The organism is Pseudomonas monteilii NBRC 103158 = DSM 14164 (assembly GCF_000730605.1).
GTDB classification, from domain to species: Bacteria; Pseudomonadota; Gammaproteobacteria; order Pseudomonadales; family Pseudomonadaceae; genus Aquipseudomonas; species Aquipseudomonas monteilii.
The window spans coordinates 113,219-222,933 of the sequence record NZ_BBIS01000010.1 but is presented as its reverse complement, the minus strand read 5'-3'; the positions used below and the strand labels follow the sequence as shown (position 1 = coordinate 222,933).

General features: G+C 60.1%; 125 protein-coding genes, 1 tRNA gene and 1 pseudogene (2 of these 127 running past the window's edge). 72 read left to right on the top strand and 55 right to left on the bottom strand.

Annotated elements, in window-relative coordinates; translation table 11 throughout:
• Nucleotides 1-420 carry the end of an NAD(P)/FAD-dependent oxidoreductase gene (locus tag PM2_RS06690; RefSeq protein ID WP_016711962.1) on the top strand. The gene continues 828 nt to the left of window position 1, outside the view, so 420 of the gene's 1,248 nt are visible here — the last part of the coding sequence; the start codon falls outside the window, past its left edge; the stop codon is at nt 418-420.
• A 33-nt stretch (nt 421-453) separates the two neighbouring features.
• On the opposite strand, the gene xenA is transcribed toward PM2_RS06690, so the two are convergent.
• On the bottom strand, nt 454-1,545 hold the full coding sequence (gene xenA / locus PM2_RS06685; protein ID WP_016711963.1) for a xenobiotic reductase XenA: 1,092 nt from the start codon (nt 1,543-1,545) through the stop codon (nt 454-456).
• 85 nt (nt 1,546-1,630) lie between these two features.
• Here xenA and PM2_RS06680 point away from each other — a divergent pair, with 85 nt between their 5' ends.
• Nucleotides 1,631-1,930 carry an ArsR/SmtB family transcription factor gene (locus PM2_RS06680; RefSeq protein WP_025753907.1) on the top strand — a complete coding sequence of 100 codons (300 nt, stop codon included), beginning with the start codon at nt 1,631-1,633 and terminating at the stop codon, nt 1,928-1,930.
• Between the two features lie 85 nt (nt 1,931-2,015).
• Here the strand turns inward: PM2_RS06680 and mqo are convergent, their stop codons facing one another.
• Nucleotides 2,016-3,653, bottom strand: coding sequence for a malate dehydrogenase (quinone) (gene mqo / locus PM2_RS06675; protein ID WP_019098485.1), 1,638 nt, complete (start codon nt 3,651-3,653; stop codon nt 2,016-2,018).
• 327 nt (nt 3,654-3,980) lie between these two features.
• Nucleotides 3,981-4,172, bottom strand: coding sequence for a YhfL family protein (locus PM2_RS06670; RefSeq protein WP_003254720.1), 192 nt, complete (start codon nt 4,170-4,172; stop codon nt 3,981-3,983).
• Nucleotides 4,173-4,361: 189 nt separating this feature from the next.
• On the opposite strand from PM2_RS06670, the gene PM2_RS06665 reads away from it, so the two are divergent.
• On the top strand, nt 4,362-4,979 hold the full coding sequence (locus PM2_RS06665) for a LysE family transporter (RefSeq protein WP_016711965.1): 618 nt from the start codon (nt 4,362-4,364) through the stop codon (nt 4,977-4,979).
• Nucleotides 4,980-5,057: 78 nt separating this feature from the next.
• Here the strand turns inward: PM2_RS06665 and PM2_RS06660 are convergent, their stop codons facing one another.
• From PM2_RS06660 to PM2_RS06650, 3 genes are read right to left on the bottom strand one after another with little or no spacing between them, the layout of a single operon-like run.
• Nucleotides 5,058-6,266 (bottom strand): hypothetical protein, encoded by a 1,209-nt coding sequence (locus tag PM2_RS06660; RefSeq protein WP_016711966.1) that lies wholly within the window; start codon nt 6,264-6,266, stop codon nt 5,058-5,060.
• Between the two features lie 10 nt (nt 6,267-6,276).
• On the bottom strand, nt 6,277-8,166 hold the full coding sequence (locus PM2_RS06655; protein WP_016711967.1) for a hypothetical protein: 1,890 nt from the start codon (nt 8,164-8,166) through the stop codon (nt 6,277-6,279).
• Between the two features lie 8 nt (nt 8,167-8,174).
• Nucleotides 8,175-9,035 carry an SH3 domain-containing protein gene (locus tag PM2_RS06650; protein ID WP_016711968.1) on the bottom strand — a complete coding sequence of 287 codons (861 nt, stop codon included), beginning with the start codon at nt 9,033-9,035 and terminating at the stop codon, nt 8,175-8,177.
• Between the two features lie 296 nt (nt 9,036-9,331).
• Between PM2_RS06650 and PM2_RS06645 the strand changes: the two genes are divergently transcribed.
• The 5 genes from PM2_RS06645 (at nt 9,332) to PM2_RS06630 (ending at nt 11,805) form a co-directional block, all read left to right on the top strand.
• Nucleotides 9,332-9,571, top strand: coding sequence for a DUF3077 domain-containing protein (locus PM2_RS06645; protein WP_042131491.1), 240 nt, complete (start codon nt 9,332-9,334; stop codon nt 9,569-9,571).
• A gap of 642 nt (nt 9,572-10,213) precedes the next feature.
• Entirely contained in the window at nt 10,214-10,378 is a 165-nt protein-coding gene (locus tag PM2_RS30695) for a hypothetical protein (RefSeq protein WP_162181828.1), read from the top strand.
• Nucleotides 10,379-10,401: 23 nt separating this feature from the next.
• On the top strand, nt 10,402-10,905 hold the full coding sequence (locus PM2_RS06640) for a type II toxin-antitoxin system death-on-curing family toxin (protein WP_080694051.1): 504 nt from the start codon (nt 10,402-10,404) through the stop codon (nt 10,903-10,905).
• A 252-nt stretch (nt 10,906-11,157) separates the two neighbouring features.
• Nucleotides 11,158-11,523, top strand: a complete 366-nt coding sequence (locus PM2_RS06635) for a helix-turn-helix domain-containing protein (RefSeq protein WP_232866913.1) — start codon at nt 11,158-11,160, stop codon at nt 11,521-11,523.
• Nucleotides 11,524-11,529: 6 nt separating this feature from the next.
• The gene (locus tag PM2_RS06630) at nt 11,530-11,805 is read left to right on the top strand and encodes a hypothetical protein (protein ID WP_028700251.1); all 276 of its coding nucleotides are present in this window, start codon (nt 11,530-11,532) and stop codon (nt 11,803-11,805) included.
• Between the two features lie 59 nt (nt 11,806-11,864).
• Here PM2_RS06630 and PM2_RS06625 read toward each other — a convergent pair whose 3' ends face one another.
• The 35 genes from PM2_RS06625 to PM2_RS31885 all read right to left on the bottom strand — a co-directional run bounded on the left by PM2_RS06625 (nt 11,865) and on the right by PM2_RS31885 (nt 41,086).
• Complete coding sequence (locus tag PM2_RS06625; RefSeq protein ID WP_028700250.1) at nt 11,865-12,455, bottom strand: hypothetical protein; 591 nt, start codon at nt 12,453-12,455, stop codon at nt 11,865-11,867.
• 65 nt (nt 12,456-12,520) lie between these two features.
• Complete coding sequence (locus tag PM2_RS06620) at nt 12,521-13,315, bottom strand: DNA adenine methylase (RefSeq protein ID WP_028700249.1); 795 nt, start codon at nt 13,313-13,315, stop codon at nt 12,521-12,523.
• Between the two features lie 151 nt (nt 13,316-13,466).
• Nucleotides 13,467-14,027 (bottom strand): lysis system spanin subunit, encoded by a 561-nt coding sequence (locus tag PM2_RS06615; protein ID WP_028700248.1) that lies wholly within the window; start codon nt 14,025-14,027, stop codon nt 13,467-13,469.
• Nucleotides 14,024-14,575 carry a glycoside hydrolase family 19 protein gene (locus PM2_RS06610; protein ID WP_028700247.1) on the bottom strand — a complete coding sequence of 184 codons (552 nt, stop codon included), beginning with the start codon at nt 14,573-14,575 and terminating at the stop codon, nt 14,024-14,026. The genes PM2_RS06615 and PM2_RS06610 overlap by 4 nt, the downstream gene beginning before the upstream one ends.
• Before the next feature lie 36 nt (nt 14,576-14,611).
• A complete protein-coding gene (locus tag PM2_RS06605) occupies nt 14,612-15,658 on the bottom strand; it encodes a phage late control D family protein (RefSeq protein WP_028700246.1) in 1,047 nt (348 codons plus the stop codon).
• A gap of 59 nt (nt 15,659-15,717) precedes the next feature.
• On the bottom strand, nt 15,718-15,927 hold the full coding sequence (locus PM2_RS06600; RefSeq protein WP_019098343.1) for a tail protein X: 210 nt from the start codon (nt 15,925-15,927) through the stop codon (nt 15,718-15,720).
• Nucleotides 15,902-16,747, bottom strand: a complete 846-nt coding sequence (locus PM2_RS06595; protein WP_028700245.1) for a phage tail protein — start codon at nt 16,745-16,747, stop codon at nt 15,902-15,904. The genes PM2_RS06600 and PM2_RS06595 overlap by 26 nt, the downstream gene beginning before the upstream one ends.
• A 9-nt stretch (nt 16,748-16,756) precedes the next feature.
• On the bottom strand, nt 16,757-20,149 hold the full coding sequence (locus tag PM2_RS06590) for a phage tail tape measure protein (RefSeq protein ID WP_028700244.1): 3,393 nt from the start codon (nt 20,147-20,149) through the stop codon (nt 16,757-16,759).
• 132 nt (nt 20,150-20,281) lie between these two features.
• A complete protein-coding gene (locus PM2_RS06585; protein ID WP_028700243.1) occupies nt 20,282-20,578 on the bottom strand; it encodes a phage tail assembly protein in 297 nt (98 codons plus the stop codon).
• Nucleotides 20,579-20,626: 48 nt separating this feature from the next.
• Entirely contained in the window at nt 20,627-21,136 is a 510-nt protein-coding gene (locus tag PM2_RS06580) for a phage major tail tube protein (RefSeq protein ID WP_028700242.1), read from the bottom strand.
• Between the two features lie 12 nt (nt 21,137-21,148).
• On the bottom strand, nt 21,149-22,315 hold the full coding sequence (locus PM2_RS06575; RefSeq protein ID WP_028700241.1) for a phage tail sheath subtilisin-like domain-containing protein: 1,167 nt from the start codon (nt 22,313-22,315) through the stop codon (nt 21,149-21,151).
• 93 nt (nt 22,316-22,408) lie between these two features.
• The gene (locus PM2_RS06570) at nt 22,409-22,864 is read right to left on the bottom strand and encodes a hypothetical protein (RefSeq protein WP_028700240.1); all 456 of its coding nucleotides are present in this window, start codon (nt 22,862-22,864) and stop codon (nt 22,409-22,411) included.
• Nucleotides 22,865-22,871: 7 nt separating this feature from the next.
• The gene (locus PM2_RS06565; protein WP_028700239.1) at nt 22,872-23,603 is read right to left on the bottom strand and encodes a hypothetical protein; all 732 of its coding nucleotides are present in this window, start codon (nt 23,601-23,603) and stop codon (nt 22,872-22,874) included.
• A gap of 2 nt (nt 23,604-23,605) precedes the next feature.
• A complete protein-coding gene (locus tag PM2_RS06560; protein WP_028700238.1) occupies nt 23,606-24,292 on the bottom strand; it encodes a phage tail-collar fiber domain-containing protein in 687 nt (228 codons plus the stop codon).
• Nucleotides 24,289-25,011 carry a phage tail protein I gene (locus tag PM2_RS06555; RefSeq protein ID WP_028700237.1) on the bottom strand — a complete coding sequence of 241 codons (723 nt, stop codon included), beginning with the start codon at nt 25,009-25,011 and terminating at the stop codon, nt 24,289-24,291. The genes PM2_RS06560 and PM2_RS06555 overlap by 4 nt, the downstream gene beginning before the upstream one ends.
• A complete protein-coding gene (locus PM2_RS06550; protein WP_028700236.1) occupies nt 25,008-25,988 on the bottom strand; it encodes a baseplate assembly protein in 981 nt (326 codons plus the stop codon). Before PM2_RS06550 ends, PM2_RS06555 begins: the two co-directional genes overlap by 4 nt.
• Nucleotides 25,985-26,311: a GPW/gp25 family protein gene (locus PM2_RS06545; RefSeq protein WP_028700235.1), complete on the bottom strand. Its 327-nt coding sequence runs from the start codon at nt 26,309-26,311 to the stop codon at nt 25,985-25,987. Before PM2_RS06545 ends, PM2_RS06550 begins: the two co-directional genes overlap by 4 nt.
• Before the next feature lie 2 nt (nt 26,312-26,313).
• The gene (locus PM2_RS06540; protein ID WP_028700234.1) at nt 26,314-26,595 is read right to left on the bottom strand and encodes a hypothetical protein; all 282 of its coding nucleotides are present in this window, start codon (nt 26,593-26,595) and stop codon (nt 26,314-26,316) included.
• Between the two features lie 42 nt (nt 26,596-26,637).
• On the bottom strand, nt 26,638-27,219 hold the full coding sequence (locus PM2_RS06535; protein ID WP_028700233.1) for a phage baseplate assembly protein V: 582 nt from the start codon (nt 27,217-27,219) through the stop codon (nt 26,638-26,640).
• Complete coding sequence (locus tag PM2_RS06530; RefSeq protein WP_028700232.1) at nt 27,216-27,746, bottom strand: hypothetical protein; 531 nt, start codon at nt 27,744-27,746, stop codon at nt 27,216-27,218. Before PM2_RS06530 ends, PM2_RS06535 begins: the two co-directional genes overlap by 4 nt.
• Complete coding sequence (locus tag PM2_RS06525) at nt 27,739-28,401, bottom strand: hypothetical protein (RefSeq protein WP_028700231.1); 663 nt, start codon at nt 28,399-28,401, stop codon at nt 27,739-27,741. Before PM2_RS06525 ends, PM2_RS06530 begins: the two co-directional genes overlap by 8 nt.
• On the bottom strand, nt 28,398-28,712 hold the full coding sequence (locus PM2_RS06520) for a head-tail joining protein (protein ID WP_028700230.1): 315 nt from the start codon (nt 28,710-28,712) through the stop codon (nt 28,398-28,400). The genes PM2_RS06525 and PM2_RS06520 overlap by 4 nt, the downstream gene beginning before the upstream one ends.
• A gap of 2 nt (nt 28,713-28,714) precedes the next feature.
• Nucleotides 28,715-29,710, bottom strand: a complete 996-nt coding sequence (locus PM2_RS06515) for a major capsid protein (protein WP_028700229.1) — start codon at nt 29,708-29,710, stop codon at nt 28,715-28,717.
• A 62-nt stretch (nt 29,711-29,772) separates the two neighbouring features.
• Nucleotides 29,773-30,120 (bottom strand): head decoration protein, encoded by a 348-nt coding sequence (locus tag PM2_RS06510; protein WP_019096806.1) that lies wholly within the window; start codon nt 30,118-30,120, stop codon nt 29,773-29,775.
• A gap of 2 nt (nt 30,121-30,122) precedes the next feature.
• Nucleotides 30,123-31,280 carry a head maturation protease, ClpP-related gene (locus PM2_RS06505; protein ID WP_028700228.1) on the bottom strand — a complete coding sequence of 386 codons (1,158 nt, stop codon included), beginning with the start codon at nt 31,278-31,280 and terminating at the stop codon, nt 30,123-30,125.
• The gene (locus PM2_RS06500) at nt 31,277-32,770 is read right to left on the bottom strand and encodes a phage portal protein (protein ID WP_028700227.1); all 1,494 of its coding nucleotides are present in this window, start codon (nt 32,768-32,770) and stop codon (nt 31,277-31,279) included. Before PM2_RS06500 ends, PM2_RS06505 begins: the two co-directional genes overlap by 4 nt.
• A complete protein-coding gene (locus PM2_RS06495) occupies nt 32,767-32,973 on the bottom strand; it encodes a phage head-tail joining protein (protein WP_021785548.1) in 207 nt (68 codons plus the stop codon). Before PM2_RS06495 ends, PM2_RS06500 begins: the two co-directional genes overlap by 4 nt.
• Before the next feature lies 1 nt (nt 32,974).
• Nucleotides 32,975-35,008 (bottom strand): phage terminase large subunit family protein, encoded by a 2,034-nt coding sequence (locus PM2_RS06490; RefSeq protein WP_028700226.1) that lies wholly within the window; start codon nt 35,006-35,008, stop codon nt 32,975-32,977.
• Nucleotides 35,009-35,012: 4 nt separating this feature from the next.
• A complete protein-coding gene (locus PM2_RS06485; RefSeq protein WP_028700225.1) occupies nt 35,013-35,624 on the bottom strand; it encodes a hypothetical protein in 612 nt (203 codons plus the stop codon).
• Between the two features lie 164 nt (nt 35,625-35,788).
• A complete protein-coding gene (locus PM2_RS06480) occupies nt 35,789-36,136 on the bottom strand; it encodes a phage holin family protein (protein WP_028700224.1) in 348 nt (115 codons plus the stop codon).
• Between the two features lie 181 nt (nt 36,137-36,317).
• Nucleotides 36,318-36,806, bottom strand: coding sequence for a hypothetical protein (locus PM2_RS06475; RefSeq protein WP_042131515.1), 489 nt, complete (start codon nt 36,804-36,806; stop codon nt 36,318-36,320).
• 388 nt (nt 36,807-37,194) lie between these two features.
• Nucleotides 37,195-39,975: a bifunctional DNA primase/polymerase gene (locus tag PM2_RS06470; protein ID WP_028700222.1), complete on the bottom strand. Its 2,781-nt coding sequence runs from the start codon at nt 39,973-39,975 to the stop codon at nt 37,195-37,197.
• Nucleotides 39,972-40,175, bottom strand: coding sequence for a TraR/DksA C4-type zinc finger protein (locus tag PM2_RS06465; protein ID WP_028700221.1), 204 nt, complete (start codon nt 40,173-40,175; stop codon nt 39,972-39,974). The genes PM2_RS06470 and PM2_RS06465 overlap by 4 nt, the downstream gene beginning before the upstream one ends.
• Entirely contained in the window at nt 40,168-40,656 is a 489-nt protein-coding gene (locus tag PM2_RS06460; RefSeq protein ID WP_028700220.1) for a phage regulatory CII family protein, read from the bottom strand. The genes PM2_RS06465 and PM2_RS06460 overlap by 8 nt, the downstream gene beginning before the upstream one ends.
• Nucleotides 40,657-40,879: 223 nt before the next feature.
• Nucleotides 40,880-41,086, bottom strand: a complete 207-nt coding sequence (locus PM2_RS31885; protein ID WP_028700219.1) for a Cro/CI family transcriptional regulator — start codon at nt 41,084-41,086, stop codon at nt 40,880-40,882.
• A gap of 116 nt (nt 41,087-41,202) precedes the next feature.
• On the opposite strand from PM2_RS31885, the gene PM2_RS06450 reads away from it, so the two are divergent.
• The 11 genes from PM2_RS06450 (at nt 41,203) to PM2_RS06390 (ending at nt 48,961) form a co-directional block, all read left to right on the top strand.
• On the top strand, nt 41,203-42,006 hold the full coding sequence (locus PM2_RS06450; RefSeq protein WP_042131513.1) for an XRE family transcriptional regulator: 804 nt from the start codon (nt 41,203-41,205) through the stop codon (nt 42,004-42,006).
• Nucleotides 42,007-42,300: 294 nt separating this feature from the next.
• Nucleotides 42,301-42,495: a helix-turn-helix domain-containing protein gene (locus tag PM2_RS29815; RefSeq protein ID WP_080694050.1), complete on the top strand. Its 195-nt coding sequence runs from the start codon at nt 42,301-42,303 to the stop codon at nt 42,493-42,495.
• Nucleotides 42,492-43,001: a hypothetical protein gene (locus tag PM2_RS06445; RefSeq protein ID WP_028700218.1), complete on the top strand. Its 510-nt coding sequence runs from the start codon at nt 42,492-42,494 to the stop codon at nt 42,999-43,001. The genes PM2_RS29815 and PM2_RS06445 overlap by 4 nt, the downstream gene beginning before the upstream one ends.
• 97 nt (nt 43,002-43,098) lie before the next feature.
• Nucleotides 43,099-43,587, top strand: coding sequence for a hypothetical protein (locus PM2_RS06440; protein WP_028700217.1), 489 nt, complete (start codon nt 43,099-43,101; stop codon nt 43,585-43,587).
• Complete coding sequence (locus tag PM2_RS06435; protein WP_033741378.1) at nt 43,584-43,829, top strand: AAA family ATPase; 246 nt, start codon at nt 43,584-43,586, stop codon at nt 43,827-43,829. Before PM2_RS06440 ends, PM2_RS06435 begins: the two co-directional genes overlap by 4 nt.
• Nucleotides 43,826-45,655, top strand: a complete 1,830-nt coding sequence (locus PM2_RS06430; protein WP_028700215.1) for a DNA cytosine methyltransferase — start codon at nt 43,826-43,828, stop codon at nt 45,653-45,655. Before PM2_RS06435 ends, PM2_RS06430 begins: the two co-directional genes overlap by 4 nt.
• Complete coding sequence (locus PM2_RS06425; protein ID WP_028700214.1) at nt 45,652-45,852, top strand: hypothetical protein; 201 nt, start codon at nt 45,652-45,654, stop codon at nt 45,850-45,852. Before PM2_RS06430 ends, PM2_RS06425 begins: the two co-directional genes overlap by 4 nt.
• 374 nt (nt 45,853-46,226) lie before the next feature.
• On the top strand, nt 46,227-46,835 hold the full coding sequence (locus PM2_RS29500; RefSeq protein ID WP_051564726.1) for a hypothetical protein: 609 nt from the start codon (nt 46,227-46,229) through the stop codon (nt 46,833-46,835).
• Nucleotides 46,832-47,251: a hypothetical protein gene (locus PM2_RS06405; protein ID WP_028700211.1), complete on the top strand. Its 420-nt coding sequence runs from the start codon at nt 46,832-46,834 to the stop codon at nt 47,249-47,251. The genes PM2_RS29500 and PM2_RS06405 overlap by 4 nt, the downstream gene beginning before the upstream one ends.
• 217 nt (nt 47,252-47,468) lie before the next feature.
• Nucleotides 47,469-47,723, top strand: coding sequence for an excisionase family protein (gene xisR / locus PM2_RS06395; protein WP_033741372.1), 255 nt, complete (start codon nt 47,469-47,471; stop codon nt 47,721-47,723).
• The gene (locus PM2_RS06390) at nt 47,720-48,961 is read left to right on the top strand and encodes an Arm DNA-binding domain-containing protein (protein ID WP_028700208.1); all 1,242 of its coding nucleotides are present in this window, start codon (nt 47,720-47,722) and stop codon (nt 48,959-48,961) included. The genes xisR and PM2_RS06390 overlap by 4 nt, the downstream gene beginning before the upstream one ends.
• Before the next feature lie 51 nt (nt 48,962-49,012).
• Here PM2_RS06390 and PM2_RS06385 read toward each other — a convergent pair whose 3' ends face one another.
• The 7 genes from PM2_RS06385 to dapA form a co-directional block, all read right to left on the bottom strand.
• Nucleotides 49,013-49,294: an STAS-like domain-containing protein gene (locus PM2_RS06385; RefSeq protein WP_028700207.1), complete on the bottom strand. Its 282-nt coding sequence runs from the start codon at nt 49,292-49,294 to the stop codon at nt 49,013-49,015.
• Nucleotides 49,295-49,297: 3 nt separating this feature from the next.
• A complete protein-coding gene (locus PM2_RS06380) occupies nt 49,298-50,278 on the bottom strand; it encodes a hypothetical protein (RefSeq protein WP_154670359.1) in 981 nt (326 codons plus the stop codon).
• A 245-nt stretch (nt 50,279-50,523) separates the two neighbouring features.
• Nucleotides 50,524-50,613, bottom strand: a tRNA-Ser gene (locus PM2_RS06375).
• Nucleotides 50,614-50,703: 90 nt separating this feature from the next.
• Nucleotides 50,704-51,414: a phosphoribosylaminoimidazolesuccinocarboxamide synthase gene (gene purC, locus PM2_RS06370; protein WP_011535129.1), complete on the bottom strand. Its 711-nt coding sequence runs from the start codon at nt 51,412-51,414 to the stop codon at nt 50,704-50,706.
• 30 nt (nt 51,415-51,444) lie between these two features.
• Nucleotides 51,445-52,203 (bottom strand): MBL fold metallo-hydrolase, encoded by a 759-nt coding sequence (locus tag PM2_RS06365; protein WP_015271459.1) that lies wholly within the window; start codon nt 52,201-52,203, stop codon nt 51,445-51,447.
• A complete protein-coding gene (gene bamC, locus PM2_RS06360) occupies nt 52,204-53,325 on the bottom strand; it encodes an NlpB/DapX family lipoprotein (protein ID WP_016711979.1) in 1,122 nt (373 codons plus the stop codon).
• 15 nt (nt 53,326-53,340) lie between these two features.
• Nucleotides 53,341-54,228 carry a 4-hydroxy-tetrahydrodipicolinate synthase gene (gene dapA / locus PM2_RS06355; protein WP_016711980.1) on the bottom strand — a complete coding sequence of 296 codons (888 nt, stop codon included), beginning with the start codon at nt 54,226-54,228 and terminating at the stop codon, nt 53,341-53,343.
• 259 nt (nt 54,229-54,487) lie between these two features.
• Between dapA and PM2_RS06350 the strand changes: the two genes are divergently transcribed.
• Together PM2_RS06350 and PM2_RS06345 are read left to right on the top strand one after the other, a co-directional pair.
• Nucleotides 54,488-55,048, top strand: coding sequence for a glycine cleavage system transcriptional repressor (locus PM2_RS06350; protein ID WP_003254741.1), 561 nt, complete (start codon nt 54,488-54,490; stop codon nt 55,046-55,048).
• Between the two features lie 10 nt (nt 55,049-55,058).
• The gene (locus PM2_RS06345; protein ID WP_016711981.1) at nt 55,059-55,532 is read left to right on the top strand and encodes a peroxiredoxin; all 474 of its coding nucleotides are present in this window, start codon (nt 55,059-55,061) and stop codon (nt 55,530-55,532) included.
• Nucleotides 55,533-55,566: 34 nt separating this feature from the next.
• Here PM2_RS06345 and PM2_RS06340 read toward each other — a convergent pair whose 3' ends face one another.
• Together PM2_RS06340 and PM2_RS06335 are read right to left on the bottom strand one after the other, a co-directional pair.
• Nucleotides 55,567-56,637 carry an AI-2E family transporter gene (locus tag PM2_RS06340; RefSeq protein ID WP_019098477.1) on the bottom strand — a complete coding sequence of 357 codons (1,071 nt, stop codon included), beginning with the start codon at nt 56,635-56,637 and terminating at the stop codon, nt 55,567-55,569.
• A gap of 20 nt (nt 56,638-56,657) precedes the next feature.
• The gene (locus tag PM2_RS06335) at nt 56,658-56,897 is read right to left on the bottom strand and encodes a sulfurtransferase TusA family protein (protein WP_008097503.1); all 240 of its coding nucleotides are present in this window, start codon (nt 56,895-56,897) and stop codon (nt 56,658-56,660) included.
• Between the two features lie 121 nt (nt 56,898-57,018).
• Here PM2_RS06335 and PM2_RS06330 point away from each other — a divergent pair, with 121 nt between their 5' ends.
• Nucleotides 57,019-58,455 carry a M48 family metalloprotease gene (locus tag PM2_RS06330; RefSeq protein WP_016711983.1) on the top strand — a complete coding sequence of 479 codons (1,437 nt, stop codon included), beginning with the start codon at nt 57,019-57,021 and terminating at the stop codon, nt 58,453-58,455.
• Between the two features lie 108 nt (nt 58,456-58,563).
• Here the strand turns inward: PM2_RS06330 and nadA are convergent, their stop codons facing one another.
• Nucleotides 58,564-59,622: a quinolinate synthase NadA gene (gene nadA, locus PM2_RS06325; protein WP_016711984.1), complete on the bottom strand. Its 1,059-nt coding sequence runs from the start codon at nt 59,620-59,622 to the stop codon at nt 58,564-58,566.
• Between the two features lie 215 nt (nt 59,623-59,837).
• Nucleotides 59,838-61,346 (bottom strand): YdgA family protein, encoded by a 1,509-nt coding sequence (locus tag PM2_RS06320; RefSeq protein WP_028700205.1) that lies wholly within the window; start codon nt 61,344-61,346, stop codon nt 59,838-59,840.
• A 441-nt stretch (nt 61,347-61,787) separates the two neighbouring features.
• Between PM2_RS06320 and PM2_RS06315 the strand changes: the two genes are divergently transcribed.
• The 17 genes and pseudogenes from PM2_RS06315 (at nt 61,788) to PM2_RS06235 (ending at nt 77,561) form a co-directional block, all read left to right on the top strand.
• Nucleotides 61,788-63,140 (top strand): APC family permease, encoded by a 1,353-nt coding sequence (locus PM2_RS06315; RefSeq protein ID WP_028700204.1) that lies wholly within the window; start codon nt 61,788-61,790, stop codon nt 63,138-63,140.
• A 66-nt stretch (nt 63,141-63,206) separates the two neighbouring features.
• A pseudogene (locus PM2_RS32010) lies at nt 63,207-64,415 on the top strand (methyl-accepting chemotaxis protein); the annotation flags it as partial.
• Nucleotides 64,416-64,517: 102 nt separating this feature from the next.
• Nucleotides 64,518-65,273, top strand: a complete 756-nt coding sequence (locus tag PM2_RS32005) for a methyl-accepting chemotaxis protein (protein WP_373446719.1) — start codon at nt 64,518-64,520, stop codon at nt 65,271-65,273.
• A 91-nt stretch (nt 65,274-65,364) separates the two neighbouring features.
• Nucleotides 65,365-66,324, top strand: a complete 960-nt coding sequence (locus tag PM2_RS06305; protein WP_016711988.1) for a cation diffusion facilitator family transporter — start codon at nt 65,365-65,367, stop codon at nt 66,322-66,324.
• Between the two features lie 225 nt (nt 66,325-66,549).
• Nucleotides 66,550-67,437, top strand: a complete 888-nt coding sequence (locus PM2_RS06300) for a ParA family protein (RefSeq protein ID WP_028700202.1) — start codon at nt 66,550-66,552, stop codon at nt 67,435-67,437.
• Nucleotides 67,430-68,179 (top strand): hypothetical protein, encoded by a 750-nt coding sequence (locus tag PM2_RS06295; protein ID WP_028700201.1) that lies wholly within the window; start codon nt 67,430-67,432, stop codon nt 68,177-68,179. The genes PM2_RS06300 and PM2_RS06295 overlap by 8 nt, the downstream gene beginning before the upstream one ends.
• Entirely contained in the window at nt 68,176-68,547 is a 372-nt protein-coding gene (locus PM2_RS06290) for a hypothetical protein (protein WP_028700200.1), read from the top strand. The genes PM2_RS06295 and PM2_RS06290 overlap by 4 nt, the downstream gene beginning before the upstream one ends.
• The gene (locus PM2_RS06285) at nt 68,544-68,786 is read left to right on the top strand and encodes a hypothetical protein (protein WP_028700199.1); all 243 of its coding nucleotides are present in this window, start codon (nt 68,544-68,546) and stop codon (nt 68,784-68,786) included. The genes PM2_RS06290 and PM2_RS06285 overlap by 4 nt, the downstream gene beginning before the upstream one ends.
• Nucleotides 68,786-69,484, top strand: a complete 699-nt coding sequence (locus PM2_RS06280; RefSeq protein ID WP_023628766.1) for a DUF2786 domain-containing protein — start codon at nt 68,786-68,788, stop codon at nt 69,482-69,484. Before PM2_RS06285 ends, PM2_RS06280 begins: the two co-directional genes overlap by 1 nt.
• Nucleotides 69,481-70,827, top strand: a complete 1,347-nt coding sequence (dnaB, locus tag PM2_RS06275) for a replicative DNA helicase (protein WP_028700198.1) — start codon at nt 69,481-69,483, stop codon at nt 70,825-70,827. Before PM2_RS06280 ends, dnaB begins: the two co-directional genes overlap by 4 nt.
• A 174-nt stretch (nt 70,828-71,001) precedes the next feature.
• Nucleotides 71,002-71,529 (top strand): hypothetical protein, encoded by a 528-nt coding sequence (locus PM2_RS06270; protein WP_028700197.1) that lies wholly within the window; start codon nt 71,002-71,004, stop codon nt 71,527-71,529.
• A gap of 225 nt (nt 71,530-71,754) precedes the next feature.
• The gene (gene yejK, locus PM2_RS06260; RefSeq protein ID WP_028700196.1) at nt 71,755-72,759 is read left to right on the top strand and encodes a nucleoid-associated protein YejK; all 1,005 of its coding nucleotides are present in this window, start codon (nt 71,755-71,757) and stop codon (nt 72,757-72,759) included.
• Nucleotides 72,760-72,770: 11 nt separating this feature from the next.
• Nucleotides 72,771-73,118: an Arc family DNA-binding protein gene (locus PM2_RS06255; protein ID WP_028700195.1), complete on the top strand. Its 348-nt coding sequence runs from the start codon at nt 72,771-72,773 to the stop codon at nt 73,116-73,118.
• A gap of 1 nt (nt 73,119) precedes the next feature.
• Nucleotides 73,120-74,826 carry a ParB family protein gene (locus PM2_RS06250; protein WP_028700194.1) on the top strand — a complete coding sequence of 569 codons (1,707 nt, stop codon included), beginning with the start codon at nt 73,120-73,122 and terminating at the stop codon, nt 74,824-74,826.
• Between the two features lie 32 nt (nt 74,827-74,858).
• Entirely contained in the window at nt 74,859-75,554 is a 696-nt protein-coding gene (locus PM2_RS06245; RefSeq protein WP_023628772.1) for a DUF2857 domain-containing protein, read from the top strand.
• Entirely contained in the window at nt 75,551-76,849 is a 1,299-nt protein-coding gene (locus tag PM2_RS06240) for an STY4528 family pathogenicity island replication protein (RefSeq protein WP_028700193.1), read from the top strand. Before PM2_RS06245 ends, PM2_RS06240 begins: the two co-directional genes overlap by 4 nt.
• A complete protein-coding gene (locus PM2_RS06235) occupies nt 76,842-77,561 on the top strand; it encodes a prepilin peptidase (RefSeq protein WP_051564725.1) in 720 nt (239 codons plus the stop codon). Before PM2_RS06240 ends, PM2_RS06235 begins: the two co-directional genes overlap by 8 nt.
• Before the next feature lie 261 nt (nt 77,562-77,822).
• On the opposite strand, the gene PM2_RS06230 is transcribed toward PM2_RS06235, so the two are convergent.
• Nucleotides 77,823-78,131, bottom strand: coding sequence for a hypothetical protein (locus PM2_RS06230; RefSeq protein WP_042131474.1), 309 nt, complete (start codon nt 78,129-78,131; stop codon nt 77,823-77,825).
• Between the two features lie 238 nt (nt 78,132-78,369).
• On the opposite strand from PM2_RS06230, the gene PM2_RS06225 reads away from it, so the two are divergent.
• The 7 genes from PM2_RS06225 to PM2_RS06190 all read left to right on the top strand — a co-directional run bounded on the left by PM2_RS06225 (nt 78,370) and on the right by PM2_RS06190 (nt 85,795).
• Complete coding sequence (locus tag PM2_RS06225; protein ID WP_028700192.1) at nt 78,370-79,095, top strand: PFL_4669 family integrating conjugative element protein; 726 nt, start codon at nt 78,370-78,372, stop codon at nt 79,093-79,095.
• Nucleotides 79,096-79,100: 5 nt separating this feature from the next.
• Nucleotides 79,101-79,637 (top strand): DUF3158 family protein, encoded by a 537-nt coding sequence (locus PM2_RS06220; protein ID WP_023628777.1) that lies wholly within the window; start codon nt 79,101-79,103, stop codon nt 79,635-79,637.
• A gap of 13 nt (nt 79,638-79,650) precedes the next feature.
• Nucleotides 79,651-80,163, top strand: coding sequence for a single-stranded DNA-binding protein (locus tag PM2_RS06215; RefSeq protein WP_028700191.1), 513 nt, complete (start codon nt 79,651-79,653; stop codon nt 80,161-80,163).
• A 198-nt stretch (nt 80,164-80,361) separates the two neighbouring features.
• Nucleotides 80,362-80,748, top strand: coding sequence for a hypothetical protein (locus tag PM2_RS06210; protein ID WP_028700190.1), 387 nt, complete (start codon nt 80,362-80,364; stop codon nt 80,746-80,748).
• A 417-nt stretch (nt 80,749-81,165) separates the two neighbouring features.
• Complete coding sequence (locus PM2_RS06205; protein WP_028700189.1) at nt 81,166-81,363, top strand: CrpP family ICE-associated protein; 198 nt, start codon at nt 81,166-81,168, stop codon at nt 81,361-81,363.
• Nucleotides 81,364-81,483: 120 nt separating this feature from the next.
• Nucleotides 81,484-83,394, top strand: a complete 1,911-nt coding sequence (locus PM2_RS06200; protein WP_028700188.1) for a type IA DNA topoisomerase — start codon at nt 81,484-81,486, stop codon at nt 83,392-83,394.
• Between the two features lie 436 nt (nt 83,395-83,830).
• Nucleotides 83,831-85,795, top strand: a complete 1,965-nt coding sequence (locus PM2_RS06190) for a DEAD/DEAH box helicase (RefSeq protein WP_028700186.1) — start codon at nt 83,831-83,833, stop codon at nt 85,793-85,795.
• Between the two features lie 140 nt (nt 85,796-85,935).
• On the opposite strand, the gene PM2_RS06185 is transcribed toward PM2_RS06190, so the two are convergent.
• The gene (locus tag PM2_RS06185; protein WP_211256847.1) at nt 85,936-86,586 is read right to left on the bottom strand and encodes a hypothetical protein; all 651 of its coding nucleotides are present in this window, start codon (nt 86,584-86,586) and stop codon (nt 85,936-85,938) included.
• On the opposite strand from PM2_RS06185, the gene PM2_RS30965 reads away from it, so the two are divergent.
• The 26 genes from PM2_RS30965 (at nt 86,585) to PM2_RS06070 (ending at nt 108,798) form a co-directional block, all read left to right on the top strand.
• Nucleotides 86,585-86,800 (top strand): hypothetical protein, encoded by a 216-nt coding sequence (locus PM2_RS30965; RefSeq protein ID WP_162181827.1) that lies wholly within the window; start codon nt 86,585-86,587, stop codon nt 86,798-86,800. The two genes, PM2_RS06185 and PM2_RS30965, sit on opposite strands and share 2 nt — an antisense overlap.
• 62 nt (nt 86,801-86,862) lie before the next feature.
• Nucleotides 86,863-88,002 carry a PFGI-1 class ICE element type IV pilus protein PilL2 gene (gene pilL2 / locus PM2_RS06180; RefSeq protein WP_028700184.1) on the top strand — a complete coding sequence of 380 codons (1,140 nt, stop codon included), beginning with the start codon at nt 86,863-86,865 and terminating at the stop codon, nt 88,000-88,002.
• Nucleotides 87,999-89,714 carry a PilN family type IVB pilus formation outer membrane protein gene (gene pilN, locus PM2_RS06175; RefSeq protein ID WP_028700183.1) on the top strand — a complete coding sequence of 572 codons (1,716 nt, stop codon included), beginning with the start codon at nt 87,999-88,001 and terminating at the stop codon, nt 89,712-89,714. The genes pilL2 and pilN overlap by 4 nt, the downstream gene beginning before the upstream one ends.
• 12 nt (nt 89,715-89,726) lie before the next feature.
• The gene (pilO2, locus tag PM2_RS06170) at nt 89,727-91,052 is read left to right on the top strand and encodes a type 4b pilus protein PilO2 (protein WP_028692969.1); all 1,326 of its coding nucleotides are present in this window, start codon (nt 89,727-89,729) and stop codon (nt 91,050-91,052) included.
• Nucleotides 91,042-91,557, top strand: a complete 516-nt coding sequence (pilP, locus tag PM2_RS06165) for a type IV pilus biogenesis protein PilP (RefSeq protein ID WP_042131469.1) — start codon at nt 91,042-91,044, stop codon at nt 91,555-91,557. The genes pilO2 and pilP overlap by 11 nt, the downstream gene beginning before the upstream one ends.
• Before the next feature lie 12 nt (nt 91,558-91,569).
• Nucleotides 91,570-93,108 carry a GspE/PulE family protein gene (locus tag PM2_RS06160; RefSeq protein WP_028700182.1) on the top strand — a complete coding sequence of 513 codons (1,539 nt, stop codon included), beginning with the start codon at nt 91,570-91,572 and terminating at the stop codon, nt 93,106-93,108.
• A complete protein-coding gene (locus PM2_RS06155) occupies nt 93,101-94,267 on the top strand; it encodes a type II secretion system F family protein (protein WP_028700181.1) in 1,167 nt (388 codons plus the stop codon). Before PM2_RS06160 ends, PM2_RS06155 begins: the two co-directional genes overlap by 8 nt.
• A gap of 22 nt (nt 94,268-94,289) precedes the next feature.
• Nucleotides 94,290-94,805, top strand: a complete 516-nt coding sequence (locus tag PM2_RS06150; protein ID WP_023628939.1) for a type 4 pilus major pilin — start codon at nt 94,290-94,292, stop codon at nt 94,803-94,805.
• An 11-nt stretch (nt 94,806-94,816) separates the two neighbouring features.
• The gene (locus PM2_RS06145; RefSeq protein ID WP_028700180.1) at nt 94,817-95,761 is read left to right on the top strand and encodes an ATPase, T2SS/T4P/T4SS family; all 945 of its coding nucleotides are present in this window, start codon (nt 94,817-94,819) and stop codon (nt 95,759-95,761) included.
• The gene (gene pilV / locus PM2_RS06140) at nt 95,751-96,929 is read left to right on the top strand and encodes a shufflon system plasmid conjugative transfer pilus tip adhesin PilV (RefSeq protein WP_028700179.1); all 1,179 of its coding nucleotides are present in this window, start codon (nt 95,751-95,753) and stop codon (nt 96,927-96,929) included. Before PM2_RS06145 ends, pilV begins: the two co-directional genes overlap by 11 nt.
• A gap of 138 nt (nt 96,930-97,067) precedes the next feature.
• Nucleotides 97,068-97,757: a CatB-related O-acetyltransferase gene (locus PM2_RS29800; RefSeq protein ID WP_080694048.1), complete on the top strand. Its 690-nt coding sequence runs from the start codon at nt 97,068-97,070 to the stop codon at nt 97,755-97,757.
• A 42-nt stretch (nt 97,758-97,799) separates the two neighbouring features.
• Nucleotides 97,800-98,240, top strand: coding sequence for a type IV pilus biogenesis protein PilM (pilM, locus tag PM2_RS06135; RefSeq protein ID WP_028700178.1), 441 nt, complete (start codon nt 97,800-97,802; stop codon nt 98,238-98,240).
• 899 nt (nt 98,241-99,139) lie between these two features.
• Nucleotides 99,140-99,490: a hypothetical protein gene (locus PM2_RS06125; protein WP_051564724.1), complete on the top strand. Its 351-nt coding sequence runs from the start codon at nt 99,140-99,142 to the stop codon at nt 99,488-99,490.
• A gap of 249 nt (nt 99,491-99,739) precedes the next feature.
• On the top strand, nt 99,740-99,865 hold the full coding sequence (locus tag PM2_RS31785) for a hypothetical protein (RefSeq protein WP_023629570.1): 126 nt from the start codon (nt 99,740-99,742) through the stop codon (nt 99,863-99,865).
• Between the two features lie 324 nt (nt 99,866-100,189).
• Complete coding sequence (locus PM2_RS06120) at nt 100,190-100,762, top strand: STY4534 family ICE replication protein (protein ID WP_028700176.1); 573 nt, start codon at nt 100,190-100,192, stop codon at nt 100,760-100,762.
• Between the two features lie 53 nt (nt 100,763-100,815).
• Nucleotides 100,816-100,974, top strand: a complete 159-nt coding sequence (locus tag PM2_RS30690; protein WP_023629568.1) for a hypothetical protein — start codon at nt 100,816-100,818, stop codon at nt 100,972-100,974.
• A gap of 75 nt (nt 100,975-101,049) precedes the next feature.
• On the top strand, nt 101,050-101,475 hold the full coding sequence (locus PM2_RS06115) for a hypothetical protein (RefSeq protein WP_028700175.1): 426 nt from the start codon (nt 101,050-101,052) through the stop codon (nt 101,473-101,475).
• Nucleotides 101,476-101,540: 65 nt separating this feature from the next.
• Nucleotides 101,541-101,753 carry a hypothetical protein gene (locus PM2_RS06110; RefSeq protein ID WP_028700174.1) on the top strand — a complete coding sequence of 71 codons (213 nt, stop codon included), beginning with the start codon at nt 101,541-101,543 and terminating at the stop codon, nt 101,751-101,753.
• A gap of 88 nt (nt 101,754-101,841) precedes the next feature.
• A complete protein-coding gene (locus tag PM2_RS06105; protein ID WP_028700173.1) occupies nt 101,842-102,192 on the top strand; it encodes a hypothetical protein in 351 nt (116 codons plus the stop codon).
• 419 nt (nt 102,193-102,611) lie between these two features.
• Nucleotides 102,612-102,821 (top strand): hypothetical protein, encoded by a 210-nt coding sequence (locus PM2_RS06100; protein ID WP_233425952.1) that lies wholly within the window; start codon nt 102,612-102,614, stop codon nt 102,819-102,821.
• A 69-nt stretch (nt 102,822-102,890) separates the two neighbouring features.
• Nucleotides 102,891-103,301 (top strand): DUF5983 family protein, encoded by a 411-nt coding sequence (locus PM2_RS06095; protein ID WP_051564723.1) that lies wholly within the window; start codon nt 102,891-102,893, stop codon nt 103,299-103,301.
• A 62-nt stretch (nt 103,302-103,363) separates the two neighbouring features.
• Nucleotides 103,364-103,969 (top strand): DUF3275 family protein, encoded by a 606-nt coding sequence (locus PM2_RS06090; protein ID WP_028700171.1) that lies wholly within the window; start codon nt 103,364-103,366, stop codon nt 103,967-103,969.
• A gap of 92 nt (nt 103,970-104,061) precedes the next feature.
• Nucleotides 104,062-104,316, top strand: a complete 255-nt coding sequence (locus PM2_RS06085) for a hypothetical protein (protein ID WP_028700170.1) — start codon at nt 104,062-104,064, stop codon at nt 104,314-104,316.
• Nucleotides 104,317-104,381: 65 nt separating this feature from the next.
• Entirely contained in the window at nt 104,382-104,978 is a 597-nt protein-coding gene (locus PM2_RS06080; protein WP_420874944.1) for a hypothetical protein, read from the top strand.
• Between the two features lie 32 nt (nt 104,979-105,010).
• Nucleotides 105,011-106,450, top strand: coding sequence for a DUF6094 domain-containing protein (locus tag PM2_RS06075; RefSeq protein WP_028700168.1), 1,440 nt, complete (start codon nt 105,011-105,013; stop codon nt 106,448-106,450).
• Nucleotides 106,451-106,548: 98 nt separating this feature from the next.
• Nucleotides 106,549-108,798, top strand: a complete 2,250-nt coding sequence (locus tag PM2_RS06070; protein ID WP_028700167.1) for an SNF2-related protein — start codon at nt 106,549-106,551, stop codon at nt 108,796-108,798.
• 41 nt (nt 108,799-108,839) lie between these two features.
• Here the strand turns inward: PM2_RS06070 and PM2_RS06065 are convergent, their stop codons facing one another.
• Nucleotides 108,840-109,715 carry the 3' portion of a hypothetical protein gene (locus tag PM2_RS06065; RefSeq protein WP_028700166.1) on the bottom strand. The gene runs 390 nt beyond the window's last position, so 876 of the gene's 1,266 nt are visible here — the last part of the coding sequence; its start codon lies beyond the right edge, outside the window — the gene reads right to left on this strand; its stop codon occupies nt 108,840-108,842.

The following is a 109,715-nucleotide window of genomic DNA, read 5'->3' as shown; positions in this document are numbered from 1 at the left end:
GGTTACCACCTGATGCTGCCGGGCGAGCATCAGCGCCTGCCGTTTGCGGTCACGTCGCTGGAACGCAAGTTCATCATGACGCCCATGGCCGACGGCTTGCGCCTGGCCGGCACGGTGGAGTTCGCCGGGCTGGAGGCACCGCCGAGCATGCAGCGCGCCTGGCAGTTGCACCATTTGAGCAAGGGGTTGTTTCGGCAAGACTTGAGTGCCGAAGGGGCAACGCCGTGGATGGGCTTCAGGCCTTCGTTGCCAGACTCGTTGCCGGTGATCGACAGGGTGTGTGATGGGCGGGTGCTGCTGGCGTTTGGGCATCAGCATTTGGGGCTGACCCAGGCAGCGGTGACGGCGGAGTGGGTGGGGCGGTTGGCTGAGCAGGCCAGTGGGCCTGAGATGGGGGCCTACCGGTTGGATCGGTTTTAGATTCGGGGGCTGCTGCGCAGCCCCCGGCATCACTCAGCGATAGCGCTCAAGCCAGTGCGCATACGGCGCCGGCAAGGTCCAGGAGGCTTTCTCCACGCCCAGCTCCTTGGCCGCAAAGTACGCCCAGTGCGGATCAGCCAAATGCGCGCGCCCTACCGACACCAGGTCCAGCTGGTTGGCCTGCAACGCGGCTTCAGCCAGTTGCGGCGTACCAAAGCCCCACGCCGAGGTCACCGGCAGCTTCGCCTCACGGCGCACGCGTTCGGCGATCGGCCCCATGAACGCCGGGCCCCACGGAATGTTGGTCTCAGGGATGGTGAAACCGACGCTCACGCTCAGCAGGTCCAGGCCACCGGCCTTGAAGCGGCGCGCCAACTCGATCGACTCTTCCAGGGTCTGCTCATCGCGGCCATCGTACTCCAGCACACCAAAACGCGCGGTCAGCGGCAGGTTCTCCGGCCACACTTCACGCACTGCAGCCAGGGTTTCCAGCAGGAAACGGCTGCGGTTGTCGAAGCTGCCGCCGTAGGCGTCGGTTCGCTTGTTGGAGTGCTCGGAGAAGAAGCTCTGGCCCAGATAGCCGTGGGCAAAGTGCAGTTCGATCCACTCGAAGCCGGCGTCACGCGCACGGCGTGCGGCATCGACGAAGTCCTGCTTGACCCGGGCGATGTCGTCCAGGGTCATTGCGCGCGGCACGTTTGGCAGGTGCGCGCCAAAGGCAATGGCGGACGGGGCGATGGTCTCCCAGCCACGCGCGTCATCAGCACCAATGTGGTCGTCACCCTCCCACGGGCGGTTGGCGCTGGCCTTGCGGCCGGCGTGCGCAATCTGGATGCCCGGCACCGAACCGGCCGCCTTGATGGCCTGCACCACCGGCACGAAAGCCTGGGCGTGGGCATCGCTCCAGATTCCGGCGCAACCAGGGGTGATGCGCCCTTCCGGTGCCACCGCCGTGGCTTCGACCACCAGCAGGCCGGCACCGCCACGGGCCATGCTGGCGTAATGCACCTGGTGCCAGTCGTTGATCAGGCCATCCTCGGCCATGTACTGGCACATGGGCGGAATGGCGATGCGGTTGCGCAGGGTGACGTCTTTGAGGGTGTAGGGTTCGAACAGTGCGGACATGGGAAACTCCGGGCTCATCTGAATACTGTTGTTCGATCATAATCGAACTATGGCAATTAATGAAACCCCCGTTATCATGTGAGCCATGCGAGCCTACAAACACCCCACCGCTGAAGACCTGATCCTCGAACGCCTGCTCTATGCGCTGAGCGACCCCGTGCGCCTGGAAATCGTCCGACACCTGGCCGGTGTCACCGAAGCCAGCTGCGGCGAGCTGGATGGCGGCCGGCCGAAGTCGAGCATGTCCCATCACTTCCGCGTCCTGCGTGATGCGGGGCTGGTGCATACCCGCAATGTGGGGACGACCCACATGAACTCGCTGCGCAGCGAAATGCTGGGTGAGCGGTTTCCTGGGTTGCTGGAGTGCATTCTTCGGCAGAGCTGATTTTCCTGTACCCGCGAAAGGGCCCGAACAGGCAATAAAAAAGCCACGAGGTTTCCCCCGTGGCTTCTTTCACAACAATGGCCGATTACAGCGCCATGTCGTTCGCAGGCTTGCTCTCAACCGGCTCGCTCGGCGCGCCGTTGAAGTCAACGCTGGCATCGATCACCGGCGGTTTCTCCAGCTGCAGCACTTCAGCGGTGTAGTTCCACTCTTTCTGGGTGGCCGCTGCCGAATCGTTCAGCTTGGTGCCGTAGCTTGGCACGATTTCCTTGATCTTGGCCTGCCACTCAGGGGTAGCGACCTTCTCCTTGAACACGGTTTCCAGCACGTTCAGCATGATCGGTGCAGCCGTCGAGGCGCCTGGCGATGCACCCAGCAGGCCAGCAATGGTGCGGTCTTGCGACGCCACCACTTCAGTGCCCAGCTTCAGCACGCCGCCTTTCTCGGCATCACGCTTGATGATTTGCACACGCTGGCCGGCCTGCCACAGGCGCCAGTCTTCCTTCTTGGCGTTCGGGAAGTAGGTGCGCAGGGCTTCGAAGCGGTCATCATCCGACAGCATCAGCTGGCCAGCGAGGTACTCGACCAGCGGGTACTGCTCGATACCCACCTTGGTCATTGGCCACACGTTGTGGGTGGTGGTGCTGCTCAGCAGGTCCAGGTACGAGCCGTTCTTCAGGAACTTGGTCGAGAAGGTGGCGAACGGGCCAAACAGGATCACGCGCTTGCCGTCCAGCACGCGGGTGTCCAGGTGCGGTACCGACATGGGTGGAGCGCCAGTCGAGGCGATGCCGTAGGCCTTGGCCATGTGCTGCATGGCAACGGTCGGGTTCTCGGTCACCAGGAACGAGCCGCCCACGGGGAAGCCTGCGTATTCCTTGGCTTCAGGAATGCCCGACTTCTGCAGCAGCTTCAGTGCGCCGCCACCAGCACCGATGAACAGGAACTTGGCGTCGGTGGCCGATTCGGTACCGTCCTTCAGGTTCTTGTACTCGACGTGCCAGGAGCCGTCCTTGTTGCGGGTGATGTCCTGCACTTCGGTGGACAGCTTCAGGTCGAAGCCTTTCTGGGTTTGCAGGTGGCCAACGAACTGGCGGGTGATCTCGCCGAAGTTCACGTCGGTGCCGATCGGCGTCCAGGTCACGGCCAGCTTCTGGTTCGGGTCGCGGCCTTCCATCATCAGCGGGACCCACTTGGCGATCTGCGCGTGGTCCTCGGAGTACTGCATCGGGCGGAACAGCGGGCTGGCCTGCAGCGCGTCGTAGCGCTTCTTCAGGAACTTGATGTTGTCATCGCCCCACACGAAGCTCATGTGCGGGGTGGTGTTGATGAACGAGTGCGGGTTCTTCAACACGCCCTGGCGTACCTGCCACGACCAGAACTGACGGGAAATCTGGAAGGCTTCGTTGATTTCGATGGCCTTGGCGATGTTGACGTTGCCGTCTTTGTCTTCCGGGGTGTAGTTCAGCTCGGCCAGCGCGGAATGGCCGGTACCGGCGTTGTTCCAGCCGTTGGAGCTTTCTTCGGCCACGCCGTCCAGGCGCTCGACCATTTCCATCGACCAGCTTGGCTCCAGCTCATGCAGCCACACGGCCAGGGTGGAGCTCATGATGCCGCCGCCGACCAGCAGCACGTCTACTTTCTTGGTTTCTGCGGCGTGCGCTTGCATGAAGCTTGCAGCGACAGCCAGACCCAGCAAGGTCTTGCCAGCTTTCTTGAACATTGATCAATTCCAGTCAGGAGAACAGAGGGCGGGCCTGTGGCTGGCCCAGGTAAAGCGTGTTCTTCAGCGCAGGCTTGTTGTTGATCATTGTTCAGCAGCTAGAGAACCAGAAAACGACTCGGCCTTTTGTCGAATTGACCGACAACGCTGAATCGTTTTTCTGATTGTATATGAAATGCCAGCACAAACAAATTGCCCGCCCCGGCGTCAAGACGACGGGTTGCCCCAGTGGCAGATTGTCACGCCAAAAACAAAAACCCCCGGCCATCTACATGACCGGGGGCCTTGGATCACGCCGCAAGCGTCGCGATCAGGGTACCGCCAAGATTACTGCTGCTGAGGCAGTTTATCGATCGGGCCGCAGCCACCGATGATCTTGGAGATGGAAACCGAAGGGTGGAACAGGTAGTCGTAGGTGCAGTTTTTCGGCTGGTTGTAAACCTGGCCAGTGCAACCCGACAGCAGGGCAACACCCGAAACTACAGCAACGGCTACGGTGGCCTTGAACAGCTTTTTCATTACAAAGTCCTTTAAATGAATCATCTTCGACCATCGTCTGATGGCGGCGGGATGATACAGAAAACAGGCATTGGATCCAAGTCGTGCTTGGCAATGATGGATTGCGAATGTGCAACAACAGGTTGTAAAGCACGCTGTTGGCGACGATAGTCATGACTCTGCCTTTGCACTGCTCTACAGGAGTTCACCATGCTCGGCGTCACCGACTACGGCGCATTCGTCATCGCCTTCATCATTCTTCTGGCCATCCCGGGCCCGGGCAATTTTGCCCTGATCACTGCCACCGGCAAGGGCGGCATCAAGGCAGGCCTGGCCGCGACCTGTGGGGTGATCGTCGGTGACCAAGTCCTGTTGTGGCTAGCGGTAGCTGGCGTCGCCACCTTGCTGGCCACCTACCCTGCGGCCTTCCACATCGTGCAATGGGCCGGCGCCGCGTACCTCGCCTACCTGGGCCTGCGCATGCTGTTGAGCAAACCGGGTGACGCGCCGCGCACCAGCCGCATGGACAACGGCCAATACCTGCGCCAGACCATGCTGATCACCCTGCTCAACCCCAAGGCGATCATGTTCTACATGGCGTTCTTCCCATTATTCATCGACCCGGTGAAGCATCAGGGGTTGGTGACGTTCGGCTTCATGGCGGCAACGGTGGCGGTGATCACGTTCCTGTACGGGTTGATCGCCGTGGTGCTGACCCACCGGCTGGCCGAACGCATGCGCGCCAACCCGCGCATTACCAATATGTTCGAGCGGCTGGCGGGGGCTTGCCTGGTAGGGTTCGGCATCAAGCTGGCGGCGATGCGCTGAAACCTCTGACTCGCAGAATTGAAAAAGCCCCCGGCAACTCATCGTTGCCGGGGGCTTTGTTTATCAGCGATCAACCGGTCAATTGGTTTCCAGCTCATACGCCTTGCTCACGAACAACGCCGCAAACAGGCTCTTGCCTTCCTTGAAGGTGTACTGCTCTTCAAACTTGCCATCCTCGACCAGCTTCTGCCCGATGGCACATTCCGAGTCGCTGTGGTTCTTGCCCTTGGCACCAAAATCACTGCTCCACGTCGACAACCCGACCTGTTCACAGAAGGCGGCAAACTTCGCCTTCGGAACATTCTGCTGGTAGTCGCTGTAAGCCTCTTTCAGCGGTTTGAAGCCGCTGTAGCTCACGCTGTAGTTCTCCACCTTGGCCTTGCGTGCAAAACCACTCACCGCCTCGGCCAGTACAGCCTGACCGGTGTACGTGCTGTAGGCCCCGATCAGCATGGCGCTCAACGCACTCTTGAGCTGGGTTTCGACATCGTCGAGCTCCGGCAGCGACTGGAACTCGGCCTTGCGCACGATCTCACCCACCTTGGAGCCATCGTTACGGTGGGTCACGACGAACGCCATCGAGCCCTCGCCGTCACTGGAGCGCTTGAGGGTGAAGTCCACGTCTACCGTGGTGCCGAATTCCCCCGTGCTACTGACCAAAAACGCGCCGGTCATTGGCTGACGCACAACCATGTTACTACCCCAGTCGAAGTTCGACTGGGTGGCCCGGCCATTGGCGGCCAGTTCGGCACGCGGCTGGATCTCGTCGCTGACATCAGACACCAGCACCACTTCAGCGCCCTTGCTGGCAACGAAAGGGTTGCCCATCTGCATCCCAAGCAGCTGGATGTGGATCGTGCCGTCCTTGCTGTCACCCTCGTGCGCCAGCTTCAGCGCATCGGCCTTCAGGTAGACGCCTGCAACATTGCCGCTGGCGTTGAGTTGGTACTTGGCCCAACCGGCCAGGCCTTCCTCCGCCGAGCTACCGCGAACCGACTCCATCAGGCCCGACAGGCCACGCATGAATTGCTGGGCACCGTTGGTCTGCGCGGCCGCCACGCGGATCTCGGGGTCGGCGACAGTCAGGTTGCCAGAGAACGCCGAGTAGGAAATATCACCTTCAGACAGCACGTCCTCAAGGAAGTAGCGCTCCTTGAAGTCGTCGTAGTAGGCCATCGCAGCCTTCTTGCCCGAGCTGGACAGCATCGCGTAACCACCGCCGAGCACCAGCACCGCTGCGGCCACACCGCCAATCAGCAGCTGCTTCTTGTTCATCTGTTTGATCATGGTGTTTGCCTCACTGGACCATGGCGGAAGCGTTGTTCCAGTCGTTCACGTACTTTTGGGAGACCTCGGGGGTCCAGCTGAAATCGATACCGGCGTTAGGGAATTCCTTGGCCAGCACGGCGCCGAACGACACGAGATCGGCACACTTGTCCTGCTTGCACGCCTGGGGCTCGCCCGCGTTATAGGCACGGTAAGTGGGCACGGCGCGGCCATCGTCCAGCGGGTAGTACGGCGTGGCGTTGGCCACTTGGGCCACGTACCAGCCTTCGCTGTATTCCTCGTCCGCCACCAGGCGGCCCTTGCTCGGGAAGTCGATGGCGTAGAAGTCGCCCTGCTTGCCGGTGACGTGGACCATCATCGGCGCCACGCGGGCCGAGGTTGCCGGGTTTTGCTGTTCCAGCGGCGAAGCGAAACGCACTTTGATGCCGGCCATTTGTGCCAGGGCTTCGGTTTCGCGCCCTTTGAACTCGCTCATGCCGTCTTGCAACTGCTGGTAACGCTCCAGTACGCGGGTGTGGACGCTGGCCAGTTCCTGTTGACGCCGGCGCGCCTCACGCACCCGCTGCTCCTCACGCTGAACGGCCCAGTTCACGCCATCGCGCACATCGAAGAACAGGCCTTGGCGATTGATGCCGATGCGGTTGCGGGTGATTTTCTGCGCGTCGTTGCCCCACATGTTGTTCGTGATCGCCGAAATGTCTTTGACGATGAGCAGGTTGGCCACGTCGGTGGTGGTCGGCGAGGTGGTCTTGATCAGGTCAAAGATTTCCAGCGCAGCTTCCTTGTACTTGGCTGCGTCCAGGGCGAACGACTCGTCCGGGGTTACTGCCACGTAGTAAGGGTCGCTGCCGAACGGACGGAGCACGCCGTAGCTGCCACGGGTGAAGGCCAGGTACACCTTCATCTGCCGGCTAGGGATCTCGCCCACCAGGAATGCGGCCTGGCCAGCGTCTGCCGTGAGGTAGGAAACGGCCTTGTCCTTGACCGCAGGCTCGAAGACCTTGTTGAAGATCAAGCCGCTCGGGTGAACGTATACGCGGCTCCAGTTATCCCCACGGTAAGTGCCCACGGCCTTCCAGCTGATTTTTTCGAAGTTGCCTTCGCCAAAACCGGACGCCGGGCACGGCATGGCCGGGGTGGTGCCGAACGACAGGGTGTCACCGTTGCTGATGATCTCGCGGCTGAGTACCCATTTGCAGCCGGAACCGTCCGTTACCTGCATCAGGTTGCGGTTCTCCAGGACCACGGCGCGACCGAAGTCCGAGGTGGGGGCTGCGGCTACTGCGGCGGCAGGGGCTGCGACGGGCGGAGCGGCAGGCGATGCGGCCGGGGTTTCGGCTGCCGGTGCTGGTGCGGGCTCTGCGGCAACGGCTGGAGCTGGCACTGCAGCAGGGGCTGCTTCTACTTTCGCAGGTGTCGATTCGACTACCGCAGGAGCTGGCTCAGGCGCTGAGGCTGGGGTTGGGGCTGGAGCAACCGCAGCCGGGGCTTCTGCCGGTGCAGGTGCCGGGGCTGGCGCAGCCGGAGCGGGTGCCGGGGCAGCAGCGACGGCGGCAGGCGCGGCGGCCAGGGTCACCAGGCCCAGGTTGCTGGCATTGCCCGAACCGCTGGCGTAGAGGTTGCCTTTGGCGTCCACGGCTTTCCAGCTCACCTTGGCGGTCGAGCAGTCCTTGGCGAACACGAACGGCAGCTTGGTCAGCAAGCCCGATAGCAGCTCCTGGTTGTCCCAGGCCGGACGGGTGATGGTCAGCTCGACCTCGGGTTTGCACCAGGTGGTGGCGTCCCCAGGTACTTCGACCTTGATGTTTTCTTTCTTCGAGAAGGCCAGCTCATGGGCGAACGCCTGCGGTACCAGACCACAAGCGCCGATCACAGCCAGCGCGAGCGCGTGCTTTTTCATGGAGTTCCTCAGATCAGTTCCCAGGTGCCGTTGGCTTGTTTGCAGAAGGTGTTCTGCTCTTGCTCGGTCTTGCCGCTTTGCGACTTCAGGTTGACCGTGACCGGGCGGCAGGCCGCTTCGGCAGCGACGGTTTCGGTCGGCAGCGACTGCACCGAGTCCAGGTCGAAGCCTTGGGTTTCCTTGCTGGCGGCTACGTCCAGTTCGTCCAGGTTCACTGCCGGCGTTACGCGCTTGGCAACTGCCTGCGCCTTCGGTTCGACGTAGTTCTTGTGCACATAGCCAACAGTCACGCCCTTGCGGCCGACCAGGATCCAGTCACCCGTGGAGCCGACGGCGGTGAACTCGGTGTGGTTCTTCAGGCTGCCAACCTTTTCACCGTTCTGGTTAGGCGCCGCGCGCACGTTCAGGTTGTCGCTGATGGTCACATAGGGTTCGTTGATCAGCTTCATCGACGGCACTGCCTGGATCTTCGGCGCGCGCTTGACCTCAACCTTCTTGGTCTGGGTGTATTCCTTGCCCGGCACGATCTGCGCGGTAGCGCCCGAGTGGTCGGATGTCCAGGTCACTGGCTGGGCGCTGGCGGTGGTCTGCTGTTGGCTCAACACTTCCTGGGTGCGCAGCGCCAGGGCCTGCTGGTCCTTCTCATCCAGCATGTGGCCGATGCGGTTGCCCACGTAGGCACCGATGCCACCTGCAATCAGGGCCGCGGCGATCTTGCCGTTGCCGCTGCCCATGGTCGAGCCGATGGCCACACCGGCCAGGCCACCGATCACGGTGCCCGCTTGCTCTTTGCTGATCCCGAGCTGTGCACAGGCCGTGGTAGAGGCGATGGCAACCGCCAAGAGGGACGCGACGAATTTCTTACGCAAGTGGAGCACTCCATTTTCGGTGGGGCGCACAGCCGCATACCACAGCCAGGGCCTGGCGGCAGCATTCGACGTTGTGCGGGGATTTCAGAGAGGGTGCAGCACTGGCTGCAGACGACAATTCAGCCGTCCAGCGAAGGGCGTAGAGGGAGACCAGTACGGCGCGAAGCATCCAACGAATCCATGTCAGAAAAAGGTCATCGCCCAGCGCGTAATCATTACGGCGTTTGGTCTGGGCGTGAAAGGCGTATTAGAGGAGCGCATTGTAGCGCAAGGTGACATTAGCAGTTCAAGACAAAATGTTGCGAAAACTGCTCTACAACAGGCCTGCTTCGCAGGCTATCGCCGGCAAGCCAGCTCCCGGCATCCCCTGCCAGGACGCTCGCGAACAGGCATCCGAACCGATGGGCTACGTCCACGACCTGATCATCTCCGGCTTGATGGACTACGACCAGAAACTGATCTGGGCTTCGCGTTACCTCAGCGCGATGGCCAAGGCGCTGCTAGATGATGCTGAATTGGGGATGATGAAAAAATGAGCGGCGTTATGCCGATTCTCGATGGCCCAGAACGAAAAAGCCCCGCAGATCTAAATCTGCGGGGCTTCTCGATGTATGGCGGAGAGATAGGGATTTGAACCCGCCCGGATTGCGTACCAGGCCGCCTTAGGCCTGCAAACACTGCGTTCATCGAATCTGGGGCGGGCTGGTTACGGCCTGAGACGGCCTAGGATTTGCCCTAAATTTGCCCTAAAAGGTCCTGCATTCTCACGCTAGGGTTTCATGCTTGGAGCAATACCCCACAGGTGATATGATTTCGAAAAGCCAAGCGGTCCCCCGAACTGCGCCTGCGGAAAGAGCGTATTGGAGGTTGCCGTTTCGCTGTCCCCTAGGTACGCTGGCGCCTCATAGAGGCGCCAGCGTACCTAGGGGACAGCCTACAGACTCCTCAAATTGACCAGCGAGCCGCTCTATTTCGATGCTTTCGCTGCGTTTCTCCGCTTCATAGCAATCACGCTGCATCATCCATATTCATCATAAATGTTGAATGCGGCGCCCTACGTGGTTTACTCTACGATCATTGGCTGACACACGTGTCAACCTAAGCGGCAGATTTTCGCCGCTTTTCAGCCCTAACCGGCGAGCGGGTGTGCCTACGAGGCCCACCGAGGAGTAGTGATCATGAGCGCATTGAAGAAACCAACCCATTTCGTTGCCCCACCACGGGACAAGAAAGGAGTGCGCGCGCGCCCAACACGTGGCTTCCATGACGTGCAGGTGCAAAATGCCTTCGCTATTACCCTCATTGAGAACGAGAAGGCTTTCGCCGAACTCGCGAAGGTTTAATTTCATTCTTTGAAATCTGATCAATGCCTACTGATTGCGACGGTATTCATTTCCTACTTGTTGAAGACCTCATCGCAATCAATAGGTGGCTGATCGAGACTCAAACCCCCGATGAGCCCATTGGTGTTATCAAACCCAATGAGCTTGCCTCTGCTCAGCAAAAACCGGGAATGTACCGGTGGTACGAGCAAACAGAAGACCTCATCATTTTGGTGTCCGTATTGATTGCTGGGATTGCAGATAATCACTGCTTTGCCAACGCAAACAAGAGGACCGCTGCCGCTGCTGGCATGATGTTCTTTCTGTTGAATGGTTATCGCATTCAGGCGCCACCAGAGCATCTCGTTGATATTATCGTTAGCTATGTAGTAAAGACTGCCACACTAGAAGATCTCCAGAACTGGCTAGCCTATTATCTTGTTGAGTTCGATACTCGCATCTTGGACAGCGGTGAGTACTTTTCAGCGCTACAGGCTCAGTTCCCTGCCGCCAGCCTGCTTTACAAAACGACAGTACAACAGGACTGAGTGTGCAACCACAACCTGGCACTCCCTCTCGCTAGCGGCGCGAGCATCAAGTGCGCTGCAGGTGGTACGGTAAAAGGCGACCAAGCCCCGGAATATTGGGACTTGATCGCCTTTTTTTGCATTCTGGCTTCGACGTACGCATCAGCATAGTCGCCTATGGTTGCCACCTGTTTGTCCCAGTGACCTGCAAGCTTTTCTAACGCATTCGCATCACCTATACTGTTCGCATGTACAGTACCCAGAAGTGTAGCCATGACCTCTCATGTTCTTGATCGCCAACCGCTTCGCCTCAACTTGGACGAGGATCAGCTCGAAGCAATCGCGTGGCTCATGGATCACCTGCCACTCAGCTTTCGGGGTGCTCATTGTGCACCTGCGCGTGAGCTACTGGGCTGGAGCATCGCCGACCTCAGCTCAGCATCCAAGGTTACTCCTCAGTCCATCCAGCGGCTTGAGCATGGCATGCACCTCAAGGAAGTGAGTATGCAAGCACTGGCATTTGCGCTTGAAGCTGAAGGCCTGGTGTTTTTCCCAGGCCATCCGCCACTCAGGGGCATGAACTGCCGAGGATCAACGAAAGACCCCCGCAACCGCCGAGACTTTCACCTGCTCGAGTAACCAGCCATGACGCAGCGCTACCGATTTCCAAGCGGAGAACTGGTACCCGGCCTTGTGTTACCACCGGAGATCCAGCGACGCCTTCGCCTGCTCCTCGCATCGATCCAAGCTGCCAACAGCCCCGTAAACTGCTTGATTGCCCAAGCCTGCGCGCAGGGGGCCTGTCTTGGCTTGGACATGGGGCATGTTCTACTTCGTTCCGACATCGAGCGCGTGGAAATCCTGGTGGATAACATCGCCTGTCAGCGGCTGACCGAGCTTGCTGCCGATGCTCTGCCTTAACTCGTTAAACCTGAATCAAATCAAGTTTTCGTCAATGCAAGTTGAAAACACAAATCAACTCAATTACCCAAAGTGCTTTTCAGCGAATTATAATGCTCATCCATCTTATCCAAGTGATTCAAAGCATTTCTTTTCAGCACATTAAGAGCAATATCTGAAATTTTCCGACGCCGCTCATGGTCATCGCCCAGACTCTCAAGCGCTTTTAAAACTTCAGGCTGCATTGATGCTGGGCCAAGCAGTTTATCTGTCGCATCCCCCATAAACACAAGCTGATTGGCCAGCCCCAGTATTGCGAGCACCTGCTGCCCAGATGCAAGCTCATGCACCGGAACGCCTTGAAGGGCCCTAACCAAACCTGCTGTAACGTCCCTGTGGTACACATGATAAAGACTGATATTGCTTCCGGGATCATCATCAATATCGTTGATTGCTGCGCGAACTTTACTCGAATATTCTCGCACCGCCTCAGCAATAGAAAAGATGGTCTTCTGTTTGAGCAAGCCAGCATGTTCTACGGAAAGCCGCGATACTCGAATGGCAACAACTAACGCTATGATCGAACCTATCGCCTGCACCCAGGCCGGCATCCCATTACTGGAAATGACACTCCAAGCTGAACTCAAGAACTCCTGCCAATCGAAGTGCATTTACTTTCTCCACTCGCACCTAGAAACCCTGCGATCGAATTAACTCGATCACAGGTCATATTAAGTCAGAACAAACCACCAAGCGAGGCAGGCTGCCAGTTCATGATCACCAGCTCGCCGGTCACCTCCGCCTTACCCTGCCGCTGGTTCGTGTTCGTGTAGCGGATATCCAGGCACTCGAAGTGGAAGCCGTCAAAGGCGCGCCGAATGTCCGGGTGATCGTTGATGCTGACCATCACCTTGCCCTTGCACCGGCGCATAAAGTCGGCCATGCGCTCGTACTCCTCGAATGGGAAGTCCACGCCGTAGCCTGCGGTCTGCCAATACGGCGGGTCCATGTAGAAGAATGTGTGCGCTCGATCGTAGCGCTCGGCGCAAGCAAGCCAAGACAGGTTCTCGACGTATGTGCCGGCGAGTCGTTGCCACGCGGCGGATAGGTTCTCCTCGATACGCAACAAATTGATGGCCGGCCCTGTCGTCGCGGTACCGAACGTCTGCCCAGTCACCTTCCCACCGAAGGCGTGCTGCTGCAGGTAAAAGAATCGGGCCGCGCGCTGGATGTCAGTCAGCGTTTCGGGACGGGTCATCTTCTGCCACTCGAAGATCTGGCGAGAGCTGAGCGCCCACTTGAACTGGCGCACGAACTCCTCCAGATGGTTCTGCACAACTCGGTAAAGAGTGACCAGGTCACCATTGAGATCGTTCAGCACCTCCACCGGAGCTGGCTGGGGACGCATGAAGTACAACGCGGCTCCGCCGGCAAAGACTTCGACATAGCATTCATGAGGGGGGAAGAGAGGGATCAAGCGGTCGGCCAGGCGGCGTTTGCCACCCATCCAGGGGATGATTGGAGAGGTCATAGGTATGCAAGTCTTTACTGTATGGATAAACAGGTGTTAGGCTCGCCGCGCTTTGTGCACAAGGCAGAGGCCACGGCTGGACTTGCAGGAATGGTCTGCGGGTTCGGCGGGCCGGGCTGGATGTTGGCGCATCCCCCCGGCTCGCCTCTTTTCACTTGGTGACTTCGCGGACGTAGGCCTGGCAGGCCTGCAGCGCAATCAGTCCCCGGTCGCCTTCATCGGTGATGGCGACAATTCGTTGAGCATGCGCTCGGTCAAGTTGGGCGCGTACGGCGCCATGTACCACGCCTCCGGAGCCGGCGGCTTCTGGCATCCCACGGTCACAACCCTGGGCGGTAAGGGCTCCGGTGTCGACAAGGACTGACAGCCGCAAATCAGCGGTAGCAAGCCGGTCACGCAGACGAGCCTGAGCTTGTTGAGCATCGTTCATTTCCTTCCAGTGCGTGTTGTTCTGATCCTGCAGGCGAGCCTCCACGGCGCGGCGCGCATCCTGCTGCTCTGCCAGTTGGTTGAGCGCAGCCGCAGCAGCCTCCTCACGTTCACGGTCGTGCAGGCGATCCTTCTTCGCCAGCTGGTTGCGGTAGTCGTCAGCCTGTTCGGCGAGCTGCCTTCCATATGCGTTCGCCTGCCATACCCAGGCTGCCCGGGCGCCGATGGCACAAGCGAGCGCCAAGGCCGCGACGGCGATCAGGCGACTACCCCAGGCGGTCACTGCAGCACCTCAAGGGCTCGCTTGTAGATGGCCATGCGATCATCCAGGCCGTTTGTACCGCCGTTGACCCGCTTCGTGATGGCCAGCATGTCGCCCTTGTCGGCCAGGCTGTTAAGCCCCTCCTTCTGCCAGAACCAGCCGGCCGACATCGATGCATAGACTGGATGCTCGAGCAGCTCCGGTGTATTGAGCAGACGGCTGTCACCGAACAGAGCCTCGCTGCAGGCTTCGTAGTTGAAGCGGCCTGTTACCTGGATGAGGCCACGACCTCGAAAGAACTGGCCATCTCCATCTGCGACAGGCGTGTTGCCCAGACGCTGGGCCAGACGACCAGTGTCGTACTTCGACAGGTACCTGTCATTGCCGAGCTCACGCACGTACTGCAGCTGCCCCGACTCATGCCCTATCTGGGCGAGGAAGGCAGCCATACGCAGACGCGTGATGATGCCGAACTTACCCATCGTGGCGTTGAGGCCGGGAACAAAAACGCCGGCTTTCGGGCCGGCGTTCGGGTAGATCTTTTGTAGCTGTTGTACTGAGATAGCCATTCATTTCTCCAATTGCTGCCGCGTGCGGCTTTGGGATTACAACTGCTCAACCCTGAGCGGCTTGTCGTCGTCTTTCTTCTTTTTGCCCGATGCCTTGGCCTTGCCCTTCTTGCCGCCGTTGCACTCCACGGTGGTAGTCCAGCCGCTGGCGGTGAATACCTGCTCGACGCTGTCCACCAGGTACTCGCCATCCAGGCCGACCTTGAAGCCCTGGGCGTTGATCGTGCGTTCGGCAAACAGGTCAGTACGCCCGGCCATTTCCAGGCGCACACCGGCGGTGCTGCGGTTGAACGCCGCCAAGCGCGCCTTGGCGGCCTGCTCGGCAGCGGTCTTGTCGGGATAGATATGACGGTCGGTATGCACCGGGGGCAGGCCGTCGGGGGCCTCGTCGTTGTCCAGCTGGACCACCTGCAGGGCGCCGGTTTTCTTGTCCTGGTGCTGGGTCCGCACAGCCTTTTGCGCGCCTCGATCCCCGAGGCGGAATTGGTAGCGCTCGACCTCGGCTTTGCTGATGGATACGACCATCAGGGCCTTGCCGCTGATGCTTCTCCCGCCCTGTCGGGGCATGACCAGCAGCTTGCCCTCGGCCACCTTGGCGGTGCTGTCGTACTGCTTGGCCAGGCGCGTGACGAAGTTGAAGTCCGACTCGTTGCGCTGGTCGACGCGCTCGACCTTGGTGGTCACCGGGCACACCGGCTCCCAGCCGTTGCGCTTGGCCACGTCGTTGACGATCTGTGACAGCGGCACGTTTTCCCAGCTGCCGCTGCGCACGGTCTTGCCGCTGCCGCGCATGTCGCTGGCCTTGCCGCGAATGGTCATGGTGTCCGGCGGGCCGGACAGCTGCACCTCGTCGACGGTAAAGGCGCCCATGCGCTTGAGTGGCTGGCCCTCATAGCCCAGCAACACCTCCACCCGGCCGCCACGCCCAGGAAGCGCAACAGCCTGGTCGCGGTCGTCAATGCGCAGCTCGAACTCGTCCGATTCCATGCCCGGCTTGTCCGATATCCGCAACAGCAACAGGCGGTCATTGATCAGCGCGGTAATGTCCTTGCCATCCGCGACGATACGGTATGTCGGTTTCATGCTTGCTCCAGAAATGAAAAACCCCGCACAGGGCGGGGCTCGTTACGCTTAACGCGGGGTTATCGGTCGAACAGCTGCAGCAGCTCCACCGCCGGCGCCGACAGGTCGGGCAACTGGATCAGCAGGCCAGCGCGGTACGGCTGCACCTCCCTGGCCAAGTCCGGGTTGGCCTCCAGCACCGCCTCGACGGTGCCATTGAGATGCCCGTAATGGTGCTGGCAGATCACATCCAACAAATCCCCGCTAGACGTTCTGCAGATCGTTGCCATAGCTCACAAACTCCAGGGTGAACCCTTGTTTCCGGGGGATGCCACCCGCCAGCAGGTGGCCCTGTTCTTCCTCCACGCTCACCAGGCACCAGTCACCCAGTACCTCGCCGTAGCCCGTGACCAGCTTCAGCGCCTGCAGGTTGCGGCCGATGCTGCGCAGTACGGTCAGCTGCTTAATGCCGCCCTTGTGGTGCGGGAAGATCGCGCCCTTGAGCGTCATCTTTTCCTCACCCAGGCCAACGGCTTGCTGCGCGACACTGCGGCGCAAGCGTTCCTGGCCGGCCCAGCGGAACGACGCCTGCCGGCGCAGCTCGTCAAAGGGCGCAGTGTCCAGGTTGAAGTAATACGGCTGCAGCTTGGCATCGTGCGGCTGGATGATCAGCAGGTGGGGAAACGGCGCGACCGCCTCGGGCAGTGGCGTAGCCGAGCCCAGCAGCCCGCCCGAAGGTAGGATGTTGGCCAGCGACGGGCTAACCAGTCCCGCCACCCGCTTGGCCTCGGCCGTGACCTTGGCCGCCATCGTCTTGAACGTGCCCAGGCGCTCCTGTACTTGGGCGGCGCCGGTGACGGCACGGCTATACATCGAAGCCACTTGCCCCACCTGGGACTGGGCCACGTTGATACTTCGCACGATGCGCCCCAGCTTTTCCCCGGCCTCGGGTCCTACAAACGGGATGCTCTCCAGTTCGGATGCCGCGCCGGTAATGCTGCCGACCGCGCCATTGAGCGGTGACAGCATACCGTCCACGCCCTTGCGCCCAGCCTCCCCAGCTGCAACCAGCCCGGACAGGGATGATTCCAGCTGCTCCATGTAGGGCATAACCCCTCCTTAAACGTGTGGTTGGTCGTACAGCTGGATCGATGCAATGCGCGCCTGCACCTCACGAGCCCACTCATCGAACTTCCGACGCAATGGCGCCTCAATTTCGCGCACCACCTGATCGGGCTCTTTGACATCACCATGCACCGTGATGGGCATGTGCGGTGCGAAGGTAAACGTCATGTCTACCTTCGGCGCAGGCGACTTCACCGAGGTAGCCGTGGCCGGCTTGGCTGGCTCTGGTAGCCGAGGTGCCGGCGGCTTCGCCCTGGCTACCAGGTCACGCACGACATCGCCCAGCCCGTCCGGCCGAGGTGCCGGCTGGGGGGCAGCTTGAGTGGGTACGCCCTGGGCGACCTTGGGCGCAGGTGCGACCAGCACCAAGGGCGCCACCGGCGCCACCCTGGCCATTGGCTCGCGCGGTGCCGACATGACCACCGGCTTGACCAGCAGCGGCGCCGGGGCCGGGATGCTGGGCTTGGGCTGGCTGCGCAGAGCATCGCCCAAGGCAGGCGTTGCCGGGGCCGGCAGTGGTGCCGCGACTGGCTCCCGGTTGTCGACAACCACTGGTGCGGCCGATGTTGCCTTGGGCGCGGTCACGCGGACTGCAGGCGCAGCTGCAGGTGGCACCACCACCGGCGCGGCCGCCGTCGGAACAGGCTTGGCCTGGACACGTACGGCATCACCCAGGGTAGGCGTCGCCGGCGGTGGCTTAGCGGGTTCCCGGTTGTCGACAACCACAGGCACGGCCGGCGATGCCTTGGGCGCTGTCACGTGCACTGCAGGCGCTGCTGCAGGTGGCACCTCTACCGGTGCGGCAGCTGGCGGAACAGGCTTGGCCTGGGCACGCACGGCATCGCCTAAGGCGGGCGCCGCCGGCGCCGGCGATGGCGCGACGACCGGATCCCGGCTGTCAATCACCACAGGCGCGGTCGGCGTTGCCTTGGGCACTGTCACGAGTGCTGCAGGCGCTGGTGCAGGTGGCACCACAACCGGTGCGGTCGCCGGCGGAAGAGGCTTAACCTGATCACGCTCCGCAGCATCCAACCCGGGGGCAACCTCCCTGTTCTCCCTTTCGCCTTGCTCATCACCAAACCAACGCTTGCCGAGCCAGCCGCCGAACGACTCGCCACCCATACCGCCCAACACAGCACCAACAGCGCCGCCAACAGCCGTCCCGATAACGGGTACCACCGAACCGATGGCAGCACCTGCAGCTGCTCCCGCAAGCGTGCCTGCCAGGCTACCAGCGGCTCCACCGTAGCCTTCGGCCTTTTCGTCCTTGGTCGTCGCATTGAGTGCCACATCGATCGCCGCGGCGCCCGCATCCACGACATTGCCGCCGGGTAAACGCCTTGCGAGGCGTGCAACTCCTCGAACCGAGCGAGCGACTTTTCCCAGCTCGTTGCTTTCAGCCAACACGGTCGCGGCCACCGGCAGCCTCGATGATTTAGCGGCAGGTACCGGAGGCAGGTCGGCCTTTACAGCCGGCCGAGCTGGCTCGCCTTTCTTCGCTCGACGGCGTTCGCGACGACGACTTCTGCGACTCCCCCTGGCAGGCGCGGCAGGGTCGTTATTGGCGACAGCGCCACCGAACTTGCCGAAGGCATCGGCATTAACCACAAACACGCGCTGCGGGTCGTTACCGCCCACTACTGGATCATTGGCCGGTTCGGCACCTGTCGAGCGAGATGCAAACACCTTACCCAATACACCCAGACCAGCGTCCACCACCTTGCTGCCAGTTTTAGGCAAGTTTGTGACCGCATTGTCTTCACGAAAGGCACGCCCCAGCCGACGGCCGCGCGCGATATTGAGCACACCCCGCCCGATCTTGAACGCACTGGACGCTGTCTTGAACGCCAGAATGGCCGCCACAATGCCGCCAATGCCCGTCACGACCGCCGGGAACCCGTCCGACAGCCTGGTGATGCCTTGGGCTACTGCAGTAAGCCCTTTGGCCGCCATGTCAGTGGCCGGGCGGATGGCATCGCCAATGCTGCGCATTGCATCGTCAGCCGCCTGTACCGTCTCTGCCCATTGCTGGGCCGAGGTTTCGCGGCGCTCGGCCAGGTTCTTGTCGAGGATGCCGCCGACCTTCTGCGCGTTGGCAGAGTTGGCCTTCAGCTCCTGATACAGGCCCCGATTCTGCCCGTAGGCGGTCAGCGCCGCCTTGACCTGCATGTCGGCAAAGATATCGCCGGTACGCAGGGTCTTCTCCAAGGCGTCCAGTGCTGCCCTGGCCTTCTCCGGGTCGACCTCCTTGTCGATCTGCGCCTTGGCCGCCTCGATCTTCTTGGCCTTGTCCGGGTCAGTCTTTTCAACGTACTTCATGGCCAGGGCCATGGACGCCTCAATGACATTCATCCCCTTCTGCAGGCCGGTATTCAGCGAAGCCTGATAATCGATGCCAGCGTCTTTGTAGGCCTTGACCACGTCGCCGGAACCGATTTTCTCCATCCAGTTCTTGAGGTTGTTGGCAGCCTCATCAGAACCACCGGCGGTCTTCATCTGTACCTGCAGCATGGAGCCCAGCGACGTCACCGCATCCAGCCCGGTGATGCCGCTCTTCTCCATACCGGCCAGCAGTTGTGGGAACCACCGGGCCATATCGCTGGCCTCGAAGCTACCCGCCTGACCCTGGTAGGCGATGGCCTCCAGCGCCTGCTGCATGACCTTCGGGTCGCTGATCTTGGCATTCTGCTCGAGCGCCTGGATCATTGACGCCGTGTCGACGCCCGAGGCGCCTTGCCCGACGGCGAACTTGGCCGCCACCGGCGCATAGGCCAGCGCTTTATCCAGCTCCATGCCGGCGCCGACCAACTGGTTGACCAGGGCGGCCACGTCGTTGCGCGCCATCCCGGTGTCAGCGGCCGCGCCGATCACCGTCCGGGTTAGCTGCTGTTCCTGGGGCTTGTTGACGATGTCAGCCTTGATCGCAATGTCGCGGATGATCGCCTGGTAATTCGCGCTGATCATCGTCGGCGCAGCGACAGCGGCCGTGGCGGCCACTGCCTTCCCTACGTTCGACTTGAGCGATTCCTTGCCCGCCTGCAACTGCTGGTGGCCCTTCATCTGCAGACCGGCGGCACGAGCTTCGCGGCCAAGGCGCTCATACTCCCGCTTAAGGCGCCCGACTTCGACGCCCTGGTTGCGCAGCGCCTCAAGGTTGCCGTTCAGCTTGCGCAACAGTTTGTCGGCGCCGGCGGCACCACTGTCGTGGGCGCGCTTCCACTCCTCCCGCAGCTTGATGGTTTCGCCAATCGTGCTTTTCAGCACCTTGGCCCTGTTGCCCTTGGCCTCCAACCTCTGGATGCCGTTTTCAACCGTTTTGAATGCGGCGCCTACCGATGAGGCGACCGTGCCGCCGATCACCAGCGCTAACGCTAGTTTGTTCGCCACCGGAGCCCCCTATGCAAAGCTCAATCTGTAAGCCACCAGACCACGTCGGCATAGGACATGGTCATGATTTCCTCGGCCGAGAAATTCAGCTCGGCCGCCAGTCGCTTGGCGGCGGCCTTCATGCTTTCGGGATTACAGTTCGTCCTCGCGCACCAGAAAGGTGTAACCGGTCGAGACACGGTTGTAATCCTTGTAGGTCAGGCCCTCCAGGTCCTTGACACTGACCTCGGCCAGGGAGGCGAACAGGTTCAGCTCGCGTTGCTCGTCGTCGCCATCCGAGGTCTGGCTGGACATGCGCATATCGCGCACGGTCGGCGCGCGCAGGGTGATGGTGTCCACCTTGATGCCATTCATCTCGGTTGGCTTGGTCAGGGTGACGGTGACATTTTCAGCGGTCAGCTTGAGGTATTTCGGTGCTGGCTTGCTCATGACTCGGTGTCCTTGAATCAGAAATGAATGCGGAAGGGTTGCAGGGGACTACAGGCCGAGGTCGCGGCGCTGGCTGGCCAGCTGGTCGACACCGTTGATGACGCGCTTCATCGCCACTGGATCGATCTCATAGATGACCTCACCACCGACCTCGAGCTTGTAATAGGTCAACGCCACGGAGTGCTTGAACTCAGCCTTGTCGCCCGGCTTCCAGTCCCCCATATCCAGCTCCTTCAGGGTGCCGCGCTGAGTGACGATCACCGCTTTGGTCTCGCCCCGCTGGCCCTTGAACGAACCCCGGAACGTCCCGTTGAACGCGTTGCCGTCAGCCAGGCCGAAGAATTTCAGGGATTCTTTGCGCACGCCGGTGGTGGTGAAGTTGGACTCCATCTTGTCCATGCCCACATCCATCTCAATCGGCATATCCATGCCACCGGGCCGGTGCTCCTCCATTTTCAGCGTGAGCTTGGGCAGGGTCAGGCTGGGAACATCGCCTTGGAAGCTGACGCCATCCACGAACAGGTTCATGTTGGCCAGAATCTCGGGAATCATTGCCATGTGATGCGCTCCTTACGCGACTTGATCGAGGACTTCGGTCAGCCATTGATTGGTGACCTCGATGCGGAAGTTGGGGTTTTCGGCCGGCGGAACGTCGGTGAAACGGATGTTCCAGTACACCTTGCCCTGCTCCAGCTGGCTGGCCGTGTTGAGCACCGGGTCGGCGTAGACCTCGAAGTTGATGATTGCGCCCTGGGCTTTCAGGTCGCGCATGAAGGCCTGCAGGCCCTCGGTCACATCGCGGATATAGGTCGAGGTAATACCCCGGTCCACCGCCCACTTGTGCCCGTACAGGATCGCGTCCATCACCATGTCCATGGTTCGCACGCGGGTGACGAATGCCCACTTCGGATCGCTCGACAGCGTGCGGTTACCCCACAGGCGGAAACCGTCGTCACGGATGATGGTCGCGATATTGGCGTTGTTGAGCAGGTTGGCCCGGCACGTCTCGTCGCCGTCCAGGTACTCGATGGCGCGCGTGGTGCCGGTGATACCGACAAACTCCTTGTTCGATGGCGACGACCAGAAACCGTACTCGCTGTCGGTGTAAGCAAACACGCCTGCAGCCCAGGCCGAAGCCGGCGCGTCGACGGTCGCGTTGGTGGCGGTGTCCCACACCTGCACACCCGGATCGACCATGTAAATGCGCTTGGAGCCGAACGACTTGGCGTAGGTGGTGGCCGCCTCGTCGGTGGTATTGGGGCCGTCGATGATCGCCACCGCGCGCAGCTTGGCCGCAATCGAATCCATAGCGGTGGCCACCGCCAGGGTCGCGCTGTGCTTGGGCGCGACGATCAGGCGCGGTTGGGCGTTGAAACGGCTCTTGCCGTCCAGCAGCGCCTGCAGGCCGGTACGCTTGCCGCTGGCCTGCACCCCGCCAATGATCGCGGAAGTCTGCGCGGCCGCGTCGGCCACCTTGGCCACACCCGAAGCAACGATGACCGCCTTGGAACGCGCAAAGATGGCCTGGCAGGCCTTGGTGATGGCGGCAGTGGCGCCGAATGCCGCGACGGCCTCCCGCTCGTTGGTGAGCAACACCAGGTCGCCGACCTTGGCCGTGACGTTCGCGCCCTCGGTGAAAGTGTCGACCAGGCCAATGATCGAGGAAGACGGCAGCGCGACGTTGCGCGCGCCGGTGTCGACGTTCGTTACGGTAACGCCGTGAAAGAATCCAGCCATGGGATAGCTCCAAAAGAAAGGGCCGCACGCGGCGGCCCAACAGAAACGGAAACGCCCCGAAAACGGGGCGCTCAAGGGAATGCGGCTAGCGGGTCAGGCGGCGCCCGGCACGCTCGCGCGGATGGCGTTGATCGCCTCGTCGGCGTAGGTTTCAGCCTGCGCATGGGTAGTCGCCTTGAGCACCTCGACCTTGCCTTTGAGGCGGGCTGCACGGATTGCGCAAACAGCCGTGTGCCACGCCTGCGCCTCCTGCAGGATCGACTCGGCCGCCTCCATGGGCTCGACGCCCTGGGCATCGACCACGGCCTGTACGGTCAATGGAACCTCACCGTCGTAACCCACCAGCTTGAAAGCCTTCGCCTCGCTCTCGGCAAGCTGGTTCTCGATGGCGCGCAGCGGATCACCCAGCACCGCTGCCAGCGCCTGGTCGGCCGCCTTCTCGATTTGCTGCTGGGCCACCAGCAGCGCCGCGCCAATGGGCAACGCCTCGAAGTCGAAGCCGTTGTAGTTGGTCTCGCCGTAAACTACGTTCAGAAAGGTCTTTTGCATGATCGCCTCACAGGCTCGACAGGTTGGTAATGATGTGGCCCAAATCTTTGGACAGGGTGCCCGCCGCGATACCCACAAACAGGGAGCCATTGAGTGCTGAAGGCACCGCCGTGCCGGTCATTGACAGCGCAATGAGCGCCGAGCCTGGCCCGATCAACTTGCCCCGGAAAGTGCCGCGCAGCTCAAGCGTGCAGTTGTACATGCGCACCTGCATAAGGATCGGGGCCGACGATCCGCTGGCAAAAGCGAGCGCATAGTAGGCGCTCAAATCACCGGCGCTCGAGGCCGGAAGACTGACCGTCACGTTAAGCAGCTGCAGGGTCGAGCCGTTCGACAACCAGAAAGACCCCATGCGAGTCAGCTGGTCACTGCCCTCCGGCATGAACTCATTGCAAATCAGCTTTCGGCCTGACCCAGCCACAGCTGCAATGACCAGCTGACGACCTGATGTAGTGATGCTCTTATCCAGGACATAGTCTCTGGCCAGCCACGCTGTAACCCGCCCACCGTCCGGGGTGGCATCGACGGCCCGCTGCAAGGTCTTGAATGGGCTGGCCTCGGTACCGATAGCGCTGTCGTCGCCCAACTGCGGGTCCACCCAGTAGGCGCGAACAATCGAAGGCGCTGCCGCGACCGCTGCAGACACGGCAGCGTCAATCGCGGCTTTTTTGCCGTTGAAGTAGTCCACCATTTTGTTGTTTGCCGCGACCAACGCGGCGATTTCAGTTTCAAGGCTCATGGTTAGGATCCGTACAAGTGTTGAACAACGGTGTATTGAAGGGCCATCAGGCCGGTGGCATTGGCAACCGTCGCGCTCAGCAGGCTGTCGCGCGTTTCGGTGGCGGCTTTCTCGGCGGCACTCATGCGCTCCAGCAGGCCGATGATCTGGTCCTCTGCAACCCTTTGCCGACGCTCCAAACTGATCAGGCGGTCTTGCTGCTCCAGGTTGCGAAGCTGCTCGGCAATCGCCGCCGAGGCCAGCGCAGCCAGTGGCTCCGCCAGCGTCAGGTTGAGGCCGGCGGCCGTGCTGGTGATGGTCACGCTGTCCGCCGGCAGCGCCGCCAGTGACAGGTCGTAGGCCAGCAGCAGGTCGATGTTGGCGGCCTTGTAGGCCAGCGCCTCGGTCAGGTGCGACCAGACCGCCAACAGGGTGCCGTCGCTGAGGAAAATCCCGACCTCGCGCACCCAGTACGCTGCCGTGCCATCGGCGACAGCGGTCAGGTGCAACAGCGTGCTACTCAGCTTCTCGCCGCTGGAAATCGGGAAGCGCGCCACCTCGTTGCGCAGGGTCTTCTGCTCGGCGCTCGGGGTGTAGGCCACACTGCCCAGGGCGATATGGCTGATCTCGGCCGAGAGGCCGGTTGTCGTAGCCTTGAGGATCGCCGCCAGGCCGGCCTTGGTGATGACAGGTTGCAAGCCTGTACTCATAGAACAGCCTCCATGTAGCCCCGCACGACCGTGCGCACCTGCGCCGCATTGGCCACCAGCGGGGCACCTTCTGCTTGAATAGGAACGCCCTGCACCTCGGCAAACCGCCGGGATACGCTGGACGCGTTGAGGGCATTGGCAAACAGCACCGTCTGCGCCATGGGACCGAACGGCACCGCCTGGGCATCCATAGAGCGGTGCTGCACGGCCCGCGCCTGAAAGGCGTTGCCCAGCACCAGGCCACCGTCGAAGCGGGCACCCAGCCGAAACTCGTAGTGGCTGCGCTCGTTCTTCGCCGCGTCAACCAGGGCACGCAAACGCGCGCCCAGCTCGGGCGAGATAATCGAACCCTCGCCCGCCCGGTTGTCATTGGCCCAGGCCGTGACCTGGAAGGTGTACGGCGCGGCGTTTGGGATCTGGTGCCACTCCTTGAACTCCGCATTGACTCGCACCGCCTTGAGCACCCGCCGGATTGCGCCGACGGTGCCCTTGGTCTTGTGAACAGGAATCGCCTCGCGGCTCAGCGCGCGGCGCTGGTCATCGGTGTAAGCGGCCTCCCAGCCGTCGACCTTGAGCGCCCAGCCCAGCCAAGGCAGGAAGTTGGGCGGGCAGCGTGCCGAGTCGGCCACACCCCGGATGATGTCCGGGTCCACACCCATCTCGCCGGCACGTTCCAGCGCGCACTCCAGCAGCGTGGCGTTGTGCGGTAACAGGCTCATGTGACCACCTTGGTGGTCAAGGCAATGGACGTGGCGCGCGGATAATGCCGCTTGTCACACACCACCCCCTCCACCGGCTTGACCAGGTCGACACGGCTGATTCCCGTTACGTGTAACGCCGCGTAGGCAGCCGATACAGGCAACTGCCCCTCCAGCCGACGCGCGGTGGCAATGGCCTTGTCCAGGCTGGCCCTGGCTGCAGCAAGGACAACGTCAGGGTCTGGCCCGTCCTCCACCCACAGCACCGCCTCCACCTGGAAGTCGCTAGGGATGCCGCCCTGCACGCGCGGCCGATCCGTCACCGGGCGCACATCCTCGGCCGACAGCGCTTTGATGACGGTGGCCACCAGTTGCGCCTCGGGCACGGTGCTTGCCGGTCGGGCCAGAACCGCCAGCGACACATCGCCAGGCAGCGGATTGGCCAAGCCGGCGTCGTAGTCACAGACCACGACAATGGCCCCGGCCGGCAGCTGCGCCTTAACCGCGGCGGGCACCGCAACTCCGGAAAACCGGGGCGAATCGACCGAAACGTGCACCAGTTCGGCCGACGAACTCAGCGCGTGATACTCGTATGCCCCGCTACTGCCGGCGACAGACAGCGCCTCCAGCGACAGGCGCGTGCGGTAGCGAAGCGCCTCGTCGGTTTCCATCACCGCTGCCACTGGCGGCACCGCGTCGGGGTCAGCCGCACGAATGGTCAGGCGCTGCACACCGTAGTCGGCCGCGCGATTGTCGAGGTCGGCGCCCTTGGCATAGGCCAGCAAGCTGGCCTTGGCCGCCGCGTTGACACGGGCGCGCACCATAAGCTCACGGTAGGCCATGACCTCCATCAGCTTGACCACCGGATCGGATTCCAACAGCGCGGTCCACTGGTCGCCCATATGGGCGCGGAAAATACCAAGGACCTCCTGATACAGCGTCTCGAACGCCAGGGTTTCCACCACGTCGGGAGGAGGCAGTAAAGACAGGTCAATCATGCGCTCACCTCAACTACGGCCGAGCTACCCAGGTACTGGCCCGTCAGCAACAGGCCGATTTGGCCATCCAGCACCGAAACGACCTTGACCCGCTCCAACTGCAGGCGCGGTTCCCAGCGCCCCAGGGCGCGGGCGACCTCGGCCTGCACGGCGCTTTTCCAGCCCTCGTTAACCGGCAAGTCGACAAAGCGGCGCAGGTTGCAGCCGTATTCCGGCCGCATGCGGCGACTACCCAAGGGCGTGGTCAGGATGTCCTCAATCGACTGTTTCAGATGATTGAGGCCGGTGGATTTCTGGCCGCTCCTGCGGTCCAGGCCAATCATGCTTAGCCGTCCAGCTGCTGCAGGTCGGCATGGCCACGCAGGAACGCCAGCGCCTCGGCGTCGTCGGCCTGGACGGTCACGCGGCCGGCCTGCACCTTTAACTCGCGCAGGTCATCACCGGCTTGCAGGAACAGCGAGCGCGAGGTGAAAACACGGTCGGTGAAGGTCACGCCGGTCGGCTCAGCGGCTGCAACGACGGTGTCGGTGCCGTCGGCACCAGGTACAACTGCGGATTCGGCCGCATCCGTTGCCGCGTCAGTCTCGGCGGTTTTCTTGACTGCCATATGTGATGCTCCAGAAAAGACAAAGCCCGCGAATGCGGGCTGTCAGTGCTTGTGGTTCGCCGTGTTACCGGCGGTGTCGATGATTTTGCCGAGGCCGAGGATGTCGCCCGTTACGCGTAACGGCCCGACAATCTCCACGCTACCCTCCAGGGTGATGGCCGGCGCCTTGGCCTTGATCGCGGCCGACTCGGCGTTGATCGCCGCGTCGGTGATAACCGCCTTGCTGCTGCCGACCTCAATGTTGACCGTACCGCTGGGCAGCTTGATGGTGTAGCTATTGGCCGCCCAGTCGTAGACCAGGGAGCCGCCATCCTCAAACCGCCACGTCTCGACATGATCGCGATTGTCCGGCGGCGGGCCGGCGTTGCCGTACAGCCCAGGAACGAACGTCCCTTGCGCAGGCTCGCCGCTCGGGCTTACCAGCACGCCTTGCTCGCCCAGGCTCGGCGCTCGCCAGTGGCGCGCCTTGCCAGCGGCTTGGGCATGCCAGCGCACCCAGGCGCTCGTCCAGGCGCCGCCGTCGGATACCCGCACCTTGGCGATAACCAGGTCGACCGCCACGACGTAACAAGGAATCACCAGACCGGCCAGCATGCGATCCATTTGCGCCGCCGCGTAACTCATGCCAGCGCCTCCGGCTCCCGATACTGGCCCTCGTTGCCGGGGCCACTGTCCGGGTCGAAGGCGAACTTCACTGGGCCAGGCTCTCGGGGCCATGGCCACTCTTCTTCGCCCAGGTAGATGATCTGAGTCCATTCGACGACCCAAACCGCGAAGCTATCCAGCTCAGGACGGCTCCAGTCCCGCTCCGCCCGCACAAACTCAGCAAACTCAACCAGAAGGCCCCAGGACTGCATGCGCAAAAGCACCGCCAACTGCGCCGCAACGAATGCTGCGACATGCAAGCAGTTGGGCTCCTCCTGCCCGACGATGACCCGCGCCTCGAAACGTGCCTCGACTGCCACCTCGCCCGTGCCAGGATCCTTGTCGGCGTCCCCAAACCCAACCAGCTCAAGCACCACCGCTGGTGGGGTGACCACTTCGATACCCTCCGGCATGGTCCCGACATAAGCCAGGCCGGGGATCGCCTCCTTGATGTGTTCCTCAATAGCGGTGTACACCGCACCGAGGGGAATCGGCCCGTCATCCATTGCCTGTCCTCCGTAGGTATTTCTGCAGCTCGAAGTTCAGCTCCTGCTCCATCACCACCAGCAGCCGTTCATGCGCTCGATTGGTCCAGGCCTCGAAATGCGGCCGGACTTCCTCCAGCGAGATCTTGGCCTTGGCCAGGGGGAAGCGACTGTCGTTCTCGGCAACCCACCCTGTCCGGCGCCCTCCCCGACCTGAAACTTCACTATCGGGGTAGTCCTTTGCATCGAAGTGCTTGCTGGCCGTGCGGATCCAGATATCCGGGTTACCGCCATAAACCCGCTTGAAGAAAGCGCCCTTGTAGCGACGACCAGCAACCGACACGCCCGTACGGGACTGCCGGGGCCGGCCTGCTCGGCTGGCTTCAATGGGGTTGATGCCAAACCACAGCCGCCCCTGGCCATTGCTGGACACAGGGAAAGCTTTAAGGCGCTGCCTCACCGCAGCGATGGCGATCCGCTCCTGCCGGCCCACATCGCGAGCGATATGCGTGCGTAGCCAGCGAAGCACCTTGTTCACCGCCCTTCGCTGAGCCGACGCCACCGCCTTGGGTACCAGCTTCGCGAAGTCCTTGAAGCCCTTCACGTCCTGCGGGTCGGCCCGCAACGAGATCAACCCGCTGCTGGCCGACTGCTTGTGGTAGCTGCCCACACTCATAACGATTTCCTCAGAATGAGCGTCACCAGTCCGTCGCCACCCGGCTCGATGCTAGTGATGAGGTAATTGCCGCCCCCATCCTCCAGCGGCACATCGAAGAACACCTTGTGCTTCACTTCGATGCCGACGTTGTCCTGTACACGGATGACCAGGTGGGGCTCACGCAACGCGGTCCTTATCTGGCCGACCTTGGGCTGCAGCCAAGGGGCTGAGAACATCCCCAACACCTCACGCCCCTCGATGAGCACGGTGTCGCCCAGGATCTCGAAGACCGTGGCGTCAACGTCGGTTATCAGGTCCCGGAAAGCCATGGTCAGAGCTTCAAGCGGAGAATGGCGCGAGGCCGGGTCACCAGGTGCAGCGGGTTGGACTGGGCCTCACCGGCCACGCCCTTCTTGAACGGCATCATTTCCAACTGGCTGTAGTACGGCAGGCCCTCGGTGTTGACTGTGTCCATGTAGTCAGCCGGCGCGAAGCGGGTGATGCACAGGCCTGGCACACCTTCTGGAACCAGCCGCGCCTCATCGTCCGCGACAAAGGCGATTCCGCCAACCTTGCCCCGGTAGCGTTCCCAGGTGATGCCGCCGAACTCGAAAGTTTCGCGACCGTCAGCTCGCAACGCCGCAGCGTACTGGGTGCCCTCGTAGGTTTTCGCGACGCTCTTGTGCCCGATAAGCGCTCGCCAGAAGTTCTTCCCGCAGAAGGCCCGAGCGCCGCTGGTGGTGGCGGCGCCCAAGGCTTCCTCCTGGGCATCCAGCGCATCCACGCATTTCACCCGGACGTTGGTGTCCGGGTTGGTTAGCTCCATCGGGATCTCGATGGGTTCAAGATCGAAGCGGGCATAGATATTGAGCAACACTGTCTTGCCGTCCGCATCCAGCACGTGACCGTTGAGCGCGCCCATGCGATGGAATTCATGCGTGGCATCCAGTTGCCGCCGAGCCTTCGCCAGACGCTTGTTGACCACGTCCTGGACCGCCTGCAGCTCAGTTTGCTCACCGAATGCGCGGATGCCCTGGATCTCGTCCGCCTTGATGGCGAAGCGCTCGGGCAGGTGAACGGTGTTGAATGGCAGCAGGATCCGCTTGCTACCGTTGACCACCAGCCCTGAAGTACCCCGCTCGCCCGCTGGCACCAAGGCCAGAGTGTCGCCGTCCTTCTCGACCTGGACGGTCACCGTGGTCACGCCCTCTTCCTCGAACAGCCCCAGTTCAGCCAGGCGCCCTGGCACGAATGGCTGCTCGTTGATCGCCGCAGTGAGCGCGGGAACCGAGAAAGCGTTGTCTTCAAAAATATCGATGTCAGCCATGAAGGCCCTCCAGAAATGCAAAACCCCGCACTAGGCGGGGCTGTAAAAGGGTGGGCTCGCTATTAGCGAACGATGATGAATTGCGCGGCCAGGGCTTTCTCGGCATCAAGGTCGAGGCCAGTCAGCAGCCCCTCGCTCACCTCGGCCAGGCGTACTACCGCGCGTCCGCGCCGGGCTACGTCGGATTCACCAACGGACGCAAACAAGATGCACTTGGCCGTCTCGCTGCCGTCTGCAGCCTCGGGATTGTACGGAGCGAATTGGCCAGAGGCCGTGAGCTGACCGAGAAGCTGGCCGGCGACCAAGGCAGCACCAGGGGCCAGCTCGATGACTTCGCGGGAGATCTTTCCTGCGCCCTCGGACAGCAGGAATTCACCGGCATGCACCGGTTCCACATAGGTTTTGCTCATGCTTAGGCTCCTTTGCCGGTGCGTTGTTGAGCGGCCTGCCGTCGCGCAGACCAAATGTTGCTGGGGTTTGGAAGCTTCGCCTGGACTGTCTCAGGCTCATCGGCAGCCGGCGGAAGGGTGTTGTCGATCTCGAAGCCCTTGCCCGAGCCAACCAGCTTGTCGAACAGCCGCGCCCGAACCACGGTCGCGTCCAGGCCAGCGCCGACATATTCGACCGCCATCTCGGGCAAGCGCGCCGCTACGCAGAGGTCTCGCACTGCTTTGGCGCGAGTTAACGCTGCCTGGACCGTGGCTTCGTCGGCCAGCTTGGTCGATGCGATCAGCGGCTCGACCAGGTTGCTGATGCCCGCTTTCGCACAAGCCTGGGTGATCATCAACGCCAACGCCGTCGAGTTAGCCGTGCTGGGAGCTGGGGGCTCATCGACCGGAGCGGGCTCGCTCGGGGTTTCTGGATCGGTCTGGCTGGCCTGGAGCTGATCCAACAACGCCTGCGGGGTATTTCGGTACCGCGCCAGAGTGGCGCCCTGCCCCAAACAAGCCTGGACCTTAACGCCATTGCCGATCTCGTCGGCCAAGCCCAGGTCCACGGCCTCTTGGGCAGTGAGCCAGGTTTCCGCATCGACCAGACGCCGCAGTTCAGCGTCATCGACATTCGGCGCCTTGGCCTTGTAAGCAGCGATCATGGCCTCGAGCGCCTGGTCGAGAACATCCGCCACGCGCCGAAGGTCCTCGGCATCGCCGCCGACCCATGTGTAGGGGTTGTGGATCATCAGCATGGCATTCGATGCCATCACCACGCGGTGCGCACCACATACCGCCACGCTGCCAGCACTGGCCGCCAGGGCATCGACCCGGCCGGTGCAGCGCTCACCCAGCCGGCTCAGTGCATTGTGAATCGCGAGGCCTTCGAACAGATCACCCCCGTTGGTATTGAAGGCCACCACCACTTCCGAAACGCCATCGTCCACCGCCTTGAGGTCTTGAATGAATTGGTTCGCGGTGATGCCCCATGCGCCAATCTCGCCGTAGACATAGACTTCGATCACCTTGGCCCCGGCCTCGCCCTCGGCGGCTGCAGCGATCTTGTACCAGTGCCCATCCTCGACCTGCGGCATGGACTTGGCCTTGTTGAAGATGCGGAACGGCATCAACGGTTTCATGTTTTCCCCTTCTCGTCGGGCTCATCCGGCTCATCCTTGATGGCCGACAAGCTGCTGTAGTTGAGGCCCAGGTCCTTGGCCCGGGCGATATCTGCGGCGTTCTCTTCGTCCACGACTTCCGCGTCCGTACCGGAGCGAAGGCACATCTCCGTGCGCGAGGCGAAACCCGCCCCCACCTCGAGCATCCGCGACTGAACGTCTTGAACGGGATGGATGTAGGCCCAGCCCTGTGGCACCCACCGCGTGCGCAAGTACTCACGCCGCCGCAGCACGTAGTCCTCAAGTTCCAACGCCCCGGCCAGCACAGCCATGTCCATCCATGCAGTTCGCACAGGACGACACAACTGGTGGACATACACTTGGAACTGCAACTGCTCCAGGCGGCGGCGAAACTCTGTGAGCACCACGCGGATCGCCCGGTCGTTCACATCGCGCATGTCGCCAGTCATCAGCTCATAAGGCAGGCCTGCCCCGGCAGCTGCAGCCATCAACTGCTGCCGCATGAAGTCGGGATAGTTGTTGCCGCCATCGGGCGGGTCGGAGAACTCCACCTGCTCCCCCGGCCCGAGTTCCTGCATGGTGCCGGGCTCCAACGCCACCATCGGCGTGAACGCATCACGGTCATGGACAACCGGTGCGCCGGTCAGCATGTCCATCGGCGGAAGCCCTGGCCCGTCCGGCGCCGGCTTGCGAACGAAGCCCGCGAACAGGTTTGCCACTTCCTGGCGAAACAGCACCGCGTCGTCGTAGTTATCCAGGCTGCGCAGACGCTTCAAGATCGGCGCGAGCCGAGGCACACCACGTAACTGGCCTGGTTCCAAGGGCTCGAAGATGTGCAACATCTGCTCGGCCGGGACGCGCACCAGAGGGTTGTAGCCGGCATTGAGCGAGGCCTTGTCGCTTGGGTGATTGCGGTAGCACCAGTAAGCAACGCGTCGTCCAATGCTGTTGAACTCGATCCCGGCGCGGATGACGTTGCCGGACCGCGTCACTTCGAACTTATCGTGCGGGACGAATTCAGGTGCAAGGCACTGCACCTGCAGCGGGACCGCCAGTCCATCCTCCAGCCGGCGTGGCCGCAAGCGGACGAAACACTCACCTGATTGCTCGACCGTGCGTGCTACCAGCGCCTGCTGACCGTAGAAGTCGGTGCGCTCGTCCGCATCCGATTCGTCCACCCAATCCTCCCACAGCACCTGCATGGCCTTGCGCAGCGCCTTGTCGAGCAAGCGCGGTTGAGGCGTGATGCCGGTACCGATCAGGTTGCTGACCCGTTTGTCGATGATGTTGGCCGCATACGGGTCGTTGCGCACCGCTGCCCGCGAGCGCGAACGCAGGTTGCGCAGGGCGGGCATGATCAGGCTGTTTGGCCCAGTATCAGGGGCATCCCAATTAGAGGAACGCCGCCCTTCGGCGGCGCCCTCGTAGCTGGCCTTGATGCGCTCCGGTACCAGCAAGCCTGAGCGCGTGGAGATATAGCGGCCGCTCACAAGCCCTTACCTCCGTGGTAGAGCCGAACCACGCGTGAGCGTCGGCCAGCTGCCTGGGCCAGCTCGGTGCGGATCAGATCGCGGGCCTTGATCAGTTCGTCCACCGTCCGATACTCGACGGTGCGGTCGCTGTAGCGAACGATGCGTTCGCCACGGGCAATCGCACCTTCAACAGCCGCGAGGTGTGCCTGGGTGTATGCCATGTCAGCGTCTCTTCAGATAGCCGCTGCTGGAGCTGCGGCGTTGCATTGGTTGAGGTGCCGGGCGAGGCGGCGTTGGCGAGGCCGTAGGAGCGGGCCGGGCTGGGGGCTGAGCCGGTAATTGCGACTCGACTTCGGTATCGGCGTCGTCGTCCTCTTGCTCAATCGCCGGCGGTTTCGAAGGTGTCGGCTCCTCGAACAGGTTTGCCTGGGCCAAAGCTTGGCGCAGCTTCTCCCACTCCTGCTCGCCGTAGCGATGTAGACCCAGGTAATACGCCATGGCCAGGTTGTACACCATTAGGTCGAGCGCTTCGTTGCGCTCGGCCTTGCTTTTCACCCAATCGAACCGCTCATGCCCCTTCACATAGCGGACGACCTTCCGCTCTGCTACGCACTGCTGGAAGAATTCATCCGGCAGGTCCTTGGCGAAGTGAAGCGCGCCTGGGCCAGACTCGAAGTTGTAGCGGTTGTAAATCCAGTCCTTGGCCGTGTCGGTACCGACGATCCACAGCTCGGCACCGTTGCGTTCAGTCTGGCCCCGCCAAGTAACATCCACCAAAGACGGGCGCTGCGCGATCACAGGCTTGTTCGGCTTACTAGCGCCTTTGAGCGCAAACACGTTGCGCCAACGACGTACGCGAGCGAACTGGTAGACCTCATGGGTGTGATGACCGCCGGAGTCGATGCCCGTAGCTAGGATGCCCAGAGCGACGCCGCAGGGATGCCGATATCGAACTTTCAAGCGCTCATCCAACAGCGCCCAAGTGCGTTCATCAGCTGGATCGCCGGGGATAACCTGGTGATCGACCACCCAGCGCTCCATGCCTGCCCCCCACCCCATGACCATCATTTCCAAACGGTTGGCCTGGACGTCGACGGAGGCCGTTAGAGCGAGCGCCCCTACAGGCAAGGTACCTAGTACATAGTCCTCTTGAAGAGCTCGGGCCTGCAGCACCTCTGCCTTGGTTTGCTCAAGTGCGCTATCCCAGACCTCTGCCAGGCGGGTGTTGTAAAACACCTGCATGGGATACAGGTTACCCCGGCCCTGGGCCCGCTTAGCCTCTTCAAATTCTCGGGCAAGCGTGGCCCAGGACTGCCAGCCCAACGGGGCATAAAGCGCATTGAGGTGAAAACTTACCGTCTCGCCATCTCCCTGCGCATGTGCACGCCATTCCCCTTTGGCAAGCATCTCTGCCTTGTGGTGCTCTTCGATCAGCACATCACACTCAGGCCCAGCACATTGGTAGTGCGCGGTACTGAAATCAGGTGAATACAACAACCGTTCCCAGACAAACACCTGCATGTGCCCGCAATGCGGACAAGGCACGTAGTAATGCCGCTGATCCCCCATCATGTAGAGATCATCTATTCGCGACATACCCTTGATGAGCGGAGAGCTGGAAAAGTAGAACTTCGCCTTACGCCCGAAGGTACTTCCCCTCGCTTCGGCCAGCTTGATTGGGTCACCTTCTTGGTTAACGTCTACCTCCCAGCGATCAACCTCATCGCCGTACACGTACCGCGCCGATAGCTCGGAAAGGTTGGCCGCCGAGCCAGCCGTGGTGGCAAACAATGCGCCACCATCAAATTCCTTTGTGTCGAGGGTGTTACGGGAATCTCTGGAACGAACCGCTGCGACACGCTCCTTCAGTTCCGGTACTGCATCAATGGTCTTGCCAATCCGGGAAGAAACCCGCTTCGCCAGGCCCCCAGTTGGAAGGAGCGTAAGGATGTTGGCCGGCGCCATATGGATCAGGGCCCCGATCCAGTTCAGGGCGATCTGTGTCTTCATGAGCTGCGAAGCGATTTTGGTCACCACCCGCTTACACGGATGTGCGGGAGAAAGGCAGCGCATGGGTTCGCGTGCATACGGGGTACGCTCAGTTCGGTATTTGCCAGGCTCTGCGGCACCAGTACCTCGCGGGATGCGCATGTACTCATCGGCCCACTCGTCGACCCACAGATCTGGGTCAGGCATCAGCCCCCGGCAAAACGCTTCGCGGTACACCTCTGCACCGTCTGCGTATCCGGTGTTCATAGGCTCAGCTCTGCTTTTCGGCTCGATTGTGGTTAATGGCTTTTTCCAGGTCGGCGCTGTTCATCTTGGCTGCGTCGGTGAACACACGCCGGAAGGTGTCGGTGAGGTGTTTCTCAACTTCCCACAGGTCACTCATCCCCACCACTTCGCCAGCGAGCTGGGGGGCAAGCCCGAAAAACTGCTCGCGAAGCATCCGCCCTGCAGCGAACGCAGCGTCTTCGACTGCGACCCGTTCGACCAGGCTGCCCCGCACTTTGTAAAACTCGGTCTCGGCCAGTCCTGCGAGATAGAACTCTCGATGCGCCTTGGCCCGCTGGAAGTTGGGCCCGCTACCAGGCGGGTGATCCGGTTGCTGCACCGCAGGTGTGTCGGCGCCGGGTTGAAGGTGGGCCCGGACATCCCGCTCGATACGGTTTTCTTCATGCCGGGCCGCGACGGCTGATTTGCTTGGGTCCGCAGTCTCCTGAATCTTGGCTTCGGTAGCCTGCACGTCCACCAATTTGCCATCGGGTGAAAGCACCAACCGGTCGTTGTTTTTCAGCCAGGTGATGTAACTGGGTGATCTCCCTATGCGAGCCGCAAAGGCGCTCTTTGACATGAAGTTCGAATCCGTCATGAGCCTTCCCTTTCAGAGGCATTTCAACGAACAACCTTTCAATTTCAACAGGTTGAATTTCAGTAAGCTGGCAACCCTCCCGCTAGCAAAGAGCCGCGGGTTTCCCGTCCCGTACCCCCCGATATTTGCCAGGGTCCCCGGCCCCTGCCAGGGTTTCGGCCAGGTCACTGACCCGGCTCGCCACTGCGCGGCGGCATCTCGCAAACACCCAGGCGCTTGGCGGCCCAGCGCTCGTACAGACCGATGGCGACATCGGCACCGGCCATCGCGGTCAGGCAGCCGATTGCACCAGCAGTCCAGATCGACAACCCTGCCGAGTAGAACAGCATGATGGTCGACAGCCCGCAGACGATGCAGGCACCAGACCGCAGCACGATCCGACGCACCAAAGACCAGCCCCGAACACCCGCCTTGTCGGCTCGCCACATTTCGCCCGAAACACCGCCGACCAGGGATAAGACGATCACCAACCATATCGGCATCTCAACTAACGCTTGCTGCTCACTATTCATGAAGGCCTCATTGGCAAAGCACAGCGCTAGAAACAGAAAACCCCGCCAGCCGGCAGGGTTCTCGGTTCGCAAAACAGTGCTTGTTGGGGGAGCGCCTAGGCGCACTTTTCATATCGTGGCGCCTTTTTACATGCCTCCGGAAAAACCGAAAAGGGGTGGTTTTCGGTACATGGTTCGCCATCTATCCCCGTGGATTTAGAGGGCTCGCCAGCGTCATATTTACCCGACGAACGGTAGGCAGGCGAACCCGGCCTGATCGGGCCGCCAAGATAGCGAGCACTTGTAGATGCAGCGCCTTTACCCAGTTCCGATAGGTTCTATCCGCATGTTCCGCTAGCCCTACTTCGCGCATCTGCTCCCGGACGGTCACACCGTGGACGTATCGAAGTGTGGCCAGCTTTGCCAGGATCACGCCCCGGTCGTTGCGACGCTCCAATTCCGCCACGGCCGCATCAACTTCCGCCGCTGCATGGTCGAGACCCGCCCCACTAACTAAGATCCGCGCCCCTGACGCACCGCCTCTCGGCGCTGCCCCCTTCCATTCCATGATGGTGCCCATCTGGCTGCCCATGCTTGAGGCCAGCCCTAACCGCGAACGCTGCTCTCCCCAGTGCTGCATCAGCTCGCCCACCAGCCGAAGGCGGGATGACTGATCGATCAATTCAGCCATATCGGACTTGTGCTGCGCCTCACGCACCAGGAGTTGAAGGCGTAATCCTTGGTCATTTGTCATCGCGATCCCTCCAGAAGAAACACCCAGCACAAATTCACACAACCCAACACAAACCCAACACACTCAAATATCAATGAAATCAAAGGATTATGAGTAATTGTGTTGGGTGTGTTGGGTTTGTTAGGTTTTTGGGGGTTCGCATGGGGTTCAATTACGCCATCAGTGGTGCCGCTAAAAACGTCGCGCCTGCGCGTGCGCGAACGCAAACCCAACACACCCACCACGGCCCCCGCGTAAGGCGCATGAATCCTAGGCAGCGCGTGTGTTGACCCAGCAAAATCAACGCAACACAAACCCAACACACCCGACACACATATAGGCGTACTCATGCGGCAAGCCCCTTAATGTGGTCCCAAGCGTCGACGTTCCACCCTGCCAGCTTCGCACTGTCGCGCCACTTCACGACGGTCTTGCCCAGCTCGGCCGACGACAAGGAAGGGGGAAGGGAAGGATCCCCATCACTCGGAAAGAAGAACGCGGCGAAGCGCCGGTTATTACCATCCGTCCAGGGGACAGCCCGCGGAGTCTTCTGCACCGTCGCGCTGATCATCAGTGAGAACTTCGTCTGACTCATGGAGTGCTCCTTGTTGCGCGAGCACCACTCCAAGAAGAGCGCATACAGGTCGCTGGCCAGGCAGCAGCCCCAAAGGCCTTGCCCGAGCTCGCCAGTTCGCCACAGGCTGAGGAACGTCTGCCAAGCCGTTCGACTCAGCGCTACCAGCCGTTGACGCGCCTCAGTTTCAGGTGGCCGCGTGCGCTGGTCGAAATCACCCAGGTCGATGCTCAACAACCAACCGTAGAGCGCAGCGACACCACCATTGGCCAATTCCTGCCCGATGGCCTTCTGCCGCTCGCGTGGCAGCGTCTCCATCGGCCACATCACCAACATGCGGCGGTCGGAGTCGCTGATCGGCCAAGGAAGAATCTCGTTACTCAGGAACACCGCATTCATGTGGTTGGATTCTTCCCAACCATTGATGAATTTCGATTCCATCCGAACGGTTTTGCCGGTGATCAGGTGCTTGATCTTACCGACCTGGTTGTAACGCTGATCGCGGCTCACAACTTCCTCGAACACAGCCCAGAGCTTGCCGCTCTGCCAGGCGTTGAAGCTGCCTTCCAGCTGCGTCTGACCTACCACCGCAGCGTATTGGCCGTATAGCTCACCGAGAACATCGGCAAAGAGGAGGCTCTTGCCCGAGCCCTCCATGACCGAGTGGGCCAACACCGCCGTGTCCATCTTGGCCCCCATGTGCTGCAACGGATAGGCGAGCCATTTCGTCAGCCAGTCGAACTCGACCTCGTTATGGTTGCAAAGGAACGAAATCAACCACCGGAGGTTCTCGCAGGCGGCGTCATTCCGCACCGGCTCAAGAGGCAAGCCCTCGAAGGTGTTGATGTATTCGTTGGGGTCTTTCTTCATAGCCGGGTCGAACACAATGTTGTTGACGTCCACCACCCGCCGATCTCGGCTGTTCAGCCACCACTTGTAATCCTCCCCGATAGCCATCTTCACAGCACCCTCCGGGATACGCCGCTTCTTTTCGCAGTCCCAAACGTCCTTGGTACCGTCGATGTAGACATAGCGCTCCAACGGATCGAGCTTCAGCGCCCCACCCTTTTTCGCAGCCATGCGCCGCATCTGATCGAGTTCCTGGGCTTTCTCGGGAGCAATCAGCTTCTTGTCGGTGCTCTCCACCCAGGCCTTCGCCACCGGCTTACCTACAAGCGCCTCGAACCCAGACCGCTTCATAGGTCTTGCCTTGTCCAGATCCCACACGCTGGTGGAGCCTTCGATTAGGGCAAAGCGCCGGAGCACATCCTTAATCTCAGCCACATCTTCCCCCGCCCCCTTATCGGCCGAGGAGCCGGCCGGGCTGGGCGGATCGCCCGCCGATGGGGCCTGAGGAAGGTCCGCCGCTATACGCTCAGCCAGCTCATCGAGCGAAGCGGCTTGCGAGGAAGCATCATTAGCCGATGGGGTACGGGGAAGCTCGCCCAACGGCGGCGGGGCTGGTGGGCGTGACGCCGCGTCGATCCCCAGGATTCGCGCCGCGGCTTTGGTTGCCGCCTTTTGATCGCCGTTATGTTCAAGGATGCAGAACACATCGAACGCATCGTTTCGATGTCCATTTGCCAGGGGATCGGAGCTGTGGTGCGAATACAACTTGCCTTCGTTGATAGTGACGCCAGGATCGCCACTGGTGCTCTGGGGGCAGAGCCATTTGTCTCCCCTCCGCTCGTAGCCATGCGCCTCGATCAGAGCGGCGAGATCGTGGCTCTCATTGAACAGCGCAATCACTTCGGGAAGATCCGAGCCACCACGGCCGATGGTCGGCCGAGGTTTCTGCTGTGGAAGACGAGCAACCGGTGCGGCAGCCTTTGGCAACCAGGGGCAGAGCCCTTCAGCCTTTGGCTTTACTTCGTCCCAATCTTGCCAGATGGCGAGAAGCTCGGGGGGCAATACTGGCAATCCATCAACGCTGGGCGGAGTCCGCCAAGTGTATGGCTTACCGGTACCAGGATGGATGGAGGGCGGGAGGACGTCCTGCACTAGGCCAGCTCGCAGCTCAAAGACAGTGATGCGCTTGAAGGGCTCCGCGGCCATGCGCAAAGCGTCCACTCGGGTAGCATCCCCAGCCTCTTTGGCAGCCTTCACCTGGGCCATCAAGGCCTTCAACACCGAACCATCAACGTCCGCCGGATTCGGCCAAGCAAGCGACCGGCGATTGAGCTCAACCCCATCAGGCAGCCTGAACATGATGCGAAAACGCGCTGGATTACCCACCGTGGTCGGATAGGCATTAGCAAGCGCGTCCACATCCAAGCCCAGCAGTTCCCTCAGCACATGGCGGGTCCACTGCACGTCGTCTACATCAAGCGAGCAGACGCGGCTCGGCCCCAGCACCACGCCCAGGTTATGGCTAGGGTGCTGCTGCCAGAAATGCTCTGCAGCCACCGGATCAGTAAAGTATCCGCCCGGCTGGTTCCAAGCATGCCCCTTCGGCCCCTTCTCTCCCGGTTCGATAGGAACCAAGGCCAGACCGAAGGCTTCAATGTACCGGCGGGCCCAGTCAGCAGTTACAGAAGCTGGACGCTCACTCATCTGCGCCGCTCCCGCTGCTCTTGGCAGCTGACGCAGGTTTCACAACCTGCGACAGCATGCTGTCGCAGGAGCGGGATCGGCTCGTCGCAGTCCTCGCAAAACTGGGCGCTTGGCCCTACGGGTTTGCCGGCTTGGCGCTTGAGAGCCGCCTGCAGGAAGTACTCGGCCTGGTCATTAGCGCGATCAACATCATCAGCCATTGGTGCGGTCCTCCATGGCTTGGCGGGCACCCGCCATGATTGCGAGAACCTGGCGGATCACGTCCACGCCACGCTGCTCGAGCACCAGCACCTCATGATGCTCCCACACGTTGTCGGCAGCACCGTCATGCATGCTGCTCACGAACGCACCAGCTTCATCCAATAGCTTACCGACCGCCTTCAATGCTTCATGAGTGGCTGGCATTGGCTCAGGGCGATACCAAACGGCCCCCGCAGCCCGTCCCAATGCATCGAGAACTCGCGGATCACCCGTCCACTGGATCACTTCCTCCAGTTCGTCCGGGGAGAGCCAGCGGCGCTCTTCGTCATGCTTGAGTTTCTTTTGAAGGGCATCAACATCGATGCCCATATCGAAAGCGAGACTGGTGATACCGCCTCGGTAGTCACGACCAGCGCGGTAGAGCGCCTGTCGCAGGGAGAGCACCGGGCCTGCGCCCGGCAAAGTGTCGATGCGACTCATAACCGTTAAACCTCGATTAACGGTGTAGCCATAGGGTCGGGCAAGCCCTATCCTACGACTACGACCGATATGCCTGTTCCAATGTGTTGTGCGACACGGCATGTCGTTCTAGTCATCCGGAGCAACTTGTGGTGAGAGGTTCCGGATGGCGGGAATTCAGTGCTTTACACTGCCAACGCTGAGCTGGGAGATTCTTGTGGTGAGAGGTCCCAGCTCGGCAATCCTATTCCGTCCTGGGCTTTCGCCTTCCAATCGGACGAATCTCAATAAATTCATACCCCCCCTTTCCGTCGCTACGGACTCGGATGTCGCGGCTGGAGTTGAGCATCTGCGAAACCGCACTCTGCGAAACCCCAAGCAATTCAGCCAGTTGTGGCTGCGTCTTCCCCTCCGCGAAATCTCGGAGAGGCACCCCTATGCTGTCTTCCATTTTTGAGCACCTTGGCATAGCCAGAGCCAAAATATTAGCGTGACTTCTATTTCGGAGCAACGGAAAAGATGCCTAGCTGTTTTGAAAATAACAGCAGGGCTTATACATTCATACGCATGAGACACGACACCCCACAGAGCTCCAACTCAACTGCGGCCGACGAGGCAGACGAGCAGGTTCGTAAAACTGAAGCTGCCAACCTCAAGCGCGCATACCAAGCCAAAAAACGGCTTGATCCGTCGCTCACCCAGGAGCGAGTAGCCGACTTATGCGGCTGGGCAGGCCAGAGCGTGGTAAGCCAGTACATGACCGGAAAGATCGGCCTCAACCTGGCCGCGCTGCTGAAGTTCGCATCGGTTCTCTCCTTCGACCCGACGGACGTCAGCCCCAGGCTGATGAAGGATTTGCCACTCTCCCCAACTCCCCAACGATCCAGATCTGCAGATGTAGTGCTCGATCCGATTGAAGTCTGGGATGACCACACCCCGCTTGGGCCTGACGAAGTGGAGCTGCCGTTTTTCAAAGAAACGGAAATCTCCGCAGGCAACGGATCTGCAGTGATGCTCGAAACGAATGGCAGGAAGCTGCGCTTTGGCAAGCGAACCCTGCAGAAGAAGAACGTGAACCCCGAAGCAGCCGGCTGCGTACCAGTAAAGGGCAACAGCATGGAACCGGTGCTACCTGACGGCAGCACTGTTGGCGTGAACACTGACGCCAAGAGCATCATCGACGGAAAAATGTACGCACTTGACCACGACGGCCTACTTCGCGTGAAACTGCTTTACCGCCTGCCAGGAGGCGGCCTTCGGCTCCGCAGTTACAACCTTGCCGAGTACCCAGATGAGCACTATGACGCTGCCTACGCCCACGACCACATCCGCATAATTGGCCAGGTATTCTGGTATTCGGTCCTGCTCTAAACCAGTCCCACGGCCGTGATTTGCTGAATCGCCGTCTATCAATATGAGCGCGTATCGCCTCAAATAGATTGACAGCTAATATTAGTCAGGCTAATTTTCTGTGCGCGAGATCCTCTCACCACAGGAAATCATGATGACACGTCCCCAATATACCGCCGGGTGCAGGGTCTACTTGCACCCTACCGCCTGCACCCGCCCAAGCTTCGTTGAGGCTTTCCAGCGCCGCACCGGCCTACAAGTTTTCACCACTCCCCGAGGCTTCGCTGTGGCCGCCCCGCAAGACGGGGGCCGCCCATGACTCAGGCCGAGCTGATGACACCAGACCAGGCAGCGGACCTGCTTGGAGTAAGCCCCAGGACTCTGGCCTCATGGCGTTGCTCTGGTCGCTATTCGGTGCCGTATATCAAGGTAGGCTCCAAGGTCCGCTACCCCCGCAAGCAGCTCAATGAATGGCTCTCCACCCGACCAAAAGGAGGGAGCCAGGCATGAGCGAGTTCATCATCCCCCTGCGTCGCGTGATGTTGCTCCAGCATGTATTGGAGAACGGGGGCACGACCCGCTGCTCAATGCAGCGCCCCGAAACCAGCATCGACGCTCACGTCGAGATCGAGAACGACCTGCGCACCCACCAGGTGAAAGCAACGTTCGGCCCGCTCACCGGCTCAATCACCCTTCAGCGAGGCGACTCGTCGAAGTACATGGATCTCCGCGACTTTCTGCAGGACCTGGCCAACGGCCGGACAGAGTCTGGCCAGCAGTCCGAGCAGGCCGTAGCCATGAGAGAGGCGTTCGAGTCGGTTAATGCGGTTCTAGAGCCTGAGCAAGTTGCCTACATCAGTCCTACCGACGACCCAGCACAGCCTTTTCGCGTGATCGTGCTGGATGTTCTTGGCGACATCTGCGCCCACACCAAAGGCCACTGCAAGGACCAGCTCGTCGAGGCCGTACGCCAACAGCTCCGGCCTACTTCCGTGGGGCATGGGGAGCACCAGTAAGCAACAAGGCGGCCCCGGCCACCAGGGGCACCCGCTCAGCACCAAGCCTCACCACGGCTTCATCGCCTGGGGCTGAGCAGCATTAGGAGCACAACACATGCAACCACATCAGTACGCCCTCGCGGCCGGGATCGCCTTGCTTTTCACCCTGGCAACCCTGCCCTTCCTGTTCGCTCTTGCTCGCCGCCGAGCCTTCTCGCGAGGCAAGGCAATCGGCCTTGAAATCCGCGACATCACCCACGCCCAGCAGGTTAGGACGCTGAACGACGAACTGGATGATCTCGAGGTCCAGCGAGAAGCCGAGCAGCGTAAACACCACACCACTGTTGCCAACCTCAAGCGCACGATCACCGAGCTCGAGGAACGGATCATGTCCTACACCGGCCTCGCAGTGACCCGTACTGACTACGAACAGATCCTTGCTGCGGCAGAAACCTTGCGCCTGACCGAACGCACCCTGACGGCGATGAAAGCCACCACCCAGGGAGTACGAGCCGGCCAGCAGGCGTCGAACCTCGACGAGCTGGCGAAGCGCGTCCATACCCAACTGCGCGCCACCGCAATGCGTGCGGAGGTGGCAGCATGACCACCAAGAGCGTACTGGTGTACGGCCCCCAAGGCTGCGGAAAGACCACCAAGGCGGCCGTGATAGCTAAAGCCCTGGGGTTGAGCAAAATTCAAGACAACTGGGAGCCCGGTACCCCTGTCGACTTGCTCAATACTCTGGTGCTGACCAGCAACTGTAAGAGCCACCTGCCGTTCCAGCGCCGAATCATGAGCTTCGATCAGGCAATGCTGGTGGTCCACCAGCAGGGGACTGCCGCATGACAGCCCTGCAGACCATCAACCAAAGCGGAGTACAACAGTGCGCCCTGCCCTTCCAGCGCGAGCTCTACGTGGACCTATTCGCCGGGGCCGGCGGCGCCAGTAGCGGCGGCGCCCGCGCGTACCGGGATCCCGACATTGCGATCAATCACAACCCCATCGCTATCGCGGTGCACCGGGCGAACCACCGCAATACCCGCCACTACATCAGCGATATCTATGAGGTCGATCCGCTGGAGGCCACCGGCGACCAGCCCGTGGGCATCCTGTGGGCTTCCCCGGACTGCCGGCACTTCTCCAAGGCCAAAGGTGGCGCGCCACGCAGCAAAAGCGTTCGCTCCCTACCATGGGTGGTTGTCCGCTGGGTATTCGCGACACGCCCGCGCCTGGTCCTCATGGAGAACGTCGAGGAGTTCCAGGCCTGGGGGCCACTAGACGATGCTGGTAAACCACTCAAGGCCGAGATGGGTCGAACCTTCAAGGCGTTCATATCCTGCCTTACCACCGGCCTGCCTGTAGACCACCCTGATATGGCAGAAATCATGGACTGCATCGGCCAGTGGGTTCCCATGGAAGCTCTGGTGCGCGGCCTGGGCTGCAACGTGCAATGGAAAGAACGCCGTGCGTCCAACGCTGGGTCACCGACCATCCGCAAGCGCCTGTTCCTGATCGGTCGCACCGATGGCCGTCCCATTGTGTGGACCGAACCCAAGAGACACGAGAACCCTCAGGCCGACCAGCTGCCATGGCGAACCGCGGCGGAGTGCATCGACTTTTCCGACCTGGGCAAAAGCATCCTCGACCGCAAGCGCCCGCTGGTGGACAACACCTGCCGCCGGGTCGCGAAGGGATTCTGGCGGCACACCGTGCTGGCCGAGCAACCGTTTGTCATCCCGTTGAACGATCAGCAGCTGGCCGCCGCCAGCCTCACCGAGTTCGCCAACGCGAGCAACCAGCGAACCTTCAGCATTGCAGAGCCTTTGCGCACCCAGGTAGCCCAAGTGAAGGGCGGCCACTTCGCTATGGCAGCAGCACACCTCACGCACCTGACCCACCATGGCGAGCGCTCGGGCTATCCCGTCACAGAGGCAGTTCGGACCATTACCGGAGCAAACCGTGGCGAACAGGCAATGGCCACTGCCGCCATGGTGACACTTGGTAAGGGCTGCACCGGCAGCAGCCTTCTGCAACCCATGAACGCCCTGACGACAGGTAGCGGGCACCACGCCCTTGCCGCCTCTCACTTCGAGCAAGCCAACGGCGGGTTCTACAACGGTGACGGACGGGCTGCAAAGGCACCACTGAGCACCATTCTCGGACGAGGCACCAATCAGCGGCTAGCCACCGCCTACCTGGTGAAATACTACGGCACGGGCGGGCAGTGGCAAGGCGTGGAGGAGCCTATGCACACGCTGCCAACGAGAGAGCGCATGGCGCTGGTTACCATCGTGCAGGTGCCAGCCGCCATCCTGCCGCCGGAACTGATGGAACGAGCCCGGAAGTGCGCCCGCTTCCTGCATAAGTACCTGCCTGAACACTTCCCCGAGCTGGCTGATGTGGTGCTGCTGGGCGATTACGCCCTGGTGGACTTCACCCTGCGCATGCTCAAGGCACCTGAGCTGAAGCTGGCTCAAGGGTTCAGCCCTGACTACATCCTTGATCGCGGGCTGTTTGAGAACCCTCATTCGGGCCAGCTGGAATGGCGCGCCATCAACAACACCGACCAGGTCCGACTGATCGGCAACAGTGTTTGCCCTGACGAGGCGGAGGACCTGATCGCCGCCAACGCCAAGGATCTAATCGATCTGTACCAACGGGAGGCGGCATGAGCCAGCACGACCATCCCGCAGCCAACGCGAAACTCAACGCAGCCGCGTGGCTAGGCCAGGCCGGGCTGTACCGCACTCGGTTTGACGCCGTGCGCAACTTCGAGCAGTCCGTAAGGCCGGTTTCCGCCGACGAGCTGTTCGAGCTTGCCAGCAAACAGGTGCTCATCCAGCTCAACGAGAGCCGCCAACATGCCTAACCCAACACGCATCTGGCAGCTCATCAGTCTGGTCTTAGCCGGCGCACTGATCGCTGCGCTGAACCAGCTGCACCACGCCACCAACGCCAACCGACCAGCCACTGACACGTTACCGAGTGCAAACCAAAGGCCTGGCTACGAGCATCTGGTCCTGAGCCCGAACGCTCGCCGTGCCCATGAGAGGTATTCGCTGTGATGACCGCAACGACTTACTCACCTAACACACGCGACACGAAGGGTGTACAGACTTTTCTGCGCCCCGCCATGGGCGTGTTCTGCGACGTCTGCAACATCCCACGGACACGCGGCAACCATGAACGCTGCAGCAAGATCCGCCAGGCGGCGGGCTTCGCAACAACTCAGGAGTGCAAGGCATGACCATCAACCTGCCAAAACTGAAAGAGCTGGCCCAAGCTGCCCAACAGAACCAGTACGACCCTGTTGCGCTCAACGACTACGGCATGGCGGTAGCGCCCGCGACCGTGCTGGATCTGATCGCCGAGATCGAGCGCCACCGCCAGATAAACGCAGAGGGCTGTAAGCCCGACAGCAACATCCTGCTCGTCGGCCTCCCCGGCGCCGACGTAGCGCCTTGCTCCAGCCTCGACAAAGCGGAGGGCTGCAAGCCCGACCTCAACACCCAACCTGCCAAGCTGGGCGGCACGCCTATCGCGGCTCAGTTGGCAGCTTGTGATGTTCTAGCAGAGCGGGCGCGCCAGGCCGAAGCCGAAGGCTACACACCTGATCGGGACGACCAATACACCTCAGGACAACTTGCAGATGCTGCCAGCACCTACGCCTGGTGGGCTCGCTCTTGGAACCTACCGCACGCCCCATGCACGCATACACCAACGATGTGGCCATGGGCTCCAGAAACGTGGAAGCCCCAGCCTCAGCGGCAGATGCTCATCAAAGCCGGTGCTCTGATCCTGGCTGAGATCGAACGTCTGGATCGCCAAAAGGCACGTGAGGTACAGCCATGAACGAGACCAACCGAATGGTCAGCGTGCCCTGTGAATTGCTGGAGCAAGCCCTTGACGCCGCAGCAGCCGTTGGCATGCAGGAAGTAGCTGACGAGCTGGATCGCATCCTAACTCCAACAACTGCGGAACCCGCAGAGCTAACCAACGTGCTGCCAACTGTGGCTGTCGAGGGCGACCAACTGGTCATCCGCATCACCACCGAGTGCCTTTTGCACGCAGTCACTTGCGCACCGGAATGGCCGGTCGACTACAAGGGCGATCCGATCAGCATCCAGAACGGTACGTTATTGATACAGGAAATCATCCACGAACTGCAGCGTGAGGACGAGCAAGGAACCAACCAGATGCACCGTTTGCTTGACCAAGCCGCGCTGGACGCTATCAACAATGGCAGCGAGGCGGTGAGTTATGACTGATCGCACCCGGCCCCCCATGGCCTCACACAGCCTCGACCTTCCTGCCATCTGCGATGTGTGCGGCAAAGGCAGGTCGACGCGGCGACACCAGCGGTGCAGCCGAATCCGGCAACAGCGCGAGAGCGGCAAATGGGAATCATACATGGCCAATGTGGCCGCGAAAAATCGTAAGCAGGCGCAGCACCTGCGACCACTTCGGTAAGTCGGAGACTACTCAATGGCAAAGCCACAAGTTAAACCCATCCACGAAGCAAACAAACAGCCGACCGAAGCGGTTCAACTTCTCATCACCCCTGCCGTATGGATTCGGAAGGAGTTGCTGTTCCCGGTCTTCGGATTGAGCACTGAGGCCGTACGCAAATATCGCGACCGTGGAATCTGGCTGGAAGAGAAACAATGGCGGACTGACCCAGCCAACGTCATTGTCTACAACCGTGTTGAAATCGAAAATTGGATGGCCGGCCGTCCATGAGTGTGAAACTCCCTGCAGGTGTCGACTCCCTACCAACGGGCGTCGACATCAATGGCAACCTCCTTCGGATCGCCTTCATGTACGAAGGCGAACGCCGCCGCGAGCCTCTACGCAATGTCGCAAAGATCAACAAAACTGCCATCGCCTATGCGGATAACAAGCGCAGAACGATTCTTGCCGAGATCAAGGAAAACCGCTTCGACTATGCGGCGCACTTTCCCGACTCGGTTTGGCTCAAAGCTAGACAGGAACTTCCGAACGAGCCGGCTAAAAGAACCGTGGACGATGGGATTGCCCAGTGGCTTGAAGTTGCCAGGGTTAAAAAGGCTCACAGCACGTTCATCAACTACAAGAGCAAGTCGGAGCATGTCAGAAGGAAGTTCACCGGCAGAACCATCGCAAGCATCCCCAAAAGCGAGCTTGAATTATTCCAGGCCGAACTACTCACCAATGGCCTCAAACCGAAAACCGTAAACGACGTTTTCACAATCATAAGGGGGGTGTGGGGGGATGCGTTCAGCGATGAGATCATCAAGCTCAACCCCCTGGAGCGCATCGAGAACATTCAGTCTGACAGCGACAGCGAATTCGCCGACCCATTCACCCGGAGCGAGATCGAGCGGATAGCCGCCACCGATCCGGAGCGAATGGCAGACAGCCGGATGATCGTCTTCAACTGCTGGACCGGGCTCTCTCTGTCCGAATTGATCGCAGCCGGTGTAGAGGACGTCGACCTGGTGGCCGGCACTCTGACAATCCGACGCGCCCTTGTCGCAGGGGAATTCAAAGTACCCAAAGAACGCTCGCGCATTCGAACGGTTGAGCTGATCGCGCCAGCCCTGGAGTTGCTGACCATGATTGTGGCCGAAGCAAAGGACGCGGAACCCACTCACATCACCGTTGTGCAGCGAGACAACATCACGAAGAAGCATGAGCGTGTCCGCTTCCTGTTCCGCAGTTCCACGAGCGGGCTGCTGTGGAACGGCAAGACCGTCAGCAACTGGTTCACCGCTCACCTTGAGAAAGCAGGTATTCGACACCGTGGCGCTAACCAGGCGCGCCACACATTCGCGAGCCAAGCACTGTCGAGCTACGTCCCGATTGAATGGGTAGCCCGTCAACTCGGGCATAGCGACACAACCATGGTGCGCAAGCACTATGGCCGCTGGATCTCGAAGGACACCAAAAGCATGGCTGACATTGTGTCCAAAATGATGGGCTTCGTCGTAGATAAATAGGGAGTTTCAGAAAGATAAAGGCATAAAAAACCCGGCAAATGCCGGGTTTTTTTAAGCTGCGATAGTTCTTCGCTTCATGGCAACGGCAATCGGTCGCAGGACGCTGTCTGCAGCATTGACGATGCGCAGATGCTTAATGACGAAGTCGATACCTCGCTGCAAAACGAGAACACCGAACAATTCGTCGGCGTAAGACTCCGAGATCGAGGATACATTCGAAAGGTCAACCTTGACCAAGTCGTTAGTCGATAGAAGACTTTCGATGGTGGCACGTTCCTGAGCCGCTAACGCCCGGGACGCTAGGTCAGTGCGTGTGAACGTATACGCTTCCATGATTTAGCCCCTCAGTGCTTTCATAATTTCAAAAACATCTTGCGAATCAACGTCCTGTACGGGCTCGCCTCCGACTACGAAGCTTGATTCCTTGATCGCCAAGGATATCGCCACTCCGTGCCAAGGATGGGACAGCTGACGGTACGACGAAATTCCCTGATTAAGCTCAAGGTAATGCGTACCTGAAGCCAAATATAGATGCCCATCGTACTGTCTAGCAAGGCTCACAAGCTTTGCAAGGCCCAGACCCTGGTGATGATTGCCAGTATTCTGGAAGGTAGCCACCCCGCGTCCAAATGGCGCTCCTCCGAGGTGATCCTCAGGCACGCTTTGGGCCCATGGGTCCTCTTGGACGGCAAGCTTGCTGCTATTACCTTTTTGAATACACCATTCGATTGCATCTTGATCAGTAGCAATCCCAGGAACTCGAGCTCGCTGCAGTTCACTACGGAAGCCCATACCGCAATCCGCGAGCGAAAACTCTATCACTGGCCCATCCTGCTGACAAAGACGACGCTGGGCAGTAGAGAATCCACTTTCTAGGCCATGCGACCAAACATTGTCATGGAGCTCACCGACCACGGCTAAAAGCTCACCGAAGGCCGGACTTTCAAGATAGCGCACAGATGATGACTCAGCCATTGCACGAAGGCAGCCGTTGATCTGGCCGGTTCCAGCATCGACAGCTTCCCGAGAGCTCACGTGCGTTATAGGCGCGTAGGTATTGCCCGCATTGATGCGCCGCTGCTTATAGTCGTCAGTTCCCCAGACGGCCTTCGAAAGCGCTAGAGCCTTCAGGTAGCCATCATGCTTCTCATGGTGGCAGCTGAAAGATTCTTTGGGCAAACGGTTATGCCGGAGAAACGCCGCCAAAATCGCGACGAAGCCTGGCGTGTAGTATCCGTTGGGAAGCTGGATAGATTGACCTCTGCCCATCTCGAGACGGCGAGGAAGCATATTAATAGCATCAATGAGACCAGCCAACGGTAACTCCATTTACACAGCGCATGATTCGGAGGCGAATTCTGATCCATCAGATTGCAGAATGCCAGTACCTCTGAAACCTTTGTCGGTTTCCCCCTAGGAGTCTCGAAACCCAGCGGCCTACCAAGACCTAATGCGGTCCCCGTGGTAGATAATCTGCCCTATTTTTGCCCTAAACACTGCACCCAAAACGACAAAGCCCCCGAAAACGTCAACGTTTTCGGGGGCTTTGGCTACTTCGCGTATGGCGGAGAGATAGGGATTTGAACCCTAGGTACTGTTGCCAGTACAACGGATTTCGAATCCGTCCCGTTCGACCACTCCGGCATCTCTCCAATGCCGCGCATCTTACCAGCGTTTTTTGAAAACGCAAATCTTTTTTCAAAAAAATCGCGTGGTATCAGGCGCTTGCGTGAATGTGCCGCTTACAGCGGCACGCCCAGGCGCTTGGCAACTTCTTCGTAGGCTTCGATCACGTCGCCCAGGCCTTGGCGGAAGCGGTCCTTGTCCATCTTCTTGCGGGTTTCTTTGTCCCACAGGCGGCAACCGTCCGGGCTGAACTCGTCGCCCAGCACGATCTGGCCGTGGAATACGCCGAACTCCAGCTTGAAGTCGACCAGCAGCAGGCCGGCGTCATCGAACAGCTTGCTCAGCACTTCGTTGACTTTCAGCGACAGCTTTTTCATTTCCACCAGCTGCTCGGCGGTGCCCCAGCCGAACGCGACAACGTGGGATTCGTTGATGAAGGGGTCGCCCTTCTCATCGTTCTTCAGGAACAGCTCGAAGGTGGACGGCTCCAGCTTGATGCCCTCCTCCACGCCCAGGCGCTTGACCAGGCTGCCGGCGGCGTAGTTACGCACTACGCATTCGACCGGGATCATGTCCAGCTTCTTCACCAGGCACTCGTTGTCGCCCAGCAGCTTGTCGAACTGGGTCGGCACGCCGGCTTCTTCCAGCTTCTGCATGATGAAGGCGTTGAACTTGTTGTTCACCATGCCTTTGCGGTCGAGTTGTTCGATGCGCTTGCCGTCGAACGCCGAAGTGTCGTTACGGAACAGCAGGATCAAGCGGTCGGCGTCGTCGGTCTTGTAAACCGATTTGGCCTTGCCGCGGTAGAGTTCGTCGCGTTTTTCCATGATTGGGCTCCGCTTGCTTGAGGTGTTGGGCTAGGCGATTTCGCGCCAGTCGAGCCCGTGTTCCTGATTCGCCACCTGGAGCCAGTCCGGGTCACACCCAAGGGTGTCGACGAAGCACTGGCGGGCCAAGTGTGGCAGGTTGTTCTTGCTGCTGAGGTGGGCCAGCACCAGGTGTTGCAGGTTGCTCCAGCCCAACTCGTGCACCAGGCGCGCAGCCTGGTGATTGTTCAAATGCCCTTGCATGCCCCCTACCCGCTGCTTCAAGAAGGCCGGGTAGTGACCGCGTGCCAGCAGGTCACGGCAGTGGTTAGCCTCGATCAGCAATGCATCCAGGCCCTGGTAACGCTCCAGCAACAGCGCGTCATAAGAGCCCAGGTCGGTCAGCATGCCGAAGCGCCGCTGGCCATCGCTGACCACGTATTGCAACGGCTCGTAGGCATCGTGCTCGACCCGCGCGGCGGTCACTTCCAGGCTGCCGATACGCAGGCTTTGGCCACAAGCGAGAAAACCGGCCACCTCCACCGGTTTGCGCATGCCGCGCAACGTGCCTTGGCTGAGGTAGACCGGTACATTGTAGCGCCGCGACAGCAAGCCCACCCCATGCACGTGGTCGGCATGTTCGTGGGTCACCAGCACCGCACTGAGCTGAGCCGCCGATACACCGAGCAGCGCCAGGCGCCGCTCGGTTTCGCGCAGGGAAAAGCCGCAATCGACCAGGATGAACGTGTCACCACTGGCGATCAGCGTGCCGTTCCCTTGGCTGCCGCTTCCGAGTACCGCGAAGCGCACTTAGCCCAGGTGGTCCTGAATGGCGCTCAGCACGCGGCGGGCGACATCGGCCGGGGCCACGGTGTTGATGTTTTTCTCGACCGTGACCTGCACGCTATCACCCACCTTGCTCAGGCGAACCTGGTAGCGCTCGGCACGGGCTTCACGCTCTTCCTTGGTCGGCTCGCTGCCGAACATCCGGCCGAAGAAGCCAGGCTGGTTCTGCTTGTCGTCCGGTTTTTCCGACAGGTTGATGTAGTACAGGCCCAGGCTACGGTTGATGTCTTCAACACGCCACTCGCCACCCTGCTCCAGGGCACGGCCTACGCCAGACCAGGCACGGTCCAGGTCGGAACCCAGGTACAGCACCGGGTTGCCGCTGCCGTCTTCGCTCAGGCTGACGCGGCTTGGCGCGTCGAAATCGCGCGCGGCCAGCAGTGACACCGAACCGCCTTTTTCGGCGCTGCGGTTCATGCTGGCGAGCATTTCGTCGACCAGCAGGGCATCGGCCCCCGTGTTGCTGGAGGTGGACGGGAAGTCAGGCTCGGCGGTGCTGCCGGCCGGGCGCTCGACGCTGACAACGTACACCTCGGAGGTGTTGCGCTGCACGCCAGGCTCCATGCGCACACGTACACGCACTTCGCTGTCACCGCTGCTGGCGGTGCTCGCCAGGCGCTGGCCAAGCGATGCCGACAACTCGTCGAAACGCTGCCAGGTGGTGTTGAATTCACCAGTCTGCGGGCGCTCTTCAGCGATGCGGAAGCCGTTGTCCTCGAAGAACTGGCGAGCCACCGGCCACACTTCGGCTGGCGAGTGCTGGGCCAGCACCCAACGGCTGCTGCCGCTGCGTTGCAGGCTGTAGTCGGTAACCTGGGCGGCACCGCCGGTCAGGGGTTGCGGGCGCGGCACTTCGAACTCGCCCGTGACGTGATCATCGGCGACGTTACGCGGAATAGGCAGCAGCGGGTCAAGGCGTTTGACGTTGCTGGCGTCCGGCGGCAGCTGCATCGGCGCAGTCGGGTGCGCCTGCAGGTAGTCGCTGCCGCGGTCGCGGAAATAGCCATCCTCGCCCCACAGCCAGCCACACCCACTGGTGCTGGAGATAATCAGGGCAAGGGCGGAAAGACCAGCCAGTCGCTTCATGCGGTGTACTTCCTCTTAAACCAGTACGCCGGACTGGCGCAAGGCAGTACGGACTTTTTCGTGGCAGCCTTCGCTCAGCCAGGTCAGTGGCAGGCGAATGCCCTTTTGCATCAGGCCCATTTCGACGAGCGCCCACTTCACCGGGATCGGGTTGGCTTCGCAGAACAGGTCTTTGTGCAGCGGCATGAGTTTTTCGTTGATCGCGCGGGCCTTCTCGGCATTGCCCTCAAGGGCGGCCTCGCACAGATCGGCCATTTCGCGCGGGGCGACGTTGGCGGTAACAGAGATGTTGCCCTTGCCGCCCATCAGGATCAGCTCGACGGCAGTCGGGTCATCGCCGGACAGGACGATGAAGTCCTTGCTGACGCCATCAAGGATGGCCTTGGCGCGGACCAGGTCGCCGGTGGCTTCCTTGATGCCGATGATGTTCGGCACGGCCGACAAGCGGATCACGGTCTCGGCCTGCATGTCGCAGGAGGTGCGGCCGGGTACGTTGTAGAGGATCTGCGGAATGTCGACGGCTTCGGCAATGTGCTTGAAGTGCTGGTACAGGCCTTCTTGCGTCGGCTTGTTGTAGTACGGCACTACCAGCAGGCAGGCATCGGCACCGGCGCTCTTGGCGTTCTGGGTCAGGTGCACGGCTTCGGCAGTGGCGTTGGCACCGGTACCGGCAATGACCGGAACGCGGCGGCTGCTGCGCTTGACGCGCTCGACCACGTGCTTGATGACCAGGATGTGTTCTTCGACATCCAGCGTGGCGGACTCACCCGTGGTGCCGACAGCGACGATCGCATGGGTGCCGTTTTCCAGGTGGAAGTCTACAAGTTTGTCGAGGCTGCCCCAGTCCACACGCCCTTGTGCATCCATGGGTGTGACCAATGCCACCATACTGCCCGCAATCATGTAACTGCTCCTGCCGGAAAAAGAGAGCCGTAATGGTACTGGGGGCATCGGCCTTGCACAAGCGAAGCAGGCAGGCGGAGCATTCCCCTCAGCGCCTTATTTCGCTACCCTTGATCCTTTGATCGGTGCAGCGCGGCCCGCCGGGCCGTCGACCTTGCTCCCCGCCAGCGTCCACGACCTCGCATGCGAGCCCCGGGCCCTGCCGACAGGAGGCTTTCGCCCGTCCTGTACCGACCGCTCATCGCTTTAGGAATGCTGCATGTCCACCCCCACCGTCCGCGAACAATTCCTTGTCATCAGTGCCTTGGGCCCGAACCCCATGGAACTGGCCAACGTCCTCAGCCGCGCCGCTTTCGAAAACCGCTGCGCGGTAGTCACCTCGCGCCTGAGCCGCCACGGCGAGACCAGCGCCCTGGTGCTGCAAGTGGGCGGCAGCTGGGACGCCCTGGCGCGCCTGGAGTCCACCCTGCCGGGCCTGGGCAAAAAACATGGCCTGACCCTGGACGTGGTGCGCAGCGCCGACCAGGAAGTGCGCCCGCAGGCCCTGCCGTACGTGGCCTACGTCAGCGCCGCCTACCGCCCGGACATCATCAACGAGCTGTGCCAGTTCTTCCTCGACCACCGCGTCGAGCTGGAAGCCATGACCTGCGACACCTACCTGGCTCCGCAAACCGGCAGCAGCATGCTCAACGCCCAGTTCACCGTGATTCTGCCGGCCGGTACGCAAATCAGCTGGTTGCGTGACCAGTTCCTGGACTTTGCCGATGCCCTGAACCTGGATGCGCTGATCGAACCTTGGCGCCCACAGAACCCCATGTAAGGAAACCACCATGGCTGTAGCACTCGACCAACCTGTTGCGGACTTTCAGGCCCAGGCCACCAGCGGGCAAACCGTCAGCCTGGCCGAACTCAAGGGCCAGCAAGTGGTGGTGTACTTCTACCCGAAGGACAGCACGCCGGGCTGCACCACCGAAGGCCAGGGGTTCCGCGACCAGCATGACGCCTTTGCCGCCGCCAACACCGTGGTGTTCGGCGTGTCGCGCGATGGCATCAAGTCGCACGAGAACTTCAAGGCCAAGCAAGGCTTCCCGTTCGAGCTGATCAGCGACAAGGACGAAGCCCTGTGCCAGCTGTTCGACGTGATCAAGCTGAAGAAGCTGTACGGCAAGGAATACATGGGCGTTGACCGCAGCACCTTCCTGATCGACAAGAAGGGTGTACTGCGCCAGGAATGGCGTGGGGTGAAGGTGCCAGGGCACGTGGATGCCGTATTGGCAGCAGCCCAAGCGCTGAACAAGGCTTGAGATCGTTTGGGGCCGCAAAGCGGCCCCAATCAGATCAAAGCATCGGTGAAACGCTAGGCTCCTGCCGCGGCCAGGCATCCAGCACGGCCTTGATCAGGGTCGCCAGCGGGATGGCGAAGAAAATCCCCCAGAACCCCCACAACCCGCCAAACAGCAGTACCGCGCAAATGATCGCCACCGGGTGCAGGCTCACCGCCTCGGAGAACAGCAACGGCACCAGCACGTTGCCATCCAGCGCCTGGATGATCGCGTACACCGTCATCAGGTAGATGAACTGGTCGCCCCAGCCCCACTGGAACAGCGCAATCAGCGTCACCGGCACCGTCACCACCACCGCCCCCACGTAGGGCACTACCACCGACAGCCCCACCAGCAGCGCCAGCAGTGCGGCGTAGTTGAGCCCCAGGCTTATGAAGGCGATGTAGGTGGCAATGCCACAAATCAGAATTTCGATGCCCTTGCCACGGATGTAGTTGGCGATCTGCCGGTTCATCTCGCTGCCCACCCGGTTCAGCAGGGTGCGCTGGCGCGGCAGATAGCCACTCACCCAGCGCCCGATCAGTTCGCGGTCCTTGAGGAAGAAGAACACCAGGATCGGCACCAGCACCAGGTAGATCATGGCATTGACCAGCAACGGCAGGCTCGACAGCGAGAAGGTCAGCGCCCACTGGCCAAACTTGCCGATTTCGCCACGTACCGACTCGATGGCATGCAGCACCTGCTCGTCCGACACCAGGTGCGGGTAGCGCTCGGGCAGCAGCAAAAGCAGCGACTGCCACTTACCGAGCATGCCCGGCAGCTCGTTGAACAGGGTAATAAGCTGGTGCCACAGCAGCGGCACCAGCACCAGCATGAACAGCGCCAGCGCACCCATGAACAGGGCGAACACCAACATTACCGCCAGCCGCGTCGGTACCCGCACACGCTCCAGGGCGTTGACCAGGCCCTGCATCAAGAACGCCAGCACCATACCCGCCAGCACGGGCGCGAGCATGCCGCCCAAGGTAAGAACGGCCGTGAAAGCCAGAAACAGAAGGACCGCCAGCACCACTGCTTCTTCATCGGAGAAGTAGCGCTGCATCCAGTCGCGAAGCACTTTGAACATTGACGATCCTTGGTAAAGACTCAGGCCTTGCGCAGCCAGTAAGTGTAGGTGCCGGCCTCGGCCGTTTCACGCAGCAGGGTATGACCGGCCAACTGGGCGAAAGTGCGGAAGTCACGCTGCGACCCGGCATCCGTGGCGATCACCTTGAGTACCGCGCCACTGGCAAGGCGATTGAGCTCCATCTTGGCTTTGAGCAGCGGCAAAGGGCAATTCAGCCCGCTGGCGTCCAGTTCGGCATCGCAGGTCAGGGTGTCACTCATCGCAGGGTCTCCAAAGGCGTTGCCAGACTGCTTGCTGACAGGGTCGACTAGGATAGCGCCACTGGTCGCCAACGTGTGAGCCCGCTACAGTAGGTATCTTTGACCGACGCGAGCTTCATGCATGAATCTACTGCGCCCTACCCTGCTGACGCTGGCCTGCCTGATGGCCCTTCCCGGCCATGCTGACGACCTGCCATCACTGGGTGACGCCAGTTCCGCGATCGTTTCGCCGCAACAGGAGCACCAGCTGGGCCGCGCCTGGCTAAGCCTGCTGCGTGGCCAGGTCAACCAGCTGAACGACCCACAGCTCAAGGACTATGTCGAAACCAGCGTGTACAAACTGGCCGAAACCAGCCAGCTGCAGGACCGGCGCCTGGAATTCATCCTGATCGACAGCCGCGAGCTGAACGCCTTTGCCGCCCCGGGTGGCATTGTCGGGGTCAACGGCGGGCTGTTCCTCAACGCCCAGACCGAAGGCGAGTACGCCTCGGTACTGGCGCACGAACTGGCGCACTTGTCGCAGCGCCACTTCGCCCGAGGCGTCGAGGCGCAGCAGCGCATGCAGCTGCCGATGATGGCGGCGTTGCTGGCCGGTATCGTGCTGGCCGCCGGTGGCGCCGGCGATGCGGGCATCGGCATGATTGCCGGTACCCAGGCGGCGGCGATCCAGGAACAGCGCCGGTTCTCACGCCAGAACGAACAGGAAGCCGACCGTATCGGTATCCAGAACCTGGAAAAGGCTGGCTACGACCCGCGCAACATGCCGACCATGTTCGAGCGCCTGGCACGCCAGTATCGCTATGACGCCAAGCCGCCTGAATTCCTGCTGACCCACCCTGTGACCGAATCCCGTATCGCCGATACCCGCAACCGGGCCGACCAGGCGCCCAAGGGCGGCATTGAAGACAGCATGCGCTACCAGCTGATTCGCGCCCGGGTGGCGCTGACCTACGAAGGCACACCAGGGCTTGCCGCCAAGCGCTTCCGTGCCCAGCTGGACGAAGACCCGAAACTGGACGCCGCGCGTTACGGCCTGGCCTTGGCTCAGATCAAAGGCGGGCAGCTGAACGAAGCGCGTGAAATGCTCAAGCCGCTACTGGCCAAGGCACCCAACGACATCACCTACAACCTGGCGCAGATCGACCTGGACATCACCAACAACCGCCTGGCCGACGCTCAACAGCGGGCCGAACGAATGCAGGGGCTGTATCCGGGCAACTACCCGCTGAAGCAGGTCCGCGCCGATTTGCTGGTGAAGCAGAACAAGCCAGCCGAAGCGGAGAAGGTGCTGAACGAACTGGTCAAGAGCCGGCCGGATGACCCGGACGTGTGGTATGACATGGCTGAAGTGCGGGGCTTGTCGGGCAATACCATTGGCCTGCACCGCGCACGGGCCGAGTACTTCACCCTGGTGGGGGACTTTGACCAGGCGATCCAGCAATTGGATTACGCCAAGCGCCGGTCGGGCAGCAACTTCCCGCTGGCCTCGCAGATTGACCAGCGCCAGCGCGAGATCATGGAGCAGCAGCGCATGGTGCGGGAAATGATGGGGCGCTGAGGGCCATTCGCGGGCTCGCCCGCTCCCACAGGGATCGCACCGCCTGCGAGCGCTGCGCTGTATCTGTGGGAGCGGGCGAGCCCGCGAAGAAGACGACGCGGTCTGTCGTCAGGCGTTACCGGACAGTTTCAGCCTTGCAGCCTGGGTAAAGTCCAGCATCCGGTTCAGCGGCTTGATCGCCTTGGGCACCAGCGCCGGGTCGACGAAAATCTCATCACCGCCATTACGCAAGCAGTGCAGCACACGCTCCAGGGTATTCATCGCCATCCACGGGCAGTGCGCGCAGCTGCGGCATGCCGCGCCATTGCCGGCAGTAGGCGCTTCGACGAATTCCTTGTCAGGGCACAGCTGCTGCATCTTGTAGAAGATGCCGCGATCGGTGGCGACGATGAAGGTCTTGTTCGGCAGGGTCTGCGCTGCCTTGATCAGCTGGCTGGTAGAACCCACTGCGTCGGCCAGTTCGATGACCGCTTCCGGCGACTCAGGGTGTACCAGGATCGCTGCGTCCGGGTACAGTGCCTTCATGTCGGCCAGCTGGCGCGATTTGAATTCTTCGTGAACGATGCAGGCACCGTCCCACAGCAGCATGTCGGCACCGGTCTGCTTCTGAATGTAACGGCCCAGGTGCTGGTCCGGCCCCCAGATGATGGTCTCGCCGTTATCCATCAGGCTTTCGACGATTTCCAGCGCGCAGCTTGAGGTCACTACCCAGTCGGCACGGGCCTTTACAGCAGCGGACGTATTGGCGTAAACCACCACGGTGCGTTCAGGGTGCTGGTCGCAGAACGCAGAAAACTCTTCGACCGGGCAACCCAGGTCGAGCGAGCAGGTCGCCTCCAGGGTCGGCATCAGCACGCGCTTTTCCGGGGTGAGGATTTTTGCCGTTTCGCCCATGAAACGCACGCCAGCCACGATCACGGTCTCGGCCGGATGGTTCTTGCCGAAGCGGGCCATTTCCAGCGAGTCGGACACGCAGCCGCCGGTTTCTTCAGCCAGCGCCTGGATGACCGGGTCGCAGTAATAGTGGGCAACCAGCACTGCGTTCTGGGCCTTGAGCTCGGCAGCGATGGCCGCACGGTATTCGGCCTCCTGCTCGGCTGTCAGCGGGTTGGGCTGCTTGGCGTCGAGGTGGGCCTGAACCAACAGGCGTTCGGAAATCTGGGTCATGATCGCTGGACCTGCAGGCGCTCGTGCGCGTCAAATCGAGTGTATCACCCGGCCCTGACAGATCGGCTAAGGGCGCCGGACGGCATACTGCCCGCCACGGCCCTCTGCGGGCACGGATTATTATCGGAGGCCGAAGGCTACAGACAATCCAGCGATTACTAAAGTGGTTTTTGTGTTGCCTGTGCCGGCGACAGGGCCAGCACAGGCAGAACCAATCAACCCTGCGGCGACAACGCGGCCAGGTGCGCCGCCATCAGCATGGCGAACTCTTCCACGGTCATTTTCCTGCCGTTGAAGTCAACCATGCCATCGGCATAGTGCAGGCTGCTCACCACATCATTACCTTCGACAGTCGCCATGCCACTCTGCAGCGCCATCATGCCAACCATCTCCCCAGCCTGGCTGGACTGCATGGCAATCGCCTGAGCGTCAGTCTGACCATCCAGCAGCGCCTGCAAGGTCGCCAGGTCACCCATCATCGGCTTGGACAACGACAGCTTGCTCTTCACCTCGGTGATCATCTGCTTGCTCAACTGGTCCGGCGGCAGGTCGAAGCTGGACGGGGCGGCAAAGTCCATCGACAGGTTGAAGCGGCTCTCGCCATTGGCGGTCTTGAACGACAGATTTTCAATCGCCACCTTGGGCCTGGCGGCGAGCAGCTTCTGCAGATCACCCTGGAAACGGGCCTTCTCGGCGTCGTCCATCTGGATTTGCGGCACCGGCTGGCCGGCGGCGGCGGCGGCCTCGAACTCCGCCAGATGCGCTTGGTACCACTTCGACAATGCCTGCAGCGCCGGTGCATTGACCGAAGTAATGCTCACCGCCATCTGTGCCTTACCCACTGCACGGCCATCCCAGGTGATGTCGCCAACCTTGTACTCCACGCGACCGCCCACGGTATCCGGACCATCAAGGGTTTGCAGGGCATTTTGCTCGAAGCCCTTGATCAGCATTACCTGCTGTTTGGGCCCCAGGGTGACCTTGGTTTCAGCCAGCGCCAGGTCGGCATTACCGACATAGATGGCGTCGTGCGCGGTGGCTGCCAGGTTACCGCCAAGCTTCAGGCCTTTGAGCTCGAACGTGGCAGGCGGCTGGTCGTCATGAACCAGTTTCATCACGAAGCGATCGGCCTGGCCTTGGAATTTGGATGCCTTGCCTTCCTTGTCGCCACTGACCTCCAGCTGCATGCCCGAGAAGTCGAGGCTATTGCCGTCCGCTTCGTCGAACTTGACCGGCGCCAGCCGAACCTGGCTGACCACATTACCGCCGTAGCCCAAGCTGGTTTGGGCGCTGACCGGCGCCTGCTCACCCGCTGCGGCAAACCACGGTGCGGTGGCTTCGTCCTTTTGCAAACTACTGTTGCTGACCGCCAGCACCGGAATCAGCTTGAACGCCTTGACCCGTGACCAGGGGAACGGGCCGTGCTCGATCTGGTCGGTCACGCCCACGTCGAAACTCAACACCTCGCCGTCACCCACGTTGATGTCGCGTGCTTTCAGGCGGTACTGGGCGGTACTGCTGAAGAAATGCTGCTCCAGCGACACCCGCTCGATGCTCATGCTGCCACCGGTGGTCACCAGGGCTTTCTTCAGCTCGGCGTTGCTGCGGGCAAGGGCATTGTCCAGCTCGGCCGGCAGCTGCTTGCCGGTGTACCAGGCGCCAGCGGTGGTTGCGACGGCAATGGCGATAGCCAGGCCGGAAAGGATGCCAACTGATTTCTTCATGAATAGAACCGAATGCTGTCCGTAAGGGCTTGTTGGGCGACCAAAGGCCACGCAGCGAAGATTACCACTGCAACAGGTGACACAGGCGGGTGCGGATCGAGAAATGGCATTTTTGGGAAGCGTCTGACACCCAGCCCATGGACGATGCCCAATCGTTAATTTTTACGAACATTAAAATTGATCATAACCGCAAAAAACCGCGCAAAAACCGAACAAAACAGCCTCTAAATCGATAAATGTTTCAATCTAGTAACATCTTGTCATGTTTAACTTGACACCCACCTACCCATCGTTTTTTATTTTCACCACTTTGCGCGTCCCCCGCGCCTTCCGCCGCTCCAACATAAAAGGTGAACAACATGGAGCCCACCCGCTCGCCCTTGCCGCATGCGCAATACACCGTGCCCGCCGTTTACGCCCAGCAGCAGGAGCCATGCCAGCATGCAGCATGACCACAGCGCTACCGGCAACGGCCAACTTCGCAAAACCCTGCGTCTCTGGCATGTGATCATCATCGGCCTAGCCTACCTGACGCCGATGACCGTGTTCGACACCTTCGGCATTGTCAGCGGGATTACCGCCGGCCACGTACCCAGCGCCTACATCCTGGCGCTGGCCGGCATCCTGTTCACCGCCGTGAGCTACGGCACCCTGGTAAAGCGCTTCCCGCAGTCGGGCTCGGCCTACACCTACACCCAACGCGCCATCAACCCGCATGTAGGCTTTCTGGTCGGCTGGTCGTCGCTGCTGGATTACCTGCTGCTGCCGATGGTCAACGCGTTGCTGGCCAAGCTTTACCTCTCGGCCATGTTCCCGGAAGTACCCGAGTGGATGTGGGTGGCCGGCTTCGTCACCCTGATCAGCCTGATCAACATGCGCAGCGTGAACCTGGTGGCGCACTTCAACCTGTTGTTCGTGGGCGTACAGGTAGCGATCATCGCGGTGTTCATCTACCTGTGCGTGCGCGGCCTGGACCACGGAGAAGGGCTGGGTACCGCCTGGAGCCTGGTCCCCTTCGGCGACAGCCAGACCCAGTTCAGCGCTCTGGCCGCTGGCGCGACCATCCTGTGCTTCTCGTTCCTGGGCTTTGACGCGGTTACCTGCCTGTCCGAGGAAACCCGCGACCCGAGCAAGACTATCCCACGTGCCATTTTCCTGACTGCGCTGATCGGCGGCGTGGTGTTCATCACCGTGTCGTACTTCATCCAGGCTTATTTCCCGACCATGGCACGCTTCCACGACCATGAAGCGGCCCTGCCGGAAATCGCCCTGTACGTGGGTGGCAAACTGTTCCAGTCGATTTTCATCGCCTGTACCGTGATCAACACCATCGCCTCTGGCCTGGCCTCGCAAACCAGCGTGTCGCGCCTGCTGTACGTGATGGGCCGCGACAACGTGATCCCGGCCAGCCTCTTCGCCCGCCTGCATTCACGCTACAAGACACCCGTGCTGAACATTGCGGTAGTGGGGCTGATTTCGCTGTCGGCAATCTTCTTCGACCTGGTGACCGCCACCTCGATCATCAACTTCGGCGCCTTGGTCGCGTTCAGCTTCGTCAACCTGTCGGTGATCAACCACTGCTACCTGCGCGAAGGCAACCGCAAAGGCCTGACCAACCAGCTGAAATACCTGGTACTGCCGACCGTCGGCTTCTGCATCATCGTCTCGCTGTGGCTGGACCTGAATGCGCATTCGCTGATGTTTGGCGGCATCTGGGCTGCGCTCGGGCTGATCTACCTGGGCTGGCTGACCAAAGCCTTCCGGTCGGCACCGCCCAACTACGTCGCCGAATGACCCACGCTGCCAACAACGCCCGCGCTCGACCGCGGGCGTTGTACTTGCTCGAAAAGGAAAGCCCTCATGCCGCTGCGTCGCCTCTCCATCCAATGGAAGATCACCCTGCTAGCCGGCTTGTGCCTGCTGGCCATCGTCGCCTTGCTGGTGGCCACATCGCTGACCCAGGCACAACGCAGTGCCGCGCTGGTCAACCAGGCCAACACCGCCATGCTCGACAGCAGCGCCCGCCAGCGCCTGCAGGCCCATGCCGAAACCCAGGCCCTGCGTATCCAGCGCTACTTCATGGACGCTTACCAGTACGGCAATGGCTTTGCCCGCCTGGTACAAGTCCTGAAAGCCCGTGGCGGCAGTGACCTGCGCGCCGAGCTGACCCGCCAGGCGCGTGCCAGCCTGGCCGGCAACCCGGACGTGATCGGCCTGTACCTCGTGTTCCAGCCCAACGCGCTGGATCAGCAAGACCGCCAGTTCGTCGGCCAGGATGCCGCAGGCAGCAACGACAGCGGGCGCTTCTCGCTGTACTGGTCGCAGCCCAGCCCCGGCGCACTGGAACGTGAGGCCATGCCGGAATCGATGCTCGGCGATGCCAGCATCGGCAACAACGGCGCGGCGAAGAACCGCTGGCTGACCTGCCCGCAGGACACCGCCAAAACGTGCATGCTCGAGCCGTATCTGGACGACGTCAACGGCCGCCAAGTGCTGATGACCAGCATCGCCCTGCCGCTGCTGGAGCACGGCAAGGTGATCGGCGTCGTGGGCCTGGACATTGGCCTTGCCAACCTCCAGCAACTGAGCGTGGAAGGCCGCCGCGAACTGTTCGATGGCCAGGGCCAGGTGAGTATCGCCAGCGCTGCCGGCCTGCTGGCAGGCAACAGCCGCGACGACAGCGCGCTCGGCCAGCCCATGGACAAGGCGGTAGCCGACGGCCTGCTGCGCGTGGCCCACCCCTTCACGCCAATCCCTGACGCAGCCCCGTGGCAGGTTTTGCTGGAGCTGCCGGAAAGCGTGCTGCAGGCACCCGCCGTGGCCCTCAATCAACGCCTGGACGCACACAACCAAAGCGCCAACCTCACCAGCCTGCTGATCGGCCTTGGTGCGGCGGTGGTGGGTTTGCTGCTGGTATGGCTGACCGCACGCGGCGTTACCCGGCCTATCCTGGCCGTGGCTGCGCGCCTGAAAGACATCGCCAGCGGCGAAGGCGACCTGACCCGCCGCCTGGAATACGCCCGCGACGACGAACTGGGCCAGCTCACGGGGTGGTTCAACCGCTTCCTCGACAAGCTGCAGCCGATCATCGCCCAGGTCAAAGGCTCACTGCAGGAGGCCCGCAGCACCGCCGACCAGTCAGCCGCCATCGCCAGCCAGACCAGCAACGGCATGCAACAGCAGCACCGCGAAATCGAGCAGGTGGCCACGGCTGCCAACGAGATGAGCGCCACCGCCCTGGATGTCGCCCACAACGCCTCGCAGGCGGCTCAGGCCGCGCGCGCCGCCGACCAGGCCAGCCGCGAAGGCCTGCAGCTGATCGACAGCACCCGCCAGGGCATCGACCGCCTGGCTGCCGGCATGGACACCGCCATGGACGAGGCACGAGCCCTGCAAGACCGCAGCGGGCAGATCGGTACGGTGCTGGAAGTGATCCGCACCATCGCCGAGCAGACCAACCTGCTGGCGCTGAATGCCGCCATCGAAGCGGCCCGTGCTGGCGAGGCCGGGCGCGGTTTTGCCGTGGTCGCCGATGAAGTACGCGGGCTGGCCCAGCGCACGCAGGTGTCGGTGGAGGAGATTCGCCAGGTCATCGAAGGCTTGCAGCAAGGCACCCAGGATGTCGTGGGCGCCATGCACGAGGGCCAGCGCCAGGCACAGGACAGCGCAACGCGCATGGAACTGGCGCTACCGGCACTGCAGCGCATTGGCGAAGCGGTGACCGTGATCAGCGACATGAACCTGCAGATTGCCTCGGCCGCGGAAGAACAGAGCGCGGTGGCTGAGGAAGTGAACCGCAACGTAGCCGGCATTCGGGATGTGACCGAGTCGCTGGCCGGCCAAGCCGACGAATCGGCACGCATCAGCCAGGCACTGAACCGGCTGGCCAATCAACAACAGGCGCTGATGGAGCAATTCCGCGTCTAGCCTGTAAGGGCAAATGCGCCTTCTTCGCGGGCTTGCCCGCGAAGAGGCCCCTGCAGACACCACAGCATTATCGTTTTCTAGAGCACAATTCATGCATACCGCAACCCGATCCACCTTTTTCGACATCACCAGCGAACAGGGCCTGTTACGCACCTCGATTGCCGTCACCCTGTTCATCGCCAGCATTGGTATCGCCTTCGGCGTGGCCTCCGGCTCCTACTCCATCGTCTTCGACGGCGTCTATTCGCTGGTCGACGCCAGCATGAGTGGCCTGTCGCTTGTTGTGGTCAAACTGATCACTTCGCACACCACCAGCGTGCAGATGTCACGCAAGCTGCGCGAGCGCTTCACCATGGGTTTCTGGCACCTGGAACCCATGGTGCTGGCACTGAACGGCATTCTGCTCAGCGGCGTGGCCATCTACGCGCTGATCAACGCCGTCAGCAGCCTGCTGCAAGGCGGCCGTCACCTCGAATTCGGCATTGCCATGATCTATGCGGTGCTGACCGTGATCACCTGCGTGACCATCGCCGTGGTCGAAGCCCGCGCCAACCGCAAGCTGAAATCAGACTTCGTGCGCATGGACGTCAAGGGCTGGGTGATGTCGGCCAGCATCACCGCCGCGCTGCTGATTGCGTTCTGCTTTGGTTACGCGGTGCAGGGCACGTCGCTGGAGTGGGTATCACCGTACATCGACCCGGCCGTGCTGGCGCTGGTGTGCCTGGTAATCGTGCCGTTGCCGATGTCGGTGGTGCGTCAGGCGCTGTCAGAAATATTTCTGGTCACCCCTGGCGACCTCAAGCTGCATGTGGATGAAGTGGCCAAGGCCTTCGTTGCCCGCCACGGGCTGCAGTCATACCGCGCCTATGTGGCCAAGGTCGGGCGCTCGCGGGAGATCGAGCTGTACTTCATCGTGCCAAAGGCCATGGCGGCGAAGACCATCGATGAATGGGACGCATGGCGCAACGAGATTGGTGATGCCGTCGGTGGCGAAGGGCCTGACCGCTGGCTGACGGTGGTGTTCACCGGGGATCCGGAGTGGGCTGAGTAAGCTGGGAGCGCATGACGCGCTGAGGACGAAAAAGCCCGCGACCGTTGCCGGTAGCGGGCTTTGACGTATTGAGTATGGTGGGTCGTGTAGGATTCGAACCTACGACCAATTGGTTAAAAGACAATTGGGATCTAGGCCGAAAATTCCACCTAGGGAGGGGTTTTTCAGCACCACTCCGCGCCTGGGCACGCAGCCTCTAATGAAATCCACATTAGAGGCATGGCAATGACACATCCGAAGAAAGCAAAACGAGCAGGTAAGGTCTCCACCAAAGGCGGCACCGGTAAATCCACCGGGTCCACCAATCTGGGGGCATTCACAGCAGACGCTGGGCTGCGCACCCTCCTCATCGATCTGGACCCCGTACAGCCTTCCGCATCCTCCTATTTCCCCCTGGAGTACACTGCCCCGGGCGGCATTTTCGAGCTGCTGTCGTACAACGAGACCGACCCGGCCAAGATCATCTCCCGCACGTCGATCAAGAATCTCGACGTCATCATTTCGAACGACGCCAACAACCAGCTCAACAACCTCATACTGCAGGCGCCTGATGGCAGACTGCGACTAGCCAACCTGATGTCGGCTTTCGATGCCGATTACGACCTCATCCTCTTTGACACCCAGGGCGCCCGCTCTGCGATGCTGGAGATGGTCGTTCTTGCATCCGACATCATCCTCTCCCCCCTCCCCCCGAACATGTTGGCCGCGCGCGAATTCAGCCGTGGGACCATCCATATGATGGATGGCCTGCGCAGTTACGCACGCCTCGGCCTCACCATTCCCCACATCAACATCATCATCAACGGCCTGGATGAAACTGCTGACGCGCGCGAGATCCACCGCACCGTCCGTGAAATTTTCGACGGGAACCCTGACTACACCGTCCTGCAATCGATCATTCCAGATGCCGTCATCTTCAAGAAAGCCGCGAGCCAAGGCGTGCCGGCGCACCGGCTTGAATATCGTCAACCTTCGAACCGTAAGTCGCCGTCAGCGCTGAGCGTCATCCGCAACCTGGCTATCGAAGCGTTCCCAGAATGGAAAGACCGCTTCGAGGCAATGACCGAAGAGCGTGTTGCCGAGATCGCGAAGGAGGCCCGCCGCGATGAGTAAGCACACGATTACCGAGGCTGCCGGGATCACGGCCGACGAAGTCCTCAGAATTGGGAAACTCTACAGCTCCAATGAATTACGCGGCATCCAGAAAAAGCTGACGTCTACGTCTGGAGATCTGCACAAGCTGGCCAACGGTTGGTCGATCGGGAGCGGACTACTCGGGTCGCTCGGTGACCTTCTGAGCCATGAACAGCGCGATCTACTGCGGAATGCCGCACAACTCATTAACTCGATCGGCCACAACGTGACCCACGCGAAGGAAAAGCGTGTTCGGACCGAGAAGGCCGCGAAACGGCGACAAGATGCGCGGGACGCACTGTCGAAGCAGCTGGTTGCACGTACATTCCCGTTGCCTACCGAAACCCCTGAAGAGCTATTGGAGACGATCAAGGCTGCACTCATCCTGAATCGTGCACGGCAGTTCTACACCTCCTACAACCCTTCTGAATTCAACGTTTACATCCGAAACGAGCTGAAGACACCTGATCGGCTTTATGGGCATACAGTGGAGCAGCACCGTCTCAGCAACATCAGATCAATCCGCTACTCCTTGATCGATGATGTGACCAGGCACCTCGCATATGACGATGGCTCGTCAGTAGAGGAACGCCTGCGGCTCCTGCAGGAGAAAGTGGCCGAAGCTGTAGGCCTGGCTGCCTTGACGGCACACGAACGCGAGACCCTGCGCCTGTGGCAAGAGGCCCTGCTCCCAAGTGCTGGACAAGGGGATGCCTCATGAAGGGACAACTCCCCAAAACACTCACGTTGGGCATGCTTCAAGATCGTTTGACTACGATCCGTCAGGAGCACCAAGTCCCCACCTGGGCACCTGTAAAGGTGGAGCTGAATGGAATGTCATTCCAGCTCAACACTGGCAATTTCGCAGTGACCGACGATGGGAGTTTGGCGCTTGAGCTGAGCCTTCCCGATGCCGCTGTGGCCGCGATCGCGTATGCCCTAGAACATCCATGTGAGTCTCCCATGGAGTTCCTGCGCTGCTGGAACGAGGGCAATTTTGAGGCACTCCGTACGGAATGGGCGGAGGTGCCCGCCGAGGTATTCATCGGCGCCGATCCCCTCCACCAGCAGTCTGGAGGTGCTCGATGACTTCTGGCCCCATTTCCCAGTTCGCGGGCTCACTGTGCCTGTACCTCATGAACTGCTCCGTAGCGTTGGCGACCGCCTACGGCTTGGGTTCAATCTTCAAAGCCCCGCTTGCCGAGATCGCTCTGCAGGGTTCGGTCTATTCGGCCTATGCGCTCGGCACGGTCGGGACGCTGAATCTCCTGGTGCTGATCGCATTAGCTATGCGTGGACAACCTCGCCGACTTGGGGAGGGCTCCTGATGGACAAGCAGAAGATCCTCGACAAAGTCACCAAGCTGATGGCCTTGGCCAACAGCCCAGGGGCAAACACGAACGAGGCAGCAATCGCATTGCGCCAGGCCCGCTCGCTCATGGCCCAGTACAACATCGACGCAGACGAACTGCGGGCCAGCCAAGTCCTTGAAGCAAGCATCCCCACGGGCACACGTCGATCCCCAGCGGATTGGTTGCATGCCCTCGCCGGAACGTGTGCAGCCGCATTTGACTGCAGCCACCTCTCCTACTACCACCCATTGAAGGGTTACTGCTTCAAGTTCCTGGGCAAGGGTATCGGTCCGGATCTGGCTGCCTATGCCTACAGCAGCCTCGTCCTGCAGTTACAGAAAGCACGTCGCGAGCATGTCTCGCAGCAGAAACGGTGCCAGCTGAAGACCAAACGACGCCGCGGCCAACTCTTCGCGGAGGGTTGGATTGGAGCAGTGGCCTACAAAGTTCGAGAGTTCGCGGGTGACCTGGCTCCGGAGATCAAGGCAGAGATCACGGCCTACTTGACCGTGCATCACCCTGACTTGAAGCAAAGCGACATCACGCCAAGCGAAGCCAAAGGCCACGATCGTAGCTCGCTGTACGCAGGTATTCGGCAAGGCCGGCATGCCCAGCTCCACCACGGAGTTGGCCGCACCGAACAGCCTGGCATTTCCCACGGGGGTGCCAGATGACCGACCTGAGCTATTCACCTCCTCACTCCATGGAGGCCGAACAGGGCGTCCTGGGCGGGCTGATGCTGGACAACGAAGCCTGGGATCTCGTCGGTGACCTACTGCAGGCAGATGACTTCTTTCGGGGCGAACACAGGCTGATCTTCACCGCTATCCAGGAACTGTCAGAGAAAAACAGCCCTTTCGACGTGGTGACGATTTTCGAGCAGATGGCCGTCCCCGAGGAGGTTGGAGGACTTTCCTACCTGGCAGAGCTGGCCAAGAACACCCCGTCTGTAGCGAATATCCAATCGTATGCGGAGATCGTGCGTAATCGTGCACACCTTCGTCGCATCATGTCCCTGTGTTTCCAGGGGACACGGGATGCAGCTGAGCTCGCTGCTGACGCGGCGGAGGTTCAGGACACGCTCGAGCAGAAGCTGTTCGCGCTGGGCGAAGGTCGCGTGGTCCGCGAATTCGCCAATATGAACGAGGCACTGCTCTCTGTCGTCGACAAGATCGACGCGAATTTCAACGGTCATGTGACCGTAACGGGGGTGCCAACAGGCATCACTGATCTCGATGAAATGACGCGCGGCCTGCAGCCAGCAGACCTGATCATCGTCGGCGCGCGCCCATCCATGGGCAAGACCTCGTTCTGCTTGAGCATCGTAGATGCCGCGCTGACCAGTAAGCCTGACGAGATCGTGCTGGTGTTCAGCATGGAGATGCCTACCGAGGCCCTCATCTATCGAATGTTGGCAATTCTGGGCCACATCGACCTGAGCAGGCTCCTGTCCGGTCAGTTGCAGGACGAGGACTGGCCCAAACTGTCCGCCGCCGTCCATCGCATGAATGCATATGGCAACCGTCTGGTCATCGATGACAGTGCGAATCTCACTCCTGCTGCGATGCGCGCCAAGGTTCGACGGGCTAGCCGGCGCTTTGGGAAGCCCTGCTTGATCATGGCGGATTACCTGCAACTCATGCGCTGCCCTGGACAAGAGAACCGGGCCAATGAGATCAGCGAGATATCTCGTTCCCTCAAGGGGATCGCGAAGGAATTCAACTGCCCCTTCGTAGCTCTTTCCCAGCTCAACCGGGCTCTGGAGCAACGTCAGAACAAACGACCAGTCAACGCCGATCTGCGCGACAGCGGAGCGATCGAGCAAGACGCCGACATCATCCTCTTCGTGTACCGAGACGAGGTGTACAACGAAAACACCGAGTTCAAGGGGATTGCCGAGCTGATTATCGGCAAACAACGCCAAGGGCCTACGGGCTATGTACGCGCAGCCTTTATCGCCAACCAAACTCGCTTCGCAAACCTCACTGCTGACCATTGGCAAGGAGCTGCCGCATGACGCTCACAGAACCCCATCTGATTACGCATGGCTGCCTTAACTGTGGCCGGCACTTCGCGCTTCATCAGGTACGGCAAGTGCATCCTGCTGAGCATACCCCTGAAGGTGAGGCAGAGGTTCTGGTATGCCCGGTCTGCGGCAGCTATGACCCCGTTCCTCTCTCGGAGGTGCCCAATGCAGGCTGAGCAGATCTACCCTTCGATCCCTGCAATCGCAAACACCGACCAATCGGCCTTGGCATTCGCGCACCAGTCTGGCGTAAACGCGGTTTGGCTGGATGCTCTCAGCCAGGTTGTCTCACGGCTCACCCAGTTCGGTGAAACCACGGTGCCTGTTGAGCTGAATGAGGCTCTGCAAGAGCTTGCACAGCTGCAGTACGTCGAGCTGGAAAGCCATGATGCTGGAACGCTGGCAGCGACCCTCCTTGGCCAACCATCCCTGCTGACCAATTACTTCTGGTCCGTATGGGTACCAAGGCACCTCCTGAGCTGCGGTCTGAAGGTTGCAGTAACCCCCCATCTGACCAGCTCCGTGGACGAGGCTCATCACTGCACCGTGGTCTTCCGGATTCCTGGATCGCGCGAGACTGCACGTGAGTTCCTCACCGACCTGGCCACCCAATATCCGGGCTGCACCCCGGAAATCGTGGCCATCCAAGCAGGTGATGCACTTTGCCCGAAGGAGGCCGGATCCAATGCGTAACCTTCTTCGCGGCGCCCACGACAGTGTCCGCCGGCTTGCTGAGTTTGCCCTCTCCGAGGGCTGGACTCTCTCCAGGTCCAATAGCGGCCACCTGAAGTTCAGCAAGTCCGGCTTCGCACCGATTTTCACTTCCTGCACACCTAGCGACCACCGCTCCGAGCGCAACACCCGGGCGTTGCTTCGACGTGCGGAAGTCCAAAACAGCTCCTCACGGGGGATTCAATAATGCCGATCCGACACGTAATTATTCACCAGCTCGACAAGCAGCCCGACGGCAGCCCCGCCGTCCTTCATGCCCGTGACACTGAGCTCCCACCGTCCGATGCTATCGAGAGTCTCCAGGGCGACCTGAACGACAGCTACAACGCCAAGCAAGGCAAAGCGTGGGGCTTCTTCCATGGGGAGTCGGGTGCGTACCCATTCAGCGGTTGGCTGAAACAGTACCTGGAGGAGCAGCAAGACTTCACCAGCTTCAGCCGTGTGTCTGTCGAACACCTGCAGAAACTGCTTGAAGAGGTCAACCTGTCCACCGGTGGCCACGTGCTCTTCAGCCATTACCAACAAGGCTTGACTGAGTACTTGATGATCGCTGTCCTCCAGCAGGTCGAAACCGTCGGCCTGGACGGTGATCTTAATGTTGTAGCCTCTCGCTACCTGGACACCAGCAACTTCTCCTGCGCGGCCCGGATCAACCTGAGCGAGTGGCGCAACAACCCTAACTCGAAGCAGTACATTTCCTTCGTTAAAGGCAAAAACGGCAGGAAGAGTTCGGACTACTTCCGCGACTTTATCGGGTGCCAAGAAGGCGTCGACGGGCCAGGTGAAACCCGCACGCTTCTCAAGGCATTCACCGACTACGTCGAGAAAGAGGATCTCCCAGAAGAAAGCGCCCGGGAGAAAACCCACGCGCTGCTCGACTATGCCAGCACCCAAACGAAGCTGGGGCAGCCACTCTCTCTTCAAGAGCTGTCCCAGACTCTCGATGAAGACCGCCCTCAGGCGTTTTACGACCACATCCGCAATAGCGACTACGGCCTATCCCCTGAGATCCCGGCCGATAAGCGCACACTCAACCAGTTCCGCCGTTTCACCGGCCGCGCCGAAGGTCTGTCGATCAGCTTTGAGGCGCACCTGCTCGGTTCCAACGTCACCTACGACGCCGACACCGGCTCGCTGACGATCAAGAACCTGCCCACTCAGCTCACCGACCAACTCAAACGCCGCCAGTAAGGAGAACCACCATGAACGCAACCAATTCCCGTACCGCTGACAAGTTCGTGGTTCGCCTGCCGAATGGCATGCGTGAACAAGTGGCAGAAGTCGCCCGCAAGAACCATCGTTCCATGAACAGCGAAATCATCGATCGCCTCGAGCAATCACTACTCAACGGTCAATTTGAACCAGCGCAGAAAGCCCAGGGCGACGGCGCCAACGCAGATGAGTTGAGATCCGAGCTGACCCGCGCATACCGGATCATCGATCGCCTGTTGCAAAATGCTGTTCCCACTCAAGACGACATTCAGGAAGTGCTGCACCTGGTTCGCCACTCTCCTCTGGCTCACCCGCACGTTGCTGCGGTAGGAGCTTGAGATGGCCGCTACAGACCTCAAAGCCAAGCTTCTCGCTCCAGGCTTCACCCCTACAGGCACCACCGCGGCCATGAGTGACCCTATCGCGGACACCCCATTGGTGCTGACTGTCGAGCAGGTCCTCCCTTGGGAGGATAACCCTCGTACCACTCGCAACCCACGATACGATGAACTCAAGGAGTCGATCCGCCACCGTGGCCTCGACACCCCTCCGCCTGTAACACGCAGACCTGGAGAGGAAAAATACCGGATCCGCAACGGTGGGAACACGCGAATCACAATTCTGAAGGAGCTGTTCCAGGAAACTGGCGACGAAAGGTTTCAGAGGATTAATGTTCTGTTCCGCCCATGGGATCAGATCCGGGGCGAGATCGTGATGCTCACCGGTCACCTGGCCGAGGATCTCAAAGGTGAGCTCAAATTCATCGAGAGAGCTGTCGCGGTGGGTCGAGCGAAGGCGCTTTATGAGGAGGAAAGCGGCGAGACCATTTCCCAGCGCGAGCTCGCTCGACGCCTATCTAAAGATGGGTACCCTATTTCTCAGTCCCATATCAGCAGGATGCTGGATACCCTGCAATTTTTGCTGCCTGCAGTGCCTGGTTTGCTCTACTCCGGTCTCGGTATCGACCGGATCACGAAAATAATCGCGCTGAGAAAATCTGCATTGGCTTGCTGGGACAAGCATTACAGCAATGAAGGCGTTGACTTCGAAATGCTGTTCCAGGACGTCCTTGCCCAGTTCGAGGGAGAAGCGGAAGAATTCCTGTTCCAGCGCTTCCAGGACGAGCTCATCGGCACGATGAAAAAATCGCTGCAGCTCGGCTACGAGGACATTCTGCTGGAGATTACCCAGCAGCAGGATAAGCTGCGTCGCTCAACGCCAGTGGTAGAAGTGCCGAGTACCGGCAAGTCCAGTAATCATCCCGCCAGCCTGTTGGGCACTGGTACAGCTTCACCGGTACCGGCATCGCAACAGCTACCTGAAGCTACTGGGCGTTCGCCGAAGCCTTCTGAGCCTCCCCACCAGCCAGCTGCTCCAATGCCGGGAGCTTCGCTCACACCAGAGCAAGAGCAGGAACGGATTGCAGGGCATATCGCGTCCCCAACGAACCTCAGCCAGCGGGTGATCGAGACCAAAGCGAAGGTTGCCGCCCTCAGCGGGGAAACGCTGCCCGATTTCAACTCGAACTGCCTGGTCGCCATCCCCGTGCAAGCCGGCGGACTGCACCCCATTACCGACCTCTGGTACATCGAGCGTCAGATTGACCAACCTGGCGAGTTGCGCAACCAGGTAGCTCAACTGGCCGTGGAGATCCTCGAATCCGTCAACGGCCCTGGCGATATCCAGGTTATCGATGGAGGGATCGGGTTCAAGTACAAACAGCCGGAAACCGAAGTTGAAGTCACTGCAACAGCTCAACATACGCTGACCCTGCTTCAGTCGTTAAGCGGTGCCATGGCCATCGCTTTGAAGATGCTGAGCGACCAACCTGATCCTGCCAGCGCACTTGCTGAATTTGAGTTCGCTGCTGGCCTGGGCCAACTATTGCTGGGCCAGCCCCTGAGTGCAGATCAAGCACCAGGTGACGAAGGCCGTTTGAGCGACGGTGCGCTGGTTAAGTTATTCCGCATCATTCGGCTGGCTCGACGGCTGATCGACTTGGAAATCGAAGAGTTCAAACGGTCCTCGCCAGTCCAGGACAACTGAATACTCGATGAGATGAATGGGAGGGAGTCTCAATGTCCAAGTCAACACTTAACGAAGCGGTTCTCTCACAGCTGCTTGACCTCATGCGTAACGGTCAACTTCAGCGCTGTGTAGAGATGGGAGTTGAACCAGAGGTGCTGGGCCAGATCCAGCACCCAACAGTCCTCAGCTTGCTCCGCAATACCCCTGTTTCATGGGTCAACGTGTCAATCAACAGCTCAATGATCCTCAAGCTTCTGACCGGCGCCGCGCGTACAGAAGAGGAAACTCGGCTTATCGAGCGCGCGATCCGGCTGGGGGCCACGACCAGCTTGCTCGGCAAGTTCTTCGGGCTCACACCTCAAGAGATCGCCTTGCAGCGTACCGTCATTGGGGTGCGTGCCCCACGCGGTCGATGGCCAGAGCTCTCTGAAGATCAGGATCACCATATTTGGCACCGCTGGACCAAGTTGATGGATGAGCACCGCGTCGAGCTCGAGGACAGCTTGGCCATGCTCGACGTGGCCATGCTGGTTGCCGAGGAGCTGAGCACGGACGGTCTCACGCTTGCGCAGATCTGGTCACGGATCACTCAGTGGGTCGAACAAGGCTTGTATCCAGGCAGCACTGAACGCTCCCGAGTCACTGAGCGACGACAGCTCACCCTTTTAGATGAGGGCGGCCTCCGTCATGTCGATGAAAGCGGCACCGCCTCTATCCATCCTGGAGAAGGCGATCAGAGAAGATGAAGCTCACACGGTTCCCGATTTCCACGCTCCTAGATTCGGCCTCGGGGCAACTCGAGGCCCATGTGCAGAAGAAGAGAGCTGAGGACACCGCCCCTACTGCAGCGCCTGCTACACCCTACTCCGGGATAATTTTCAGCGGAAATCCGCATGAAACGGTCCCGCGTAAACTCCTGCTCGACAATCGGTTGACCCCCTTGGAACGCAATTGCTGGCAAGTCTTTCGACTGCTGGTCAACGAAGATGGAATCACGGCTTTCCCCACCTATGACCAACTGCGGCCCTACCTGGGCATGAATCCAGGTAAACACGCCTCTAGAGAAACCGTGGCAAAAGCCTTGACGGTGCTCCGTCTGACCCGCTGGTTAAGCCTGGGCCGGACCGTGCGGAATGAGATCAACGGCCAGGTTCAGGGGAACGTCTACCTCCTACACGACGAGCCTGTCACGCCGGCGGAGGCCCTGGAGTTCGACAAGGACTACATGACCTTGCTGATGCAATCCATGGAGCATCAGAACAAAGCGATCAAGGACATCGCGGCAATTACCTGGAGAGAATTCACCAGCGATCCAGACGTTGGCCGACGACTTCCCTCGCGCATTGACACGATTAGCGATCGACTGAACGCCCAGACCTGGGCAGTTGAAACCAAACAAAATGCACTGCCCGCGCCTGAGTTCGGAATCCGAACTCAGCAAGACTTAGCCGGGGATGGACTGAGTTCGGAATCCGAACTCAGTACGAACTCAGCGAAACAGGGGGCCCTCCCCCTCAGTTCGGATTCCGAACTTAGCCTGAAACCACTGAGTTCACCCTCAGTTCGGAGTCCGAACTCAGCTAGTACGTATACAAATACAGACAAGTCTGTATCTAAAAGCTCTGTACAACCGCGCGAGAGTGCAGGTGTGAACTGGTTACTTGCCCTAGATCTCCTCAAGCCAGAGGACCGTGTGAAGGCACGTGAGATCATGGGGCCGGTACCGGAGAATCTCCGAGAGGCGGTGATCAACCAGTGGAAGCATCGCTGTACTAGCGGGAGTGTCGCCAAGCCCCTTGCATACCTGACCAGCCTTGCTGGCAAGGCCATACGGGGTGACTTCAACGCAGAGTGGAGCCCTACAGCGCCTGCTGCAACTGCGACGTCATCGCCAGCGGCCAGCGTGGTAGCACGGCCCACTCAGCCCGCCGTTCACAAGCCGGCACCGACAGCGACTGCGATGCAGACAGCAAATTCCGCGCTGACCTCGCTGCAGGCCCTGCTTGACCCTCGACGCCGCGTGGAGCCTACCGATGAGTGATTGGATGGGTTCTAAGATCACCCTGGGATTTGCCTCTGTTGTGATTGGTATGCTGGCGGGCCGCGTTTGTACCTGGGGCGCTTGCTGCCTACCTGCACTCCTCGAGCGCCAATGGCAGCGGGATGCACGGGAACTGCTGGGGCTGGATTCAGAGAAACATTCCGACCTTCAACCGGCCAGAACCCCTTCGCAAGTAATCTGGGCCGCGCAGATTAGCTGCGCTGCGTTGTCACTCGTGGTGACAATGCATTTTGGGCCAACTATGCAGGCCTTCTGTGCCCTGCTGTTCACCTGGTCGCTTCTGACTTTGAGCTTGATCGACAGTGAGCACCACCTACTGCCGGATTCGCTGGTAATACCAGGACTCTGGGTCGGCTTAGTCCTCAACTCCTTCGGACTGTTCACGGTACTGCAGGACGCTCTTTGGGGGTGTGTCGTTGGCTTTGGGTTCTTCTGGTCTGTGAGTCAACTAACCGGACTAATCACTGGCCGAGAATGCATCGGTAGAGGCGACATTAAGCTGTTGGCATTGATGGGCGCGTGGGGCGGCCTACAGGTACTTGGCTGGACTGTAGTTTGCTCTCTGCTAGGTGCAGGTCTAGCCGCAATGCTTCTCATACTCCTAGGAAAGCGATCTACCGACGCAAGAATTCCATTTGGCCCGTTCATCTCCGCCTCAGGTTGGAGCGCATTTGTGATTCTCACTCATTGATTAATAACCCATGGACCATTAGTCGAGTGATGCGGCCCGCATCATTCACCAGCATCGACACCGGCGCGAGCCAGGTCGAGTGGTTCCACCGGAATCCCCTGATAGTGATGCGGCCCGCATCATTCACCGGCACCGGCACCGACACCACCGTGAGCCCGGTTGAGTGATTCCACCGGAATCCCTGATAGTGATGCGGCCCGCATCATTCACCGGCACCGGCATCGGCACCGCCGTGAGCCCGGTCGAGTGATTCCACTGGAATCACCTGATAGTGATGCGGCCCGCATCATTCACCGGCACCGACACCGCCGCGAGCCCGGTCGAGTGATTCCACCGGAATCGCCTGGCAGTGATGCGGCCCGCATCACTCACCGGCACCGACACCACCGCGAGCCCGGTCGAGTGATTCCACTGGAATCGCCTGATAGTGATGCGGCCCGCATCATTCACCGGCACCGACACCGCCGCGAGCCCGGTCGAGTGATTCCACCGGAATCGCCTGGCAGTGATGCGGCCCGCATCACTCACCGGTATCGACACCGGCCCCGACGCCAGATCGAGTGGTTCCACCGGCACCACCTGGGAGTGTTGCGGCCCGCAACACCCACCGACCTGGCCACCGGCCCCGACGGCCAACCGAGTGCTGCCACTGGCATCCCCTGTCGGTGTTGCGGCCCGCAACACCAGGATGGTGTGCACCGACTAGGACAAATCCAGCACCCCGGGTTCTTCATTTATTACTGCGCGCCCAACAGCCTAAAAGCAGCATGGACAACGTTCACCCACCTTATATAAGGAAACCATGTCCATGGCTGACAACTATCAGCTCAACATCGGCTCCCTCAGGAGCCAGGTCCAGCTGACTCTCCACACCCACCATGCTGCCCGAATCTGGCTGGGCCGCCAGAAGACCGATGACAAACACAGCATCCTCGGGCTGGCGGGCTTCTGCCTCAAGATCAACCAGATCGACCGTGGAGCGGCCCAGGACGACCCATACTCGGACTGGTGGATGATCAGGATCGAAGAGAAGATCCAGGAAGTGGACGATGCACTGAAGGGCATCGACAGCCGGCTGGATGAAGTGATGGCCCAGTTGCCCAAGGCGCTCGAAATCGGTGAGAACCTCTCCATTCAACCGCTGAAGCTGCCACTCTTCATCTCCAACCCGCTGGGCTTCAAGGGCGTCCATCTACTGACTCAATACGACGAAGTCGTCCGCCGTATCCTGCTGGCTCAGCACGTCGCCATGATCGGCCGCCGCGATGGCGAGATCTGGATCGACGAGGGTGCTCACCTGCTGCGCAGTCTTTTTGGACTGGCCCAGCTCCATCGATTCTCCGGTGCATCGCGTGACGACTTCGCCGCCAACAATGCACGGTCTGAAAACGCGCGCGAGATGTACAAGCGCTACGGCGACATCCCCCAGGACATCCTGGAAGGCACCCGCAGGTCGAACTTTGCCCCACCCATCCGCCGTGGTTCCGCAGACCCGGTCGAGGATCTGGATGACGATCTCGAAGGCGAGGCCTGATCCTGATGCGTTTGGACCCCCAACCCATGGAGGCCCTGCAACAGGGTGCCTTCAAACCGCTGCAACAGGGTGCCTATCAGGCGCTGCAACAGAGTGCCTCACTAAAAGGCCTTTTAAAGCCCTTTAAAGGTAAGGGGGAGCTGATCCAGTTGGCGGAGCATTGCGCATCGCTGGAGGCAGGGTTGCGCGCCATTACCCAGGAAGTGCTGGCCCAGGTCCGTCAGCATCCATTCGCCCTGCTGCCCGTCAGGCTCATCGAGCAAAACACAGCAGCTGGCACAACCTTTCTTCGCTGGCAAAGCGTGCAAGGTCGGCGCATGGGTGTCGGCGTATGGGCCCAGATGATCCACGCCCCCAAAACACCAACCCACTTGCTGCAGGACCTGTTTGCCCTGGAGCAACACCGAATCACCCTGAACATGCAGATCAGCCTCATCCACTCAATCGGCAAACAGGCCGCCGAGTGCGCAGAAAAAATGGGGCAGGCCGAGGCCGAATATCAGGCTCGACTGCAGCAGGTCATGAACCCACCTCAACACTGAACGGAGATAGACCATGGGTACACCAGTAGTTTGGGAAGGCAACGTCGGTAACGCAGCTGAGCACCGTTCGTTCGCCAACGGCAACAAAGATCCGCGGCACATGCTGCGACTCAATGTGATGTTCGACAACTCGATCCCTGATGGCCAGGGTGGCTACAAGGATCGTGGGGGGTTCTGGTGCAACGTTGAGTGGTGGCATCAGGATGCGGAGCGCTTTGCTGAACTGTTCCAGAAAGGTATGCGGGTCCTGGTCATTGGCCGGGCGATCATGGACACCTGGAAAGACAAGCAAACGGGTGAAGACGTTTCGGCGCTGAAGGTCGAGGCAAGCCGCATCGCGATCCTCCCGCATCGTATCGAACAGATCACCCTGGCATCGAATGGCAATGGTCAGCGTCCGGCCAATCACCAGCAAGGTCAGGGGCGCAGTCAGACCAGCGGCGGCCACGCTCAAAACGTTCCTCAGCCGAGCCCCGACGACATGCGCCACTACAGCGAAGGCTTTGACGACGACATCCCCCTGTAGCCCCCCCTTAATTTGGCGCGCCACATCGCGAAGCTCCTGGTGACAAGGACGTCACTTCGAGTTTCCCCTCCCTTCGATGGGGCATCTCCACGGCATTCTAGCCACAGCCTGGCAGGCGATTTTTCAGGCGCCTCTCGTGAAGTCACTGGGGGCAAGGACGGATCGTCGCCACCTCATTCCGCTTCGAGGTATCGCCCCATGCACCACGACTACCCGGAATATCCATCCGTCAAAGCGACTGTAGACCCCTCGCGCTACATGGATGCCGTTCGAGCTCTCAATGGCGTCCGCCAGGTCTTTTGCGACGGCGAATCCATTTTGCTGCCGGAGGCCGAAGTGAAGGCCATCGAGATGCTTCGCCTCCGGTTCAATGCCACCTTTGAGTATGGGCAGGCCGAGGAGTATGAGTTTGCGACCAAGGCCCGGGATGCAGGGGTGAAAGCTGAGCTCCTTCGACTTGGGCAGGCAGTTTGCGACATGACAGGTCAACACGCTGAGGTGATGGTTCGTGCCGCACTGGAGGACCCCAGCGCTACGCTGCTGGCATGGTCGGCGCTCTACCGCTCAAGCATGATTCCCCACTAGCTGTGGCACACGGGCATTGGCGTGAGAGCTATTTTCAGGCGCGCCACTCGTGAAGTTTCCGGAGACAAGGACGGATCGTCGCTGTCCCTTGCTCTGAACCTGGCGTCTGATGCTTCACATTACCGGCGACAAGGACCTTCTGTTGCGGCCGCAGCTCGTGAAGCTCCTACGACGAGGACGCGAACTCGTAGCCGAAGGGGCGCTGCAGGCAGCGCTTGCCCAGGTCAGGGGGAATTTGAAATGCCAGCGTTGGCAAATTACCATTTCCTGAAGGCATCTCCGCTCTACGGCTGCTAACTTGTATCGAAGTGAGCCACAGGATCGTAAAAAACGCCCTTGTCGGGGAATTGCTGGTGGCTAGGTCGTTTGAGGCGTGACTCGCCCGGCGTGAACAGTGGCGCTGATGAGGAACAATCGATGCAGAACGAAGATGCCCAGGAGCGAAAAGCGGACAGGCGCAAGTTCAATAACCCCCATCCTGCGGTGGAGGCTGCTGGGGTTGAAGCCGCCGAGAAAGGGCTGCCCATATATGCCTGCCCCTACAAGCACCCTGCCATGCTTGCCTCCTGGCTGAAAGGGTACAAGCGCGCCCAGCAGCTCACACTCAATTTTTGACCCTCCCTCCGTGGGCCTGAGCCCTAACGAATTCCCTCCCTTCCAGTTGACCATTTCGCGTTGTGCCGTCCCCGGTCGGCGGCAAGAGTGCCCCCTGATTTATCTGTGCAGGGGCACCCTATGAAACTCATGATCATCGAGGCACCGGGCAAGCTGAAGAAGCTTGGGCCCATGATGAAGAAAATCCGCCCTGGCGAGCACTGGGTGGTGGTGGCATCTGGTGGCCACATCCGTGATCTCCCCCAGTCGGGTCAGGACGACACGATGATCACAACCGGCGTCTTGAAGACCCTTCGTCCGGTCTACGAGATCCTGCCCAAGAGTGCCCGCAACGTCAGCACCATTCGCAAAGCCCTCAAGGACGCCACGGAGGTGTACATCGCCACCGACCCGGACCGGGAGGGGGAAAGTATCGCCTGGCACATACAGCAGGCGCTGGGGATCCGCGAGTACAAGCGAGTCACGTTCAATGAGATCACCCAAGCCAGAGTACGGGAGGGCCTGGCCAATGCACGGAGAATCGATGGGCAACTCGTTGCCTCACAAGAGTGCCGGCGAGTGCTGGACCGCCTGGTGGGCTACCTGGTCACGCAGGAGCTTCGCAGAGTCCTGGGCCAACCTACCTCCGCTGGTCGAGTTCAATCACCTGCCCTCTATCTGGTGGTGTTGCGCGAGCGAGAAATCAGGAACTTCAAGGTGGTCCACCACTTCGGGGTAGAGCTGACCTTCAAGGACGAAACCACCGGTATGGACTGGACTGCCGTATGGCAACCGATCCCCGACTTCGCGAGCAAAGAAAACCCCTATATTCAGGATGGCACACTCGCGGCAAGGGTTGCCGCAACGCGCGCGGTCATTGTCGAGTCATGTGAAGACGGCAAGAAGCGGCGCCCGCCACCCCCACCGTTCATTTCATCCACCCTGCAGCAGGCGGCCAGCGTAGCGCTGAAATGGGACCCGGACAAAACCATGCAGGTCGCGCAGCGCCTGTACGAGCAGGGCGTGATCACCTATCACCGGACGGATAACCCCAACTTGGCCGATGAAGCCATGCCAGATATCCAGGCAGTGGCTCGGAGGCAAGGCCTCGACGTTGTTGACGAGCGCCGGACGTTCAAGGCTGCGGATAGCGCCCAGGAAGGTCACCCCGCAATTGCGCCAACCGCGTGGGAGGATGAAGTCGCAGGCGAGTCTGCTGAAGAGCAAGCGCTGTACAAGCTCATCCGGATCAGGGCGCTGGCCAGCCAGCTCGCAGACGCCATCTACGACGTGCGCATGGCCAAACTGCTGGCCAGGGGGCCGGATCAGAGGCCTCTGCGCTTCGCCGCGACTGGCAGCACTGTCGCCTATCTCGGATGGATGAAGCTTTTGCAGAAGGACGAGACGGATGAAGAGTCGACCGACATCCCCAAGAATCCGGTACCGGTGCTCGAGCCCAAGCAGATCCTCAGCGTGCTTCAGGGTGAGGTGCTTAACCAGAAGACGAAGGCGCCGGCACGCTTCACCAAGGCAAGCCTGATCAAGGAACTGGAGCGACTGGGGATCGGACGCCCCAGCACATTTGCATCGATCATCAAGAACATCACCGGCAAAGGCCTGGTCGTTGAGGAGAAGCGCAAATTGGTCCCTGGCCCGTTGGGGGTGAGCACCATCGACCAGTTGGAGGGCCGCTTCAGCTTCGTCGAACTGGCGTTCACCAGCACGCTGGAGAAGGATCTGGACCGAATCGCACGGGGGGATGAGCAGTACGGCTCGGTGGTTGCCAAGTTCTTTCAGCATCTCCAGACGGAGCTCGCAGCCCTCCGCCAGGCGCCCACAGTGGCGATGAAGGCGCGTTCGCCTGCAGCTTCATCAGCCCCCCAGGGCGGCCATTCCTGCGGCAAGTGCGGGATGCCACTGGCGCGCCGCCAGAAGCGCGGTGATGGGGGTTACGACTTCTGGGGATGCACCGGGTACAAGGTGAACAACTGCCGTGTGAGCTACCCCACAGTGGGCGACAAACCTGATATGGCCAAGCCCAGGGGCATGTAGGCGAAATGTTTCGAAGGCGGTAATCCATTTCTCCTGTAGCCGCTTTCCCCCAACTGCCAATCTGCTCGCTCTTACGGGTGCGGGCAGGCGCACCTTGAATGATGACGAGTTGACTACTCATCCTCCCGGAGGTGCTTGTGGCCCGTTCCAAGAAAGTCATTGACCGGTTGAAGGCCGAGCAGGCGGACAATCCGAAGGTCCCTCATTATGAATCCCGGCCAGGCGAGTCGTGCTGGCCGTTACAACCTGACGACATCAAAACCGCTGGGTACTGGAAGCAGGAACGCAGACGTGTGCCGAAGGGCTCAGAGCCAGCGGCGTACGTAATCAGTGGCCAGGGAGGGTCGCTTCATGGCTCAGTACTCTTAACCCGATGGGTGCCTGCCTACCACCTGGACCAGACGGTGCCGATGAAGTCCAAGAGCGCGGACGCCAATTGAAACGGCCACGCCTCCTCAATAGCCAACTAGTGTTGCTCGAAGCCGCCGTGTTCGACGGCTACGACATGGGCATCCTCATGCCGTACATTGAAGGCGCAAACAAGGTCATGTTCGCACGGAGCGGGTTCTTCATTCGCCGCAGTGATCACCCGCTCTGCCGCTACTGGCGCGTGCCCAAGGCCAAGCTCATCGACGAGCTGGACCTGGTGTACCACCAGCTGATCGAGCTGGCCGGTGGCAAGGTCACTGAGTCATGGCAGGCCTTCCGCCAGAAGATCGAGAGCGCGCTGGCCAACCCACGCCGGGACGCGTTCATCTCGGGAATGCTACTGCGAATTGCCCCGCTCGCCGACGGCGGTGTGCTGCTGTCCGGAGATTATCATCCTGGAGTCGTTGCAGTGGCCCGCCGGATGCGGGGAGTGTTTCTGGGCAAATCCAGCTCGTGGCGAGTCAACGCCACCGCCGAGATCCTGCGCAGCAACCTGGTCCTGGAGCTCGGTCTTGTGGAGGAGCAGTTCGAGATACTGGACGTTGTACAAGAGCTCCTGGGCGATGGTTCTGTGGTTCCAGCAGCAGACATCCCACGCATCAGCCTGGGCGGTGCTCCTCAGGAACCCTCGACAGCCACCAGCGGTGAGGAGAGCTCCAACGACATCTACCTCGCTGCCGTCTCGCCGATCGAACGCACCGAGTTCTCGGATGCCACGATCGCCCAGGCCCTGGTCGGCTACTCCCTCCTCGATCACCAGCCTGCTGGCATTGCCCACCTGCTCCAGCGCACCAGCGCACTGCTGGCTGACGATATGGGCCTCGGCAAGACACGCCAGGCCATCATCGCGGCGCATATCAGTGCAGCCGGTCGCCCGATCCTGGTGGTTACCCTGTCCTCGTTGCTGATCAACTGGCAGCGCGAAATCTTAGCGGTTTACCCCGACGCGACAGTCGCTGTGCAGAAGTACGATCCGCTGGTCCAATGGATGCTGATCAACTACGAGCGCCTTGGCGACTACGTGCTGCTGGCTGAGCATTACCACGTTCTAGTGGTCGACGAGGCGCACCAGTTGAAGGAGCCGACTGCCGAGCGTACACGTCATGGCTTCGATATCGCAGCCAAAGTACCGAATCGTTATCTGCTGACAGGCACGCCTGTCCTCAATCGCGAGACGGAGCTGCACACGCTGCTACGACTTTCGGGGCACCCGGTAGGCCAGTTGCCCCTCAGCGATTTCTGCGAACGCTTTGCCGGCAGCCCAGAGTTCCGGCAAAACCTCCGCGCAGAACTCGGCGACTGGATGCTTCGCCGGCGTAAAGATGTCCTGCCCGGGCTCAAGGGAAAACACCGGCAGCTGCTGCCTGTGGCGATGGGGGTGGAGGAACGGAAGAAGTACGACAGCATTCGCCTCGAGGACAGGCCCATCTTTGCCAGGCTGGGCGCGCTTCGCCATTACCTGGAACAGGTGAAGGTCAGAGTCGCTATGGATCTGCTGGGCGAGCTGGACCCCGAAGACAAGGTCATCCTGTTCTGCGAGTTCAAACCCACCGTCGCGCGCCTCAAGGAGCTGTGCGATGCAGCCGGTATCGGGAACGTCACCCTGGTCGGCAGTGACTCACTCACCAAGCGCCAGAAGGCGATCGACAAGTTCCAGGGCGACCCCGACTGCAGGGCTTTCATCTGCACCACCCAAGCCGCCGGTACCGGCAACAACCTCACGGCCGCCAACTACGTCTTCTTCCTGGGCCTGCCCTGGACACCCGGACAACAGGATCAGGCCGAGGACCGGGCGTACCGGAATGGTCAGCTCAGGACAGTGATCGTGAAGATCCCCCTCGTGGAGAACAGCATCGATCAGCAGCTCTGGCAGATGCTCTTAGCGAAGCGCCAAGTCAGCTTGGAGCTCATTGAGCCGGAAGAGCAGCAGGACGCGCTTGCCAAGGCAATGCTTGCAGCGACTATCCAGTAAGTAGGATCGCTTGGGAATCACAGTTTGAGTTCATGAATGATATAGCTCTGAAACTTAACCATCTCAACGTGAACCCAATGATTACTATCAACCCAAATCCTTGATAAACAGGCCGATGCATTGCTGCCAAACATGGGCCATCAGATTATACCAGCGTCTCTCTGTAACTTGGCGACATAGGAGTTCAACGCCTTAGCAAATACTGGCAGGGTCTCACTCACAAAGCCCCAATCAAAAGTCAGTAAGGCGCTGGTCCATCCTACGCTGTAGATAACCCCATCCGCACCGATTTCTTTGTCCCCATGAGTCATGTTGAAGCTTTCGTGATCAAAGTGGGCACCATGCTTGTCTCTGTATCCCTTCGCGGCCTCTAGAAACTCATGAAACTTGACTTTAACGTCACCTGAGAAGGCCTCAGAAATCACCTCATCAACGATCGGCTCCCAAAACGATTTCTTATTTCCCGCAATAATCCCGGGTTTTCCCCAACCAGAATTAAAAATAGTGCACAACTTTATAATGATTTCCTCTGTGATCAATTCATCAATAAGGTGAACATCGTGAACATCAGGAAATAAGGAGCCATGCTCTGCTTCAAAACTATCTAATGCCTCGCCCTCAAGTCGCAGACCAGTCTTTAATCTGCGACGTTCCTGATCATACAGCTCAGTAATATTTTTTGGCCTTCCAGTTCTGCAGAAGCGGTCTACTCGTTGCATAAGAGCCAAGAGATCCAAAACCCTAGCCAGTGCTATTTGCCACAGATACAACCTACCTAGTGTTTCTTTCATGGTTATCATTTTTAAATTTGGTATTGAAGCGGACGTGATCGCCAACCTGGGCGGTGATGAAAAGCACTTTAGGCCAAGAGATACTCTCAGCGATAGGCCGATCAGCCTTACGCCAAGAAAATCATGGCCCCTGGCCGCTGCCGAGGGCACCCAAGACAACCCGTTGCACGAATTCATCAGCCCACCGGAAAAATCTGGTCCTGCGAGATATTGATTTCCAGCTGCGCGGGAAGCTATCGGCTGTCACCGTTGCCCTCAATGACTACAGGGGGCCTCATGATCAGGCAGTTGACCACTCTCTCGCTCGCCGCACTCGTTGCGGGTTGTGCGATTCAGAAGGCTGAGCAGCCGCCGAAGCCGGCGTTCGACAGCAGCCGTAATCCCGAATGGCTGTCTCCGGACATCTACCCGAACGGTGCAAGTCCGGAGAAGGAACCGGTCGTTCGGTATGGCCGCTACACCTTGGTGAGCACCCAACCCGATGCGAGCCAGCGCGACCTGATGGCACAGATCATCGACGTGACCATCCCTTCCAGCATGAACCCAAGCGTTCGGGATGCCATGCTCTACGTGGTCGACCGGTCAGGGTACGCCCTCTGCCCGCCCAGCTCGCAGCACGTCAACATCCTGTACACCCGACCTCTGCCGGCAGCCCAATACAAACTTGGCCCGATGACGCTGCGCAATACCCTACAGGTCCTCGCCGGCCCAGCCTGGCAGGTGAAGATCGATGAAGTGAACCGTCAGGTGTGCTTCGTGCTTCGCCCCGGTTACCAATTGCCAACCCCGTCGACGCCGGCGGGCCAACTCTACGCCGACAAAGCGCAGGCTCCTGGAACCAGCCCCGTCACATCAGCCTCAACGCCAGGCGTAGTCGTCGCGGCAGTGCCTACTCCCGCCCCCATCTCCACGGCTACACCCGCTGTCGCAGCCCCAGCGCCAGTGGCTCCCGCGCTCCCCCCAGTGGCACCCGCCAAGGATGGCTCTATCCCGGCTGCGATGGTAACCACCGCGGCTAAACCTTCGACACCTGCGTCCCCAGCACCGAATGCCCCCAACCAACTTGCAGCATCCAAGCCAGCGGCTGCCGTGACCACTACAGCAGTGGTGGCCCCGCCCATCGAGGTCAAGGCCGCCACACCACCCCGGCCGCTGCCCCAAGTATGGACGGCCGAAGTTGGATCAACCCTGCGCGATACCGTTGAGGAATGGGCCAAAAAAGCCCGGTGGCGCGTGATCTGGGCCCAGGAAGACCTCAACTATCCGATCGAGGCACCGCTGCACTTCGAAGGCCCGTTCCAGGAAGCCATCAAGCAGCTGTTCCCGCTCTACGACAATGCCCCGCGATCCTTCGTCGTCGACGGTAGCGAAGGCTCCCAGAGCGTCTTGTACGTCGCTGAGAGGAAGAAGAAATGAACAAGTTTTCTTGGGTCCGCTGGGCATTGACCCCGATCGCCTTGGCCCTGCTGAGCAGCTGTGCCGTGCAACGGGTTAATGAGTCGTTCGACCGAGCAGAGTTCCAGGGCCGCACGGCTGGCCAGTACACCAAGTTCCTGCAGAACCAGCAGCCACAACAAAACCGCGACACGGTCGTTTTCAGCAACAAGCCCTGGGTTTCCACTGAGCCGCTGGTGACCAGGCGCGGGCTCCCGTTCAGCCTGGACCGTGACATTGCCTATCGGCCTGCAGGCCCAGTGTCGATCACCGACGTGGCTCAGCTGATCACCAAGGAAACCGGGCTGCAGGTTATTGTAGCGCCTGACGCATTGAACCCCGGGATCCTCTCCTCGAAGTCTGCCGGCACTCCCGCTCGCGGCGCCGCTCAGGCTGTACCTGATCCAGACAGCCTAGCGGGTCTTCTGCCAAATGGCATGGCGGGGGCAATGCCTGGCAGCGCAAGCTCATTCGACTTGGGCCTCAGCAGCGGAGGACTGATCTCCGGGCTGAACTACAACGGCAAAACCTCCGGGCTGCTTAACCAAGCCACCTCACGCCTGGGGCTGTCGTGGCACTTCGACCCTGAGCTGCAGGGCGTGCGCATTACCTACTTCGACACCCGCACCTTCGACGTGTGGACATTCGGTGACGAGTTGGAGATCGAGAGTACCGTCAAGTCGGGCCTGCTGACCTCCACCGGCAACGGCGACTCGGGCTCTTCGAATTCTTCGGGGGGAGCCACAGGTGAATCCGGCAGCAATCAGAGCACCAAGTCGACGTACAAAACCTCACTGATGAGCGACATCGAGAGCAACGTCAAGGCCATGCTCAGCATGCAGCCTCCAGGGCGGTTGTATCTCTCTCGCTCTACCGGCACGCTCACCGTCAGCGACCGGCCGGAGGTGCTGAATCGAATCTCGTCCTACCTGAAAGATACCAACCGCAGCATCACTCGACAGGTGCTGTTCAACGTCAAGGTCTACGAGGTTAACTTCAGCGACAGCGACCAGACGGCTGTCAACTGGAGCGCTGTCTACAAGTCCATCTCAGGGAAATGGGGTTTCGGCCTGAGCAACACCGTCGCCGGCATCAGTTCCGAGGCGATCTCTGCCAGCGGCAGCATTCTGGATACGTCCAGCTCTCCGTGGGCAGGCTCCAAGGCCGTCGTGCAAGCCCTGTCAGAACAGGGGCGCGTCTCCGAAGTGCGGTCGCCATCGGTGACCACGCTGAACCTGCAGCCGGCACCGATCCAGATCGGCAACGTCCAAAGCTATGTCGCCTCCAGCTCGACCACCACCACCGCTTCCGTCGGTTCCAGCACCGCACTGACACCGGCGACGATCACCAGTGGCTTCAACATGATGCTGCTGCCCAAGCTCCTGGACAAAGAAAACATGCTGCTGATGATCACCCTCAGCATCAGTAGCAAGCCAATCTTCAAGGACTTCGAGAGCAACGACTCCAAGGTCCAGACAACGGACTACGACACCAAGAACGTGGCGCCCAAGGTCCGTCTGCGCAGCGGTGAGACACTGATTCTGACTGGGTTCGACGAGAACGGGGATGACGCCCGTAAATCCGGCGTTGGCAGTCCTAGCTTCTTTGGCTTGGGCGGTGGGCAAACCCGCTCGACGTCCCACAGCGCCCTGGTGGTACTGGTGACACCAATCGTCCTCCCGGACAACCTGTAAGTGGCGGCGCTCATGAACACCGATACACACAAACCTTCGAGCCGGGTGCAGACCATCCAGCACCGGGGGCGTGTCTTCGTCACTGGCATGCTCTGGACGCCCCTGGGCAACATGACCAGCTACATGAAGGAAGCCCGTCAGTATGGCCATGAGCACGGCCTGGACATCGTGGCTATCCGAAGAACGTCGCTCATGATCCAGGCGGGCTTTGTTTCCCGCTCCGCTGACGTTCACAAAGGCATGTACTCGCTGGCTGCGACCTTGGCTGGCCAGCTCGGTGATTCATGGATTGCTGCCTGGGCCGTCGACGCCGATCAAGATCGCTATGCCATCGTCGCTGTCCATGAGGGCAGGATCATCCCGGGTTGCGACCTGATTGCCACGGCATCGGAAGTCCGTAAACGGGTGTTGCAGCAACGCAGTCGCGGCATCCAGTTTGAGCGAGAGTTCTTACCAACCGAGTTTGGCATGGGCGGCGACCTCATCGACATCGATGAGCTGCTCCAGCCGTCCCGGCTCAAGCGTGAATACCGGCTGCGTCCACTCGTGTTCGGTATGTCCAAGCCTGAGCTGGCTCAGTTGCTCCTGGTGGCCCTCTTGATCGGTGGAGGGCTACTGGCCTGGTCACAATGGAAATCCCATCAGGCAGAGATCGCGCGTCAAGCTGCCATCGAGGCGGAGAAGAAACGCCTCGAGGAGCTGGCCGAGCTGCAGAGGCAAACAGGCACGGAACAACCCATCCAGGCGCTGGAGCACCCCTGGGCGAAACAGCCCTCGGTCACCGATTTCGTTGAGGCCTGCAGCAGGTTCATGAACCGGTTGCCTCTGAGTATCCGCGGCTGGCCCTTCATGGAGGCAAAGTGCAACAGTTCACAGGTTATTGCGACCTACGAACGCGCAGGTAACAGCACCGCTCACGAGTTCACGATGGCTGTCGCAGAACTCTTCTCTATCCGCCCGGAGTTCATCAATCAGGGGAAGACCGGGCTGCTGAAATTCGACATTTCCCTTGATGCTGCCGGTGACGACGCCCTCATTGAGGCCAGAGATGCTCTGGAGAATTTGACCAGTTGGTTCCACGGTTTCTCCCAGGAACCGCAGTTGCAACCGATCCCCGTTGTTACGCCTCAGGAACCTGCTCTGCCAGGTCAACCCACGCCACCTCCGCCGCCGCCTCCCCAGTGGCAGCAGTACCAGCTGTCGTACACCTCTGGCGTGCTGCCCTACGACTCCTTCAATGGCGCTCCAACCCAAGGGCTGCGCCTGCAGGAGATCAAGACCGAATACAAGGCCGACCACCTGATCTGGTCAGTCACAGGAGTCCTGTATGCGAAATAACTTCAGCCTGATCCTGCTCACGCTCTGGATGCCAATTGCCGGAGCACAGACAGCGACAGATCTCTCAGCCATCAGCGTCGGCGAGCTCGGCAAGGTGCAGAGCGAAACCATCTTGTTCAAGGCAAAAGCCGAACGCGCGAAGGCAGAGCTCGAGGCAAACGGCACACTACCTAGCACCCCCCAGCCAGTGACGCAGTTTCCTACTGTCGGGCTCACTCCCGCCATGACGGCTACATCCCCAGGGCCGCGCCAATCGGCATTGCCGGTGGTGAAAGAAATCAGCGGCTCCGGACAGAAACTGCGGGCAAGCCTGATCTACAGCGACGGCAGCGAGCTTGACGCCAAGCCTGGCAGCGAGCTGCCGAACGGTTTCCGGGTCCAACAAATCACGCTCGATGGGGTCGTGCTGAGCAAGGAGGGAAAGCGATACCCACTTGGATTCGGTAACCGGGTGGTGTCTCAGCCACAACAGAGCCTCCCCGGCCTCCTGCCCGGCCAACCCTGAGGAGTATTGACCATGACCGAGCTATCCGCAGAGCCCATCGATCTTGAGCCTGCCGAACTGACTTTGGCGCCGTTGCCAGTGGCGGTGCTGACCGCCCCAGGCGGCCCTCATGCGATTAAGGAAGACTTGCGCCAGGTCCTGGCCATGACCGCCGATGGGAAGCTGTACATCTCTCCCCAACACGTCAGTGACCCCTACGTGATGGCATTCATGGACCAGCTTGAGCACAAAGGCATTGACTACGAAGTGGTCTCAGCCTCGATGACTGAGATTAAGACGCTGTATCAAGCCTCGGCGTCGAGGGGCATGAAGGCACTTGTCGAAACCCAGCGCCAAGCCCAGGTGGTGGAGTTCATGGGGGACGCCCATCGGCGCGGCGCCAGTGATGTTCACATCGTCGTTTCGCACGATGTCACCCGGATCAAGTATCGGCTGTATGGGGTCCTTCAGGAGGTGCGCCAGGAAAAGAGCGACGTAGGGCGTGAATTCTGCGCTGCTCTGTACAACAGCATGTGCGATGTTTCTGGCGATTACTACCAGCCCCACATCGCTCAGGATGCACGCGTCAGCCGTAAGTTCGTCGACCAACTGGGCTTGTACGGCGCTCGGGTTGCAACTCGGCCGCTGGTGGATGGCCCGCTGATGGTGATGCGTCTGCTGTATGACGATACATCCAAGCAGAGCTTCGAAGAGCTCGGCTTCCTGCCTCAGCAGATCGAGCACTTCAGAAGACTGCGGAGCCTGCCTTACGGACTTAATCTGATTACTGGCCCAACAGGATCCGGCAAATCCAAGACCCTGCAGGTCAACCTCAACGCGCTGTATGACGAGACTGGTGGTTCCAGGCACATCCTGACGCTCGAGCATCCCCCTGAGTATCCGCTCAAGGCTAACCAGTCACCGATCTACGCTGGCGAGACTTGGGGTGACGGTATTACCAATGCCGTACGGCTTGACCCAGATGTCCTCATGTACGGTGAGTTGCGCGACCTGGCGTCAGCCCAGGCGGCGTACACCGGCGCCATGACTGGTCACCAGAGCTGGTCGACCCTGCACACGAACAACGTGATCGCCACCATCCAGCGCCTGATTGACATGGGCGTGGCTGATTACCTGGTCACCGATCCGCTGCTGACCACTGGGATCGCTAACCAGTCATTAGTGCCGGTGCTCTGCCCTGCCTGCCGGATCCCGCTGCGTGACCATACCCACGGCATCAGCAAGGATCTCTTCGCCCGGCTGAAGCAACTGCAGATCGTCGACCAAGTCAATCTGGTCGGTGAAGGTTGCAGCAAGTGCAGGAACCTTGGGGTCGTCGATCGCACCGTTATCGCCGAAACCTTGCTGACCAACGTCAAGCTCATGGATACGTTCACCAAGCGCGGCGCAAGCGCTGCGCGAAGGTACTGGGTCAATGAGATGGGCGGCATCACCAAGATCGCCCACGGGATCATGAAAGTCACCAGCGGGATAGTAGACCCACGCGATGCCGAGCTCTTCGCTGGACCGCTCGACTTCGACAGGCAGCTGATGGAGCAATCCGATGTTTGAATTGCTTCAGGGCTTCTGGACAGGGGTACGGGAGGCCGCCCAGGGCTGGGCGGTCACCTTCTATGCAAAGCAGTTTGGGAAGAACGAGCGAATCCAGTTCTACGAGAGCCTGATGGGCGTCCTGGAGGACGGTATCCCGATCGAAGAAGCACTGGAGACCGTCGCCAAGGCGTTCAGCAATGACGGTAAAACGATGCATCCAGTGTCAGTCATTTGTGGCCAGGTGGCGATGCTCGTGCGGGGAGGAAAATCTCTCGCCGACGCCTGCAGGAGCCATTTGCCATATGACGAGGCTTCCCTGGTCGATACCGGGGAAAAAACCGGCAACCTTGTGGAGGCTTTCCGGGACTGCGTCCGGCTCATCGAGGCCCGTCAACGCATTTCTCGCCTGGTGGTTTCCGTCGTAGCGCTTCCATCGATTACATGGAGCCTCATGGGGGCGCTGCTGTATGTCATCGCCACCTGGATGGTACCGTCGATGGCTCAACGGCAAGATCCAGAGCTGTGGACCGGCATCCCAAGTCTGCTTTATGTAATTTCCAAGGTGGTCACGAACTACGGACTTCTGATCGTTGCAGTCGTGCTGACCCTGGTCGTCGTCTCGTTCGTGACACTCCCATATTTCTGCGGCCTGCAGGTTCGACCGAACAGCCCGGTTTGGAAAACGCAGCTTAGCTTGCTACTGCAGACCACCAGGATGCGACTCGAAGGCATTCCCCCCTGGTCAATTTACAAAGTCCTGCACGGCTCAATCTTCCTGCTGAACATGTCAGTGATGCTCCGCGCCGGGGTGGGCCAGCTTAGTGCGCTCACCATTCTCAGCCGGAGCGCCTCTCCATGGCTGCGAGAAAGGATCGACGCAATCAACTACGGCGTCAGCTCGGGTAAAGACTTCGGTACAGCACTCAAATTAGCCGGGCACCAGTTCCCGGATCCGATGGCCATTCATTTCCTGCAGGTTTTGGCCACACGCCAAAGTTTCGCCGCATCGATGGAGAGGTTCGCCAATCGCTGGCTCGAGCAAATGCTCAAGCGGGTGGAAACGGTCTCGAAGTCCCTTACAGCCCTATCCGCAGTAATCATGGGCCTGCTCATGATCTTCGTGATGGTCGGCATCTTCCAGCTGGCCATAGGCCTGATGGACTCAATCCAACACTAAGCACACAGCCCAGAGGCAACCAATGACACTCTCTACCCCAAAAAACCAACGTGGCTTCCTGTCCATCGACGGCGTGATGTGGATCATGCTCATTACCATCGCCTTAGGTTTCATCGCCTGGATCGGCTACAAGATGCTGGGGAGCTCCGATGCCGCTGTAGAGCAAAGCAACATCACCACCATCATCACCAACGCCAAAAAGCTGAAGGGATCTTCTGGATATGGCACATCGGGGACTAATCTCGTGCCTTCGCTGATCGCTATCGACGGAACCGGCTCAATGGGCGTTTCGGGCACCACCCTGACCAACCAGTGGAACGGCGCCGTCACGCTTGTGAGCAATGGCATGACCTTCACCCTCTCCGAGAGCAACGTCCCCAAAGCGGCTTGCATCACGCTGACCACCAAGATCGCCAAGGACAAGCAGACCACCACCGCCATCAATGGTGGCTCGGCAACAAGTGGCGAGGTCCTTCCCGCCGCCGCTACAACAAGCTGCTCCAACGAAATGAACTCGATCTCCTGGACTACTTACTGAAGGCTGCCAGCGTGAGCTTGATTGCAGATGCTGAGTTCGTGGACCTCTATCTTGGCCATGATTTTGCCGATGTGAAGGGGCTGGCAGGTCAGCCCCGCAAGGCCGCCGCTCCTACGGAGTGGTCGACCGAGATCCAGGAACTGAGGGCGCGGTGTCTGCATCAGTACGAGACAACACGTGAGCCTGAGTTCGCCCTCGTGTTGGAGGATCGCGTGCTCTTGCGAGTGACGTACAACCTGGACGTCTTCACTAAGCCGTTTTTTGTGTTGAATCGGTCAAGAGCAACCATCATCCCCCTCGAAGATCTCGGGTTACCGGACCATATTTACGAGTGCCTGCTCGCCGAGGACACCCGGGGTCTGGTGTACTTCGCTGGTGAGATGGGCACCGGCAAGACCAGTAGTGCAGCCTCGGCGGTCAAGGCACGCCTGACAACACGCGGAGGCCTGGGCCTGACTGTAGAAGACCCGCCTGAAACGCTCCTCCAAGGCGAACATGGCTCTGGTCGCTGCATCCAATTGCCGGTTTCCCGTATGCAAGGCGGCTATTCAGAAACGCTGATACGAGCTCTTCGAACTCGCGCAGACCTCATCCTGGTCGGTGAAGTTCGAGACACGGCCACTGCCGCTGAAGTCATCAAGGCATCCATCAATGGCCATCTCATTTTCTCCACTGGGCACGGCGGCAGCATCGGAAGTTCCATCCAACGCCTGGCTGTACTTGCCGAGCCCATCATGCCGAATGCCCTGGAGGTGCTCTCACAGGGGCTGACGGTGGTCATTCACCAAACCCTCCTCCGTCCAGATCACGGACAGCCGCGACTCACACTCCAAACGCTGTCACTGGCCCTGGATGACGCGCCGTCCATCCGCGAGAAGATTCGTAGCGGACATCTTCAGATGATCGAGCAAGACATCGTCACCCAATCGAACAGGAGTCTCTGGCATGGCCAGTAAACGCGGGCAGGCTGGATTTTTTACCATTGATGGCCTGTTCGGCCTGATAGTAATGAGCATCATGCTGTCTCTCGCAGGTTGGTGGATGCTCAATTACGGCAACCAGCAGGACTACCGGATCGCTGCGGAACACCAGCGGACTGTCGCTGACGCTTTTGCCAAGTACCTCAAGGACAACTACTCCGTGGTGCTCAGCAATGCTGGCCCGACTACGCCTGTCCAGGTCACCGTAGACATGATGCAAAACACCAAGTATCTGCCGGCTGGCTTCAGCTCGACCAATAGCTTCGGCCAGACCATCGTCGGCCTGGCCAGGCGGCTGAACGCGAACCAGCTCGAGGCCATTGTGGTGACCACCGGTGGCCAGGTCATCCCGGAACTCGGCATTCGGAGCATCGCTGAGCATCTTGGCGGGCCAGGCGGCTTCATATCGTCACTCAAGCCCGGAGTCATCCAGGGCGTGCGTGGTGGATGGGAAGTGGCCCTCAGCAACTACGGCATTAATCCAGGGCAGGGACATACTGCGAGCGCGCTCTTCTTGATCGACGGCGACCTAGCCAACGACTACCTCTACCGCAATGCTGTACCAGGCCACCCTGAGTACAACCGAATGAACACCGCGATCGATATGGGTGGCAACGACATCAACAATGCCCGCGTAGTCACCGCGACGAGCGACATCACCAGTAAGGACGGCTGGTTCAGAAGCCAGAACAACACCGGCTGGGTGAACGAGAAGTGGGGCGGAGGTATCTACCAGTCCGATACTGACTGGGTCAGGGTCCTCAACGACAAGGGCCTGCTAACCGGCGGAAAAATCCGCGGCGGCACACTGCAGGCAGACGGGCGTGTGACAGTTGGGGAATACTTGGACATTGAGAGCACGGCTGTTGAAGGGCAAGCTTGCCCGAAGATTGGCATTCAGTCGAAAACCACTCTCGGTGCACCGCTCACTTGCCAGTGCCAAACGCCATCCTGTCAATCCAGTGCGTGGAAATCAGCTGGGGCTGCCGACTTCCTAGTCGTCAACTGCGTTATGAACAACTGGCTTAGTTGTGTACCGGTATGCCCCAGCGGTTATACTCTTAAATCATCATCTGGGGTATATGGCCAAAACAGCAGTTATTTTGCCGACCGATACTATGGCGTCGGTGTCTGCACCCGGTGACTCAGCTGCTCTATCGCTGGGCGAAGAGTTCTTATACTGCCGCCCCGAAGGTAATACCCCACCATGTGATAAAAAAGCTTTTTGGAGAGCAGTAGACTTGTTAACATTGTCCTCAACTTTTGTGATGCGATCAGACACATGTTCAAGATACTTAAGGAAAAAAAATTCAAGAAAGTCTTCCGGAAAATGGGGGGAAAGGCAGCCGGGGGTACGAATACCTTCAGCTCTCGGGCATGTGCAACCATTGAAGAGGGAGTCAACCTAGGACACATCCGGGTAGAACCCCCTTCATTGTCGATTGGTGCACACTCGTACATCCGAAGCGGAACAAAATTGTCTGTGATCTCAGAAATTGGCCGTTTTTGCTCTATCGGATCTGACTGCACGCTCGGGCAAGAGAAGCACACTCACCCAACAGACTGGGTGAGCACGCATCCATTTCAATACGAGGCTGGAGAATTAGCCTACTCCCCTGAACTATCTTGGGCTACTGTGGGACACGACGTTTGGATCGGCCATGGCGCTACAGTGTTAGAGGGAGTAAACGTCGGCACAGGTGCAATTATTGCTACAAGGGCCCTAGTGACCCGTGATGTACCGCCCTACGCAATAGTCGGGGGGAATCCAGCAAAGATCATCAAATACCGCCACAGTGCCGAAACCATTCAGCGCCTACTCAAAAGTGAATGGTGGAATCTTGATCTTACCTACCTTAGAAGCCTTCCTCTTAACGATCCAGAGGAGTTCCTCGATGCAATCGAAAATAATTCTTCATTACCTCAAGCAAAATATTCGAAATTAAAAATCGCAAAACGTAGGGCGTATTAAAAACCCACACTGAACCATAAAACTGTTTATTAGGATCTCGTCATGTACGTCTACTGGATCGCTATGACGCTTCTGATCGTAGCGGGGAGTATCTGCTCTCAAATGCAGTCTTCCGACGAGACCATTTCAGAGCAAGCCACGATCGATGCCCTCAGCCGAAGTCTGTTGATCTACCGCTCGGCCGCAGCAGAGTATGCCCGGGCCAACCCTGGGTTTACTGGAGCACCGACGGACTCATCCCTGAACCTTCCAGGCTGGTACACCAAGCAAAGCGGGATCGCCACATACATCGTGAGTGGTGTGTCCTACACCTACATCGCGGGAACGGTTCCTGCCGGCCTGCCGGCCGCATTGACCGAGCGCACTGAGTCCGCCACCGTTGGTGTGAAGAGGTCTGGCCAGTTGTTCTCACCGAAGGTGGGTAACATGGCCATAGCCGTTCCAGCGCCCGTCCCAGAGGGAGCAGTCGTTGCGGTCTATTGACAGTTGACGTCTCGCGAAAACGCCTACGAGCCTTGCATCCCGGCCATGGTACAACCCATAATGACATCAGTTTTGGTTCAACCCCGCTGGCTACTGACGGTCATCAGTAGCGCCCAGGTGTTGTGGTTCGCCTCAACACCAAACCGTAAGCACGCTATAGCTCCGGGAAGGGCGTGCGGATCTGGTTGAAAGCTCTCCCTGTGTCTCCCTGCTCTCTCTAGTCGCGCAGCCGTCTAACTCGTGATGATCGAGTTCACAGGCACATAGAGTTTCAAGAGGTTCGGTGCTTCTTTGATCCAAGGGCCACATTGGTAATGTGGCCCCTCCTCTTTCCTTCCCCTTGGGTAGCCTGATGGACTTGTCGAAGGTCCATGAGGCTACCCAATGGGTACTCTCTCCTTTGCCGGTGGCCCGCCGGCGATAAGCCGGGCTCCTTTTGTGCGCGGATGCGTGCCTCATGTTTGCTGGCCAAAGCCACGAGAATGGCCAGGTGATGAGAGTCGAAACGATCAATGCCCAGGGATCGACGATTCCGACACAGGTGGCTCCTTCAACTTTTTTTTTCAAACACGGCTGGGTCACCTTTCAAGGGCTGATCCAGCCGGACTTCTCCCTCCATCTCTCCCCCCTTTCCCCCCTCCGCTTGACACAACCCTTCCCCGCTCCGATTATTAAGCCGTGATCTGCTGACGTCGTCAGCAACATGCCCCATGCAGCTCGGATCCGTAATGCTGCAGCACGAAGTCTGTGTGATCCACCAGCCCAAGGTCGTTTAGCTTCTGGTAGCACGACCGGTCGACCTCCGTCGATAGAAGCTCCTTCCGCAAACCCAGCGGGGAATACATTTCCCCGTGAGGGACAGTGTTTTCTCCGCATTTTTTAACCGCAGGAGAAACACCATGACCGCAATGTCCGCACCCTCCATCGGCTTCCGTTTTGGCTACGCGCTCGGCACCCTCACCCGTGAGTTCCTGCGCGCCATGAAACGTCCAGCCCCAGTAGTCCCAGCACATGTTCGGCCTGTTGTACAACTCGCGAACATAGCACCCACCCGCAGCGACTGGGATGAGCTTTGCCGCATTCCAACCCTCGCACGCCGCGGTGTTGATCTGAACCAGTGGTTCGAAAACAACACCAAAGCGGTACCACCGACCAAGCGCCGCACCCGTCAGCGCAAGCCGAGCAAATCCAAAGCATCAGAGCTGCGTATGGGCCCGCTGAACGACCTCATAGCTCCAGTTGCGATCTAACTCCCTCCAACCTCACCCAGTGCCAGGCACCCCACCTGGCAAGGTGAGGGCCTGGCGATCAAAGGAACGCCATGGTTTCAAAAAAACGTGCCGCTGTGGCAGACGACCTTCGCAAGATCGGAACGACGGCCGTTGCCGCCGCCCTCGTAGGTATCTTCCTCAGCACTAGCCGTCTCCTGACCGCTTTCGCCCTCGTGGTAGGTGTTGTAATCTGGATCACAGGCATTTACCTCACCCCGGAGGAATGACATGAGCCAAACCACATTCGGCATCCTCATGTTCACCGCCCTGCTCGTCATCTGCGTCGGCATGGCAGTTTGGGCCGATTGGCCTAATATCAAACGCCGGTGCCAGAAGATTCTTCGAGCACATTGATCATCGATTTTCCCTACATAACCCTCCACCTGGAGGGTTTTTTTCTTTCAGGGCTTGACAATGTGTTTCTCCGTTTCCATCCTTGTGACCGTGAGCTGCTGACGTCGTCAGTAACCCAAGCCCGAGCAGTCATGATCTGAAAGACTGCTACACCCACTGCGGTGTTGATCTCCCCAAAATCGCCAAGCTTCCGGAAGCGCGATTGATCAATCGAGAGATTGATGGAAGCCCACCCAACTTGCTACATCCCAACCCACGCGGGGAATACTTTCCCCCATGGGCGAAGTGTTTCTCCGCTTTCGCTATTGAAACTGGAGAATCACCATGAGCAACCAATCCAACGAAGCCAAATTCTTCGACCTGCACACCACTGGCATCGGCTACCTCAACCGTATCCGTGAAGTCAGCCCCCGCAAGGGCAAGCCCTTCACCTGTGTCACCGTTGCAGCTTTGCACGGCGCGACTGATAAAGCCGAGTATTCCTACATCGACTGCAACGTTGTCGGTGCTGAGGCAGAATCGCTGGTTAAACGCTGCCAGCAGGCCGTTGAAGCCAAAAAGAAGGTGCTCGTCTCCTTCCGAATCGGCGACATCTGGGCTGACGCTTTCACCTATGATAAAGGCGACAAGAAGGGTCAGGCCGGCGCAAGCCTCAAAGGCCGTCTGCTCTTCATCGGCTGGATCAAAGTTGACGGCAAGCTGGTTTACGAAGCGAAGCCGAAAAATGCCACCCCGCCCACTGACAATCAGGGACAACCTGGTGTTGATCAAACGTTGAATCAGGAACAACCTGAGCAACCCGTGAATCAGGGACAGCCAGTCGCCGACCAATTCGGTGAGCAACTCGACCATGACCTCGGTACTGATCTTCCCAAGGAAGCCAACCAGGCTGCATAACCCCTATCAAGGCGCTGATTTCAGCGCCTTCATATTCTGCCAAGGAGGCAGTCATGAAAATCCTGTTCGCGTTGAACCTTCTAATCCTGGTCGCCGCTGTAATCCTCGGCGACATTGTTTTCGGTGCCTGCGCTTTCATTGGGCTGAGCGGTTTCGCGATCAACGTGCTCAACCGCAAAGCCAGCACAGTCCCGACTGCGCTGCCCCACTGATCACTAACCTGATTCCTACCCAATAGGGGACGACGATCCCCTTCGGGAGGCGTTTTCCTCACAAAGGACTTCGCCATGCCCTACTGCATCACTGTCGCTGGAGATATTCAGCAGTGCTTCCCTGACTTCGCTACCGCGCGCTCAGATATTCTGGAGCTGCGTAACCAGGGTCAGAAACCTAGGCTGTACTACTCGACCTCATTCGCGCATCTGGGCTGTGAGATCGATGATAACGGGGTGCGAATCCCAGACTACACAAACATGCAGTGGTGCGATTACGCCAAGCTGCTTCCTCACTTCGCCTCATCTTGGTCAATCACGGATGATGAACTGTCAAATGACAGATATCGTCTTGTTGATGTCTATGCGCAGCTCAGCGGCCGTGAATACCATCTAGCTGACATGGCCTATGCCCGAGGCGAGATAACTCCCAAGGATCTTCGGGTTAATACACGCCTTATCAGGGTCATACAGGGTCTTATGGATCCGAATGATCTGTAGCATTTCACTTAACCGTATCGGGAACATCACCCGATCTGGCTGATGATCCTCAATGGAGAGACATCATGCCTCTGCTGAACTTCGAGCGAAATTTCGAACTCCTCTACGTACCAGTTAATTATCCCGACCTGGAAGGGTCAGTTCATTTCTCATCAGTCCTGTCAGCGTTTTTGTGGCTGGATGAGAATAAGCCTCGGGTATTGAACTGGGAGTTACGTGATGTACTCACCGACGGCATCGCTTTTTGTATCGATGCGACGTATGCCATCGAGCTGTAACAACCAGACATCCTTCGGCTGCGCTCTTATAAACCTTATCGGGTACATCACCCGAGCGGGTTGGTGACCCCCTCATCGGAGAATCACCATGTCTCAAGCCACCCAAGTCTTCAATGGCGTCATGTTCATCACCAATCCCTTCGAGAAACGAGTTGCCGGGGCCTTCATCCGCGTAGACGTGCTTGAGCGGCGGTTCGCGGACTCAATCAAAGCTAGCTCGAACCTCGCCCTGGATCGCTGTGGCCAACACTTCGAACTGTACGAGATGAGCCTGCTCACTACGCTGCGCGATCAGTATGCAGCTCTCACCTTTCCTCACGACCAGTTGTTCAAACGTGAGGCAGAACGGCAAGGCTTCCAGCTCGATGATGAGCACTACCGCGCTGTACAGGAAGCTAGTTCCAACCTCTGGGAAGATATCTACGAAGACATGATCTGACCCACCCTGTATCACCAGTCCTCCACCCCGAAGGGTATCCCTTAGGGGGGGACTTTCAAAGCAGGCACCTGGCAACTGTGAGGCCTCAGCCTACAGTCCGGGAAACGAATTCCGTATTGGTTCACTGTCGTTGACAGTGCCTCCCGGAGCCAGGGTTTAAGGCTCCAGCGCGTTGCGCCAACCCACCCAAGATCGCCGAGCACTCGGCAGCGCGATCGCATCACCCAGTGATGGAGTGCCTTCTACATTACCTACCTGCGGGGATCTCATCCTCGCGGACGAGGCCTCGCTTTATTTGGAGACCTCATATGTCGTTTTCCCCCGCCTCACCCGAGGCATACCTCACCCTTCCTGTAGTCCTGGACAACCCGGCTTGGATGCGGGCGGTCTATCTCGAAAACCCCATGCGGGTGGCCGAGATGAGCCAACGCCTCGCCACTGTCGTCCAGGCGGCGTGGCAAGAGCTCAAGCAGCAGCCTCAGGCCACTGCTCTGTCCTTCGGTGTGTACACGAAGCGCCACACCGGCCGCGACCGTGACTGGGTCGCCCTCATGTTGCAAATCGTGACCTCCGAGGACGAGCCATCCTACATCCAGATCCAGCTACAGCACGCTGCAGACCCCGCCTGACACAGCCATTTTTACTCACCCAGAGGGGTCACCCTCTGGGGTGGCTTCTCTCAACCAGGAGCACGCCACATGGCACAATCACCCAACCCCTTCCACATCGCTACCGGCGATCACCCTGTACCTCATCCCTGCTACAGCCGAGCGTTCGAGATCGCCTCGGCACACTTGCCCGAGGAGGACTGGGAGGAGCTGCAGGCACTCGTAGAAACTGCTGATACAGCTCTGCTTCATTTCGAGTGCTTCACCCTGCCCGACAGTGACGCCATCGGCTTCAAGATCCTCAGCACGCCCTGGACAGACCAACATCTGGGACAGTACTGGGGGTACGACCTGTCGACACTTCAAGCTCTGCAAGCAGCCGAGGGTTTCAGCGAGGAGACCATCCGAGTGCTCACCCTTGCCGCTCAGGCTGAAGTGAGGTTCCTGGTCATCGACCCCAACAGCAACATTCTCGACGGTCTGCCTTTGTTCGACTGCTGACCACCTTCCACCCTCGCGGGGAACGCCCGCTGGGAGTTCCCCATGCTTTACGGGGAGCGCACATGATCTCAATCACCGGCCAGTTGGCCATCCGCACCATCTCCGGCCGACTCGGGCTATTCAACGTCGGCCGCCTCAGTACCTCGATCGGTGAGTTCACCATCAAGGATGCTCTTCTGGATCAGTACCATGAGGGTAAATACCGAGGTGACTTCGCGATCAAGCAGATTCGCCCATCGTATTACTCACACGGCGGTCGACTCGTTGTTGAGATCAGGGCTGAACTCGAGGGTATGACCCTGGAGGATGTCACAGGTCTCAGTCGCGAAGACGAAGAACACCTGCCAACCAACGTCCCTGACCCACTTGAAGAGGACGGGCCACCACCCACACCGATACCGCCACGTCGGACTCCAAGTACGCCGGCGCGACAGCCGCAAACTGATGCCTTCGCCTCGGATGAGCCCTTCGGGATGAGTCCATCGGAGCCACCGAGCACGAACGACATCGATGCCGAGCTATTTGGCACGGTTTGGCCATTGAGCGAAACCGTGAGGCTCGACACCACCGTAGACCGACAACGGCTGCGCGCCCAGTGCACGCGGCTGGACCAGCTCGGTTTTACCATGGACTTCAAAACTCAAACCTGGACCAGGGCTTCGCCTTAAAGCGCCCTGCCAGACCACTGCCGCAGTCAACCTGAACCACACACCCTGAGGGGCCTCCTCGGGGGCTCCATTTATCTACCTGGAGCACCACAATGAACGCCATGTTCAGCCACTTGAGCAAACAAATCCTCGCCAACATTGAGGACCAGCTGTCCAACAACGAGGTGTCGACTGACGAGGAGCTCGTCGACTTCTTCATCGAAGAGTTGGACCTCACACTGGACCAGGCGGAGGCTGCTATACGTCTCCGCGACCAGTACCGGATCCAAATATTCCTCGAGGGTCACGGCCCGCTGCACCAACAAGACAGTGTGGCTTTCGATCCGCTCACCAGGACCTTCAATTAACCACCAGACCACCCCGGGGGGCGTTTCCGCCCTCTGGGACGGACGCCTCCACAATGGAGGCCATCATGCACCCATCCCCCTTGTTTCAGATCGAGGAATGCCCGGACCTGTACGTCGACGCCTGTGTGTGCGACGAACAGCGCAACCTGGTGTTCATGTCGGCCTGGGGTCGTGACACCGCACTACAGGAGTTTCTGGCCAGGCTCACACTTGGCCGGGAAGAGAATGGCCTTGAGCAGTTTCACATTCTCGTCGACGGGCGGAGCATTCCCGTTTTCCCTAACCATGACCTACTGGAAAAGCGCACCACACGGCAATTCCGCGGGACGTTGTTCGGCAGCATGTTGCACCTCTGGCTGTTCGATCGACGCGCCTCTGTTCCCGACCAAGCCAATCACTTCGCCTTCGCCCTCCTGGAGCGCAATGAAGCTCCACACCATCGACTCTGGCCGCTGGTGATCGAGACCTGTCCGCTTCCCCTTCTCCCCCACTGGCGCGAGCCCGTGATGGAAGTCCTCACCCAGCACCGCATGCTGACTGCCCTACCCGGGGCGATCGGCAACGTCTGCGCCTGGCGGCTCGCTCTTCAGCTCGACGTGCTCGAGCCCTCCCTCGGAGAGCTGATCCGTCGCGGCGAACTCACTATCGAAGCTCAGGCGTAGGCCTGGGCTCATCTATGACTCAAGGAACGCTTATGGCCCTTATGTTTCCGCGCCTGGCGCGCAACTTTGCCCGCAACGGCTACTACCCCACCGATGAGATCACGCTCGAACGCACGCTGCAGGCGCTCACTCCCGCCACCTCAGGCAGGATGAGGATCTGCGACCCCTGCGCCGGCGAGGGTGTTGCCCTTGCTGAAGCAGCTCACCTCCTGGGCCGCGACCAGGTCCAAGCATTCGCCGTCGAGTACGATCGCGAACGCGCGGATCACGCGCGTGGCCTGCTCGATCGGGTGCTGCACAGCGACCTCTTCGACACCTTGATCAGCCGCCAGTCGTTCGGCTTGCTCTGGCTCAACCCACCCTACGGTGACCTGGTCGCGGATCACTCCGGTGCATCCCAGTACCAAGGCAGCGGCCGCCGGCGCTTGGAGAAAGCTTTTTATCAACGCTGCCTCCCGCTTCTGCAGTACGGCGGCGTCATGGTGCTCATCGTTCCTCACTACGTGCTGGACGACGAGTTCACTGGATGGCTGAGCAACCACTTCGCCGAACTGCGTGTATACGGTGCTGCAGACCCCACCTTCAAACAGGTGGTGATCTTCGGCATCCGTGTACGTCGGCAGGACCTGGCCCGGGTTTCCACCAACCAGGTGAGGTCTCGCCTGCAGGCGATCGGCGCCGGCCAGGAGCAAGCTGAGGAGATCCCAGCCAGCTGGACATGGGAGCCGTACCTCGTCCCGTCAGCTGCTAGCGAGCTGGAGCACTTCTACCGCATTACCCTGGAGCCGGAGCAATTCGCCTCCGAGATCCTGCGGTTACGGGGCCTCTGGCCAGACTTCAACTTGCACTTCGGGAAAACCGGGCTTCAACCCCGAGCCCCTGTCCGCGAGCTTTCACGCTGGCACCTCGCACTGGCCCTGGCCGCCGGCGCAATCTCCGGTGTTGTACGTTCGAAGTCGGGGCGGACCTTGGTCGTGAAGGGTGATACCTACAAGGACAAGGTGCGCAAGACCGAATTCACTGAGGACGAGAAGGGCAACGTCTCAGAAGTCAGGATCCTCACCGATCGGTTCATACCGATCATCCGCGCCTGGGAAATGACACCTTCCTCGGTGAACCACGGCCAGGTGCTGATCATCAGTTCCTCACCGGCGAGCAACGACGAAACGCCTGCAACCGACCAGTCAGTTGCAACGCCCCTGTTCAACCCGGGGCAGATCATGATGACCGCTACTGTCAGCCATCTGGTCGAAACCGGGCAGCTCAACCCTACTCCCGCGCTGAAACGCCATCTTGCTGGCGACTGGGGTGAGCTATGCGATGACGAGCGATCCTCCAATCAGCTCGCGCTTACCCAGGGAGACCGTTTGTTCTCAAGCTACGACATCGACGCCGGCGACGAGTCCAGGCTCTGGATCATCACCGAAGCCGACCGCAGCTCCACTACCCTGCTACTCCCCAGCGACTACTGACCAGCGCCACAACAGCTCCCCACCCCACACCGACCCACAGGGTATGTCCATACCCGTCTGGGTTTGTGCATGCCCTGTTTTCCCTGCAGGAGATGCACATGAACGCACTGACCCAGGCGGCCGCCTCGGCCAACTCCCCCCTGAATATCAACCTGACTGATTTCATCGACGAGTTCGGCGACGAGCTCTTGGAATCACTCAACCGCTCCAACCCTCCGGTCTACACCGGCAGCATTAACGAACAGCGGCAGGCCGTGATGGCGAACCTCAAGCGAACGCCATTCGTGGCGCAAGCTGAGGTTGTCCAAGCTATTGCGGCGCTACTGCTCGATCGCAACGAGCAAGCCGCGATCATCAACGCCGAGATGGGTACCGGGAAGACGATGATGGCCATCGCTGTCGCTGCAGTGATGCATGCGTCAGGCTACCGTCGGACACTCGTCATCTCACCGCCCCACCTTGTCTACAAGTGGCGACGTGAGATCCTGGAAACCACGCCAGACGCCCGCGTCTGGGTACTCAACGGCCCGGACACGCTGGTTAAGCTGCTCAAGCTGCGTGACCAGTCGGGGCAAACCTACGACGGCCGGCCGGAGTTCTTCATTCTCGGCCGAGTCAGGATGCGGATGGGTTTCCACTGGCGGCTCGCCTGCTGGAAGCGGCGTACTGCAGGTGGCCAGCTGCTGGCGGCATGTCCCGATTGCGGCCAGGTCCTCGAGGACCTGGAAGGCAACCTGGTCACCGTGGACGAATTCGAGCGCGGTGATCGCCGTCGCAACTGCTCGGCCTGCAACGCTGCCCTCTGGACGCTTATGCGCCCAGGCAAAGCCGATGGTGGGGACCGACGCTCGACGATTCTGAAGTCGATGTGCCGGATACCGACTATCGGCCCGGTCCGGGCGGAACGGCTGCTGAACGACTTCGGCGAGGACTTTCTGGCCTCGATGCTGGTCGACAACGTCTCAGAGTTCATCAACTTGATGGACGCGAAAGGCAACTTCGTCTTCAGCGACCGCCAGGCCAAGCGCATGGAGCGGGCGATGGCCAACATCGAGTTCGGATTCGGCGAAGGCGGCTACCAGCCGACAGAGTTCATCAAGCGCTACCTACCCGATGGCTTCTTCGACCTGCTGGTCGTCGACGAGGGGCATGAGTACAAGAACAGCGGTTCGGCCCAGGGCCAGGCCATGGGGGTCCTTGCAGCGAAGGCACGTAAAACCGTGCTGCTGACCGGCACCCTGATGGGCGGCTATGCCGACGACCTGTTCTACCTCCTGTTCCGCATCCTCACCCAGCGCATGATCGAGGACGGCTACCGACCCAACGCACGCGGCAGCATGGCGCCTGCAGCCATGTCGTTCATGCGCGATCACGGCGTGCTCAAGGACATCTACACCGAGCGCGATGGCGATTCGCACAAGACCGCCAAGGGCAAGAAACTGTCGGTACGTACCGTGAAGGCCCCAGGCTTCGGCCCTAAAGGCATCCACCGGTTCGTACTGCCATTCACCGTGTTCCTGAAGCTCAAGGATATCGGTGGCAACGTGCTGCCCAGCTACCAGGAGGAGTTCATCGACGTGCCCATGGCGCCGGAGCAGGCCACGGCCTACCAGCGCTTGGCGGCAACGTTGACCGCTGAACTCCGCCAGGCCTTGGCCCGGAGAGACACTACTCTTCTGGGAGTGGTGCTCAATGTGCTGCTGGCCTGGCCGGATTGCTGCTTCCGATCGGAGATGGTCAAACATCCCCGCACCCGAGACACGCTAGCCTTTGTGCCGGCGCTCTTCGGGGACGATGAACTGATGCCCAAGGAGCAGGCGCTGTTGAACTTGTGCTTCGAGGAGAAAGCGAAAGGCCGCAAGGTCCTTGCATACACCGTCTACAGCGGGACGCGCGATACCACGTCCAGGTTAAAGAAGGTCCTCGAGCAGGCCGGTCTGCGCGTTGCGGTACTGCGGGCCACGGTTGAAACGGCTCGGCGCGAGGACTGGATCCTCGACCAGGTCGACCGCGGCATCGACGTGCTGCTCACCAACCCGGAGCTGGTTAAGACAGGGCTGGACCTGCTGGACTTCCCAACCATCGCGTTCCTGCAGACGGGGTACAACGTGTACACCCTACAGCAAGCCGCGCGGCGGTCGTGGAGGATTGGGCAGAAACATCCGGTCCGCGTGATTTTCTTCGGCTACGTCGGCAGCTCGCAGATTACCTGCCTGCAGCTAATGGCCAAGAAGATCGCGGTGGCGCAGAGCACTTCGGGCGATGTACCGGAATCCGGGCTCGACTCACTGAACCAGGATGGGGACTCTGTTGAAATGGCTCTTGCTAGACAGCTTATAGCTACATGAAAAAAGGGCCACCAATCGGTGGCCTTTTTCCCTGAATGCTATTACTCCGCTTCGTAACCGAAGCCACGACAAATCTCCCACACTGCGAGAAACGGAGTTAACATCTGATAACCAAACATCACTTCTTGCTGGCCAGTTTCATATAGATAACAAACATATTCAGTATACACCTCCCTCAAGAGCCCAGTAGTATGAGCCTCCAAATTGTGTGTAAATACCGCATCCACCATACTCGTCTTAAATCCATACCAATCCGGCAGTCCAGTTTCGACATGTATTGATCGCGAATCATTCAGAAGGCAGAACTCCAGCTGATCGCGGACGGCTCGAATCAAACGACCGGTAAAGTCACTTTCCATCGTCTCAAGCCAGTTAAAGCGCTGACCATCTTTGGTGAGCTGGTTATAAATTGACTGAACTTCAGTCAGCCTTCCGGGTGCAGATCTTCCCCCAATCTCATCATCCTCAGCATGCGTTCTCACCGAAGAGAATGGATTCATTGCCGCCACAACAATCATATTAGGATAGGGGAATAGACCCGCGATCTCGCTCCACTTCTGAGAGGCATAAACTATAGAATGGAACCCTTTGGACTCTAAAACCTGCGCAATAGAGTTGCTTATTTGATTCAGCGCATCTTTTGCGTACTGCGGAGGCTCGCTATATTCAGAGTCTATCCAGCCTTTAATCAGCGGAAACGACATGGTCACGCAGGTCATGGAGTGATCATTGAATACGTTATTCTCGAACCATTTGTAGTAATTCTCATCAGGGTAAAATACATGAAGACAATAGCGCTCATCCTCACAAGAAGGAATAAGAGACACAATGTTCTTCTTATTCAGCAATAGCTCTTGAACGTATGCATCTTTTACCGTTCTGGTCTCCATTGGAGCAACCAACACAGTGGTGATTGC

What these genes read in the sequence shown, in the direction of transcription:
- xenA (WP_016711963.1), bottom strand. Translation starts at nt 1,545, where the DNA reads ATGTCCGCACTGTTCGAACCCTACACCCTCAAAGACGTCACCCTGCGC.
- PM2_RS06680 (WP_025753907.1), top strand. Translation starts at nt 1,631, where the DNA reads ATGCGAGCCTACAAACACCCCACCGCTGAAGACCTGATCCTCGAACGC.
- mqo (WP_019098485.1), bottom strand. Translation starts at nt 3,653, where the DNA reads ATGTTCAAGAAAGCTGGCAAGACCTTGCTGGGTCTGGCTGTCGCTGCA.
- PM2_RS06670 (WP_003254720.1), bottom strand. Translation starts at nt 4,172, where the DNA reads ATGAAAAAGCTGTTCAAGGCCACCGTAGCCGTTGCTGTAGTTTCGGGT.
- PM2_RS06665 (WP_016711965.1), top strand. Translation starts at nt 4,362, where the DNA reads ATGCTCGGCGTCACCGACTACGGCGCATTCGTCATCGCCTTCATCATT.
- PM2_RS06660 (WP_016711966.1), bottom strand. Translation starts at nt 6,266, where the DNA reads ATGATCAAACAGATGAACAAGAAGCAGCTGCTGATTGGCGGTGTGGCC.
- PM2_RS06655 (WP_016711967.1), bottom strand. Translation starts at nt 8,166, where the DNA reads ATGAAAAAGCACGCGCTCGCGCTGGCTGTGATCGGCGCTTGTGGTCTG.
- PM2_RS06645 (WP_042131491.1), top strand. Translation starts at nt 9,332, where the DNA reads ATGTTGCGAAAACTGCTCTACAACAGGCCTGCTTCGCAGGCTATCGCC.
- PM2_RS30695 (WP_162181828.1), top strand. Translation starts at nt 10,214, where the DNA reads ATGAGCGCATTGAAGAAACCAACCCATTTCGTTGCCCCACCACGGGAC.
- PM2_RS06640 (WP_080694051.1), top strand. Translation starts at nt 10,402, where the DNA reads ATGCCTACTGATTGCGACGGTATTCATTTCCTACTTGTTGAAGACCTC.
- PM2_RS06635 (WP_232866913.1), top strand. Translation starts at nt 11,158, where the DNA reads ATGACCTCTCATGTTCTTGATCGCCAACCGCTTCGCCTCAACTTGGAC.
- PM2_RS06630 (WP_028700251.1), top strand. Translation starts at nt 11,530, where the DNA reads ATGACGCAGCGCTACCGATTTCCAAGCGGAGAACTGGTACCCGGCCTT.
- PM2_RS06625 (WP_028700250.1), bottom strand. Translation starts at nt 12,455, where the DNA reads ATGCACTTCGATTGGCAGGAGTTCTTGAGTTCAGCTTGGAGTGTCATT.
- PM2_RS06620 (WP_028700249.1), bottom strand. Translation starts at nt 13,315, where the DNA reads ATGACCTCTCCAATCATCCCCTGGATGGGTGGCAAACGCCGCCTGGCC.
- PM2_RS06610 (WP_028700247.1), bottom strand. Translation starts at nt 14,575, where the DNA reads ATGGCTATCTCAGTACAACAGCTACAAAAGATCTACCCGAACGCCGGC.
- PM2_RS06605 (WP_028700246.1), bottom strand. Translation starts at nt 15,658, where the DNA reads ATGAAACCGACATACCGTATCGTCGCGGATGGCAAGGACATTACCGCG.
- PM2_RS06600 (WP_019098343.1), bottom strand. Translation starts at nt 15,927, where the DNA reads ATGGCAACGATCTGCAGAACGTCTAGCGGGGATTTGTTGGATGTGATC.
- PM2_RS06595 (WP_028700245.1), bottom strand. Translation starts at nt 16,747, where the DNA reads ATGCCCTACATGGAGCAGCTGGAATCATCCCTGTCCGGGCTGGTTGCA.
- PM2_RS06585 (WP_028700243.1), bottom strand. Translation starts at nt 20,578, where the DNA reads ATGAGCAAGCCAGCACCGAAATACCTCAAGCTGACCGCTGAAAATGTC.
- PM2_RS06580 (WP_028700242.1), bottom strand. Translation starts at nt 21,136, where the DNA reads ATGGCAATGATTCCCGAGATTCTGGCCAACATGAACCTGTTCGTGGAT.
- PM2_RS06575 (WP_028700241.1), bottom strand. Translation starts at nt 22,315, where the DNA reads ATGGCTGGATTCTTTCACGGCGTTACCGTAACGAACGTCGACACCGGC.
- PM2_RS06570 (WP_028700240.1), bottom strand. Translation starts at nt 22,864, where the DNA reads ATGCAAAAGACCTTTCTGAACGTAGTTTACGGCGAGACCAACTACAAC.
- PM2_RS06565 (WP_028700239.1), bottom strand. Translation starts at nt 23,603, where the DNA reads ATGAGCCTTGAAACTGAAATCGCCGCGTTGGTCGCGGCAAACAACAAA.
- PM2_RS06560 (WP_028700238.1), bottom strand. Translation starts at nt 24,292, where the DNA reads ATGAGTACAGGCTTGCAACCTGTCATCACCAAGGCCGGCCTGGCGGCG.
- PM2_RS06555 (WP_028700237.1), bottom strand. Translation starts at nt 25,011, where the DNA reads ATGAGCCTGTTACCGCACAACGCCACGCTGCTGGAGTGCGCGCTGGAA.
- PM2_RS06550 (WP_028700236.1), bottom strand. Translation starts at nt 25,988, where the DNA reads ATGATTGACCTGTCTTTACTGCCTCCTCCCGACGTGGTGGAAACCCTG.
- PM2_RS06545 (WP_028700235.1), bottom strand. Translation starts at nt 26,311, where the DNA reads ATGATTGGCCTGGACCGCAGGAGCGGCCAGAAATCCACCGGCCTCAAT.
- PM2_RS06540 (WP_028700234.1), bottom strand. Translation starts at nt 26,595, where the DNA reads ATGGCAGTCAAGAAAACCGCCGAGACTGACGCGGCAACGGATGCGGCC.
- PM2_RS06535 (WP_028700233.1), bottom strand. Translation starts at nt 27,219, where the DNA reads ATGAGTTACGCGGCGGCGCAAATGGATCGCATGCTGGCCGGTCTGGTG.
- PM2_RS06530 (WP_028700232.1), bottom strand. Translation starts at nt 27,746, where the DNA reads ATGGATGACGGGCCGATTCCCCTCGGTGCGGTGTACACCGCTATTGAG.
- PM2_RS06525 (WP_028700231.1), bottom strand. Translation starts at nt 28,401, where the DNA reads ATGAGTGTGGGCAGCTACCACAAGCAGTCGGCCAGCAGCGGGTTGATC.
- PM2_RS06520 (WP_028700230.1), bottom strand. Translation starts at nt 28,712, where the DNA reads ATGGCTTTCCGGGACCTGATAACCGACGTTGACGCCACGGTCTTCGAG.
- PM2_RS06515 (WP_028700229.1), bottom strand. Translation starts at nt 29,710, where the DNA reads ATGGCTGACATCGATATTTTTGAAGACAACGCTTTCTCGGTTCCCGCG.
- PM2_RS06510 (WP_019096806.1), bottom strand. Translation starts at nt 30,120, where the DNA reads ATGAGCAAAACCTATGTGGAACCGGTGCATGCCGGTGAATTCCTGCTG.
- PM2_RS06505 (WP_028700228.1), bottom strand. Translation starts at nt 31,280, where the DNA reads ATGAAACCGTTGATGCCGTTCCGCATCTTCAACAAGGCCAAGTCCATG.
- PM2_RS06495 (WP_021785548.1), bottom strand. Translation starts at nt 32,973, where the DNA reads ATGGCATACACCCAGGCACACCTCGCGGCTGTTGAAGGTGCGATTGCC.
- PM2_RS06490 (WP_028700226.1), bottom strand. Translation starts at nt 35,008, where the DNA reads ATGAACACCGGATACGCAGACGGTGCAGAGGTGTACCGCGAAGCGTTT.
- PM2_RS06485 (WP_028700225.1), bottom strand. Translation starts at nt 35,624, where the DNA reads ATGACGGATTCGAACTTCATGTCAAAGAGCGCCTTTGCGGCTCGCATA.
- PM2_RS06480 (WP_028700224.1), bottom strand. Translation starts at nt 36,136, where the DNA reads ATGAATAGTGAGCAGCAAGCGTTAGTTGAGATGCCGATATGGTTGGTG.
- PM2_RS06475 (WP_042131515.1), bottom strand. Translation starts at nt 36,806, where the DNA reads ATGGCTGAATTGATCGATCAGTCATCCCGCCTTCGGCTGGTGGGCGAG.
- PM2_RS06470 (WP_028700222.1), bottom strand. Translation starts at nt 39,975, where the DNA reads ATGAGTGAGCGTCCAGCTTCTGTAACTGCTGACTGGGCCCGCCGGTAC.
- PM2_RS06465 (WP_028700221.1), bottom strand. Translation starts at nt 40,175, where the DNA reads ATGGCTGATGATGTTGATCGCGCTAATGACCAGGCCGAGTACTTCCTG.
- PM2_RS06460 (WP_028700220.1), bottom strand. Translation starts at nt 40,656, where the DNA reads ATGAGTCGCATCGACACTTTGCCGGGCGCAGGCCCGGTGCTCTCCCTG.
- PM2_RS31885 (WP_028700219.1), bottom strand. Translation starts at nt 41,086, where the DNA reads ATGGAAGACAGCATAGGGGTGCCTCTCCGAGATTTCGCGGAGGGGAAG.
- PM2_RS06450 (WP_042131513.1), top strand. Translation starts at nt 41,203, where the DNA reads ATGAGACACGACACCCCACAGAGCTCCAACTCAACTGCGGCCGACGAG.
- PM2_RS29815 (WP_080694050.1), top strand. Translation starts at nt 42,301, where the DNA reads ATGACTCAGGCCGAGCTGATGACACCAGACCAGGCAGCGGACCTGCTT.
- PM2_RS06445 (WP_028700218.1), top strand. Translation starts at nt 42,492, where the DNA reads ATGAGCGAGTTCATCATCCCCCTGCGTCGCGTGATGTTGCTCCAGCAT.
- PM2_RS06440 (WP_028700217.1), top strand. Translation starts at nt 43,099, where the DNA reads ATGCAACCACATCAGTACGCCCTCGCGGCCGGGATCGCCTTGCTTTTC.
- PM2_RS06435 (WP_033741378.1), top strand. Translation starts at nt 43,584, where the DNA reads ATGACCACCAAGAGCGTACTGGTGTACGGCCCCCAAGGCTGCGGAAAG.
- PM2_RS06430 (WP_028700215.1), top strand. Translation starts at nt 43,826, where the DNA reads ATGACAGCCCTGCAGACCATCAACCAAAGCGGAGTACAACAGTGCGCC.
- PM2_RS06425 (WP_028700214.1), top strand. Translation starts at nt 45,652, where the DNA reads ATGAGCCAGCACGACCATCCCGCAGCCAACGCGAAACTCAACGCAGCC.
- PM2_RS29500 (WP_051564726.1), top strand. Translation starts at nt 46,227, where the DNA reads ATGACCATCAACCTGCCAAAACTGAAAGAGCTGGCCCAAGCTGCCCAA.
- PM2_RS06405 (WP_028700211.1), top strand. Translation starts at nt 46,832, where the DNA reads ATGAACGAGACCAACCGAATGGTCAGCGTGCCCTGTGAATTGCTGGAG.
- xisR (WP_033741372.1), top strand. Translation starts at nt 47,469, where the DNA reads ATGGCAAAGCCACAAGTTAAACCCATCCACGAAGCAAACAAACAGCCG.
- PM2_RS06390 (WP_028700208.1), top strand. Translation starts at nt 47,720, where the DNA reads ATGAGTGTGAAACTCCCTGCAGGTGTCGACTCCCTACCAACGGGCGTC.
- PM2_RS06385 (WP_028700207.1), bottom strand. Translation starts at nt 49,294, where the DNA reads ATGGAAGCGTATACGTTCACACGCACTGACCTAGCGTCCCGGGCGTTA.
- purC (WP_011535129.1), bottom strand. Translation starts at nt 51,414, where the DNA reads ATGGAAAAACGCGACGAACTCTACCGCGGCAAGGCCAAATCGGTTTAC.
- bamC (WP_016711979.1), bottom strand. Translation starts at nt 53,325, where the DNA reads ATGAAGCGACTGGCTGGTCTTTCCGCCCTTGCCCTGATTATCTCCAGC.
- dapA (WP_016711980.1), bottom strand. Translation starts at nt 54,228, where the DNA reads ATGATTGCGGGCAGTATGGTGGCATTGGTCACACCCATGGATGCACAA.
- PM2_RS06350 (WP_003254741.1), top strand. Translation starts at nt 54,488, where the DNA reads ATGTCCACCCCCACCGTCCGCGAACAATTCCTTGTCATCAGTGCCTTG.
- PM2_RS06345 (WP_016711981.1), top strand. Translation starts at nt 55,059, where the DNA reads ATGGCTGTAGCACTCGACCAACCTGTTGCGGACTTTCAGGCCCAGGCC.
- PM2_RS06340 (WP_019098477.1), bottom strand. Translation starts at nt 56,637, where the DNA reads ATGTTCAAAGTGCTTCGCGACTGGATGCAGCGCTACTTCTCCGATGAA.
- PM2_RS06335 (WP_008097503.1), bottom strand. Translation starts at nt 56,897, where the DNA reads ATGAGTGACACCCTGACCTGCGATGCCGAACTGGACGCCAGCGGGCTG.
- PM2_RS06330 (WP_016711983.1), top strand. Translation starts at nt 57,019, where the DNA reads ATGAATCTACTGCGCCCTACCCTGCTGACGCTGGCCTGCCTGATGGCC.
- nadA (WP_016711984.1), bottom strand. Translation starts at nt 59,622, where the DNA reads ATGACCCAGATTTCCGAACGCCTGTTGGTTCAGGCCCACCTCGACGCC.
- PM2_RS06320 (WP_028700205.1), bottom strand. Translation starts at nt 61,346, where the DNA reads ATGAAGAAATCAGTTGGCATCCTTTCCGGCCTGGCTATCGCCATTGCC.
- PM2_RS06315 (WP_028700204.1), top strand. Translation starts at nt 61,788, where the DNA reads ATGCAGCATGACCACAGCGCTACCGGCAACGGCCAACTTCGCAAAACC.
- PM2_RS32005 (WP_373446719.1), top strand. Translation starts at nt 64,518, where the DNA reads ATGCAACAGCAGCACCGCGAAATCGAGCAGGTGGCCACGGCTGCCAAC.
- PM2_RS06305 (WP_016711988.1), top strand. Translation starts at nt 65,365, where the DNA reads ATGCATACCGCAACCCGATCCACCTTTTTCGACATCACCAGCGAACAG.
- PM2_RS06300 (WP_028700202.1), top strand. Translation starts at nt 66,550, where the DNA reads ATGACACATCCGAAGAAAGCAAAACGAGCAGGTAAGGTCTCCACCAAA.
- PM2_RS06295 (WP_028700201.1), top strand. Translation starts at nt 67,430, where the DNA reads ATGAGTAAGCACACGATTACCGAGGCTGCCGGGATCACGGCCGACGAA.
- PM2_RS06290 (WP_028700200.1), top strand. Translation starts at nt 68,176, where the DNA reads ATGAAGGGACAACTCCCCAAAACACTCACGTTGGGCATGCTTCAAGAT.
- PM2_RS06285 (WP_028700199.1), top strand. Translation starts at nt 68,544, where the DNA reads ATGACTTCTGGCCCCATTTCCCAGTTCGCGGGCTCACTGTGCCTGTAC.
- PM2_RS06280 (WP_023628766.1), top strand. Translation starts at nt 68,786, where the DNA reads ATGGACAAGCAGAAGATCCTCGACAAAGTCACCAAGCTGATGGCCTTG.
- dnaB (WP_028700198.1), top strand. Translation starts at nt 69,481, where the DNA reads ATGACCGACCTGAGCTATTCACCTCCTCACTCCATGGAGGCCGAACAG.
- PM2_RS06270 (WP_028700197.1), top strand. Translation starts at nt 71,002, where the DNA reads ATGCAGGCTGAGCAGATCTACCCTTCGATCCCTGCAATCGCAAACACC.
- yejK (WP_028700196.1), top strand. Translation starts at nt 71,755, where the DNA reads ATGCCGATCCGACACGTAATTATTCACCAGCTCGACAAGCAGCCCGAC.
- PM2_RS06255 (WP_028700195.1), top strand. Translation starts at nt 72,771, where the DNA reads ATGAACGCAACCAATTCCCGTACCGCTGACAAGTTCGTGGTTCGCCTG.
- PM2_RS06250 (WP_028700194.1), top strand. Translation starts at nt 73,120, where the DNA reads ATGGCCGCTACAGACCTCAAAGCCAAGCTTCTCGCTCCAGGCTTCACC.
- PM2_RS06245 (WP_023628772.1), top strand. Translation starts at nt 74,859, where the DNA reads ATGTCCAAGTCAACACTTAACGAAGCGGTTCTCTCACAGCTGCTTGAC.
- PM2_RS06240 (WP_028700193.1), top strand. Translation starts at nt 75,551, where the DNA reads ATGAAGCTCACACGGTTCCCGATTTCCACGCTCCTAGATTCGGCCTCG.
- PM2_RS06235 (WP_051564725.1), top strand. Translation starts at nt 76,842, where the DNA reads ATGAGTGATTGGATGGGTTCTAAGATCACCCTGGGATTTGCCTCTGTT.
- PM2_RS06225 (WP_028700192.1), top strand. Translation starts at nt 78,370, where the DNA reads ATGGCTGACAACTATCAGCTCAACATCGGCTCCCTCAGGAGCCAGGTC.
- PM2_RS06220 (WP_023628777.1), top strand. Translation starts at nt 79,101, where the DNA reads ATGCGTTTGGACCCCCAACCCATGGAGGCCCTGCAACAGGGTGCCTTC.
- PM2_RS06215 (WP_028700191.1), top strand. Translation starts at nt 79,651, where the DNA reads ATGGGTACACCAGTAGTTTGGGAAGGCAACGTCGGTAACGCAGCTGAG.
- PM2_RS06210 (WP_028700190.1), top strand. Translation starts at nt 80,362, where the DNA reads ATGCACCACGACTACCCGGAATATCCATCCGTCAAAGCGACTGTAGAC.
- PM2_RS06205 (WP_028700189.1), top strand. Translation starts at nt 81,166, where the DNA reads ATGCAGAACGAAGATGCCCAGGAGCGAAAAGCGGACAGGCGCAAGTTC.
- PM2_RS06200 (WP_028700188.1), top strand. Translation starts at nt 81,484, where the DNA reads ATGAAACTCATGATCATCGAGGCACCGGGCAAGCTGAAGAAGCTTGGG.
- PM2_RS30965 (WP_162181827.1), top strand. Translation starts at nt 86,585, where the DNA reads ATGGTTATCATTTTTAAATTTGGTATTGAAGCGGACGTGATCGCCAAC.
- PM2_RS06185 (WP_211256847.1), bottom strand. Translation starts at nt 86,586, where the DNA reads ATGAAAGAAACACTAGGTAGGTTGTATCTGTGGCAAATAGCACTGGCT.
- pilL2 (WP_028700184.1), top strand. Translation starts at nt 86,863, where the DNA reads ATGATCAGGCAGTTGACCACTCTCTCGCTCGCCGCACTCGTTGCGGGT.
- pilN (WP_028700183.1), top strand. Translation starts at nt 87,999, where the DNA reads ATGAACAAGTTTTCTTGGGTCCGCTGGGCATTGACCCCGATCGCCTTG.
- pilO2 (WP_028692969.1), top strand. Translation starts at nt 89,727, where the DNA reads ATGAACACCGATACACACAAACCTTCGAGCCGGGTGCAGACCATCCAG.
- pilP (WP_042131469.1), top strand. Translation starts at nt 91,042, where the DNA reads ATGCGAAATAACTTCAGCCTGATCCTGCTCACGCTCTGGATGCCAATT.
- PM2_RS06160 (WP_028700182.1), top strand. Translation starts at nt 91,570, where the DNA reads ATGACCGAGCTATCCGCAGAGCCCATCGATCTTGAGCCTGCCGAACTG.
- PM2_RS06155 (WP_028700181.1), top strand. Translation starts at nt 93,101, where the DNA reads ATGTTTGAATTGCTTCAGGGCTTCTGGACAGGGGTACGGGAGGCCGCC.
- PM2_RS06150 (WP_023628939.1), top strand. Translation starts at nt 94,290, where the DNA reads ATGACACTCTCTACCCCAAAAAACCAACGTGGCTTCCTGTCCATCGAC.
- pilV (WP_028700179.1), top strand. Translation starts at nt 95,751, where the DNA reads ATGGCCAGTAAACGCGGGCAGGCTGGATTTTTTACCATTGATGGCCTG.
- PM2_RS29800 (WP_080694048.1), top strand. Translation starts at nt 97,068, where the DNA reads ATGTTCAAGATACTTAAGGAAAAAAAATTCAAGAAAGTCTTCCGGAAA.
- pilM (WP_028700178.1), top strand. Translation starts at nt 97,800, where the DNA reads ATGTACGTCTACTGGATCGCTATGACGCTTCTGATCGTAGCGGGGAGT.
- PM2_RS06125 (WP_051564724.1), top strand. Translation starts at nt 99,140, where the DNA reads ATGACCGCAATGTCCGCACCCTCCATCGGCTTCCGTTTTGGCTACGCG.
- PM2_RS31785 (WP_023629570.1), top strand. Translation starts at nt 99,740, where the DNA reads ATGAGCCAAACCACATTCGGCATCCTCATGTTCACCGCCCTGCTCGTC.
- PM2_RS06120 (WP_028700176.1), top strand. Translation starts at nt 100,190, where the DNA reads ATGAGCAACCAATCCAACGAAGCCAAATTCTTCGACCTGCACACCACT.
- PM2_RS30690 (WP_023629568.1), top strand. Translation starts at nt 100,816, where the DNA reads ATGAAAATCCTGTTCGCGTTGAACCTTCTAATCCTGGTCGCCGCTGTA.
- PM2_RS06115 (WP_028700175.1), top strand. Translation starts at nt 101,050, where the DNA reads ATGCCCTACTGCATCACTGTCGCTGGAGATATTCAGCAGTGCTTCCCT.
- PM2_RS06110 (WP_028700174.1), top strand. Translation starts at nt 101,541, where the DNA reads ATGCCTCTGCTGAACTTCGAGCGAAATTTCGAACTCCTCTACGTACCA.
- PM2_RS06105 (WP_028700173.1), top strand. Translation starts at nt 101,842, where the DNA reads ATGTCTCAAGCCACCCAAGTCTTCAATGGCGTCATGTTCATCACCAAT.
- PM2_RS06100 (WP_233425952.1), top strand. Translation starts at nt 102,612, where the DNA reads ATGAGCCAACGCCTCGCCACTGTCGTCCAGGCGGCGTGGCAAGAGCTC.
- PM2_RS06095 (WP_051564723.1), top strand. Translation starts at nt 102,891, where the DNA reads ATGGCACAATCACCCAACCCCTTCCACATCGCTACCGGCGATCACCCT.
- PM2_RS06090 (WP_028700171.1), top strand. Translation starts at nt 103,364, where the DNA reads ATGATCTCAATCACCGGCCAGTTGGCCATCCGCACCATCTCCGGCCGA.
- PM2_RS06085 (WP_028700170.1), top strand. Translation starts at nt 104,062, where the DNA reads ATGAACGCCATGTTCAGCCACTTGAGCAAACAAATCCTCGCCAACATT.
- PM2_RS06080 (WP_420874944.1), top strand. Translation starts at nt 104,382, where the DNA reads ATGCACCCATCCCCCTTGTTTCAGATCGAGGAATGCCCGGACCTGTAC.
- PM2_RS06075 (WP_028700168.1), top strand. Translation starts at nt 105,011, where the DNA reads ATGGCCCTTATGTTTCCGCGCCTGGCGCGCAACTTTGCCCGCAACGGC.
- PM2_RS06070 (WP_028700167.1), top strand. Translation starts at nt 106,549, where the DNA reads ATGAACGCACTGACCCAGGCGGCCGCCTCGGCCAACTCCCCCCTGAAT.